The 110,978-nt window shown below is 65.0% G+C and carries 109 protein-coding genes, 1 other RNA gene, 1 pseudogene and 1 riboswitch (2 of these 112 running past the window's edge); of the genes and pseudogenes, 62 read left to right on the forward strand and 49 right to left on the reverse strand.

Translation table 11 applies throughout. The annotated features are described in order from the left end of the window. The 7 genes from A3AS_RS0115915 to A3AS_RS0115945 form a co-directional block, all read left to right on the forward strand. Positions 1–510, forward strand: partial view of an FAD-binding oxidoreductase gene (locus A3AS_RS0115915; RefSeq protein ID WP_018318569.1) — the final stretch only. The gene continues 819 nt to the left of window position 1, outside the view; the window shows 510 of its 1,329 coding nt (coding positions 820–1,329); its start codon lies beyond the left edge, outside the window; the stop codon is at positions 508–510. Positions 511–518: 8 nt separating this feature from the next. Continuing rightward, positions 519–1,445 (forward strand): glyoxylate/hydroxypyruvate reductase A, encoded by a 927-nt coding sequence (locus tag A3AS_RS0115920; RefSeq protein WP_018318570.1) that lies wholly within the window; start codon positions 519–521, stop codon positions 1,443–1,445. Positions 1,446–1,907: 462 nt separating this feature from the next. Further along, positions 1,908–2,426 carry a hypothetical protein gene (locus A3AS_RS0115925; RefSeq protein WP_018318571.1) on the forward strand — a complete coding sequence of 173 codons (519 nt, stop codon included), beginning with the start codon at positions 1,908–1,910 and terminating at the stop codon, positions 2,424–2,426. Between the two features lie 313 nt (positions 2,427–2,739). Beyond that, complete coding sequence (locus A3AS_RS0115930) at positions 2,740–6,069, forward strand: adenylate/guanylate cyclase domain-containing protein (RefSeq protein ID WP_018318572.1); 3,330 nt, start codon at positions 2,740–2,742, stop codon at positions 6,067–6,069. 306 nt (positions 6,070–6,375) lie between these two features. Next, positions 6,376–7,656 (forward strand): HlyD family efflux transporter periplasmic adaptor subunit, encoded by a 1,281-nt coding sequence (locus A3AS_RS0115935; RefSeq protein ID WP_179736309.1) that lies wholly within the window; start codon positions 6,376–6,378, stop codon positions 7,654–7,656. A gap of 12 nt (positions 7,657–7,668) precedes the next feature. Further along, positions 7,669–9,840: a glycosyltransferase family 2 protein gene (locus A3AS_RS0115940; RefSeq protein WP_018318574.1), complete on the forward strand. Its 2,172-nt coding sequence runs from the start codon at positions 7,669–7,671 to the stop codon at positions 9,838–9,840. 264 nt (positions 9,841–10,104) lie between these two features. Next, complete coding sequence (locus A3AS_RS0115945; RefSeq protein ID WP_245283205.1) at positions 10,105–11,934, forward strand: diguanylate cyclase domain-containing protein; 1,830 nt, start codon at positions 10,105–10,107, stop codon at positions 11,932–11,934. 30 nt (positions 11,935–11,964) lie between these two features. On the opposite strand, the gene A3AS_RS0115950 is transcribed toward A3AS_RS0115945, so the two are convergent. Next, on the reverse strand, positions 11,965–13,188 hold the full coding sequence (locus A3AS_RS0115950) for a polyhydroxyalkanoate depolymerase (protein ID WP_018318576.1): 1,224 nt from the start codon (positions 13,186–13,188) through the stop codon (positions 11,965–11,967). 158 nt (positions 13,189–13,346) lie between these two features. Here A3AS_RS0115950 and A3AS_RS0115955 point away from each other — a divergent pair, with 158 nt between their 5' ends. Further along, complete coding sequence (locus A3AS_RS0115955; RefSeq protein WP_018318577.1) at positions 13,347–14,003, forward strand: glutathione S-transferase family protein; 657 nt, start codon at positions 13,347–13,349, stop codon at positions 14,001–14,003. Between the two features lie 278 nt (positions 14,004–14,281). On the opposite strand, the gene A3AS_RS0115960 is transcribed toward A3AS_RS0115955, so the two are convergent. Beyond that, entirely contained in the window at positions 14,282–14,506 is a 225-nt protein-coding gene (locus A3AS_RS0115960; RefSeq protein WP_018318578.1) for a hypothetical protein, read from the reverse strand. A 184-nt stretch (positions 14,507–14,690) separates the two neighbouring features. Between A3AS_RS0115960 and A3AS_RS0115965 the strand changes: the two genes are divergently transcribed. Next, positions 14,691–15,044, forward strand: a complete 354-nt coding sequence (locus A3AS_RS0115965) for a hypothetical protein (RefSeq protein WP_018318579.1) — start codon at positions 14,691–14,693, stop codon at positions 15,042–15,044. A 9-nt stretch (positions 15,045–15,053) separates the two neighbouring features. On the opposite strand, the gene A3AS_RS0115970 is transcribed toward A3AS_RS0115965, so the two are convergent. Beyond that, positions 15,054–16,157 (reverse strand): mandelate racemase/muconate lactonizing enzyme family protein, encoded by a 1,104-nt coding sequence (locus A3AS_RS0115970; protein ID WP_018318580.1) that lies wholly within the window; start codon positions 16,155–16,157, stop codon positions 15,054–15,056. Between the two features lie 172 nt (positions 16,158–16,329). Between A3AS_RS0115970 and A3AS_RS0115975 the strand changes: the two genes are divergently transcribed. From A3AS_RS0115975 to A3AS_RS0115995, 4 genes are all read left to right on the forward strand, one after another. Then, positions 16,330–17,163 (forward strand): AraC family transcriptional regulator, encoded by an 834-nt coding sequence (locus A3AS_RS0115975; protein ID WP_018318581.1) that lies wholly within the window; start codon positions 16,330–16,332, stop codon positions 17,161–17,163. Between the two features lie 139 nt (positions 17,164–17,302). Continuing rightward, positions 17,303–18,229, forward strand: coding sequence for an SMP-30/gluconolactonase/LRE family protein (locus tag A3AS_RS0115980; protein ID WP_018318582.1), 927 nt, complete (start codon positions 17,303–17,305; stop codon positions 18,227–18,229). A gap of 195 nt (positions 18,230–18,424) precedes the next feature. After that, a complete protein-coding gene (locus A3AS_RS0115990; protein ID WP_018318584.1) occupies positions 18,425–19,018 on the forward strand; it encodes a GNAT family N-acetyltransferase in 594 nt (197 codons plus the stop codon). Positions 19,019–19,246: 228 nt separating this feature from the next. Next, the gene (locus A3AS_RS0115995) at positions 19,247–20,893 is read left to right on the forward strand and encodes a GMC family oxidoreductase (protein WP_018318585.1); all 1,647 of its coding nucleotides are present in this window, start codon (positions 19,247–19,249) and stop codon (positions 20,891–20,893) included. 841 nt (positions 20,894–21,734) lie between these two features. On the opposite strand, the gene A3AS_RS0116000 is transcribed toward A3AS_RS0115995, so the two are convergent. Next, entirely contained in the window at positions 21,735–22,577 is an 843-nt protein-coding gene (locus A3AS_RS0116000; protein WP_018318586.1) for a MoxR family ATPase, read from the reverse strand. Positions 22,578–22,685: 108 nt separating this feature from the next. Continuing rightward, complete coding sequence (locus A3AS_RS0116005; protein WP_018318587.1) at positions 22,686–22,931, reverse strand: GlsB/YeaQ/YmgE family stress response membrane protein; 246 nt, start codon at positions 22,929–22,931, stop codon at positions 22,686–22,688. Positions 22,932–23,054: 123 nt separating this feature from the next. Between A3AS_RS0116005 and A3AS_RS0116010 the strand changes: the two genes are divergently transcribed. From A3AS_RS0116010 to sseA, 3 genes are all read left to right on the forward strand, one after another. Next, complete coding sequence (locus tag A3AS_RS0116010; RefSeq protein WP_018318588.1) at positions 23,055–24,230, forward strand: VWA domain-containing protein; 1,176 nt, start codon at positions 23,055–23,057, stop codon at positions 24,228–24,230. 223 nt (positions 24,231–24,453) lie between these two features. Next, on the forward strand, positions 24,454–24,867 hold the full coding sequence (locus A3AS_RS0116015) for a rhodanese-like domain-containing protein (protein WP_018318589.1): 414 nt from the start codon (positions 24,454–24,456) through the stop codon (positions 24,865–24,867). Positions 24,868–25,092: 225 nt separating this feature from the next. Then, on the forward strand, positions 25,093–25,950 hold the full coding sequence (gene sseA / locus A3AS_RS0116020; RefSeq protein ID WP_018318590.1) for a 3-mercaptopyruvate sulfurtransferase: 858 nt from the start codon (positions 25,093–25,095) through the stop codon (positions 25,948–25,950). Positions 25,951–26,007: 57 nt separating this feature from the next. Here sseA and A3AS_RS0116025 read toward each other — a convergent pair whose 3' ends face one another. Then, complete coding sequence (locus tag A3AS_RS0116025; RefSeq protein ID WP_026202041.1) at positions 26,008–26,778, reverse strand: hypothetical protein; 771 nt, start codon at positions 26,776–26,778, stop codon at positions 26,008–26,010. A gap of 368 nt (positions 26,779–27,146) precedes the next feature. On the opposite strand from A3AS_RS0116025, the gene A3AS_RS0116030 reads away from it, so the two are divergent. Next, the gene (locus A3AS_RS0116030; protein ID WP_026202042.1) at positions 27,147–28,349 is read left to right on the forward strand and encodes a L,D-transpeptidase; all 1,203 of its coding nucleotides are present in this window, start codon (positions 27,147–27,149) and stop codon (positions 28,347–28,349) included. Between the two features lie 75 nt (positions 28,350–28,424). Here the strand turns inward: A3AS_RS0116030 and A3AS_RS0116035 are convergent, their stop codons facing one another. Then, the gene (locus tag A3AS_RS0116035) at positions 28,425–29,387 is read right to left on the reverse strand and encodes a D-2-hydroxyacid dehydrogenase family protein (protein WP_018318593.1); all 963 of its coding nucleotides are present in this window, start codon (positions 29,385–29,387) and stop codon (positions 28,425–28,427) included. 143 nt (positions 29,388–29,530) lie between these two features. Then, positions 29,531–29,746 carry a hypothetical protein gene (locus tag A3AS_RS0116040; protein WP_018318594.1) on the reverse strand — a complete coding sequence of 72 codons (216 nt, stop codon included), beginning with the start codon at positions 29,744–29,746 and terminating at the stop codon, positions 29,531–29,533. Between the two features lie 234 nt (positions 29,747–29,980). Here A3AS_RS0116040 and ettA point away from each other — a divergent pair, with 234 nt between their 5' ends. Together ettA and A3AS_RS0116050 are read left to right on the forward strand one after the other, a co-directional pair. Beyond that, positions 29,981–31,630 (forward strand): energy-dependent translational throttle protein EttA, encoded by a 1,650-nt coding sequence (ettA, locus tag A3AS_RS0116045; RefSeq protein WP_018318595.1) that lies wholly within the window; start codon positions 29,981–29,983, stop codon positions 31,628–31,630. 7 nt (positions 31,631–31,637) lie between these two features. Then, positions 31,638–32,864, forward strand: a complete 1,227-nt coding sequence (locus A3AS_RS0116050) for a lytic murein transglycosylase (RefSeq protein ID WP_018318596.1) — start codon at positions 31,638–31,640, stop codon at positions 32,862–32,864. Positions 32,865–32,943: 79 nt separating this feature from the next. On the opposite strand, the gene A3AS_RS0116055 is transcribed toward A3AS_RS0116050, so the two are convergent. After that, entirely contained in the window at positions 32,944–33,231 is a 288-nt protein-coding gene (locus A3AS_RS0116055; RefSeq protein ID WP_018318597.1) for a hypothetical protein, read from the reverse strand. A 237-nt stretch (positions 33,232–33,468) separates the two neighbouring features. Next, complete coding sequence (locus A3AS_RS0116065; RefSeq protein ID WP_018318599.1) at positions 33,469–33,792, reverse strand: hypothetical protein; 324 nt, start codon at positions 33,790–33,792, stop codon at positions 33,469–33,471. Positions 33,793–33,926: 134 nt separating this feature from the next. Here A3AS_RS0116065 and A3AS_RS0116070 point away from each other — a divergent pair, with 134 nt between their 5' ends. From A3AS_RS0116070 to bfr, 3 genes are all read left to right on the forward strand, one after another. Further along, positions 33,927–34,235, forward strand: coding sequence for a hypothetical protein (locus A3AS_RS0116070; protein ID WP_018318600.1), 309 nt, complete (start codon positions 33,927–33,929; stop codon positions 34,233–34,235). Between the two features lie 160 nt (positions 34,236–34,395). Further along, positions 34,396–34,668 (forward strand): bacterioferritin-associated ferredoxin, encoded by a 273-nt coding sequence (locus A3AS_RS0116075; RefSeq protein WP_018318601.1) that lies wholly within the window; start codon positions 34,396–34,398, stop codon positions 34,666–34,668. Between the two features lie 132 nt (positions 34,669–34,800). Next, positions 34,801–35,289 carry a bacterioferritin gene (bfr, locus tag A3AS_RS0116080; RefSeq protein ID WP_008556076.1) on the forward strand — a complete coding sequence of 163 codons (489 nt, stop codon included), beginning with the start codon at positions 34,801–34,803 and terminating at the stop codon, positions 35,287–35,289. Positions 35,290–35,351: 62 nt separating this feature from the next. Here the strand turns inward: bfr and A3AS_RS0116085 are convergent, their stop codons facing one another. The 3 genes and pseudogenes from A3AS_RS0116085 to A3AS_RS0116095 form a co-directional block, all read right to left on the reverse strand. Continuing rightward, positions 35,352–35,882, reverse strand: a complete 531-nt coding sequence (locus A3AS_RS0116085; RefSeq protein WP_245283204.1) for an MSMEG_1061 family FMN-dependent PPOX-type flavoprotein — start codon at positions 35,880–35,882, stop codon at positions 35,352–35,354. A 77-nt stretch (positions 35,883–35,959) separates the two neighbouring features. Continuing rightward, the gene (locus A3AS_RS0116090; RefSeq protein ID WP_018318603.1) at positions 35,960–36,313 is read right to left on the reverse strand and encodes a hypothetical protein; all 354 of its coding nucleotides are present in this window, start codon (positions 36,311–36,313) and stop codon (positions 35,960–35,962) included. 148 nt (positions 36,314–36,461) lie between these two features. After that, positions 36,462–37,537, reverse strand: a pseudogene (locus A3AS_RS0116095) (alpha/beta fold hydrolase). 129 nt (positions 37,538–37,666) lie between these two features. On the opposite strand from A3AS_RS0116095, the gene A3AS_RS0116100 reads away from it, so the two are divergent. Together A3AS_RS0116100 and A3AS_RS0116105 are read left to right on the forward strand one after the other, a co-directional pair. Beyond that, positions 37,667–37,933 (forward strand): DUF2277 domain-containing protein, encoded by a 267-nt coding sequence (locus A3AS_RS0116100; protein ID WP_018318604.1) that lies wholly within the window; start codon positions 37,667–37,669, stop codon positions 37,931–37,933. A 98-nt stretch (positions 37,934–38,031) separates the two neighbouring features. Beyond that, positions 38,032–38,250: a hypothetical protein gene (locus A3AS_RS0116105; protein WP_026202044.1), complete on the forward strand. Its 219-nt coding sequence runs from the start codon at positions 38,032–38,034 to the stop codon at positions 38,248–38,250. 159 nt (positions 38,251–38,409) lie between these two features. Here the strand turns inward: A3AS_RS0116105 and A3AS_RS0116110 are convergent, their stop codons facing one another. Next, positions 38,410–38,925 (reverse strand): collagen-like protein, encoded by a 516-nt coding sequence (locus tag A3AS_RS0116110; protein WP_026202045.1) that lies wholly within the window; start codon positions 38,923–38,925, stop codon positions 38,410–38,412. Positions 38,926–39,082: 157 nt separating this feature from the next. Here A3AS_RS0116110 and A3AS_RS0116115 point away from each other — a divergent pair, with 157 nt between their 5' ends. Further along, on the forward strand, positions 39,083–39,325 hold the full coding sequence (locus A3AS_RS0116115; RefSeq protein ID WP_026202046.1) for a hypothetical protein: 243 nt from the start codon (positions 39,083–39,085) through the stop codon (positions 39,323–39,325). Here the strand turns inward: A3AS_RS0116115 and A3AS_RS0116120 are convergent. Both A3AS_RS0116120 and A3AS_RS0116125 read right to left on the reverse strand, forming a co-directional pair. Continuing rightward, entirely contained in the window at positions 39,322–39,570 is a 249-nt protein-coding gene (locus tag A3AS_RS0116120) for a helix-turn-helix domain-containing protein (RefSeq protein ID WP_018318607.1), read from the reverse strand. The genes A3AS_RS0116115 and A3AS_RS0116120 overlap by 4 nt on opposite strands. Positions 39,571–39,856: 286 nt before the next feature. Continuing rightward, positions 39,857–40,624 carry an SDR family NAD(P)-dependent oxidoreductase gene (locus A3AS_RS0116125; RefSeq protein WP_018318608.1) on the reverse strand — a complete coding sequence of 256 codons (768 nt, stop codon included), beginning with the start codon at positions 40,622–40,624 and terminating at the stop codon, positions 39,857–39,859. A 111-nt stretch (positions 40,625–40,735) separates the two neighbouring features. Here A3AS_RS0116125 and A3AS_RS0116130 point away from each other — a divergent pair, with 111 nt between their 5' ends. Further along, positions 40,736–41,233 (forward strand): molecular chaperone DnaJ, encoded by a 498-nt coding sequence (locus tag A3AS_RS0116130; protein ID WP_018318609.1) that lies wholly within the window; start codon positions 40,736–40,738, stop codon positions 41,231–41,233. Positions 41,234–41,420: 187 nt separating this feature from the next. Here the strand turns inward: A3AS_RS0116130 and A3AS_RS0116135 are convergent, their stop codons facing one another. The 3 genes from A3AS_RS0116135 to A3AS_RS0116145 all read right to left on the reverse strand — a co-directional run bounded on the left by A3AS_RS0116135 (position 41,421) and on the right by A3AS_RS0116145 (position 42,707). Beyond that, positions 41,421–41,672: a hypothetical protein gene (locus tag A3AS_RS0116135; RefSeq protein ID WP_018318610.1), complete on the reverse strand. Its 252-nt coding sequence runs from the start codon at positions 41,670–41,672 to the stop codon at positions 41,421–41,423. A 239-nt stretch (positions 41,673–41,911) separates the two neighbouring features. After that, complete coding sequence (locus tag A3AS_RS48330; protein WP_018318611.1) at positions 41,912–42,172, reverse strand: hypothetical protein; 261 nt, start codon at positions 42,170–42,172, stop codon at positions 41,912–41,914. 151 nt (positions 42,173–42,323) lie between these two features. Continuing rightward, on the reverse strand, positions 42,324–42,707 hold the full coding sequence (locus tag A3AS_RS0116145) for a RidA family protein (protein ID WP_018318612.1): 384 nt from the start codon (positions 42,705–42,707) through the stop codon (positions 42,324–42,326). Between the two features lie 479 nt (positions 42,708–43,186). Between A3AS_RS0116145 and A3AS_RS0116150 the strand changes: the two genes are divergently transcribed. Continuing rightward, entirely contained in the window at positions 43,187–43,621 is a 435-nt protein-coding gene (locus A3AS_RS0116150; RefSeq protein ID WP_018318613.1) for a hypothetical protein, read from the forward strand. 123 nt (positions 43,622–43,744) lie between these two features. On the opposite strand, the gene A3AS_RS0116155 is transcribed toward A3AS_RS0116150, so the two are convergent. Continuing rightward, positions 43,745–44,440: a glutathione S-transferase family protein gene (locus tag A3AS_RS0116155; RefSeq protein ID WP_026202047.1), complete on the reverse strand. Its 696-nt coding sequence runs from the start codon at positions 44,438–44,440 to the stop codon at positions 43,745–43,747. A gap of 242 nt (positions 44,441–44,682) precedes the next feature. Then, positions 44,683–45,330 carry a glutathione S-transferase family protein gene (locus tag A3AS_RS0116160; RefSeq protein ID WP_018318615.1) on the reverse strand — a complete coding sequence of 216 codons (648 nt, stop codon included), beginning with the start codon at positions 45,328–45,330 and terminating at the stop codon, positions 44,683–44,685. Between the two features lie 334 nt (positions 45,331–45,664). Between A3AS_RS0116160 and A3AS_RS0116165 the strand changes: the two genes are divergently transcribed. Beyond that, positions 45,665–46,102 (forward strand): VOC family protein, encoded by a 438-nt coding sequence (locus A3AS_RS0116165; RefSeq protein WP_018318616.1) that lies wholly within the window; start codon positions 45,665–45,667, stop codon positions 46,100–46,102. Between the two features lie 332 nt (positions 46,103–46,434). Here the strand turns inward: A3AS_RS0116165 and A3AS_RS0116170 are convergent, their stop codons facing one another. Continuing rightward, entirely contained in the window at positions 46,435–46,947 is a 513-nt protein-coding gene (locus A3AS_RS0116170; RefSeq protein WP_018318617.1) for a uracil-DNA glycosylase family protein, read from the reverse strand. 119 nt (positions 46,948–47,066) lie between these two features. Between A3AS_RS0116170 and A3AS_RS0116175 the strand changes: the two genes are divergently transcribed. Further along, on the forward strand, positions 47,067–47,522 hold the full coding sequence (locus A3AS_RS0116175; RefSeq protein WP_018318618.1) for a hypothetical protein: 456 nt from the start codon (positions 47,067–47,069) through the stop codon (positions 47,520–47,522). A gap of 139 nt (positions 47,523–47,661) precedes the next feature. Here the strand turns inward: A3AS_RS0116175 and thiC are convergent, their stop codons facing one another. The 6 genes from thiC to A3AS_RS0116205 form a co-directional block, all read right to left on the reverse strand. Continuing rightward, positions 47,662–49,560, reverse strand: a complete 1,899-nt coding sequence (thiC, locus tag A3AS_RS0116180) for a phosphomethylpyrimidine synthase ThiC (RefSeq protein ID WP_018318619.1) — start codon at positions 49,558–49,560, stop codon at positions 47,662–47,664. 179 nt (positions 49,561–49,739) lie between these two features. Next, positions 49,740–50,348, reverse strand: coding sequence for a thiamine phosphate synthase (locus A3AS_RS0116185; protein ID WP_018318620.1), 609 nt, complete (start codon positions 50,346–50,348; stop codon positions 49,740–49,742). Beyond that, on the reverse strand, positions 50,335–51,117 hold the full coding sequence (locus A3AS_RS0116190) for a thiazole synthase (protein WP_018318621.1): 783 nt from the start codon (positions 51,115–51,117) through the stop codon (positions 50,335–50,337). Before A3AS_RS0116190 ends, A3AS_RS0116185 begins: the two co-directional genes overlap by 14 nt. Before the next feature lie 164 nt (positions 51,118–51,281). Then, positions 51,282–51,479, reverse strand: a complete 198-nt coding sequence (gene thiS / locus A3AS_RS0116195) for a sulfur carrier protein ThiS (protein WP_018318622.1) — start codon at positions 51,477–51,479, stop codon at positions 51,282–51,284. After that, positions 51,470–52,480 (reverse strand): FAD-dependent oxidoreductase, encoded by a 1,011-nt coding sequence (locus tag A3AS_RS0116200; protein WP_018318623.1) that lies wholly within the window; start codon positions 52,478–52,480, stop codon positions 51,470–51,472. Before A3AS_RS0116200 ends, thiS begins: the two co-directional genes overlap by 10 nt. Further along, positions 52,468–52,596: riboswitch (TPP riboswitch) on the reverse strand. It overlaps the preceding gene by 13 nt. A 176-nt stretch (positions 52,597–52,772) precedes the next feature. Further along, complete coding sequence (locus A3AS_RS0116205; protein WP_018318624.1) at positions 52,773–53,330, reverse strand: lytic transglycosylase domain-containing protein; 558 nt, start codon at positions 53,328–53,330, stop codon at positions 52,773–52,775. A gap of 243 nt (positions 53,331–53,573) precedes the next feature. Between A3AS_RS0116205 and A3AS_RS0116215 the strand changes: the two genes are divergently transcribed. Continuing rightward, positions 53,574–53,774: a hypothetical protein gene (locus tag A3AS_RS0116215; RefSeq protein WP_018318626.1), complete on the forward strand. Its 201-nt coding sequence runs from the start codon at positions 53,574–53,576 to the stop codon at positions 53,772–53,774. A 1-nt stretch (position 53,775) separates the two neighbouring features. Here the strand turns inward: A3AS_RS0116215 and A3AS_RS0116220 are convergent, their stop codons facing one another. Both A3AS_RS0116220 and A3AS_RS0116225 read right to left on the reverse strand, forming a co-directional pair. Then, positions 53,776–55,098 carry an ATP-binding protein gene (locus A3AS_RS0116220; protein ID WP_018318627.1) on the reverse strand — a complete coding sequence of 441 codons (1,323 nt, stop codon included), beginning with the start codon at positions 55,096–55,098 and terminating at the stop codon, positions 53,776–53,778. A 14-nt stretch (positions 55,099–55,112) separates the two neighbouring features. Then, the gene (locus A3AS_RS0116225; RefSeq protein ID WP_018318628.1) at positions 55,113–55,892 is read right to left on the reverse strand and encodes a response regulator; all 780 of its coding nucleotides are present in this window, start codon (positions 55,890–55,892) and stop codon (positions 55,113–55,115) included. 180 nt (positions 55,893–56,072) lie between these two features. On the opposite strand from A3AS_RS0116225, the gene A3AS_RS0116230 reads away from it, so the two are divergent. Next, positions 56,073–56,645 (forward strand): hypothetical protein, encoded by a 573-nt coding sequence (locus A3AS_RS0116230; RefSeq protein ID WP_018318629.1) that lies wholly within the window; start codon positions 56,073–56,075, stop codon positions 56,643–56,645. 231 nt (positions 56,646–56,876) lie between these two features. Further along, complete coding sequence (locus A3AS_RS0116235) at positions 56,877–57,407, forward strand: PRC-barrel domain-containing protein (RefSeq protein ID WP_018318630.1); 531 nt, start codon at positions 56,877–56,879, stop codon at positions 57,405–57,407. A 105-nt stretch (positions 57,408–57,512) separates the two neighbouring features. Here A3AS_RS0116235 and A3AS_RS0116240 read toward each other — a convergent pair whose 3' ends face one another. The 8 genes from A3AS_RS0116240 to A3AS_RS0116275 all read right to left on the reverse strand — a co-directional run bounded on the left by A3AS_RS0116240 (position 57,513) and on the right by A3AS_RS0116275 (position 67,144). Continuing rightward, the gene (locus tag A3AS_RS0116240) at positions 57,513–58,724 is read right to left on the reverse strand and encodes an ABC transporter substrate-binding protein (RefSeq protein ID WP_018318631.1); all 1,212 of its coding nucleotides are present in this window, start codon (positions 58,722–58,724) and stop codon (positions 57,513–57,515) included. Between the two features lie 367 nt (positions 58,725–59,091). After that, on the reverse strand, positions 59,092–59,919 hold the full coding sequence (locus A3AS_RS0116245) for an ABC transporter permease (protein WP_018318632.1): 828 nt from the start codon (positions 59,917–59,919) through the stop codon (positions 59,092–59,094). Beyond that, on the reverse strand, positions 59,916–61,178 hold the full coding sequence (locus A3AS_RS0116250; RefSeq protein WP_018318633.1) for an ABC transporter permease: 1,263 nt from the start codon (positions 61,176–61,178) through the stop codon (positions 59,916–59,918). The genes A3AS_RS0116245 and A3AS_RS0116250 overlap by 4 nt, the downstream gene beginning before the upstream one ends. Positions 61,179–61,200: 22 nt before the next feature. Then, positions 61,201–62,259 carry an ABC transporter substrate-binding protein gene (locus A3AS_RS0116255; RefSeq protein WP_026202048.1) on the reverse strand — a complete coding sequence of 353 codons (1,059 nt, stop codon included), beginning with the start codon at positions 62,257–62,259 and terminating at the stop codon, positions 61,201–61,203. Between the two features lie 48 nt (positions 62,260–62,307). Further along, positions 62,308–63,417: an ABC transporter ATP-binding protein gene (locus A3AS_RS0116260; protein ID WP_018318635.1), complete on the reverse strand. Its 1,110-nt coding sequence runs from the start codon at positions 63,415–63,417 to the stop codon at positions 62,308–62,310. Between the two features lie 132 nt (positions 63,418–63,549). Next, positions 63,550–65,115, reverse strand: coding sequence for a DUF4403 family protein (locus A3AS_RS0116265; protein WP_018318636.1), 1,566 nt, complete (start codon positions 65,113–65,115; stop codon positions 63,550–63,552). 141 nt (positions 65,116–65,256) lie between these two features. Continuing rightward, positions 65,257–65,895 carry a PQQ-binding-like beta-propeller repeat protein gene (locus A3AS_RS0116270; RefSeq protein ID WP_018318637.1) on the reverse strand — a complete coding sequence of 213 codons (639 nt, stop codon included), beginning with the start codon at positions 65,893–65,895 and terminating at the stop codon, positions 65,257–65,259. 28 nt (positions 65,896–65,923) lie between these two features. Next, complete coding sequence (locus tag A3AS_RS0116275) at positions 65,924–67,144, reverse strand: hypothetical protein (protein ID WP_018318638.1); 1,221 nt, start codon at positions 67,142–67,144, stop codon at positions 65,924–65,926. A gap of 153 nt (positions 67,145–67,297) precedes the next feature. On the opposite strand from A3AS_RS0116275, the gene A3AS_RS0116280 reads away from it, so the two are divergent. Then, positions 67,298–68,089, forward strand: a complete 792-nt coding sequence (locus A3AS_RS0116280) for a DUF899 domain-containing protein (RefSeq protein ID WP_371260675.1) — start codon at positions 67,298–67,300, stop codon at positions 68,087–68,089. Next, positions 68,082–68,348 (forward strand): hypothetical protein, encoded by a 267-nt coding sequence (locus A3AS_RS0116285; protein ID WP_018318640.1) that lies wholly within the window; start codon positions 68,082–68,084, stop codon positions 68,346–68,348. Before A3AS_RS0116280 ends, A3AS_RS0116285 begins: the two co-directional genes overlap by 8 nt. Here A3AS_RS0116285 and A3AS_RS0116290 read toward each other — a convergent pair. Then, the gene (locus A3AS_RS0116290; protein ID WP_049814899.1) at positions 68,345–68,761 is read right to left on the reverse strand and encodes a cytochrome c family protein; all 417 of its coding nucleotides are present in this window, start codon (positions 68,759–68,761) and stop codon (positions 68,345–68,347) included. The genes A3AS_RS0116285 and A3AS_RS0116290 overlap by 4 nt on opposite strands. 114 nt (positions 68,762–68,875) lie before the next feature. Next, complete coding sequence (locus tag A3AS_RS0116295; protein WP_018318642.1) at positions 68,876–69,592, reverse strand: L,D-transpeptidase; 717 nt, start codon at positions 69,590–69,592, stop codon at positions 68,876–68,878. 275 nt (positions 69,593–69,867) lie between these two features. On the opposite strand from A3AS_RS0116295, the gene A3AS_RS0116300 reads away from it, so the two are divergent. The 3 genes from A3AS_RS0116300 (at position 69,868) to A3AS_RS0116310 (ending at position 72,428) form a co-directional block, all read left to right on the forward strand. Next, positions 69,868–70,920 carry a glycosyltransferase family 1 protein gene (locus A3AS_RS0116300; protein ID WP_018318643.1) on the forward strand — a complete coding sequence of 351 codons (1,053 nt, stop codon included), beginning with the start codon at positions 69,868–69,870 and terminating at the stop codon, positions 70,918–70,920. Positions 70,921–70,953: 33 nt separating this feature from the next. Next, positions 70,954–71,643 carry a methyltransferase domain-containing protein gene (locus A3AS_RS0116305; protein ID WP_018318644.1) on the forward strand — a complete coding sequence of 230 codons (690 nt, stop codon included), beginning with the start codon at positions 70,954–70,956 and terminating at the stop codon, positions 71,641–71,643. Positions 71,644–71,768: 125 nt separating this feature from the next. Further along, on the forward strand, positions 71,769–72,428 hold the full coding sequence (locus tag A3AS_RS0116310; protein WP_018318645.1) for a hypothetical protein: 660 nt from the start codon (positions 71,769–71,771) through the stop codon (positions 72,426–72,428). Positions 72,429–72,778: 350 nt separating this feature from the next. Here the strand turns inward: A3AS_RS0116310 and A3AS_RS0116315 are convergent, their stop codons facing one another. Then, positions 72,779–74,443, reverse strand: coding sequence for an aminotransferase class III-fold pyridoxal phosphate-dependent enzyme (locus A3AS_RS0116315; RefSeq protein WP_018318646.1), 1,665 nt, complete (start codon positions 74,441–74,443; stop codon positions 72,779–72,781). Positions 74,444–74,478: 35 nt separating this feature from the next. On the opposite strand from A3AS_RS0116315, the gene asd reads away from it, so the two are divergent. Both asd and A3AS_RS0116325 read left to right on the forward strand, forming a co-directional pair. Next, positions 74,479–75,342, forward strand: coding sequence for an archaetidylserine decarboxylase (gene asd, locus A3AS_RS0116320; RefSeq protein WP_018318647.1), 864 nt, complete (start codon positions 74,479–74,481; stop codon positions 75,340–75,342). Positions 75,343–75,411: 69 nt separating this feature from the next. Next, positions 75,412–75,975: an NUDIX hydrolase gene (locus tag A3AS_RS0116325; protein ID WP_018318648.1), complete on the forward strand. Its 564-nt coding sequence runs from the start codon at positions 75,412–75,414 to the stop codon at positions 75,973–75,975. A 221-nt stretch (positions 75,976–76,196) separates the two neighbouring features. On the opposite strand, the gene A3AS_RS0116330 is transcribed toward A3AS_RS0116325, so the two are convergent. Further along, positions 76,197–77,639, reverse strand: coding sequence for a FecR domain-containing protein (locus A3AS_RS0116330; protein WP_018318649.1), 1,443 nt, complete (start codon positions 77,637–77,639; stop codon positions 76,197–76,199). 332 nt (positions 77,640–77,971) lie between these two features. Continuing rightward, positions 77,972–78,748, reverse strand: a complete 777-nt coding sequence (locus tag A3AS_RS0116335) for a DUF2147 domain-containing protein (protein WP_018318650.1) — start codon at positions 78,746–78,748, stop codon at positions 77,972–77,974. Between the two features lie 192 nt (positions 78,749–78,940). Between A3AS_RS0116335 and A3AS_RS0116340 the strand changes: the two genes are divergently transcribed. Next, positions 78,941–79,780, forward strand: coding sequence for a DUF2147 domain-containing protein (locus A3AS_RS0116340; RefSeq protein WP_026202049.1), 840 nt, complete (start codon positions 78,941–78,943; stop codon positions 79,778–79,780). Positions 79,781–80,251: 471 nt separating this feature from the next. Further along, a complete protein-coding gene (locus tag A3AS_RS0116350) occupies positions 80,252–81,457 on the forward strand; it encodes an extensin family protein (RefSeq protein ID WP_018318653.1) in 1,206 nt (401 codons plus the stop codon). A gap of 43 nt (positions 81,458–81,500) precedes the next feature. Here the strand turns inward: A3AS_RS0116350 and A3AS_RS0116355 are convergent, their stop codons facing one another. After that, positions 81,501–81,836, reverse strand: a complete 336-nt coding sequence (locus A3AS_RS0116355; RefSeq protein WP_018318654.1) for a DUF6665 family protein — start codon at positions 81,834–81,836, stop codon at positions 81,501–81,503. Positions 81,837–81,880: 44 nt separating this feature from the next. Further along, positions 81,881–82,516, reverse strand: a complete 636-nt coding sequence (locus tag A3AS_RS0116360) for a TetR/AcrR family transcriptional regulator (RefSeq protein WP_018318655.1) — start codon at positions 82,514–82,516, stop codon at positions 81,881–81,883. A 196-nt stretch (positions 82,517–82,712) separates the two neighbouring features. On the opposite strand from A3AS_RS0116360, the gene A3AS_RS0116365 reads away from it, so the two are divergent. From A3AS_RS0116365 to A3AS_RS0116385, 5 genes are all read left to right on the forward strand, one after another. Beyond that, positions 82,713–84,026 (forward strand): HlyD family secretion protein, encoded by a 1,314-nt coding sequence (locus tag A3AS_RS0116365; RefSeq protein WP_018318656.1) that lies wholly within the window; start codon positions 82,713–82,715, stop codon positions 84,024–84,026. Positions 84,027–84,055: 29 nt separating this feature from the next. Continuing rightward, positions 84,056–85,642 (forward strand): DHA2 family efflux MFS transporter permease subunit, encoded by a 1,587-nt coding sequence (locus tag A3AS_RS0116370; RefSeq protein ID WP_018318657.1) that lies wholly within the window; start codon positions 84,056–84,058, stop codon positions 85,640–85,642. Positions 85,643–86,161: 519 nt separating this feature from the next. Next, positions 86,162–87,961 (forward strand): ABC transporter ATP-binding protein, encoded by a 1,800-nt coding sequence (locus A3AS_RS0116375; protein WP_018318658.1) that lies wholly within the window; start codon positions 86,162–86,164, stop codon positions 87,959–87,961. A 78-nt stretch (positions 87,962–88,039) separates the two neighbouring features. After that, complete coding sequence (locus A3AS_RS0116380) at positions 88,040–89,446, forward strand: MATE family efflux transporter (RefSeq protein WP_018318659.1); 1,407 nt, start codon at positions 88,040–88,042, stop codon at positions 89,444–89,446. Between the two features lie 74 nt (positions 89,447–89,520). Beyond that, positions 89,521–90,792: an O-antigen ligase gene (locus A3AS_RS0116385; protein ID WP_018318660.1), complete on the forward strand. Its 1,272-nt coding sequence runs from the start codon at positions 89,521–89,523 to the stop codon at positions 90,790–90,792. Here the strand turns inward: A3AS_RS0116385 and A3AS_RS0116390 are convergent. Beyond that, on the reverse strand, positions 90,789–91,532 hold the full coding sequence (locus A3AS_RS0116390) for a sulfite exporter TauE/SafE family protein (protein WP_026202050.1): 744 nt from the start codon (positions 91,530–91,532) through the stop codon (positions 90,789–90,791). The genes A3AS_RS0116385 and A3AS_RS0116390 overlap by 4 nt on opposite strands. Before the next feature lie 220 nt (positions 91,533–91,752). Between A3AS_RS0116390 and A3AS_RS0116395 the strand changes: the two genes are divergently transcribed. Then, positions 91,753–92,016, forward strand: a complete 264-nt coding sequence (locus A3AS_RS0116395; RefSeq protein ID WP_049814900.1) for a hypothetical protein — start codon at positions 91,753–91,755, stop codon at positions 92,014–92,016. 1 nt (position 92,017) lies between these two features. Here A3AS_RS0116395 and A3AS_RS0116400 read toward each other — a convergent pair whose 3' ends face one another. After that, on the reverse strand, positions 92,018–93,388 hold the full coding sequence (locus tag A3AS_RS0116400) for a PLP-dependent aminotransferase family protein (RefSeq protein ID WP_018318663.1): 1,371 nt from the start codon (positions 93,386–93,388) through the stop codon (positions 92,018–92,020). Between the two features lie 49 nt (positions 93,389–93,437). Here A3AS_RS0116400 and A3AS_RS0116405 point away from each other — a divergent pair, with 49 nt between their 5' ends. Beyond that, positions 93,438–93,902, forward strand: coding sequence for a DUF983 domain-containing protein (locus A3AS_RS0116405; RefSeq protein ID WP_084674833.1), 465 nt, complete (start codon positions 93,438–93,440; stop codon positions 93,900–93,902). Positions 93,903–94,038: 136 nt separating this feature from the next. Here the strand turns inward: A3AS_RS0116405 and rnpB are convergent. Beyond that, positions 94,039–94,518, reverse strand: an RNA gene (rnpB, locus tag A3AS_RS43490) — RNase P RNA component class A. A 150-nt stretch (positions 94,519–94,668) separates the two neighbouring features. Between rnpB and A3AS_RS0116410 the strand changes: the two genes are divergently transcribed. Both A3AS_RS0116410 and A3AS_RS0116415 read left to right on the forward strand, forming a co-directional pair. Then, positions 94,669–95,022 carry a YciI family protein gene (locus A3AS_RS0116410; RefSeq protein ID WP_026202052.1) on the forward strand — a complete coding sequence of 118 codons (354 nt, stop codon included), beginning with the start codon at positions 94,669–94,671 and terminating at the stop codon, positions 95,020–95,022. 22 nt (positions 95,023–95,044) lie between these two features. After that, positions 95,045–96,280 carry an RNA polymerase sigma factor gene (locus A3AS_RS0116415; protein ID WP_018318666.1) on the forward strand — a complete coding sequence of 412 codons (1,236 nt, stop codon included), beginning with the start codon at positions 95,045–95,047 and terminating at the stop codon, positions 96,278–96,280. Positions 96,281–96,285: 5 nt separating this feature from the next. On the opposite strand, the gene A3AS_RS0116420 is transcribed toward A3AS_RS0116415, so the two are convergent. Next, positions 96,286–97,068, reverse strand: coding sequence for an N-acetylmuramoyl-L-alanine amidase (locus A3AS_RS0116420; RefSeq protein ID WP_026202053.1), 783 nt, complete (start codon positions 97,066–97,068; stop codon positions 96,286–96,288). Positions 97,069–97,592: 524 nt separating this feature from the next. Here A3AS_RS0116420 and rsmH point away from each other — a divergent pair. From rsmH to murB, 12 genes are all read left to right on the forward strand, one after another. Then, on the forward strand, positions 97,593–98,582 hold the full coding sequence (gene rsmH, locus A3AS_RS0116425) for a 16S rRNA (cytosine(1402)-N(4))-methyltransferase RsmH (RefSeq protein WP_026202054.1): 990 nt from the start codon (positions 97,593–97,595) through the stop codon (positions 98,580–98,582). A 3-nt stretch (positions 98,583–98,585) separates the two neighbouring features. After that, positions 98,586–98,978 carry a hypothetical protein gene (locus tag A3AS_RS0116430; RefSeq protein WP_018318669.1) on the forward strand — a complete coding sequence of 131 codons (393 nt, stop codon included), beginning with the start codon at positions 98,586–98,588 and terminating at the stop codon, positions 98,976–98,978. After that, complete coding sequence (locus A3AS_RS0116435) at positions 98,975–100,717, forward strand: penicillin-binding protein 2 (protein ID WP_018318670.1); 1,743 nt, start codon at positions 98,975–98,977, stop codon at positions 100,715–100,717. The genes A3AS_RS0116430 and A3AS_RS0116435 overlap by 4 nt, the downstream gene beginning before the upstream one ends. Before the next feature lie 79 nt (positions 100,718–100,796). Continuing rightward, entirely contained in the window at positions 100,797–102,254 is a 1,458-nt protein-coding gene (locus A3AS_RS0116440; RefSeq protein ID WP_018318671.1) for a UDP-N-acetylmuramoyl-L-alanyl-D-glutamate--2,6-diaminopimelate ligase, read from the forward strand. Continuing rightward, complete coding sequence (murF, locus tag A3AS_RS0116445) at positions 102,251–103,630, forward strand: UDP-N-acetylmuramoyl-tripeptide--D-alanyl-D-alanine ligase (protein WP_018318672.1); 1,380 nt, start codon at positions 102,251–102,253, stop codon at positions 103,628–103,630. The genes A3AS_RS0116440 and murF overlap by 4 nt, the downstream gene beginning before the upstream one ends. A gap of 176 nt (positions 103,631–103,806) precedes the next feature. Then, on the forward strand, positions 103,807–104,910 hold the full coding sequence (mraY, locus tag A3AS_RS0116450) for a phospho-N-acetylmuramoyl-pentapeptide-transferase (RefSeq protein WP_018318673.1): 1,104 nt from the start codon (positions 103,807–103,809) through the stop codon (positions 104,908–104,910). Between the two features lie 7 nt (positions 104,911–104,917). Then, on the forward strand, positions 104,918–106,318 hold the full coding sequence (gene murD, locus A3AS_RS0116455) for a UDP-N-acetylmuramoyl-L-alanine--D-glutamate ligase (RefSeq protein WP_018318674.1): 1,401 nt from the start codon (positions 104,918–104,920) through the stop codon (positions 106,316–106,318). A gap of 41 nt (positions 106,319–106,359) precedes the next feature. Then, positions 106,360–106,653, forward strand: coding sequence for a hypothetical protein (locus tag A3AS_RS0116460; protein WP_018318675.1), 294 nt, complete (start codon positions 106,360–106,362; stop codon positions 106,651–106,653). A 100-nt stretch (positions 106,654–106,753) separates the two neighbouring features. After that, complete coding sequence (ftsW, locus tag A3AS_RS0116465) at positions 106,754–107,905, forward strand: putative lipid II flippase FtsW (RefSeq protein WP_018318676.1); 1,152 nt, start codon at positions 106,754–106,756, stop codon at positions 107,903–107,905. Positions 107,906–108,093: 188 nt separating this feature from the next. Beyond that, on the forward strand, positions 108,094–109,194 hold the full coding sequence (gene murG / locus A3AS_RS0116470) for an undecaprenyldiphospho-muramoylpentapeptide beta-N-acetylglucosaminyltransferase (RefSeq protein WP_018318677.1): 1,101 nt from the start codon (positions 108,094–108,096) through the stop codon (positions 109,192–109,194). A 124-nt stretch (positions 109,195–109,318) separates the two neighbouring features. Then, complete coding sequence (gene murC / locus A3AS_RS0116475; protein WP_026202055.1) at positions 109,319–110,722, forward strand: UDP-N-acetylmuramate--L-alanine ligase; 1,404 nt, start codon at positions 109,319–109,321, stop codon at positions 110,720–110,722. A gap of 193 nt (positions 110,723–110,915) precedes the next feature. Next, positions 110,916–110,978: the beginning of a UDP-N-acetylmuramate dehydrogenase gene (murB, locus tag A3AS_RS0116480; RefSeq protein ID WP_018318679.1), read on the forward strand. The gene runs 858 nt beyond the window's last position; 63 of the gene's 921 nt are visible here — the first part of the coding sequence; the start codon lies at positions 110,916–110,918; its stop codon lies beyond the right edge, outside the window.

The following is a 110,978-nucleotide window of genomic DNA, read 5'->3' on the forward strand; positions in this document are numbered from 1 at the left end:
CGGGGCACGGTCGAGCTGTCGCCCGATCTGTTCCGCTATGCGCGCACCTTCTGGCCAACCTATTTGCATCGCAAGAACGGACTGAAGCTGTCGTTGGGCAAGTCCTTCATCGACCAGATCGTGCGCGGGACCAGCTGGAGCTTTGACAAGCCGTCGCCGTTCGAGACCGAGCGCGTGCGCGACCCCGAGCCCGACATGTCGCTGGTGAATGCGGCGCTGGCCTCATTGATCAAGGCCAACCCGGAATTGAAGGACATCGAGATCGCGGAAGCCTGGGGCGGCACCATCGACTGCACGCCCGACACGATCCCGGTGATCTCGCCGGTCGACGCCTTGCCGGGCTTTTTCCTCGCCACCGGATTCTCCGGCCACGGCTTTGGCATCGGCCCCGCCGCAGGCAAGCTCGCCGCCGACATCGTGACCGGCACCACGCCGCTGGTCGATCCCGCGGCCTACAGCCACAAGCGCATGATCGACGGCCGCCGGCTCGCGCCGGTCAGCCCGTTCTGAGGGCTCGCATGACGGTTCTCTACAAGGCCAACATGGTTCGCGGCGCCGAATGGGCGCGCTTCTTCGCGGAGCGTGCGCCCGATGTCCCATTCCGGCTCTGGCCTGACATCGGCGATCCCGCCAACGTCCGCTATCTCGTTGCGTGGGTGCCGCCTGACGATATCGCGACGACGTTTCCCAATCTCGAGCTGGTCTTCTCGGTCGGCGCGGGCGTCGATCAGTTCGATGCCACCAAAGTTCCGGCCCACATTCCACTGGTCCGCATGCTGGAGCCCGGCATCGCCGAGACCATGGTGGAGTACGTCACCATGGCCGTGCTCGGTCTGCATCGCGACCTCCTGGACTTCATCGATCAGCAGAAGCAGCAGGTCTGGCGCGAGATCCGGATCACGCCGGCGAAACGGCGGCGTGTCGGCGTGATGGGGCTTGGCCAGCTCGGCCAGGCCGTGCTCGAACGCCTCAAGGCGTTCGGCTTCCCGCTCTCGGGATGGAATCGCTCGGCGCGTGAGATCGAGGGCGTGACCTGCCACGTGGGTGCAGACGCGCTGCCAGATTTCCTCGCGCAGAGCGACATTCTCGTCTGCCTGCTGCCGTTGACCGACGAGACCCGCGGCATCCTCAACGCGGATTTGTTCGCGCGCCTGCCGCACGGTGCGTCCCTCGTTAATGTCGGACGTGGACCGCATCTCATTGAGGCCGATTTCCTCGCGGCCCTCGACAGCGGTGCGCTATCAGGCGCGGTGCTCGATGTCACCGAACCCGAGCCGTTGCCTGAGGGACATCCGTTCTGGAGCCATCCGCGCATCCTGCTGACGCCGCACAATGCCAGCATGACGACGCCGGACACGGCCGTCGATTTCGTGCTCGATGTCATCGACCGTCACCGTCGCGGCGAGGAGTTGCCGGGGCGTGTCGATCGCACTCGCGGTTACTGAGGGCGTGATGGTGATGGGAACACCGGTCTAGCCAAGAGCTCCTTTTACCTCTCCCGCTTGCGGGTGAGGTCGGCGCGCAGCGCCGGGTGAGGGTTCTCTCCTCTTGGGGGGAGGGGTGGCGCGACGGTGAGGATTTGTCCTCCTGAAATTGTGACTGGATGGAGCGAGAGGGAACTGCGGCATGTGAACCGCCTCATATTCCATCACTCTCTTTTCGAGCTATCACTCCCGCAAGAAATTGTCGCACCTGGAGCCAACTGGCAGACACGGGTGAGATGCAAATGCCTGCGAAGCCGCGTGCTCGCAGCTTTGGATTGGCTCTCGTCCTGGTCACGAGCAAGCCAACCCCATCACTCAACACAGATCTTTCAGAAATTGGAATCAAGGGCATCGAGAAACGCGTCCTGGCAGCTTCTAGTCGGGGTCGGCCGGTAGGCTGCTACTTACTCAGAGGAGCCCCCAATGAAGATTAGCAGCGCAATTTCCAGCGCCTTTTCCCTAAGAAGGCAGGTCGGCAGTCTTCGGATCGCCCGTTCCAGCCTGATCAAGTCGGCCCACCTTCTTGAAAGAATTGGGCTGGCAGCCGTTGGGGCCTCTTGTGGCCTCTACGTGGGTGCGACCCTGTTGCGTCAGAAAGGCGGAATGTTTGAAAGCGGCTGGATCGTGCTGATAACAATGCTCTATGGAGCTCTCAGCTATTATGTCGGGATTGATTTGTCCGGCAATGTCGCACGAAGGGCGACATCGAACATCTCGGAAGAATGGAATGGTTCTGAGCCGGCTGAGCTCATGAGTGCGGCTGGAACGTTCAGCGCGGCGATTGCCGCAACGCTGTCCGTCAGCATCCTTGTCCTTGATCAAAACCTGCCTAACGGCCTGATAGGCTTTGTTGCCGGCTGTTGGGTGGTTGGTTCTTCGCTTCAAGTTGCGGCGGGTGCAATGACTCGCAGCTCCGATGCGCCCACGAACGAGCAACGATAAAAGTGCGCCTCACGGAAAACGTGCACTTGGCATCGTATGTGCGCACAAGCCGCAGTGTTGGTTCGGCTTCAGGTCTGCAGTGAGCAGCGACGACTCATCGCAACCTCTGCCATCTAACGCTGCGCGCCGGCGATGTTTGGTAGCGCAGCCGTTCGCATCGAGCAGTGTCCCGATCGAAAAACGTGTCGGTATCGAGTAACCTAAATTTTCGCGCAACAAACAAGACGTGCCATCATGGTGGCGTTGGGATATTGTCCCTGCGCGCCGTGGTCCAAAATTCTGCTAACCGCCAACCACACGATCGGTGGAGCCAATGCAGATTGCGGAGTGGCTCGAGAAGCTGGGGCTTGGGCAATACGCAGAGCGTTTTGTCCAAAATGGGATCGACATGGGCGTCCTTCCCGAGCTGATGGTCGAGGACTTCGACAAGCTCGGAGTCCTGCTCGGGCATCGCCGCAAAATGCTGCGTGCGATTGCCGACCTTGATCCAGCCGCGTTGATCGCATCGCCGACTCCGCCTCACGACGCCGAGCGGCGCCACCTCACTGTCATGTTTTGCGATCTGGTCGGCTCGACGGCGCTCTCGGCGCGTCTCGATCCCGAGGATCTGTGGGAAGTGATCCGGGCGTACCGCGCCGCCTGCGGGAGCGTTATTGCCGCTTATGACGGCAGGATAGCCAGGTTCGTTGGTGACGGAATACTCGTCTATTTCGGGTATCCGCGCGCCCACGAAGATGATGCGGAGCGGGCCGTGCGAGCGGGCCTCGATATTATCGCTGCGATTCGCCAGCTCAAGACAGGCGCCGGCGAACGGGTTGAACTGCGGATCGCAATTGCGACCGGGCTTGTGGTGGTCGGCGATCTCATCAGCGGAGATGCATCGGAGGAGCACGCAACCATCGGCGATGCACCAAACCTCGCTGCTCGGCTTCAAAGCCTGGCCGAGCCGGGGGCGGTCGTCGTTGCCTCGTCGACGCGCCGGCTGCTTGGCGATCTCTTCACCTTTCGCAATCTCGGTCGCCGCGAGGTCAAGGGGATAGGCGAACCCATCGCGGTCTGGGCGGTGGAAGGAGCGACCTCATCGGAGAGTCGCTTCGAGGCGGTCCGCGCCGCGCGCTCGATCGGCTTTGTCGGCCGCAAGGACGAGATCGAGTTCATTCTCTCGCGCCAGCGGGAGGCATGGCAGGGCCAGGGCCAGATCGTATTGATTTCCGGCGAAGCGGGCATCGGCAAGTCGCGCATCGTGGCAATGCTGTCCGAGAGCCCCTCGTTGGGGACGCACCGTCGCGTGCGATATCAGTGTTCGCCTTACCACACCAACAGCGCACTTCATCCCTTTGTCGCGCAGCTCGAGCGCGCCGCCGGAATCCGCTCCCACGACACGCCAGAACAAAAGCTCGACAAGCTCGAGGCGATGCTGGCAATAGGAACCCGGCAAGTCGCCCGGGCCACGCCACTCATTGCGGCCCTGCTCTCGATTCCGACCGGCGACCATTGCCCGCCACTCGGCTTGAGCCCGGCGCAGCAGAGGCGACAGACATTTGCCGCCCTTCTCGATCAGCTCGAGGGATTGGCGCGAGACCAGCCTCTGCTGATCATCTGCGAGGATATGCATTGGGCCGATGCGACGACACTTGAACTGTTCGATCTCGCGGTCGATCGGATCAGGGGCCTGCAGATACTCGTGCTCTTGACGTCCCGGCCGGAGTTCGAGCCCTCCTGGTCGGGCCTTGCCAATGTCAGTCTGTTGCGGCTCGATCGGCTCGATCGGCAGGACACGCGCGCGCTGGTCGAGCAGGTGGTCGTCGGTCGCCAGCTGCCACGCGAAATGATGAAACAGATCATCGACAAGACCGATGGCATACCGCTATTCGTCGAAGAGTTGACCAAGATGGTGCTGGAGTCCGGGCTGCTCGTCGAAGATGCCGGGCGCTACCGCCTGAATAGTCCGCTCCCGCCGCTTGCTATCCCCGCGACGCTGCAGGATTCGCTGATGGCGCGGCTCGACCGACTCGCTCCGGTCAAGGAGGTCGCGCAGATAGGCGCCGCCATTGGCCGTGACTTCTCGTACGCACTGCTGAAAACCGTGGCGGGACGCGACGATCTGACGCTGAACGCTGCGTTGGGACAACTTGAAGAGGCCGAACTGCTGTTGCGTCGTGGCACGCCGCCCGAAGCAAATTACAGTTTCAAGCACGCCCTTGTTCAGGAGGCGGCCTACGAGAGTCTGCTCAAGAGCAAACGGCAGCTGCTTCATACCCGCATTGGCGATGTTCTGCGCGAGAAGTTTCCAGCAGTCGCCGAGACCGAACCGGAAGTTCTGGCGCACCACTTCACTGAGGCGGGGCTGAGCGAGACGGCCCTCGAATGGTGGCGCAAGGCGGGCCAGCAGGCGTTGAAACGCTCGGCCTATTCCGAGGCGATCGCGCATCTCGGCAAGGCCATTGCGACCGCCGATCAGTTGCCTGATGATCCCCGCCGGATCATGAGCAGGCTGCATCTTCAAATCGCATATGGCCGTGCCTTGCGGGGCAGCCTCGGCCACAGCGCTCCAGAGACGGTCGCGGCATGGACGCGTGCGCGCCAGTTCGCAGCCGACATCGATGATCCCGTTGAGCTTGCGCCGGTGCAGTCGGGGCTCTTCAATGCCTGCCTGACCCACGGCGAACTCGCTCCGATGCGGGAGCTGGCGGACGCCATCAGGAGCGCCGCTGACCGACGACCGGACTCGCCGGTGGCCGCCGTCGTCGCCCATTGGACGGGCGGCGTCACCTGCTGGTTCGAGGGCGATTACTTGAATGCGAGAACGCATCTTGAGCGGGCGCTGGGGATTTATGGTGCCGAACCGGATCCCGCGACCTTCAGGGCGTCTGCGCTGGATCTGCCTTTCGTGATCATGAGATTTCTTGCCCTTGTGCTCTGGCCGCTCGGTAGCACCGCTCGTGCGCGCAAGCTCGCCGCGGAAGCGGTGGGTGCTCCGGGCGAAAAACGGGCGCTGTCCCAGGCCAATGCGCTGGTTCATCGCGCTGTGTTCGACGGGGTATGCGGGGGCATGTTGCAGCAAACAGAGACGATCCTGGCGCTCGGTCTCGCGCGCGACCACACGATGCCGCTGTACGTGGCCGCGGGCACCTACCTGAATGGCCTCGCCAAGTGGCGTGCCGGCGACCGGATGGCCGGACTGGCGGACATGCGTCACGGCTGGGCCTTCCTGCACGAGAACGACTGCTACCTCTGCGAACCGTTCTGGGGAATGCATGTCGCCCTGGCGAATGCAGAGGTGGGCGAAGTCGGGACCGGGCTGGAAATCCTGGACGAATCGATCGCCGGGACGGAACAATCCGGCCAGCATTGGCTCGATGCCGAACTGCATCGTGTCCGCGGTAAACTTGTATCGCGCCAGGATCCTTCGGACGAATCCAGTGCCGAAGAAGCCTTCAAGCGCGCGCTGGACATCGCGCGACACCAGCAGACCAGGACTTTCGAGCTGCGCGGCGCCCTTGAACTTGCACGCCTGTACAAGACAAATGGCCGAGCTGATGCGGTCTCTGAAGTGCTCGCTCCTGTGCTCGCCGAATTCGATGCGGAGCGAAATCTTCCCGAAGTCCTGGACGCGAAAGAGCTGATTGGGAATGGGCGTTAGCCGCGCCATTCGATCGCCGCAAGCGCCGCGCCGACTTCAAGCCGGAATGGGGCGATATCCTGATCCTCGGCTCGGCAGCCGTAGTTATCCGGTTTTGACACAGCTTAACCTGATGTGGTGAATCCTAGGTATGCTTCTCGTGGTTGCGAAGGCGAGTCTGCCGCGGTGGCGAATCCTGATTTCGGCTGGCGGCAATGTTGTCGGATTGCTCCTTGCCTCAAGGCGCAAACTTCATCCCAACGCCCGACGATTGGTTTGCCTTCGCTGCGGCAGGCGCAGCGACCAAAGCCCATTGGAGATCCAGTCGTGGTCCGTTTGCACGTCGAACGTTTCATTCGCAGCCGGGTTGTTCGTCGAGCTCTGGCGCTCGGGATCATCGCGCTGAGCGGATGGGCCCTGTTGCCGTATGTGACCTACCGAATCGCTCCCTCCGCCTTTGTCAATGCCGAGCTCATGCGGGTGACTGCACCGTTCGCGGGTCAGCTCTCGCCTGATCTTCCACGCAAGGGCGAATATTTCCAGCAGAGCCGGGTGGTGCCGATGGTCGGGGCGCGTTCGCCGGATCGCCGACACCTCATGGACCTCGATCAGCAGCTTGCCGTGTCCACCAAACGCGCCGAGCTCGCACGTCGGCAACTCGAGGAGATCGCCGGGCTCGATCGCAAGCTCGGCGAGCGCAGCGAGGACTATCGTTTGGGGATGGTCGCGCGCCTGAGCCACGAAATCGGCGAAACGGAAGTTGAAAAAGGCGGCTGTCTCGCCGAGGCACGGCAGCGGAACGATGTCGCGGGCCGGATGGAGAGGCTCGTGAAGCTCGGCATCAGTTCGCAGATCCGCTCCGGCGAGGCCCAGGCCTCGCAGGAGGCAACCGCAACGCGGTGCCGGATGGCCGATGAACGCCTGCAGCGCCTCAAGACCGAGTTGGGGGCGGCGGAGAAAGGTCTCTATCTTCGTGGCGATGCCAATGACGTGCCCTACTCCCAGCAGCAACGCGAGCGGCTTGTTCTCCGCCGCCAGGAGCTCGAGACGGACGAGTTGCAAAACAGCTCACGTTCTGCGCAACTGGCCGCGGAAATCGCCGAGGAGCGCGCTCGGCTTGATCGTCTCGATCACTACGATCTGTCGTTGCCTGCCGCCCATGTCGTCTGGTCGGTCGCGGCCAGCCCCGGCTCGATGGTCACGGAAGGGCAATCGGTCCTCGATTTTGCAGACTGCCAACGCCGATTCATTGTCGTTGAACTGCCCGAGCGCGATTTCGAGAAGATCAAGGCCGGAGATGCGGCTACCGTCCGCCTGATTGGGAGCGGCGAATGGAAGACCGGCCTGGTCCGGCAAGTCCGCGGATCGGCTGCTTACGCCGACGATCGACTGCTTGCGGCTCGGGTGCCGCGGCCTGATCCGGGCAACATTACCGTTGAGATATCGCTTCCCCCCAACGAAACGTGGGCCGACCGCAATGGCTCCTGCGATATCGGACGGCTGGCCGAAGTGCGCTTCGAGCGCAGAGCCGACGGCTTGCTACGATTGGTCAGCTCGAAGTTGAAATGGCTGACCGCGCGCCTGGAGCTCGACCAGTCGTCCCTGTGAGCGAGGTGTTCCATGCAGGCCATGACTCTGTCTCTCTCTCAGCTGTTCGCGCCGATGGTGGGGATCTTTGCGGCGATGTACCTGTTGGCGCCGACCTTTCCGGTCGCGCGCCTCTGGGCACGTGTCGCGGTCTTTGCCGCGGTTTGGCTTGTCGTGGCTCGCTATCTCGAATGGCGTATTTTCACCACGGTGCTGCCGGCAACTGGCACTTGGTATCAAGTCTACTGGATCTGGTTCTGTCTCTTCGTTGAGCTACTGACTTTCACGGATCAGTTTATTCTTTATCTGATTTTCCTTCGCAGGACCGATCGCCGCAGCGAGGCGGATCAGCACGAGCGTCGGCTTCGCAGCCTGCCGCATGATGAGCTGCCATCGGTCGACGTCCTTATTCCAACCTATGACGAGCCGTTCGAGGTGTTGGAAAAGACGATCACCGGCGCGTTGTGTCTGGACTATCCAAACTTCCAGGTCTGGGTTCTGGATGATGGTCGCCGGCCTTGGCTCAAGAAACTCTGCGAGGAAAAGGGTGCCGGGTATCTCACGCGCGCCGACAACCTGAATGCCAAGGCCGGCAATATCAATCATGCGCTGACGCAGACGAGCGCCGAGTTCTTTGCGATCTTTGACGCGGACTTCGTGCCGCAGTGCAAATTCCTGATGCGCACGATCGGCTTCTTCGCGGATCCAAAGATCGGAATCGTTCAGATCCCGCACACCTTTTACAACGAGGATCCGATGCAGGCGAATCTCGGCCTGCACAGGGGATTGCCGGACGAGCAACGGTTCTTCTTCGATTCCATCATGCCCGCGCGCGACGGCTGGGATGGTGCCTTTTGTTGTGGTTCCAACTCCGTCACGCGTCGTGCAGCACTTCGCGTGGTTGGGGATGCCTTGCCAACCCAGTCCATTACCGAAGACATTCTGCTGACGCTGGTCCTGCTGCGCAAAGGGTACATCACCCGTTATCTCAACGAGCCATTGGCGATTGGATTGGCGCCGGAAAGCCTTGACGCGTTTTTCGTGCAACGGCAACGCTGGGCGCGTGGCGCGATCCAGACTCTGTATCTCGCCGCCGGCCCGCTCGGCCCCGGACTGGGCTTGATGCATCGGCTTCTGTTCTTTCCGACTCATTGGCTCTCATTGGGCTTGCGAGCGCTCATGGTCGTGGTGGTTCCGATCGTGTTCATGTGGACCGGTCTAGCGCCTGTCGCCGACGTCACCCCCGAGGCGGTCTTCTTTTACTTGTTCCCCGCGATCCTGGCGCTCAACGGCGGCATCTCCTGGTTTGCGCCGCACGTGCACTTTCCGCTCGCCGCGCAGGTGTCGGCGACGATCCAGAGCTTCAAGATTCTGCCGACGGTGCTCGGGACTCTCGTCAAGCCGATGGGACATGCGTTCAAGGTGACGCCCAAGGGAGCTGCCGCGCGGTGCGCAAGCTACGCCGCGGAGATATTCTGGCCGTCGGCGGCGCTGATGGCGTTGACGGTTGTCGGCCTGGTTCTGAACACCATCCCGGAATGGCGGATGATCGATCATCCGGCCGCTCTACCGATGGTCGCCTTCTGGTCGGTGGTGAACGTCGTCGTGCTCTTCTTCGTCTGCATGACCTCGCTGCAAGCCCGGATGGGACGCGCCGAGGAGCGTTTCGACGTCGATGAATCGGTCTTGATCGAGACTGGGGCCGGCAAACGGCTTTCTGGTCGCGTGAGCAACATCTCCCTCTCTGGCGCTGGCGTTCTGCTCGGCTCCGGCATTGACTGTTCCGGCGCTGGAGAACCGCTGCGCGTGCACATCATGCAGGTGGGCTGGATCGACGCGATGATTGTGCAGCAACGAGGCCGGCTGGCCGGGATGCAGTTCCATTTGCCGCAATCGCTTGAACGAGACCTGCTGATTCGCAAGCTCTTTACCGTCGCCCGTCTGAAGGAGAACGGTGTCGTCGCATGCTCCGTGAACAGGGCGATGCTCAAGAACATCTGGTCAATGGCCGTGCCGTTGCCTCAAATTGTTACAACTGGCGCGAAGCCCACACCGCTTTCGCCGCCGCCGATGCGGTTGCCGGCAGAGAGCCTGATCATTCGGCCTCAACCGCGGATCGACGATCTGGCACATCTTGCCGGAGTCCGAAGCCTGCATCCGGCCAGTTTCACTGAGCCTCACTTGGCCGAGTGGCCGGCACGTTGAGCGAGGCCGTCAAGTCGGGCTGATTGCTGTGGTGTCCTTCTCGCCCGACAGGTCGATGGGTTATCGATCGACGGTCAAGCCGCTCATCGATGCCGTCAGTCTTCCGAAGCCCTGCCAGAAACTCAACCGGAACGAGCAACTATCCCTGAGCCCAAGGCGTTTACGGGGCTGGGGTGGAGGGAACATCTCTTGATCGATCACCGTAGTGATGTTCGCCAGGGGCGTCTGACGTTCTGGGTCTCGGCATTCGTGGCGGTCGCCTGTATGGCGGTTGTCGCGCTCAGCGGCTGGCGGGAATGGTCCTCGCGACTGGCGGTGCTGAAGGGTTCCGAAACGGACATGGCCAATCTGGCCCGGTCGCTGACGCAACACGCGGACGACACGTTCGAACTCGCGGACACCGTTCTGAACGTGCTGGTTGGTCAACTCGAACTGGAGGGAGCCGGGCCAGCGGCAATCGCCAAGATTCAGACCTTTTTGACCCGACGCAAAGCGGCGAACCGGATCCGCGCCGTATTTATCTACGACGAGACCGGCCGCTGGCTCGCAACCAGCGAGCCAGTGGATTTCGCCCGTCTCAACAACAGCGACCGGAATTATTTCCAGCATCATCGTGCCGTGGCGGACCGGGGGACCTTCATTGGGAATCCGGTGAAGAGTAGATCGGGCGGTCAATGGATCATCACCGCGTCACGGCGCTTCAATCATCCTGACGGCAGTTTTGCCGGAGTTGCCCTTACGACGATCGATGTCGACTATTTTCTGCAATTTTATCGCGGGTTCGACGTTGGCCGGAATGGTTCAATCGCTCTGGCGACCGCGGGAGGCATTGTCCTCGCGCGTACCCCGGACAACGGATACACGGGCCGCGATCTGTCGAGTGCTCCGCTTTTCAAGACTATTCGCGAGCGGCCGGCTGCGGGCGTCTACTACTTCACGTCGCCTCTCGACGGCGTTCGGCGTCTGAGCTTCTATCAACTCAGCAGCCGCTACCCCGTTCTCCTCGTTGCTACGGAATCAGAAGATGACGTCTTGGCCCCCTGGCGCAGAGCCGCGCTGACGCGCATTGCCGCAGTCCTGGCGCTGACAGGTGGGCTCGGTGTTGCCGGGCTCTTTCTGGTGCGCCAGTTGCACCTGCGGCAGAAGATGGCCGCTGCCCTGGTTGCCAAGGAGGCGGATTTTCGCCTCCTTGCAGAGCAGTCGGGAGACATGGTCATGCGTATCGCAGTCGATGGACTGATCCTCTATGCGTCGCCGTCCACCGCTCGAATCCTTGGCTGGGCTCCGAACGAACTGGTGGATACATCAGCCCTCGCCGGCATCAATCCCGCGGATCTGGCCCGGGTTGAGCAAACGCTCTCCGCATTGATGAACGGCGAAGCCGAGGAGGCGAGAATCACGTATCGCACCCGTCATCGTGAGAAAGAAGAGATCTGGGTCGAAACTGCACTGCGCGTCACGAGGAGTGCGCAGAGTGGGCACATCAACGGCGTGGTGGCGATCTCGCGCGACATGACCGAACGCAAAGATCTGGAGGATAGGCTGGCGGCTCTCGCCAGTTCGGACGGCCTGACGGCCTTGGCAAATCGCAGACACTTCGACGAGCGGCTGGAGGCGGAATGGGACCGGGCCAGGCGGGAAGGAACGCCTCTGTCACTGCTGCTGATGGACGTCGATCATTTCAAGAGCTTCAACGACCGGTACGGGCATCAAGCGGGCGATTCATGTCTCCGCTCAATCGCGGGGGTCCTGGCGCAGCAGGCCAGACGGCCGGCAGACGTGGCGGCCCGGTACGGTGGTGAGGAATTCGCCTTGCTGCTACCGAATACCGACGCAGGAGGTTGCGAGCAGGTCGGTGAGCGAATCCGGCAGGCGATCGAGGACCTCGGCATCCTGCATGCGCTCAACCCGTCATCCAGGCAGGTCACCCTCAGTATTGGTGGCGCCACATATCATTCGTTCGGCGACAAGGCGGATTGCACGTCGCTGATAGCGGCTGCGGATAAGGCGCTTTACGCCGCCAAGGAGGGCGGACGCAACCGCCTGGTGATGTCAGGGCAAGTCGTCGCGTGGCCCGGCTCGATACGGGCTTGAAGAGCAATTCCAGCACGCCGCGGCGTGGTGTCACGAATTCACGTGCACGAAATCCCGCAGCAGCGGATAGATCTCGTTATTCCAGCGCCGGCCTGAGAACACGCCGTAATGGCCAACGCCGGCCTGCATGTGGTGGACGCGCCGATAGGCGCGCACGCCGGTGCAGAGGTCCTGCGCGGCCAGCGTCTGGCCGATCGAGCAGATGTCGTCCTTCTCGCCTTCGACCGTCATCAGCCCCATGCGGCTGACGGCCTTGGTGTTCACCGGGCGGCCGCGATGCATCAGTCTGCCTTGCGGCAACAGGTGCTCCTGGAACACGTCGCGCACGGTCTCGATGTAGAACTCGGCCGGCAGGTCCATCACGGCGAAATATTCGTCGTAGAAAGTCTTGATGGTCGCGGCCTTGTCGTTCTCGCCCTTGGCGATGTGGTTGGCGAGATCCATGTGCTGCTTGATGTGGCGCTCGAGGTTCATCGAGACGAAGGCGGTGAGCTGCACGAAGCCGGGATAGACTTTCCGCAGCGCGCCGCGGCACTGCATCGGCACGTAGTTGATCAGGTTCCGCTCGAACCATTCGATCGGCTTGCTCTTGGCGAAGTCGTTGACCCTGGTCGGCTGGATGCGGGTGTCGATTGGCCCCGCCATCAGCGTCAGCGTCGCCGGGCGCGAGGGATGGTTGTCCTCGCACATGATCGCGGCGGCCGCGAGCGCCGACACCGACGGCTGGCAGATCGCCACCATGTGCGGGCGCGGGCCGAGCTGTCCGAGGAAATCGATCAGATGCTCGGTGTAGTCGTCGAGCCCGAAGCGGCCCTCGCTGCGCGGGATGTCGCGCGGATTGTGCCAGTCGGTGATGTAGACGTCGTGGTCCTGCAGCAGCGTCTGCAGGGTGCCGCGCAAGAGCGTCGCGAAATGGCCGGACATCGGCGCCACCAGCAGCATGCGCGGCTGCTCCGTCACGCCGTCCTTTCTGAAGTGCAGCAGCGAGCCGAATGGTGTCGCGTAGGCGATCTCCTCGGTGACGGCGACTTCGCGATTGCCGACCATGACGCTGTCGATGCCGTAGGCCGGGCGATGATAGGTGAGGGTGGAGCGCGAGATCAGCTCCAGCGCCGCCGAGAGACGTCCGACGACCTGGTCCGACACGCCCTGCGGCACCAGATTGAGGAATTTGAGCGCGGACGAGGCCCCCGCCCGCCACGGCGCCGTCAGGTCCATCTGGTTCTGAAAGGCCTGATAATACATCGACATCATACTGAAGTGCCCACCTGTCCCCCCTTCGTGATGCAATATCGAAGCCAGATGGGAGCCGGACCGCCGGGAAAATTGGCACGTCGCTTGCTGCTCTTTGGGCGGGAAGGACGGGGCACGCACGCGCGGCAGTGCGCGCCCAGGCGTGAGGGAATGGCCATATGGCGAAGGCGACTCTGACCATCAGCAGCAAGAACTACTCGTCCTGGTCGCTGCGCGGCTGGCTGCTGACGAAATTCTCCGGGCTCGATTTCGAGGAAATCGTCACCGCGCCGGACGATCCGTCGGCGCGCGCCGAAATCCTCTTGCTGTCGTCGTCGATCCTGGTGCCGTGCCTGCGGCACGACGGTGCCGTGGTGTGGGATACGCTGGCGATCGCCGAATACCTCAACGAGGCGATGCCGTCAGCCGGCCTGCTGCCTGATGACCGCGTGCAGCGCGCCCATTGCCGCTCGATCTCGGGCGAAATCCACTCCGGCTTCACCACGCTGCGCGCCTCGCTGCCGGTGAATCTGAAGGGACGTTTTCCCGGCTTCAAGATCTGGTCGCGCGCGCAGGCCGACATCGACCGGGTCTGGTCGATCTGGCGGGACTGCCTGGAGAAATCCGGCGGACCGTTCCTGTTCGGCGAGCGGCGAACCATGGCGGATGCGATGTACGCGCCCGTGGTGACGCGCTTCGTCACCTATGACGTCAAGCTCGAGCCGCAGCTGAAGGCCTACGCCGACACCATCATGGCGATGGATGAGATGAAGGAATGGATCGCGGCGGCGAGGGAAGAGCCGGCCGAGATCGAGGAGCTCGAGGTCGAATATTAGGCAGGCCTTGCCTGGCCCTGCCTGTTTCGGGGGCGGGGACCGGCCACAGCGACTTGAGCGCTATGTCCTTGTCGCGATTAACCTTTGGCGCCCGTGCGAGGCGTGGGCCATCCACCGCGCTGCGCAGATATTGTACGCGCCGGCCAAGCCACACCGACATCTAGCCGTGAACAGCTGCGTACGCGTCCGTTCGGCTGATTCGGACGTGATTCGTTCGGGCCGCGTTCCGAAGGTTAAGACGGAGCGCGGCCCCGTTGCATTTTGGAACAAATATGGGCTCAGGCGGCCCCGCGCTGCCTCACGCGCGGCAGGCGCCAGCCGATGACGGTCGCTTCGACCGCGATGCCGGCCTCGTGGTTCTGCCAGCGTCCCTCGACATAGCGACAGGCGAACGGCAGTTGGTACGTTCCGCTGTGGTCCTCGCACAGCACTTCGAGCGCCAGGCCCGGGGGTGGTTCTCCGGCGCCGTCGAATTCCGCCAGTCGTCTATCGCGCGTTGCCATTCCAAAAATCTCCCCTAAACAAAGCCGCGGAACGAGCGCCCACTTCTTCCGCGTGCGGATCATCGTTCCCCGTCCAAGGGAACGATGCAAGCTCAACGCGAGAATGCGGTGCGAGTGTGGTAGCCTTGAGTGGCTGTGCGCAAACAACGCACATTGCCGTGATCGATCGGACGAGGAACCTTGCATGCTGCTTCGAAATGCCGGAATTTGTTTCGCGATATTGCTGCTCGCAACGCTGGCGGATGCGCCGGTGCACGCGCAGGACGTGCCCGGCATCGAGATCTGCACGGTCGAGAAGACCATGGAGCGGCGCACCAGCTGCCTGCAGAGCAATGTCGACTTCCTGCAGAAGACGATCACCAAGCTCGCGCTCGACCAGCAGCAGAAGCTGGATGCAGCCAACCGTCAGATCGATGCGCTGAAGACGAACCTCGCCGGCCTGCAGAAGACGCTCGGCGATCTCCAGGCCGCGCAGGCGAAGACGGCCGATGATCTGAAGAAGAAGCAGGACGCGCCGGCGGCGAAGGACGCGAAATAAGCGCGCCGATCACGCCACGCGATAGCGCTCCATCACGTCCCGATTAGGCTCATAGCCGAGCCCCGCGCCCGCGGGCACCGCGACATGGCCGGTGGCATCGCTGTCGGCGCGGCCGCCCCAGAGGCAGGCCTCGCGCTTGAGATAGAACATTTCGACCAGCCCGTCCTCGCGTGTCGCCAGAAGGTGCAGCGTCGCGAGCAGGCCCGGACCGAAATACGGCGAGTGCGGAACGATCTTGACGCCGAGTTGATCGGCGAGCGCCGCGACCTTCAGAAATTCCGTGATGCCGCCAACCTTGGTCACCGACGGCTGGGCGTGGCTCACCGCGCCGGCCTGCATCATCTGGCGGAATTGATATTCCGTGCAGGCGTTCTCGCCGGCGGCAATCCCGAGCCCGCCTTTGCTGCGCACCTCGGCGAGCGCGGCGAAATCCTCCGGCGGCCAGACCGGCTCCTCCAGAAACATCGGTTGCGCATCGCGGCAGGTCGTCGCGAACGCGATCGCCTGCTCGGCCGTCAGCGGGCAGTTCATGTCGACCATCAGCGGAATGGTCGGCCCGATCGCCTCCCGCGCGGCGAACACCGCCGGCGCCGTGGTCTCGTGCAGCTTGATCGCGCCATAGCCGAGCGCGAGCGCCTTCCTGCATTCGGCCGCGATGTTGTCGGGCGAGCCGATCCGCAGCAGGCTCGCATAGGCGGGAATGGCCGTGCGCCTGGTCTCGCCGAGCAGGCGATGCAGCGGCACACCCTGCACCTTCGCCGCCAAATCCCACAGCGCGATGTCGAGCGCTGAGATCGCGAACATGGTGATGCCGTAGCGGCCGAACAGATGCAGATTGCGCTGGATCTGCTCCATGGCAGCGGGAATGCCGGCCGCATCGGGCACCTTCAGCCCGCGGGCCTGCGGTGCGATCATCTCCTCGACGGCGCTGCGCGTGGTGCGCGGGCTGACATAAGCGAACGCGTCGCCCCAGCCGGTCAGCCCGGCGTCGGTGATGACCTCGACCAGCACCATGTCGAGCGCGGTAATCGCGGACGCGCCCTGGCGAAAGCTCGCGACACCGGCGTCATAGGGGATGCGGATATGGTGTGCCCGCACATCGGTGATGTCCATGACGTGGGGTTCCTCTTTCTCGTGAGCGGTTCGAAACAGTCTAGCCGCGAACGCCGGGACGTTGCCAGTGGCTAATCCCGGACTATCCTCACGCGAGGACAGCAATGCCGATCAAGCGAAGCCGGCGCTGAGGGCGCATCATCGTCACGCTTCGAACGAGGGTTGAGCCGCCATGAACCCTGCCCAGCGCGCGCTCTGGTATATCGAGAGCCATCTGGCCGAGCCGATGACGCTCGACGAGATCGCTGCGATCGCGGGCGTGTCGCGGTTCCACATCGTGCGCGCGTTTGCCGCAGCCACCGGCCTTCCGGTGATGCGCTACGTCCGCGCGCGGCGGCTGACCGAGGCGGCGCGTCTTCTCGCGAACGGCGCGCCGAACATCCTCAGTGTCGCGCTGGAGGCCGACTACGGCTCGCACGAAGCCTTCACCCGCGCGTTCCGCGACCAATTCGGCACCACGCCCGAAGCGGTCAGGGCGGCAATGTGCGTCAATGACCTCAAGCTTCAGGAGCCGATCCTCATGGACTCCACCATGCTCGACCATCTCGCCCCGCCGCGCTTCGAGACCGCACGGGCGTTGCTCGTCGCCGGCCCCGGCGAGCGCATTTCCTGCGACAACGGCGCCGTCATCCCCGGCCTCTGGCACCGCTTTCATCAGGAGGTCGCCGATATTCCATCGAGGGTCGGACAGGTCGCCTACGGCGTCTGCTGCAACGGCGACGATTCCGGCAATTTCGACTACATCGCGGGCGTCGAGGTCGCCGAGTTCTCGGACCTGCCGCGACGCTTCGCCCGCATCCGCATCCCCGAGCAGCGCTATGCGGTGTTCACGCATCCCGAGCACGTCGCCTCGATCCGCCGCACCGTCAACACGATCTGGAATCGATGGCTGCCCGCCTCGGGATTGACCGCCGCGGACGCGCCGAGCTTCGAGCGCTACGACGAGGCCTTCGATCCCGCAACCGGGAATGGCGGCTTCGAGATCTGGCTGCCGGTGAAGCAGTAGGGCTTCCGCAACGCTGGCATACCATCCCGCTTGCTTGGCAAGCCGAGGCGACTTTGTCATAACCGCAGGCAAATCTTGCGTGTGGGGCCCGTGCCGGACATCCCGTGCAAGCCATAACAAGCAGCCGGGAGGGTCCCCAATGTCTGACGTCCGCGTTCTCGCCACCGACCTCGAATTTCCCGAAGGGCCGGTCGTGATGCCGGACGGTTCGGTGGTGCTGGTGGAGATCCGTGGCCAGCGCCTGACGCGCGTTTATCCCGACGGCCGCAAGGAGATCGTCGCGAAGATTCCGGGCGGCCCGAACGGTGCCGCGCTCGGGCCCGACGGCAAGATCTACATCTGCAACAACGGCGGCTTCTCCTGGATCCCGACCCGCAACATGATCATGCCGGGCCCGCAGCCGGACGATTACCTCGGCGGCTCGATCCAGCGTGTCGATCTGCAATCCGGCAAGGTCGAGACTGTCGTCACCAGATGCGGCGAGCACGATCTGCGCGGGCCGAACGATCTGGTGTTCGACAAGCAGGGCGGCCTGTGGTTCTCCGATCTCGGCAAGCGCCGCGCGCGCGAGATGGACGTCGGCGGCATGTACTACCTCAAGCCCGGGATGACCGAGCTCGTCGAGATCGTGCACGGCATATTGCCCGCCAACGGCATCGGGCTGTCGCCGGATGAGAATACCGTCTACATCGCGGAGACGCCGACCGGCCGGCTGTGGGCCTACGAGCTCTCCGCGCCCGGCACGCTGAAGCCGCGCGACGTGATCTATCGCGGCGAGCGCGGCAAGCCGATCTGCGGCCTCGGCGGCTACCAGATGTTCGACTCGCTCGCGGTGGAAGCCGGCGGCAATGTCTGCGTCGCCACCCTCGTCTCCGGCTGCATCTCGGTGATCGCACCCGATGGCACGCTGGTCGAGCAGGTCCCGACCGGCGACCGCGTCACCACCAACATCGCCTTCGGCGGCCCCGAGCTGAAGACGGCCTACATCACGCTGTCAGGCAAGGGCGAGCTGGTCGCCATGGACTGGCCGCGCAGCGGATTGCCGTTGAATTTTTTGAACAAGTGAGCCAAGCCGTCATTGTGCGGGAGGCGAGGTAACTCTCAGACCCTCACCCTGAGGAGCGCGCCCTTCGCGCGCGTCTCGAAGGGCGAGGCCACCAGCCGGGCCTTCATCCTTCGAGACGCGCGTTCCGCGCTCCTCAGGATGAGGATCTGGCACCCGGAATGCCTCGGCGCACAGTGACGTAAGGAGAGACCTCAAATGCCCTGGCCCGATCCCATCACCCTGCGTGGACCGCACGCCCGTCTCGAGCCGCTGTCGCATCAGCATCTCGACGGGCTGGTGACGGCCGTCAAGGACGGCGAGCTGTCAAAGCTCTGGTACACCGCGATCCCGCTGCCGGAGAACATGGCCAAGGAGATCGACCGGCGCCTCGGGCTGCAGGCCGCGGGCTCGATGCTGCCGTTCACCGTGTTCGACGCCGGCGGCAACGTCGTCGGCATGACCACCTACATGAACATCGATGCCGCCAACCGCCGCGTCGAGATCGGCTCGACCTGGTACGGCAAGAGCGCGCAGCGCGGCCCGCTCAACACGCAGTGCAAATTGCTGCTGCTGCGCCATGCTTTCGAGACGCTGAACTGCATCGCGGTCGAATTCCGCACGCATTTCTTCAACCACCAGAGCCGCCGCGCCATCGAGCGCCTCGGCGCCAAGCAGGACGGCATCCTGCGCAGCCACCAGGTCGCGCCGAACGGCACGCTGCGCGACACCGTGGTCTACAGCATCACCGCCGCCGAATGGCCGGCGGTGCAGACGCATCTGGAATTTCAACTCAACGACAAGCCGCGCTAGCGATGAGCACGAGACTGAGTTCGATGTATCCGCGATCGAGCTGCGCTCCCTCTCCCGCTTGCGGGGGAGGGTTGGGGAGGGGGTGTCTCCGCGGTGGGACTCCCCGCGTGGAGAGAGCCCCAACCCGGCGCTTCGCGCCGACCTCCCCCGCAAGCGGGAGAGGTGGAGCGTGCTTGTGGCCAGCACCATTCGATCAATACTGATTGCGCGCTAAGGACGCGATTCATCATGGACAGATTTGATTATGTGATCGTCGGCGCGGGCTCTGCCGGTTGCGTGCTCACCAGCCGGCTGAGCGAAGACCCCAACACCAGCGTCTGCGTGCTGGAAGCCGGCCCGTCCGACTGGCATCCCTACATCCATCTGCCGGCGGGCTTCATCAAGACCTTCCACATGAAGAGCATCAACTGGGCCTACCAGCAGGAGCCGGGGCCCTGGACCGGCGGGCGCAGCATCTATGCGCCGCGCGGCAAGACGCTCGGCGGTTCGTCCTCGATCAACGGCCACATCTACAACCGCGGCCAGCGGATGGATTTCGACACCTGGGCGCAGATGGGCAATCGCGGCTGGGGCTATGCCGACGTGCTGCCCTACTTCCGGCGGCTGGAGAAGCGTGTGGGCGAGGGCGAGGACACCTATCGCGGCCGCGAGGGCAGCCTCACCGTCACCACGATGGAGTGGCGCGATCCGCTGTGCGAAGCCTTCATGGAAGGCGCGGTCTCGCTCGGCATTCCCCGCAATCCCGATTACAACGGCAAGACCCAGGAAGGCGTCTCCTACTGCCAGCGCACCATCAACAACGGCCTGCGCGTCTCCGGCGCGACCGCGTTCCTCAAACCGGCGATGAAGCGGCCCAACGTGCATGTGCACACCCATGCGCACGCGACCGAGATCATCTTCGAGGGCAAGCGCGCCGTCGGCGTGCGCTACACCAAGGGCGGCCGCGGCGGCACGCCGGTGGAGGTGCGCGCCAACAAGGAAGTCATCCTCTCCGGCGGCACCTATAATTCGCCGCAGCTCTTGCAGCTCTCCGGGGTCGGCTCGCCCGATCTGCTGCAGCAGCACGGCATCGCGGTGCGTCACGCGCTGCCGGTCGGTGAGGGCCTGCAGGACCACTATGCCCCGCGCACGGTGGCGCGCGTCAAAGACATCAAGACCATCAACGAGCTTCGCCGCGGCTTCTCGCTGTGGATCGAGGCGCTGAAATGGGCGACCGCGCGCCGCGGCCTGCTCTCGCTGTCGCCGACCATGGTCTATTGCTTCTGGCATTCCGGCGAGAGCGCCGAGAGCTCTGACCTCCAGCTCACCTTTACGCCGGCGTCCTACAAGGAAGGCGTGCAGGGCCAGCTCGAGGACGAGCCCGGCATGACCGTGGCGTCCTGGCAGCAGCGCCCGGAGAGCCGCGGCTATGTCCGCATCCGCTCGTCCGATCCGTTCGCGCCGCCGATCATCCAGACCAACTATCTCGACGCCGAGCTCGACCGCCGCGTCATCGTCGGCGGCATGAAGCTCGCGCGGCGCCTTTTGAAGTCCGCGCCGTTGTCGCCCTATTACGCCTACGAGGATTTCCCCGGCCCCAACGTCAACACCGACGACGAGTTCTTGCAAGCCGCCACCGAGCGCGGCACCACCACCTTCCACCCCGGCTGCACCTGCCGCATGGGCCCGGCGGATTCGACCTGGGCGGTGGTCGACGACCAGCTCCGCGTCCACGGCCTCGAAGGCCTCCGCGTCATCGACGCCTCGGTCATGCCGCGCATGATCTCGGCGAATTTGAACGCGTCGACGATGATGATCGCCGACCGCGCCTCGGACCTGATCCGCGGCAAGCAGCCGATGGAAGCCGCAAGGATTCCGGACGCCGCGGTGGCGTAGGGCTTCGTAGGGTGGGCAAAGCGAAGCGTGCCCACCTTCGGTTGAGACATTGTAGAGGTGGTGGGCACGGCGCAAGTGCGCCTTTGCCCACCCTACAAGCTTGCTGTGTCGCCGCTCGTCAACCCCTGCGCGCAAAAATATTCCACTTTACCGAAATTCGGAATTGCGGCATACATTGAAACAGCCCGGCCCGACGAAGAGGGGCGGTTCGCGAGTCGTTCGAAACGCGGGCCGGGTTGCGGTGGACGCGGCAGCGTCGGCACGAGACGGTAGCGGGCAGGGCGGGTATTCCCTGTGAGTTCGCGGCCGCGTGTAGACGAACGGCGCTGAGCGCGTACGGCAAAACCGTGTGGTCCTGTCCGTCGTTGCTACGGTCAAGTCCTTGCGAAGGTGCGAGCGAGCCCAACCGGGCAGACTGCATTGTCAATTCGCAGGGGCGAGGGAGGCCAGAGGGAAAGTTCGGCTCCCGGGAGATCACGGCATAAGCCGTCCGACCATCGCGCAGGGAAGGCCGTGTGTTCGGCACCACCTGTATGCTGCTGTGCGGTTTTCTGCGTGTGCCTTTTGCGCAGCAGACCGCGGGTGCGAGGTCAGCACCCGGCCTTCCCTGCGCCCTCTTTCTTGGAGGGTGGAGCGATTGAAGCAAAGCTCGGGCGAGATGCGCCGCGAGGACGCGAAGGCGTGTCTGCGATTCAAAACGCGACTGAAATGGCGAAGCTGCTGCCACATGCGCGAACATCGTAGGGTGGGCAAAGCGCAGCGTGCCCACCAGAAGCAAATGGTGGGCACGGCGCTTTGCGCCTTTGCCCACCCTACGGCACCGTGCGTTACACGAGGCGTCTCACACTTCCCGACGGCTCAAGAACGCCAGCCGCTCGAACAGATGCACATCCTGCTCGTTTTTGAGCAGCGCGCCGTGCAGCGGCGGGATCAGCTTTCGCGGGTCGCGCTCGCGCAGCTGCTCGACGCTCATGTCCTCGTTGAGCAGCAGCTTGAGCCAGTCGAGCAATTCCGAGGTCGACGGCTTCTTCTTCAGGCCGGGCACCTCGCGCACCTCGAAGAAGATGCGCAGCGCCTCTTCCACCAGGCGCTTCTTGATGCCGGGGAAGTGGACGTCGACGATCCGATGCATGGTGTCGGCATCGGGGAACTTGATGTAGTGGAAGAAGCAGCGGCGCAGGAAGGCGTCCGGTAGCTCCTTCTCGTTGTTGGAGGTGATCATCATGATCGGGCGCTGCTTGGCCTTGATCGTCTCGCCGGTCTCGTAGACATGGAATTCCATGCGGTCGAGCTCGAGCAGCAAATCGTTCGGGAATTCGATGTCGGCCTTGTCGATCTCGTCGATCAAGAGCACCGGGCGCTGCTCGGCGGTGAAGGCTTCCCACAGCTTGCCGCGCTTGATGTAGTTCTTGATGTCGGACACGCGCGCGTCGCCGAGCTGGCTGTCGCGCAGGCGCGACACCGCGTCGTATTCGTAGAGGCCCTGCTGCGCCTTGGTGGTGGACTTGATGTGCCAGGTCAAAAGCGGCGCGTTCAACGCCTTCGCCACTTCCTCCGCCAGCACGGTCTTGCCGGTGCCGGGCTCGCCCTTGATGAGCAGCGGGCGCTCCAGCACGATCGAGGCATTGACGGCGACCTTGAGATCGTCGGTCGCAACATAGTCCTTGGTGCCGGTAAATTTCATTGCGTGTCCTTGGGTAATCGTCGGCGCGAGGCATTTGCCAATGTCATGGCCCCGGTCGCGACAAGGGAACGGCCGCTCGTGGCGGCCGTTCCCGGTTCGGTCAGGCTTTCAGACCCGTTTTATCAGCGAAAGGATGACGAGCACAATCACCGCGCCGATGGTGGCGTCCACGATGGCGCCGACCGTGCCTGTTGCCAGCTGAATGTGCAGCTGGGGCAACACCCAGCTTGCGACCAGCGCGCCGATGATGCCGACGACGATGTTGCCAATCAGTCCAAATCCCGCCCCGTGGACAATCTTGCCCGCAAGCCAGCCTGCGATCGCGCCGATGATGAGCGCTGCGACAATTCCCATTGCAAACGTCCCCAAAACAACCCCGTGAGAGCCCCAATTCTAGAGCAAAAAGCTTCCCGGTCCAGCACCCCGCGGCGGTCTCCGCCCCTTGACGTCAGCCACCCGACGGGCAATCTGTCACCCATGTTCCTGCAATTCTTCACCTCTCTGCGCGACGCGCAGGTCCCCGTGACGCTGCGCGAATACCTCACGCTGATGGAGGCGCTCGACGCCGATCTGTCGGATTATTCGGTCGAGAATTTCTATTACCTGTCGCGCACCTCGCTGGTGAAGGACGAGCGCAACCTCGACAAGTTCGACCGCGTCTTCGGTACGGTGTTCAAGGGGTTGGAAAACCTGCTCGACGCCATGGAGAAGGCGGAGATCCCCGAGGAGTGGCTGAAGAAGCTCGCCGAGAAATACCTGACCGACGAAGAGAAGAAGCAGATCGAGGTCATGGGCTGGGACAAGCTCATGGAGACCCTGAAGAAGCGCCTCGAGGAGCAGAAGGGCCGCCACCAGGGCGGCTCGAAGTGGATCGGCACCGCCGGCACCTCGCCGTTCGGCGCCCATGGCTACAATCCCGAAGGCGTGCGCATCGGCCAGGAGAAGAACCGCAACAACCGCGCCGTAAAGGTGTGGGACAAGCGCGAGTTCAAGGACCTCGACGGCAATGTCGAGCTCGGCATCCGCAACATCAAGGTGGCGCTGCGCCGCCTGCGCAAATTCGCGCGCACCGGCGCGCCCGATGAGCTCGATCTCGACACCACCATCCGCGAGACCGCCAATCACGGCTATCTCGACGTTCACATGCGCCCCGAGCGGCGCAACGCGGTGAAGCTCCTGGTGTTCTTCGACATCGGCGGCTCCATGGACGCGCATATCGAGCAGGTCGAGGAGCTGTTCTCGGCGGCGAAGAGCGAGTTCAAGCACATGGAGTATTTCTACTTCCACAACTGCCTCTATGAAGGCGTGTGGAAGCAGAACAAGCGCCGCTTCACCGACCGCACGCCGACCTGGGACGTGCTGCACAAATACCCGCACGACTACAAGATCGTGTTCGTCGGCGACGCCTCGATGTCGCCTTACGAGATCATGGTGCCCGGCGGCTCGGTCGAGCACGTCAACGAGGAGCCCGGCTCGGTCTGGCTGGACCGCATCATCCGCACCTATCCGCATGCAGTGTGGCTGAACCCGGTCGCTCAGAAGCATTGGGATTATTCGGAATCGATCACCATCATCAAACGCATCTTCGCCAACCGCATGTACCCGATCACGATCGAGGGGCTGGAAGGCGCGATGAAGGAATTGACGCATTGATGCATGAGCGAGCCTGTCCGCGACGGGACTGCGCTCCCTCCCCCGCCTGCGGGGGAGGGAGTCTCCACAACGGGACAGTCCCCTAGAGGAGAGCCTCACCCGCATCGCTCGGGACGATGCTTCGCATCGCCCGGCGCGCTGCGACCTCTCCCGCAAGCGGGAGAGGTGACCCCACCTCAGGCAGTTCGCTTGGGGACGATGACGTAACAAGAGGGAGAACCACATGCCCCAAAACATCACCCGCGGCATCAAGGCGCTGATCGACGAGGCCAATGCCGAGATCGAGACGCTTAACGCCAAGGACGCCATCGAGATCTCCAAGAACGGCGATGTCGTCATCGTCGACATCCGCGACCCCCGCGAGATCGAGCGCGACGGCCGCATCCCCGGCGCGTTCGCCTGCACCCGCGGCATGCTCGAATTCTGGATCGATCCGCAGAGCCCCTACGCAAAGCCGGTCTTCCAGGAGGACAAGAAGTTCGTCTTCCACTGCGCTGGCGGCCTGCGCTCCGCGCTCGCGGCCAAGACCGCGCAGGACATGGGCCTAAAGCCCGTCGCCCACATCGCCGGCGGCTACGCTGCCTGGCGCGATGCCGGCGGGCCGACCGAGCAGTGGGAGCCGAAGAAGAAGGGGTGAGGGGTGCTCCGCTATCTCTCCGGGCTCTGCTGTCATTCCCCGCGAAGGCGGGGAATCCAGTACGCCGCGGCCTCTCGGTTCCATCACAACCGCCTCTGGAATACTGGATCGCCCGTTCCTAGTGCGCAATTGCGCACTGGCCGGGCGATGACAGCGGAGTGCGACGCGCGCTGCTTCAGTCTCGCTCGCGCGGCGCATGCTCCGGAATGACAAGGAAGAAATCGCATGACCAGCGCCACCGACCCCCTCGTCTCCACCGAATGGCTCGCCGCCCACATCAACGATGCCAACGTCAAGGTGCTCGACGCCAGCTTCAAGCTGCCGGGCGTGCTGCCGCTGCCGAAGGATGATTATCTCGCCGCACACCTGCCGGGCGCTGCGTTCTTCGACGTCGATGCGGTGTCGGATCATTCCAACCCGCTGCCGCACATGTATCCGAGCGCCGAGCAGTTCGGCCGTGACATCGGCAATCTCGGCATCTCCAACGCCGACACCGTCGTGCTCTACGATGCCGGCGGCTGGGTCGCAGCGCCCCGCGCCTGGTGGATGCTCCTGGCCTTCGGCCATAACAATGTGCGCATCCTCAATGGCGGCTTGAAGAAGTGGCGCGCCGAGGGGCGAGCGGTCGAGGGCGGCGAGGTGAAGCCGAAGCCGGCGACGTTCAAGGCGAGCTACGATCCGAAGCGCGTGCGCAGCATGCAGCAGCTGATCGCCAATGTCGAAAGCCGTGCCGAGCAGGTGATCGACGCGCGCGCCGCCGACCGCTTCGAGGGCCGTGCGCCCGAGCCCCGGGCGGGCATCCGCTCCGGCCACATCCCCGGCGCGCGCAACGTGCCCTACAATCAGCTGTTCGATGCCGCGACCGGCACGATGAAGCCGCTCGAGGATCTGCGCGCCGCCTTCGCGAGCGCGGGCGTCAAGCTCGATGCACCGATCGTGACGAGCTGCGGCTCCGGCGTCTCGGCCGGCGTGCTGACGCTGGCGCTCTATCGGCTCGGGATCACTGACACCGCGCTCTATGACGGCTCGTGGTCGGAATGGGGCCAGGAAAAAGGCCCGCCGATCGCGACCGGGCCGGCGTGAGCGCCACGATGACGGTGCGCTCCCTCGCCGCAAGCGGGGCGAGGTGAAGCAAGCGCATCACCGCGCGCGCGTGGTCGTCGTCGCAAAGGTCTGCGGCTGGCCGAACGGGTCGAGCTGCTGCTGCAGCTGCTGAGGCGGCGGACGTCGCACCACGCGGTGTCGCTTCTTGGCCTTCGCCTTGCGCTTGGTCGCCTTGTCGTCAGGCTTGCTATCAGCCTTGCTCTCGGTCTTGGCCTTCGCCGGCGCATCCTTCACGGCCGTCGTCGCCGGCTCGTTCAGAGCGGCCAGCTTGGCCGAGGCGGCATCGAGTGCGGAGGAGGCCAGGGCCGCGCTGGGATCGACCGGCGCCGGCTCGCTGGCGGTCGCGGCAGGCTCGGCCGCGGGGATCGACGCCGTGGCGTCGGCAGCGGTGAGTGTATCGGCGGGCGCCGGCGCTGCGGCCTCCGTCGTCGTCTCCGCCTTGGCCGGTTCGGCGACGGGGACATCAGCCGGAGGTGCCGCGACCTGGGGCTGAGCCTCGGTCTCGGTCGTCAGGGCGGCGACCTGCTCGGGCTCGCTTTCGGGCAGTCCAATGGTCGGCACCCGGTCGCGCAGCGACGGCTCGGGCTCGGCGGTCAGCTCCGGCTCGGCGCGGAGGACCGCGAGCACCGGCTGGGCTGGCTCGGGAGCCTGCGCGAACATCTGCTCCTGCGGGCCGTTCCGCCAAGAGGGATTGCTGACATACTGCTCGTGGCTCGCCCGCAGCAGCGCGGCGGCGCCCAGGCCGAACACCAGGATGGAGACTGACAGCAGGATCGCGGCAAACAGGAAGCGAAAGCCGGGAAGCATCGAGCGGTTGCGAATTTCCGCCCCGGCGGCGAAGAGGCCAGGGCCCAAGAGCCATCTGAACGCGGTGACGGTACTGTTTGCCGCGTTCGCCACGCGGGGATCGGGAGCTCAAATGGGCGGCGAATCAGGCTGATTCGAACATACCGCAACGATTCCGACCCGTTCCGCAAAAAACGGGCCGAGGGCTCCGGCAATTGACGCCATGAGTTGATTTCCGCCCCGTGATGCAACGGGGCAACGGTAGTCTTGCGGATCACAAATCGGCAGGTCCGGCGCAAATAAGCCTGATATGTCTTGAATGTGCCGCTATCTTCGGCCATCTGGCCGTTAACGGTCCGATCGGGCTTGGGGACTATACAAGAGCGATGATGATCAAACACTTTCTGATGATATGCGCTGCCGCGACAGTCGCTGCGGCGGGAACCTCGCTCGCGCAGGCTCAGAGCTATCCGGTTCAGCAGGCCCCGAGCTACGGCGCCCCGGCCGAATATCGGCCCGGCGACCGCACGCCAAATTTCGACGCGCTGGAAGACGACGACGACGCGATGCCGCAGGCATCGCTGCCGCCGCCCGGCCCGGCCGACGATCCGCGCTATGGCCGTCCGGTCGGCGCTCCCCCGGTCTACTCGGCCGCGCCGCCGCAGGGTCCGGTGATGTCGCCGGATGATCCACGTTATGGCCGTCCGTCCGGCGCGCCGGTCTATTCGGCCGCCCCATCGCAGGGCCCCGTGATGTCGCCCGACGATCCCCGCTACGGCCGGCCCGCCGGTCCGCCGCCGGTGATCTACGCCAATCGCCCGGGTCAAGGTCAGGCCCCCGCCAATGACGGCATGCGTCCGCCGGAAGCCGTTGGTGGTCCCGCCGCCACCGGTACGGTCCAGGCCGGCCAGCCACCCGTCGGCACCGATGGAAGACCGATGACGATGGCCGCGCTGCCGCCCGAGGAGCAGCCCGATGCTGCGCCGGTGCAGCTGCCGCAGAACCTGCGCCGCCAGGAGGTCGCGTTCCAGACCAAGGAGCCCGCGGGCACCCTCGTGGTCGATACCCCCAACACCTATCTCTATTACGTGCTCGGCAATGGCCGTGCGATCCGCTACGGCGTCCGCGTCGGCCGCGACGGCTTCACCTGGACCGGCGTGCAGAAGATCACCCGCAAGGCCGAGTGGCCGGATTGGCATCCGCCGACCGAGATGATCGAGCGCCAGCCTTATCTGCCGCGCTTCATGGCCGGCGGCCCCGGCAATCCGCTCGGCGCCCGCGCGATGTATCTCGGCTCGACCGTCTACCGCATCCACGGCACCAACCAGCCCTCGACCATCGGTAAGTTCGTCTCGTCCGGCTGTATCGGCATGCTGAACGAGGACGTCTCCGACCTGTTCGATCGCGTCAAGGTCGGCACCCGCGTGGTGGTGATGCCCGGTGGCCCGCCGCCGGGAACGGCGACGGCATCCGCTGCGCCGGCGCCCGGTCCTGCCGCCGGTCCGGCTCCGATGGCCGCCCAGGCTGGTCCGGTCCCCGGCACCCAGCCGACGGTCGTGCCGCCGCTGCCTGCACCGGTCACCGTGCGCTAAGCGCGCCGCGAATATTCAGATTGCTAAAGGGCGTGCCATCGGCACGCCCTTTGTCATTCAGGCGAGCTTGGTCATTCAGGCGAGCTTGCGCGGCAGCTCGCTGCCTTTGGTGAAGGCAGCGATCGCCTCGACCATCTGGCCGTAATGGATGCGCAGGCCGTCCTCGGTGGCGTAGCCGAGATGCGGCGTCAGCACGAGGTTGTCGAGCTTGCGGAAGGGATGGTCGACCGGCAGCGGCTCGACCGAAAACACGTCGATGCCGGCGCCCGCGATCTTGCGCTGCTGCAAGGCCTCGAGCAGCGCCTGCTCGTCCACGATCGGCCCGCGCGCGGTGTTGACGAGAAAGGCCGTCGGCTTCATCCGCGCCAGATCGGCCGCTCCGACCAGCCCGCGCGAGCGCTCGCTGAGCACCACGTGGATGGTGACGATATCGGCCTTGGCGAACAGCTCCTCCTTGGTAGCGTAGCCGACGCCGGCGGCCGCGCATTTCTCCGGCGTGAGGTTCGGGCTCCAGGCGATCACGTTCATGCCGAACGCCTTGGCGATCCCGGCCATCCTGCTGCCGAGCTTGCCGAGCCCGACAATGCCGAGCGTCATGCCCTCGATCTCGACGCCGGCAAAGGTCTGCCAGGGCTCGCCTGCATGCATGCGCGCGTTCTCGCGGCCGATGCCGCGGGTCAGCTCCAGGATCAGGCCCATGGTCAGCGGTGCCGTGGGATCGCGCGAATATTGCGTGCCGCCGACGGTGACGCCGCGGGCCTTCGCGGCTTCCATGTCGATCGCGGCATTGCGCATGCCTGACGTGAGCAGCAGCTTCAGCTTCGGCAAGCTCTCGAACAGGCTCTTCGGAAAGGCCGTCCGCTCGCGCATCGCGCAGATGATCTCGAAATCGGCGAGTGCGCTGGCTGCTGCCTGCTCGGAAGCGAAGGGATGGCTGAACACGGTGACGTCGAGGCGGTCGGACAGTTTCTGCCAGTCGGCGACGTCGAGCGCGAGGTTGAAATAGTCGTCGAGAATTGCACAGCGCAGCCGGCTCATCAGCGTTCATCCAGGGCCAGAGTTGATGGCGAGAGGTGAGGGCGCTGGGCGAGCGCCGCCGTCGGAACCAGGCCATGGTTGCGCGCAATCAGGACGGCGCGCAAGCCGCTTGCGTCTTCAAAAGTCCGATAGGAAGGAGGCGCTCAGAGATCCCGGGGCTTGAGCCGGAACGGCGCATCCATGCCGTGCTTGGCGCGCCAGGCGGGACCGGGTCCACGCATGTAGTGCAGTTCGGGCCGGTAGGGATTGAAGGCGGTGGCGAAGAAGCGCTTCCAGAACCCCGCGACCTCCGAGACGAGCCCGGAGACGTGGCCGGCTTCTGCCGGAACAGGAAGTGAGTTGGTCTCGATCAGAGCCATGATGCGGCCTCGCTGTGCTCCCGTTCGTTCTGAGCGGGTGGCGCTGTTTCCGCGCGAAACCGAGCTTTCGGCCTGATTTATTAAAAGATGGTTTCAATTGTCCGGATCGGTGGCCGGATGGTGTCCGTCCCGTATTCATCCGTGGTGAACGGACGGAAAACATTGCCCTTTGGGGGCGGGATCGTTACATCGGCGGCGAAGCAAATTTCCTCAAATCGAAGGTTTTCGGGACCTATGGCGCGCCAGTTCATCTATTTCATGCAGGGCCTGACCAAGAGCTACCCGACCCGGAAGGTGCTCGATAACATCCATCTGTCGTTCTACCCGGACGCCAAGATCGGCGTGCTCGGCGTCAACGGCTCGGGCAAGTCGACGCTGCTCAAGATCATGGCTGGCCTCGACAAGGAGTATAACGGCGAGGCTTGGGTCGCGCAGGGCGCCCGTGTCGGCTATCTCGAGCAGGAGCCGCATCTCGATCCGGCACTGAGCGTGCGTGAGAACGTCATGCTGGGCGTCGCCAAGCAGAAGGCCATCCTCGATCGCTACAACGAGCTGGCGATGAACTACTCCGAGGAAACCGCCGACGAGATGACCAAGCTGCAGGACGAGATCGAGGCCCAGGGCCTCTGGGATCTCGACAGCAAGGTCGACCAGGCCATGGACGCGCTGCGCTGCCCGCCTGACGATGCCGACGTCACCAAGCTCTCGGGCGGCGAGCGCCGCCGCGTGGCGCTGTGCAAGCTGCTGCTCGACCAGCCCGATCTGCTGCTGCTGGACGAGCCGACCAACCATCTCGACGCGGAGTCGGTGTCGTGGCTGGAAGGGCATTTGCGCAACTATCCCGGCGCGATCCTGATCGTCACCCACGATCGCTACTTCCTCGACAACGTCACGAGCTGGATTCTCGAGCTCGATCGCGGCAAGGGAATTCCCTACGAGGGCAATTACTCGTCCTGGCTGGTGCAGAAGCAGAAGCGGCTGGAGCAGGAAGGACGCGAAGACGCCGCGCACCAGAAGACGATTGCCCGCGAGCAGGAATGGGTCGCGTCCTCGCCGAAGGCGCGCCAGGCCAAGTCCAAGGCGCGCTATCAGCGCTACGAGGAGCTACTCAAGCAGGCGAGCGAGAAGCAGACCCAGACCGCGCAGATCATCATTCCTGTCGCCGAGCGGCTCGGTGCCAATGTGGTCGATTTCGAAGGCCTCAGCAAAGGCTATGGCGATCGCCTGTTGATCGACGATCTCACCTTCAAGCTGCCGCCGGGCGGCATTGTCGGCGTGATCGGTGCCAACGGCGCCGGCAAGACCACGCTGTTCAAGATGATCACCAAGCAGGAGACCCCGGACAAGGGCACGATCACGGTCGGCGAGACCGTGCATCTCGGCTATGTCGACCAGTCGCGCGACGCGCTCGACGGGAGCAAGAACGTGTGGGAGGAGATCTCCGGCGGCAACGAGCTGATCTTGCTCGGCAAGAAGGAAGTGAACTCGCGCGGCTATTGCTCGTCCTTCAACTTCAAGGGCGCGGACCAGCAGAAGAAGGTCGGCGCGCTCTCCGGCGGCGAACGCAACCGTGTGCATCTCGCCAAGATGCTGAAGTCCGGCGCCAACGTGCTGCTGCTCGACGAGCCGACCAACGACCTCGACGTCGACACGCTGCGCGCGCTCGAAGAGGCGCTGGAGGATTTTGCCGGCTGCGCCGTCATCATCAGCCATGATCGCTGGTTCCTCGACCGTATCGCGACCCACATCCTGGCCTTCGAAGGCGACAGCCACGTCGAATGGTTCGAAGGCAACTTCCAGGATTACGAGAAGGACAAGATGCGCCGGCTCGGCCAGGACAGCATCATTCCGCACCGCGTGAAGTACAAGAAGCTGACGCGGTGATCCTGGCATGATGCGGCGGGCGCTCATCGGTGCGGTGATCGTGGTCACCTGCGGCTGGACGTCCGCGCGCGCCGCCGATGCCGCCTTCACCCAGTTCATCGCCTCGCTGTGGCCGGAGGCGCAGGCAGAAGGCGTCTCGCGCAAGACGTTCGACGAGCAGACGCGCGGGCTCGAGCCCGACTACAAGCTGCCCGATCTGATCTTGCCCGGAAGGCCCGCGCTAGGTGCGCCGTCGCAGGCCGAGTTCGTGCAGGTACCGGCCGATTACGTCAAGGAAGCCTCGATCGCGCGGCTTGCGGGCGAGGGGCAGCGGCTGCTGCAGAAATATCGCGCCTCTCTGAGCGAGATCGAAAAGAAGTCAGGCGTGCCGGCAACCGTGATGCTCGCGATCTGGGGCCGCGAGACCGATTACGGCCGCTACACGCTGCCGTATGATCTCGTCCGTGTGCTGGCGACGCAGGCCTATGTCGGGCGCCGCAAGGAGCAATACCGCACCGAGTTCATCCTCGCGCTGAAGATCCTCGGCGAAGGCGTGGTGACGCGCAAGGACATGCGCTCGTCCTGGGCGGGCGCCACCGGGCTGACGCAGTTCCTGCCGTCCGAATATTACAAGCACGGCGTCGATTTCGACGGCGACGGCCGCATCGACATCTGGCATTCGGTGCCGGACGCGCTGGCCTCGGCCGCGCAGCAACTCGTCAACAAGGGCTGGCAGGGCGGTGTGCGCTGGGCATACGAGGTGCAAGCACCCGCGAAGGTCGATTGCACCACCGGCGTGCCCGAGGTGACGAAGCCGCTCGGCCAGTGGTTGCGCGAAGGTTTTGTGCCGGTGCGCGGGCAGAAGCTGAGTGCCGCAGAGCAGGCGCAGCCGGCCTCGCTGCTGCAGCCGGAAGGCATCTATGGCCCATCGTTCCTGACGACGAAGAACTACTTCGTCATCAAGGAATACAATTTCTCCGATCTCTACGTGCTGTTCGTCGGCCACCTTGCCGACCGCATGACGAGCCCGGTGCCGTTCGCAACGCCATGGGCGGCCTCGAAGCAATTGCGCACCAGGGATGTCGAGACCATGCAGCGTGGGCTCACGCGCGTCGGGCTCTACAAGGACAAGATCGACGGCAAGGCCGGCATGCAGACGCGCGCCGCGCTCGGTGCCTATCAGAAGTCGGCGGGTCTCAAGGTCGATTGCTGGCCGAGCGAAGAGGTGCTGCGCTCGATCCAGGCGGCGCGATAGCGCGCGACCAAAGAAAAAGCCCGGCCGAGGTCTCGGCCGGGCTTCGATCGCGGCGCTCACGAGCGCCGGTGCGATCAGATCAGTAGCAGACGCGAACCGGGCGAACGACCCAGCCGTAACCGTCCCAATAACGCTGACGCTGCCAGTAGCAGGGCGGGGGCGGCGGGCCGGGCTCGGCGACGTAAACGGGGCCGCCATAGGCCGGACGGCTCGACGCGATGGCGCCGCCGACGATCGCGCCACCAATCAGGCCGGCCGCAATGCCGGCGCCGATGCTGCCGTCATGCGCCTTGGCGGACGGAGCGGCAGTCACCAGCGAACCGGCGATCGTCGCAACCGTGAGGGCGGCAACAAGAGTCTTCTTCATGCTCAGGGCTCTCCTGGGAGATGGGTTCCTCTTGTTAGAGGCGCCCGGGTTTCAAAGGTTCACGCACACGCTGATGGAATTGGCCGTGCAGCTAGGAAGCGCGCAATTGGTCAACCCACGGTAAACGCACACGGAGCTGTGACGAGAAAAAGCGGTCTTTTTCAGGCCCGGAGATGAACGGCGCATCCGTAGTGAACCGGCCAGCGAAGCAGTCGCGATGACCGGTTCGAGGTCGTCTCAGCCGCAGACTCTGACGCGGCGGGCGCGCCAGGCATAGCCGTCCCAGAAGCGCTGCTTCTGCCAGACGCAGCCGCCGCCGTAATAGTCGTCGGAGACATAGCCCGGACCCGGCGCATAGTAACGGGGCGGGTAATAGCCGGGTTCGTAATAGCCGGGGCCAGGTCCGTAGTAATACGGAGAGGCCAGCGCGCCGCCGACAATGGCGCCGCCGATGATGCCGGCCGCCACGCCTGCCGCGACGCCGCGCTGGGCATGGGCCGGGGATCCGGCCGCAACGGCCAGGGAGGCGACGGCGGCGACCGTCAGGAGCAGCTTCTTCATTGGCTTGACCTTTCGTACGAACACGCGGGAACCCTTTGGGGCCAGAGTTCCATACTTCGCTTGAATGATCAATGAACGGCACCTTGGGGGCGGGCGACCAATTGATATGGACCGTAGGCCCGGCCAGGGAGGCGATGATGGGCAACGCGATGATCAATGCATTGATTGCGGCCGGGGTCGTGTCCGCGATCGGTTACGGCTGGATCACCCATCTTCAGAACCGCGGCCAGCGGCGCTCCCGCGCCGGGGCGGGCGGCGACGGCAGCAGCAGCGGCGACACCTATTCGGGCAGCAATAACGGCTTCTCGCTGGGAAGCTGGTTTTCCAGCGACAGTTCGGTCAGCCCGGCCGACGGCGGCAGCTGTTCCAGCAGCGATAGCGGCAGCAGTGGCGGCGATTGCGGTGGCGGCGGTGACGGTGGGGGAGGCGGTGGCGGCGATTAGATCCGCTCCAATCTTGATCCAGCGCAACCCTGAAATTTAGGGCCGTTCTAGGCTGTTTTGGGCCAGTTTGGAATAACTTCAAATACCGCTTTTTCCTTTTGCATCCGGCGGGCCCGTTAAATATCGATGATGCCGCATCACCGAAGGGCCTGCCGCTTCCATGATCGTTTGTTCCTGTAACGTGCTGAGCGATGACGACATCCGCGCCGCCGTCGCCGAGTCCGACGACGCCGTGCGCCATGCCAAGCAGGTCTATGGATGCCTCGGCTGTAGCGCCGAATGCGGCCGCTGCGCCCGGACGATCAAGACCATCATCGACGAAGCTCTCGGCCCTTGCGCCCAGTCCTGCTGTGCCGGCTGCCCGCACAACCACACCGTGGCTGCCAATGACGAGGCGGCCGAGCCCGCCCAGTTTGCCCTCGCGGCCTGCTGAAAGCCTTCGCCAGCTCAGCTGAGCTTTTCCCCGGCTGCGCCGCCGTAGCCAGTTGCCCTCATTCGTAAACTGACTTAGAAGCATTCTAAATTCGTTTTGGGCCGATTTGGACTGCAAGAGCTGGAGTGAACCATGCAGGGCGACGCAAAAGTCATCGACTATCTCAACAAGGCACTGCGTCACGAACTGACTGCGATCAACCAGTACTGGCTGCACTACCGCTTCCTCGACAATTGGGGCCTCCTCGACATGGCCAAGGTCTGGCGCAAGGAGTCCATCGAGGAGATGGAGCACGCCGACAAGCTCACCGCGCGCATCCTGTTCTTTGACGGCTTTCCGAACATGCAGGTGCTCGATCCCCTGCGCATCGGCCAGAACGTCAAGGAGATCATCGAGTGCGACCTCGCTGCCGAGATGAGCGCGCGTGCGCTCTACCAGGAAGCGGCGACCTACTGCCACGGCGCCAAGGACTACGTCACGCGTGACCTGTTCGAGAAGCTGATGAGCGACGAGGAGCATCACATCGACTTCCTCGAAACCCAGCTCGACCTGATCGGCCGCATCGGCCTTGAGCTCTACACCCAGAAGCACGTCGGCGGGCTCGAGGGCGAGGGGCATTAAGCTCGGGCGTCGCTGCGTACTCGGTGTCGTCCCGGCGAAGGCCGGGACCCATACCGCGTGATCTATCTGGATGCGCCGGTATGAGTACCGGGGCGCTGCACTTTCTCTGGCGACCACAGCTTCGAGCGCATCAGCGCCTTGCCGCAATGGAAATAGACTTCGCTCACAGCGACGTTCAGCACCGCCCGCGGCGGCTTGCCGAATTCGACCATCGCGGCGAGCAGATCCGGATCGGCCGACAGCGTGCCGCGTCCGCCGACGCGTAGCGTTTCGTCAATCCCGGGCACGAAGAACAACAGGTGCACGAAGCCCGAGCCTTCGACGACGTTGCGAAAACTGTCGATCCGGTTGTTGCCGGAGCGGTCAGGCATCAGCAATTGGTTGGGACCGGCGACGTGGACAAAGCCGGTGCCGCCGCCGCGTGGCGAGGCATCGACGCTGCCGTCCGCGCCCGACGTCGCGAGTACGCAGAACGGCGACATCTCGATGAACTTCTTCGCATGCGCATCGATCGCGGGCCGCGCTTTCGCGATCACGCGCGGGCTCGGCTTGGCATAGATGGTGGCGAGGTCTTCGGCGCAAAGATCGGTCAACGGCATGCCTCCGCTTCAGCTTGGCGGCAAGCTAGCCGATCGGGCCGCCTCCAGCCAATGGAATCGATAAAGACGCATTACACGGCGTCCGCCGGCACGAAGCAGCTTATGATGATGGCGCCGCGGTGGCGAACGTACCACACCACGGCCTGGCCGACCGGATTGCCCCGGTCGCGGATGATGGTGCGCTCGGGCACCTCCATCCACTGCCCTTCGATCGGCACCCAATAAGCGCCGCTGCGCACATCGTAGTCGGTGCGATGGCCGTCCGAGACGTCGCAGCAGGGCACACCGTTCGGCGCGATCACGCTCTTGAACCAGGCGCGGATATCGGGCGGGATGTGGTCGTATTGCCCGTTGTCGAATGCGAGTGCGGCGCTGGTCAGCGCCGTCATCACGACCAGCCAAACGCACAGTGCGAGCCTGTGCATGCGATCCCTCCTCGTCGCGTCCCGCTATTCGCGCGCGAGTCTTGCTCGCGTCGATTCCATCGGTGACGCGATTAAGCCCGAGCTGTCAGCGCATTGCATGCCCAAATAATATGCGGCTCCGAAGTGCCGCACATGATGCGCTGCAAAATCAGCGGCGCGCCGATTCGATCGTTTGCTGCGGTGTGCTCTCCAGCAATTGCCGCACCTGCTCGCTGTAGAATTTCGCATTGCCGGTGGTGCCGTGGCCGCGCGTCTCGGCGCTCGCCGGGATCAAATAGAGACGGCCGTTCTTGACCCGCTTCATGGCCGCGTCCGTGATGCCGGTCTCGGGCGGATTGCGCTCGTCGTCGGCGGAATTGATCAGCAGCAGCGATGCTTCGATGGCCTCCAGCTTCTCGCCGGCATTATAGTCGTGCGAGGACTCCCACTGGTAGACGAAGTCGTTGGCATCCGCCGTGATCGGAGCCGCCAGCCGGTCGTCGACGATCTTGTCCGCCTTGGCCGCGGTCCGCGCCTGCGATTGATAGGCCAGCGTGCCGCCGATGCTGGCTACGCCGTAGGCGGTGATGGCATATTTCATCATGCGCGGCTGGCTGGTGTAATTGCCGCCATTGTAGTCCGGGTCGTTGCGGATGGTGTCGAGCATGATCCGCCGCAGCATCCAGTTGCGCGACGCCATCTCGGTCGGCTGCGAGGCCATCGGGATCAGTGCGTCCATCGCGTTCGGATATTTCGCGCCCCACAGCCAGCTGTGCATGCCGCCCATCGAATTGCCGATGACGAGCCGCAGATGCTTGACGCCGAGGCCCTCCGTCACCAGGCGATGCTGCGCCTCGACCATGTCGTCGTAATCGTATTTCGGGAAGCTCGTCTTCATCCCGTCGGAGGGCTTCGACGATTTGCCATGACCGATGCCGTCGGGAAGGATGATGTAATATTTGGAGGCGTCGAGCGGTTGCCCCGCGCCGAACAGCTCGCCGGCGAAGGCGGGTGACAGCATGCTTGCGCCCGAGCCGCCCGTGCCGTGCAGCACCAGCACCGGTTGGCCCGAGGGCTCGCCGATTGTGGTGTAGTGCAGCTTCAGCTCCGGCATGGTCTCGCCGGTGTGGAACTTGAAATCCCGGCGATCCAGTCGCCCTGCTTCGGTGCCGGATAATCGGCGGCCAGGACCGGGATTGAAAAGGACAGCAGGGTAGCCGACAGCGCGGCGCAGGAAGCCTTCATGCTTTTCTCCCTATTGCGGCTCATGGTCGGCGGCCGCGTTGCGGCGGGACTTAGCAGAAATGCACGGAAGGATGTAGGATTTCGGCTCCGCCGATCGTCTTCAAGGAAACATCCGGAAGAGGCCCCTGCATGTGCCGCAACATCAAGACGCTGTTCAACTTCGAGCCGCCGGCGACGGAGGATGAGATCCATGCCAGCGCGCTCCAGTTCGTGCGAAAACTGTCCGGCTTCAACAAGCCGTCGCAGGCCAACGAGGCGGCGTTCGACCGCGCAGTGGCGGAGGTCTCGCAGGCCGCGCGAAATCTCCTGACCTCGCTGCACACCCATGCGCCGGCGCGGGACCGTGAGGTCGAGGCGGAAAGGGCCAGGGAGCGCTCGCGGCTGCGCTTCGGTTAGTGGCCTCGGGTAATTCGTTCCGTGATCTGGCTCACGGTACGGGGGCGTCTCCTCCTGCAATGATGTGTGCCGGGGTTTTGACAGCCGGAGCACGACCCATGAGCCGCCCCCTTCTTCCTCTGAAAGCAGGTGCCATCGTCCTCACGCTATTATGGACCGCGTGGATGATGTGGTGGAGCGGCTCGTTCTCGAGCGCGAACGTGATCATCCTGGCCCTGTGCGGCGCGGCGGTGGGCTATCTCTGGTATCGCGCCATGCGCTGGCAATTCGAGCGCATGGGCATGCTGCCGCGCAAGGATGATTCATCGGCTTCCTAAACCGAGGCTCGTGTCCCGGACGCGGCGCAGTGCGTCAGCGCTGCGACGCAGAGCCGTGACCCAGAAAATCGCGAGAAAAGCTCTTGGTCAGATGGGCGCCGGCCCAGCAGCGCGTCACTGCGTGCTGCGCTGCGTCGGGGCACGGGGGCGCCACTAATCCTAGTGACCGTGCTTCTTCTTTTTCTTCTTTTTCTTGTGCGCGTCGCCTTCGCTGTCGTCGCTCGCGTCGTCGACGATGGCCTCATCGGGCTCCTGCACGGCGGCCTCCAGCGCCTCGCGTTCGGCGGCGTCGCGCTCGCGCTGGCGGCGGCGCTCGTCCCAGGCGTCGAACAGTTGCTCGAGCCACGGCAGCAGCTGTTCGATCGAGGGCAATTGACCGGCAGGCCCAGCCTCGCCGCGCGGGCCTTGCGGTCCCGCCGGCCCTTGAGGTCCGGCAGGCCCCTGCGCGCCGGCGGCCCCACTCGGGCCGGCCTCACCCTGCTTGCCTTGCGGACCGGGCTTGCCCTGAGGTCCCGCCTTTCCGAGCGGCCCCGGCTTGCCCTGCGGTCCCGGCTTGCCGCGCGCGCCGTCGGGACCGCGCCGGCCGGGATGACCCTGCGGTCCCGGCCGTCCCGGTTCACCCTGCCGTCCGCGCGGCCCTTGAGATCCCTGCCGTCGTCCCTGATCGTCTGCCACGCCACTGCTCCCCATGATCGGAAGCAAGCTACTTAGCGGCGTTTGACGACAGCAGCAATTCCGCCGGGACAGCTCAGAACGCTTGATCAACATCAATCGGCGGCACGCGCCGCTGTGTCATCGATCGTGCGGCCAGAACTGTTGCGAGGAGCGACCGATGCGCGCAGCGTGGAAAATCCTCTGCCTGTTCGCTGTCGTCCTTGCGGCGGCGCTTGGCCTCGCTCACCAGCTGGTACCCGACGTCGTGCCGGTCGCATTCGCCGAGGAGCCGCAGCCGTCATGGGCTGTCATGACGGCCTTCTTCCTCCGCGCGATCGAGATGATCGCAGCCTCGGTCGTGATGATCGCGCTCGCGGTCATCATCGGCGGACTGATCCAGCGGTGCGTCCTCGGACGCTAATCCTGATAGGCGGGCACCTCGATGCCGGACGCGGCATAGAGCTTGATCTTGTTGCGCAGCGTACGCACCGACAGGCCGAGCACGCGCGATGCGCGTGTGCGGTTGCCGTCGCAGCGCGCAAGCGTCTGAAGCACGAGCTCGCGCTCGACCTCGTCAACGGTGGCGCCGATCAGAAGCGGAACGATCTGGTTAGGAGCAAGGAATTGCGCGCCCGACTCGGACGCGGCGACATGAACAGTGGTCATCAACACACCTCCCGATCAACGCCCGCTGCCATCTTTGGAAGCGGATCGAGAACCAACGACCCCCAAGCCGTAGATCCACGGTGGGCGGGTTTGGTTAATGAAAGGTTAATCGCGGACGATCGCACCAATTGACCTCAGGAATGCCGCTAAGCCGCCGCGATTTGCGCCAGATGCATCGTGATGCGGGACTATCTCTTCCACACACGCGGTGTCATCGTCCGGTCCAGTGGCGCAATTGCCTACAAGGCGGACGATGATCTCGTGCTTCGGGATAGTGAGTCGCGCCTCACACCGTCCGATAGCCGCCGTCCACCATCACGATCGTTCCCGTGACATAGGCCGACAGATCCGAGGCGAGGAAGATCGCGGGCCCGACGATATCCTCGGGCTTGCCGGTGCGCGCCAGCGGGGTGTGGTCGACGAAGGCCTGCACCAGCGCCGGATTGGTCGCGCGCACATTGGCGTTGATGTTGGTCTCGATGAAGCCCGGCCCGATCGCGTTGACGCGCACGCCCTCCTTGCCGAGCTCGACCGCGAGCGCCTTGGTAAAGCCGAGCACGCCGTGTTTCGAGGTCGTGTAAGCCGCCGAGCTTGGCGTGCGCAGATGCACGAAGGACTGGATCGAGCCGATATTGACGATGCGGCCTTTGCTCGCGCGCAGGGGTGCGAGGAAGGCCTGCGTCATGTTGAAGACGCCGTTGAGATTGAGCGAGATGATGTCGTTCCAGTCCTTCGCGACCGTCTCGGTCTCCGCGGTGAAGGCGTTGCGGCGGGTGATGCCGGCATTGTTGACTAGGATCGAGACCTGCCCGACCTCGCCCGCGACCTGCTTGGCCAGCGCAAAACAGTCCTCGCGCCTGACAACGTCGAGCGCAAAACTCTCGGCCTTGCCGCCCGCTTTGCGGATCTCCTGGGCGGCCTCCGCGACCGTGTCGGCATTGACGTCGAGCAGCACCACTTGCGCGCCCTCGCGGGCGTAGCCGGCCGCGATGGCGCGGCCGATGCCGGAACCGGCGCCCGTGACGACGGCGATGTGGTTTGCGAGCAATGCCATGACATTTTCCTCCCGATTTCGTTTCGAAGTTTCACGAAACGCTAACTCGAAATTAAGGGGTCGGAAACGGCAGCCTTGGCATACTGATCTTCATTGCTAAACGTTGCGCGCATGATGGAACGGCTCGACTCCCGGCTCGACTCCTGGAAACCCGCCCTCGAACGCCTGCGGTCGGCGCAATCGGCCGATTGGGCCGAGGCGGGCCGGCTCGTGGCCGAGATCGCGCGGATGAGCAGCGATGCCACGCTGCGACAGGCCGCCGAGCAGGCGCTTCCGGTGCTGCGCCAGGCGGTCGACAATGACGATCACGGCGTCACGCTGGCGGCCCAGCGCCGCATCGGCGTCGTTCTCGAAGTCGTTCATGATCTGACCGCGCCGCGCTTCGGCCGCCGCAACGCCATGCCGAAACAGCTGTCCAGCGAGGATCGCGCCCGCAAGATGCTTGGTCTGCCGCTCGCGGTGCAGCTCACCTGCGAGGACATCAACCAGGCCTATCGCCGCGCCGCCAAGGGCATGCATCCCGACCACGGCGGCAGCGCGCAAGCCTTCATCGATCTCGCCGCCGCGCGCGACGTCCTGATCCATCCCGGCGCGCATAAGGATGCGTGAGCGGGCTTGACGATATCTCGTAGGGTGGGCAAAGGCGCATCGCGCCGTGCCTACCATTTGCCCGTTGTTGAAAGGCGTGGGCACGGCGCGCGAAGTGCGCGCCTTTGCCCACCCTACGGCATCCTGGAAAAACAAGCGGGCAAGGACGCATGGTCCTCGCCCGCTCTTCGTCCGCCGATCGAAAATCTTACCAGGTGCACTGACCGTTCTTCAGCGCGGCATCCTTCACCGCGAGGGCGTCGATGAAGGTCGGCACGGATGCGCTGGCGCGATGATAGCCGGCCGGCCACGGTGTGGTCGGGATGCTCTCGTCCCAGATCTGGCACAGGCCCGTGTCCTGCCAGCGGATCAGGTGATAGCTGGCTTCCGCAGGGCTCGCCGCGACGAAGGCGGTGACGGCAAGACCGGCGGCAGCGCACAGCACGGAAATACGACGCATGATCAGCTCCTCAAATGAATGATGTGATGTGCCTCCCGGCAATGACGGGGAGGGCTGGTGCGGGACGTCTTGGGGAATGCGCCCCGGACAAGATGTGAGTAGTTCCGCAGCCCGGTCAGGTTCAAAGCGCGCGGGCGGGACATGGCTGAATTCGGCCGGAAAACGCGCGGGTCCCGCAAAAAGAAGAAGGCGGGCCGCTCGCGCGACCCGCCCTCGAAATCCGGTCCGTTGCAAGAAGCTCAGAGCGTGCAGCGGCGCTCGGCGCGCATCTTGATCTGGACGTCGGAAGCGGCCTGGAAGGTCGGGAGCGGCTTGCTGACGACCTTGTAGGTCGACACCCCAATTTGAAGCGGCTTGTATTGCAGGTCCTCGTTCCAGACCTGGCAGATGCCGGTGTTGTCCCAGCGGATCACGTAATAGCCGACCTTGGCGGATGCGGGCACGGCGAACACGGAACTTGCGATGCCGGCAACGGCACAGAGGGCGAGAACGCGACGCATGAAATATCTCCTTGTGGGGAAGTGGGACGCAAAAATTCGTGCGGTAAAAGCAGGTCCTTTGCAAGCCGGGGAGCTGCCGTTCACGGACATGTCAGCTGTTCCCCAAGCATTTGGTTCGGCCGCGTGCCCGGCAAGCCACACGCTCCGTGGCTCACTTCGCCAGCGAGGCCACCGCCTCGATCTCGATCAGCATCTTCGGATCGGGCAGGGCCTGCACCACGCAGGTGGTGCGGGCCGGATAGGGCGGCGGGCCGAAGGCGCCGGCATAGAGCGCGTTCATGGCGGCGACGTCGGAGGCGCGGGTCAAGAGCACGTTGACCTTGACGAGGTCGCGGACACCGGCGCCGGCCTCGTCCAGCACGCGCTTGATGTTGACGACGACATTGGCGAACTGGGCCTCGAAACCGTCGGGCAGCGCACCATTGGCATCGAAGCCCGGAATGCCCGAGACGAACAGGAGATCACCGACGCGCGTCGCAAAGGACAGCGGCGGCGCCTTCACGTGCGGCGGGGGCGCGAAATGCTGGATCGGCATGGCATCACCTCGAATTAGGAGCGGGCGCGTAGCCCGCATGAGCGTAGCGACATGCGGGAGACTTGCAATCGGGTTGCGGAGACGGGCAAGAACAAAAACGCGAAAACAACCCCATGCACAGTAGAGATCATGCGGAGATCATTGAGTTTTTTATAATTCGGTAAAGGCTAAACACTCAAGTTGCTCCGTCGGGCAAAACAAGGGCAGAATGGGATGATGGCGATGGGCGACCTTGTGCCCGAGCCTCCGCCGTCATGCCCCGGCTTTGACCGGGGCATCCAGTACGCCGCGGCCTCTCGGCTCAATCACCGCCGCCTCTGGAATACTGGATCGCCCGGTTGAACCGGGCGATGACGGTTGAGTGCGACGCTGCACCTTGTGTCTCAGGGCAGTCCCATCATGTTGCCGCCGCGATCGATCGGATAGATTCGATGCGTCTGATTCGAATCCCCCTTGAAAAATAGCCCCCGGAGACGCCCATGAAGATTGCATCCACCTTCCGCGCCGCGCTGGTCGCCATTGCCGCCCTGGCCGGGCTCTCGACCTCGGCGATGGCCGACAGCGGTTTCGTGACGCTGACGATCTACAAGGCCGGCTGGATCATCGGCGGCTCAGGCGGGAGCGGCGTGCTCAACTTCCGCGGCCGCACCTATGGGCTCTCCACCGGCGGCCTCGACTACGGCCTCGTCTTCGGCGGTTCAAAGACGGTGCTGCGCGGCCGCGTCTCCAACATCAACCGTCCCTCCGATGTCGCCGGGGTCTACGGCGCCGCCGGCGCGGGCCTCGCCGTTGGCGCCGGCGCCCGTGCCATCGTGCTCACCAACCAGAAGGGCGCCGTGCTGGAGCTGACGGGCACGCAGGTCGGGTTGATGGCGAATGCGGATCTCAGCGGCCTCGCGATCACGATGCGGTAGGCCAGGGTGCCGTAGGGTGGGTTAGCCGCTTGGCGTAACCCACCACTTCTGTCACTGCGGAAAGAGAAGAGGTGGGTTACGCGCATCGGCCCGCGCTTCGCGCAGCCGCTGCGCTAACCCACCCTACGATTTTCCGACCGCCGCATGAATCCGCTCGCAATGCGCGACGAGATTCTTCTGCGCATCCACGAACGCCTTCAGCGGCGTCGGGATCGGAAAATAATAGATGTTCGCGACAAAGCCGTAGATGCCAGCATCGACGCTCGTTGGCGGCGCGCCGTGCACGAAGCCCGCGGCGGGCACGATCTCGGCCAGCACCTGCAAATCGGCGAGCCCGCGCGCGTAAGCCTGCTCCGGCGTGTAGCGGCCGATGCCCTGGTAATGATAGCGCTGCGCATTATACGCCTTGGCCTTCTCAAATCCTTCCGCACTCACTTGCGGATGCTGCGCGATGAAGCCGTCGCGGAACGCCGGATAATAGCGCTCGTCCCTCCAGCGCGAATACGACATCACCCAATAGAGATCGTCGAGCATGCGCGTGACGAGGAGATTTGTGCGACTCTGCGCCGGTGAAAGTCCGGCATCGATGGTGAGACGATATTTCCCGATCGCATGCGCGATGATGGTCTCGCTGTCGCCGATGCTCTCGCCGTCGTCGACGACGTAAGGCAGCTGCCCGCGCGGTGCGGCCGAGGCATCGAAGATATGCTCGTGCACGAACGACACGCCTGCGAGCTTGAGGAAGGCGTAGACCTTGAGGCCGTAGCCGTTGTTGTCGGCGACGCCGAACAGTTGCGGGTAGGAATAGAGGGTCAGCATGGGCGGGCTCCCTGGGGTGGCGGAGGCCAGCATGAAGGGGCGCTGGGGTGCATGCAATGGGGAGAAGACGGAGCAGGTGCGTCGTTCGAAGCTCTCGTAGGGTGGGTTAGCCGTTCACAAACTCGATCTCCCAACACGATTCCGGCGCAAGGCGTAACCCACCAAGTCTGCATCCGCGGCGACAGAAGCGGTGGGTTACGCCACGCGGCCTGCGCTTTGCGCAGCCGCGCGGCTAACCCACCCTACGAACGCGATGCAGCCTTGAACACCGCAAGCTGCGCATCGAAGGCGCGCTGGAACGCCGGCCGCGCTTCACCGCGCGCGATATAGGCGGCGATCTCAGGATATTCGTCCAGCAGGCCAGATGTGTTCAGCCGCCGCAGCACCGTCACCATCATGAGATCGCCGGCGCTGAAGGCGCCGTCGAGCCAGTCGGCTTCACTGATGTGGCGGGACAGTTCGCCGAGCCTGGTGCGCACGCGATCCTGCAAGCCGGGCAGCCGCTCCGCGTACCAGCTCCTGTCGCGCTCGAACAGCATGGCCATGCCGAGCTCGACGATCGGCGGCTCCAGCGTGTTCAGCGCGGCAAACATCCACGCGATCGCGCGGCTCCTGGCGTTGGCGTCATCAGGCAGCAATCCGGCATGACACTCGGCGATGCGCAGCACGATCGCACCGGTTTCGAACAGGGCGAGATCGCCATCCTCGAAGGTTGGAATCTGCCCGAACGGATGCAGCGCCAGATGCGCCGGCTGCTTCATCGCCGCGAACGAGACGAGGCGGACATCGTAGGGCTGGCCGACCTCCTCCAGCGCCCAGCGAACCCGCATGTCGCGCGCCTGCCCGCGGCCGCGGTCGGGTGAGTTTTCGAAGGCGGTGATGGTGGGCATGGGAGGCTCCGGGGTGGTTGCGGTGTTGGTCCAAAGGACGAATGGTGGGGGCGGATTCCGACAATGCGCCCGCTTTCATTTTAGTCGCAGCTTTTTGCTCCACCCAAGGTGTCGTCCCGGCGAAGGCCGGGACCCATACCGCGTGATCGCCGTGTTGCGGACGGTCGCAGTACCGAGCAACCAGTCTCCGCCAAACTCCTCCCTGTGGTTATGGGTCCCGGCCTTCGCCGGGACGACGGCGGAGTGGAAAAAGTGGGGCTCCCTGTCGGAATGCCGCGCGCTCTTTCGTCCTTGGGACACCGGCGCCGCGCCCGAGCCGAAAGGAGCCCCATTCATGACCTCGATCACGCCGTTTCTCTGGTTCGACAACAACGTCCCCGAGGCCGTCGCGTTCTACAAATCGGTGTTTCCCAATGCCAAGGTCGAGACCGTCAGCGACTTCATGGCGGTGTTCGAGCTCGAAGGCCAGCGCTTCCACGCGCTCAATGGCGGGCCGCACTACCGCTTCAACGAGGCGGTGTCGTTCTTCATCAGCGTCGAGACGCAAGAGGAGGTCGATTACTTTTGGCAAGCGCTCACCGCCGACGGCGGCGAGGAATCGAGGTGCGGCTGGCTCAAGGACAAATTTGGCCTGTCCTGGCAGGTGATCCCGACGGCGCTCGGCCGCTATCTCGGCGACCCCGACCGCACCAAGGCGAACCGCGTGATGCAGGCGATGATGGGGATGCGGAAGATCGTGATCGCGGAGCTCGACAAGGCGTATGCGGGGTGAGGCGACGGTGCCGTAGGGTGGGCAAAGGCGCGCTCTTCGCGCCGTGCCCACGCACTGCTGGGACTCGCGAAGAAATCGTGGGCACGGCGCTGACGCGCCTTGCCCACCCTACGAGGCTTCGTGTTTGAGCAGGACCTCGAGTCAAACCCACGATGTCGTCCCGGCTTAGTGCGTAATTGCGCACGGGGGCCGGGACCCATACCGCGTGATTTATATGTTGCGGATGGTCGTAGTACCGGGCGACCAGTCTTCGCCAAACTCCTCCCTGGGGTTATGGGTCCCGGCCTGCGCCGGGACGACGGCGGAGTGTGACGCGCTATCATTCGCCGATCCTACGCCGCGATCCAAGCCGCCAACTCCCGCCACGGCTCCAGTGTCCAACTCCCCGACGCTGCACCGGACGGCGAGGGCAGCACGAAAATCTCCGGCCAGCTCCCATCCCGCTCTTGCCGCCCCAGCGCAATCGACGCCGACGGCCGGCCGTAAAACAGGCTCGCCGCCTTCTTGCTCGTGAACGCAATCGTCCGCGGCCGGTACTTTTCCATCTTCGCCCTGAAGCCCGGCACGTCGATCGCCTCCGCCGCGATCTGGTGATCCATCCCCGCGCCCGACTTGGAGAGATCGGTGAAGCCGATCCCGAGCTCGATCAACTCCGCAAACTCGCTTGGCTGATAGCGCCGCGGCGTGATCCCGGCCTCATGGATCGCCCGCCAGAAACGGTTGCCGGGATGGGCGTAGTAATGCCCGAGCTCAGCCGAGCGCGTCGAGGCGGCAGTGCCGACGAAGACGAGGCGGAGGTTGGGGCGGAGTTGGTCGGGGAGGCGGTGGGGAGTGGGCCCGGGCAATGTCAATGATCCACGTGTAGCCCGCATGAGCGGAGCGATATGCGGGACGACAAAGACACCAGACCTCGCTACGCTTATCCAGCTTTGCCTACCGGCGGTAAAACGGGAAGACGATAGAAATGGCAATTGGATTTAGCGAACGCTTTGATTTTGGTCCCATCATAGGATGGGAACTCTATCAGGTGACGATCGACAAGTATCACATCATGTTCTGGTTTGAGGACGAGCATGCCTTGTTGAATGTCGCGGACCGTTTCTCGTTTCGATCCTCCGATGGTGCGGTCAATTTCTCTTACGAGATCTACGGCAACGAAAAATCCTTGAATGTTGATCGCATTCTACGAACGAAAATCGTCGAGACGAGGATTGTCAGCAAGGATCAGCTCGATCTCATGTTTGAAAATGGAGACGTGCTATCCATCTACGATAATCCAGAGCTTAGGTCCTGGTGGTTCCTCGGCGGTCGCCAAAATGATCCGGTCATCCAGAGAACGGGTTGGTCACTTGCAATCGGAGATCGAGATCCGGAGGACCTCACAGAGCAAGAGTACCAAGGTCGGCGCACCCAATGTTAACCGCTGGCCGCATGTTTCTAGCATCTTGTTTGATCGACGCCGTGCCAAATTAAAAGAGGCCAGGCTTTTGCCCGGCCTCTCAATTTTCGGATGGATGCCCGGGGCAAGCCCGGGCATGACGACAAGCGCGTGAAGCCCCTCACAGCACCCGATTGCTCTCCTTCACCTTCTCCGCATCCAGATAAACGCTGCTCCCCATCTCCTTGAACTTCGCGCTCATCTTGGCCATGCCGTCCTCGGCGGTGCCGCTGATCGACATGCCCACGCTGTTCGGATCGTTCAGCGTCGCCGCGTAGTCCCGCACGTCCTGGGTGATCTTCATCGAGCAGAATTTTGGGCCGCACATCGAGCAGAAATGGGCGACCTTGTGGGCTTCCTTCGGCAGGGTCTCGTCGTGGAAGCTCTTGGCGGTATCAGGGTCGAGGCCGAGGTTGAACTGGTCGGTCCAGCGGAATTCGAACCGCGCGCGGGAGAGAGCGTCGTCGCGCAGTTGCGCGGCGGGGTGGCCCTTGGCGAGGTCGGCGGCGTGCGCGGCGATCTTGTAGGTGATGACGCCGGTCTTGACGTCGTTGCGGTCGGGCAGGCCGAGATGCTCTTTAGGGGTGACGTAGCAGAGCATGGCGCAGCCGAACCAGCCGATCATGGCGGCGCCGATGCCCGACGTGATGTGGTCGTAGCCCGGCGCGATGTCGGTGGTCAGAGGCCCGAGCGTGTAGAACGGGGCTTCGCCGCATTCCTTGAGCTGCTTGTCCATGTTGATCTTGATCTTGTGCATCGGCACGTGGCCGGGGCCCTCGATCATGACCTGGCAACCCTTGTCCCACGCGATCTTGGTCAGCTCGCCGAGCGTCTCGAGCTCCGCGAATTGCGCGCGGTCGTTGGCATCCGCGATCGAGCCCGGACGCAGGCCGTCGCCGAGCGAGAACGAGACGTCATACTTGCGCATGAGGTCGCAGATCTCGTCGAAATGCGTGTAGAGGAAGCTCTCCTTGTGGTGCGCCAGGCACCACTTCGCCATGATCGAGCCGCCGCGGCTGACGATGCCGGTGACGCGGCTGGCGGTGAGGTGGATGTATTGCAGGCGCACGCCGGCGTGGATGGTGAAATAGTCGACGCCCTGCTCGCACTGCTCGATCAGCGTGTCCTTGTAGAGCTCCCAGGTCAGCTTGACGGGATCGCCGTTGCACTTCTCCAGCGCCTGGTAGATCGGAACGGTGCCGATCGGCACCGGCGAGTTGCGCAGGATCCACTCACGCGTGGTGTGGATGTTGCGGCCCGTCGAGAGGTCCATCACGGTGTCGGCGCCCCAGCGGATCGCCCACACCATCTTCTCGACCTCTTCCTCGACCGACGACGTCACCGCGGAGTTGCCGATATTGGCGTTGATCTTGGTCAGGAAGTTGCGGCCGATGATCATCGGCTCGAGTTCGGAATGGTTGATGTTGGAGGGGATGATGGCGCGGCCGCGCGCGATCTCGTCGCGCACGAATTCCGGCGTGATGAACGCGGGCACCGAGGCGCCGAAGCTCTCGCCGTCGGCAAGGGCTGCTTCCGCACGCTCGAGCTGCTGCTTTCGGCCGAGATTCTCGCGGGCGGCGACGTAGATCATCTCCTTGGTGATGATGCCGGCGCGGGCAAATTCGAGCTGGGTGATCTTGTGGCCGTCGAGGCCGCGCAGCGGCTGGTGATAGGCGCTGAAGGCGCGCGCGGCGTTGTCGGTGGAGACGCTGCCGTTGTCCTCCGGCTTGATCTGCCGGCCCTGATATTCCTCGACGCCGCCGCGCTCCAGCACCCAGGCCTTGCGACTGCGGGCAAGGCCTGCGTTGACGTCGATGGTCACGGACGGATCGGTGTAGGGGCCCGAGGTGTCGTACACCGGCAGGTTCGGCTCGCCCGCGCCTTCGGACAGGATGATTTCGCGCAGCGGCACGCGCAGATCGGGCGCAGCGTCAGGCGAGGCGAAGATTTTTCGCGAGGAGGGCAGGGGGCCGGTGGTGACGGCGGGGACGGTCTTTTCGGGGTTGGAGCGGATGTTCATGGGATCCTCCGGTTTAATTCGTTAGTTTCGCTGCGCGAGAGCAAATACAGCTGTCATCCCCGCGAAAGCGGGAATCCAGTACTCCGAGGCGGTGCGGCTAGGGCCGAGAAGCTGCGGCGTACTGGATCGCCCGGTCAAGCCGGGCGATGACAGTGGAGTGTGGGGTGAGAGTGTCAGCATCACGCAGCCTCCGTGGACAGGCCGAGCCATTGCCGCACCCGCGCATCCGGGTCGGGGTTCTGGGTGACGTCGCTGACCACCGCAATGGAATCCGCGCCCGCCGCAAAGATCTCCGCGGCGTGCTCGAACTTGATGCCGCCGATGGCGACCAGCGGGATGGAGCCGATGCGCTTCTTCCATTCCGTGATCTTCGGAATGCCCTGCGGCTCGAAGCGCATCGATTTGAGCGTGGTGAAGAAGATCGGGCCGAGCGCGACGTAATCTGGTTTCGCCGCGAGCGCGGTCGCAAGCTCGTCGTCGTCATGGGTGGAGACGCCGAGCGACAAGCCCGCCTCGCGGATCGCCTTGAGGTCCGCGTCGGCGAGATCCTCCTGGCCGAGATGCAGATGCGTGGCGCCGGCGACGACGGCCGCGCGCCAATAGTCGTTCACGACGAGCTTCGCCTGCGTGTCCTTGGTGATCGCCAGCGCGTCGGTGACGATCTGCAGCGCGTCGGCGTCGTTGAGCTCCTTGGCGCGCAGCTGGATGGTGCCGACGCCGAGCTTTGTCAGCCGCTCGACCCATTTGAGGTTGTCGACGACGGGATAAAATCGATCAGGATACGGCATGCCAGAACGGAGTCCCAACGACAGGGGTGGAGGGGGAGGCGAAGTCGCGGGCGTTCATCAGCCCGGCTTCATAAGCGGTGCGGCCGGCATCACAGCCGAGGCGGAAGGCTCTTGCCATCGCGACGGGATCGGCGGCTTTGGCGATCGCGGTGTTGAGCAGCACGGCGTCATAGCCGAGCTCCAGCGCCTGCGCGGCGTGGCTGGGAGCGCCGAGGCCAGCGTCGACCACCAGCGTGATGTCGGGCAGGCGCTCGCGCAGCAGCCTCAAGGCATCGCGATTGGTGATGCCCTTCGCGCTGCCGATCGGAGCTGCCCACGGCATCACCACCTTGCAGCCGGCATCGACCAGGCGGTTGGCGACCGAGAGATCCTCGGTGCAATAGGGGAACACTTCAAAGCCGTCCTTGATCAGGATGGTGGCGGCTTCGACGAGGCCGACGACATCGGGCTGCAGCGTGTCGTTGTCGGCGATGACTTCGAGCTTGATCCAGCTCGTGCCGAACAATTCACGCGCGAGCTTGGCCGTGGTCACGGCCTCGCGCACGCTGCGGCATCCCGCGGTGTTCGGCAGCACGGTGACGTCGAGCTCTCGGATCAGCTTCCAGAACGCGTCCCCGGTCTTGCCGCCGGCGGATTCGCGCCGCAGCGACACCGTGACGATGTTCGAGCCGGAGGCGCGGATCGCTTCCTGCATGATCGCAGGCGAGGGATAGAGCGCGCTGCCGATCAGCAGGCGGGAGGCGAAGGATTTGCCGTAGAAGGTCACCATGGCTTCAATTTCCTTGCGGGCGACTTGCACAGACCGTCATCCTGAGGTGCGCGCACTTGCGCGCCTCGAAGGATGACAGCGCCGCTTGCGGCCATCCTTCGAGGCGAGCCGAAGACGGCTCGCACCTCAGGATGATGGCGTCGTTTGTGGCGACAGGCATCACCTCATCCTCCCTGCCGCGGCGTGATGATCTCGATCTCGTCGCCGGCCTTCAGTGCCGTCTCGGCCCAGCGGCTCTTCGGCACGACGTCGTAGTTCAGCGCGATCGCAAAATGCGTGCCCTCGTAGTCGAGCTCCGAGAGCAGCGCATCGACGCTTCCCGAAGTCACCTCGCGCTGCTCGCCGTTGACGATCACAAGCATCGCATCACCTCGTTGTCGATCTGGCCGCGCTCGACATAGGCGAGCGTCAGCTCGGCGAGCGCCGGCGCGATCAGGAAGCCGTGCCGGTAGAGGCCATTGACGGAGATCGTCTTGCCGCGAATGCCGATGCGCGGCAGATTGTCGGGATAGGCGGGACGCAGCCCCGAGCCGAATTCGACGATGCGGGCCTCGCCGAAGGCGGGGTGCACGGCGTAGGCCGCGCCCAAAAGCTCCAGCGCGGAGCGGACACTGACGCCGGTGTCCTCGGCCTCGATCGAGGTCGCGCCCAGCATGAACAGATTGTCCTCGCGCGGGATCACGTAAAGCGGCCAGCGCGGATGCATCAGCCGCACCGGGCGCGCCAACTGCACCTCGTCTGTCTCGATCAGGATCATCTCGCCCTTGACGCCGCGAAGCTCGCTCTGCTCGTCGCGGGCGCCAAGGCCGCGGCAGTCGATCACGATGCCGTCGAGATCCCCGGCTGCGACGTCGCTGGAGAACTTGATGGTGCCGCCGGCGGCGCGGATGCGATCGTGCAACCGCGGCAGCACGCGGCGCGGCTCGACATGGCCCTCGGCCGGGAAGAAAAGCGCGTCGCGGAAGCGGCCCTCCAGCGATGGTTCGAGCGCGGCGAGGCCTGCGGCATCGAGCCGGCGGTGGTCCTCGGTCATGCGCGCAAAACGCTCGAAATCGTTGCGTTCGCGCGGATGGGCGACGACCAGCGAGCCGTTGAATGGGGTGTCGGGCAGCTCGCGCCGCCAGAGGTCGAGCGAGCGCAGCCCCAGGCGGCTGATGATGGGTTCGGCGACCTCGGCCTCGCAATAGGGCGCGAGCATGCCGCCGGCCCAATGGCTGGTGGCGTCCGTCATCGCCTCGTCACCGCGCTCGTGCAAGGTCACGGCATGGCCGGCCTGCGCGAACAGCAGGGCTTGCCAGGCTCCGGCGATGCCTGCGCCGATGATGGATACCGGTGAATCCGGTCGCTTGGTCGTTTGCAACATCCCTGTCCCTTCGCCGGCATGACCCGGATCAGGTTCAAAGGGTCACCGCGGTCCTGGGCGGTATTGCCCATTTAGCGGTATCTCAGCTCCTCCTCGGAGCACCCCTCGGAACGGCTCTAATGTATGCCACGGAGGCGGGGTGGTCAACGCGTGTTGCGGGAACCCTCATGCCCGGACGCAGCGCATCACGCAGTGCTGCGCTGCTGAGCCGGGGCCCATGCTGATGCAGGGATGCTGGTCCCGGCTCTGCGCAGCAACGCTACGCGCTGCAGCGCGTCCGGGACACGAGCGGCTATTGCGAGGCCTGCGCCCGCGCATTGCGGACGCGCTGGGCCAGCTTCCTGTGCGGAGTGGCGCCGAACATCGGCTGCGGGTTGCCGTTGGGCTCGAGCCAGGGTTGGCCCATATTGCCCATATTGGTATCGCCCATATTGGCGATTTGCACGGCCTGCTGCCGCTGGCGCTTGGCGGCGTAGTAATAGCCGCCGGCGAAATAACGCACGGCCCGGGCATGGTCGCCATTGGCGGCGCGATAGGCGCCGGCGAGGTATTTCACGGCATAAGTGAGGTTGGTGTTGGGATCGCGCAGGCCGGCGGCGTCGCCGGTGTAGCCGACCCCGCGGGCGGTCGCGAGCTTGATCTGCATCAGCCCGATGGTGCCGCCGCGGCCGACGAGGTGCGGCTGGTAGCGGCTCTCGCGCATGATCACGCGATGCACCAGCGCTTCCGGCACGCCGTTGGCGCGAGCATGGGCCGCGACCATTTCGGCATATTCGGCTTCACCCGCGATTGCGGCCTGCGGCAATGTCAATCCGGCCGCGAGCAGCGCGGCAATGCATAAAATTTTCATCAGATATTCCTGAGGTCCCCTAGAGTGACCTGCGCCCAGCCGCCGTTAGGCCTTCCGAACGCGGCGATGATGTGACCAAACGCCGCCATCGCCCGATTTTGCGGTGCCGAGCCGCGGTTACGACTCAAAGCTGGCGCAAGAGAGCTTCGGGGACGGACGATCCCCGCTCGCGGCAGCACGCCTGTCTATTCGCGCGTGCCAGCGAAAGCGAGTAAGAAGACGCTGCAAATCGGGAGAGGTGCCATGACAAAAGCAAACCTCGGCGACATCCCCAGACAGAACCCCTGTGCCCAATGCGGCACGCCGATTCCAAAGCCTGACTGGATCGAGCCGGGCGAGGGGCGCGTCTCCTATCTCTGGAATTGCCACGCCTGCAATTATCGCTTCGAGGCCGTGGCCATCTTCGACGAGACCGCGATCGAGCACCCGCCGCTCGCGGCGTGAGTCAGGCGGCGAGCCGCGGCTGCTGCCAGAGCGGCAATTGCATCCGTACGATCAGTCCATGTGGGTTGCGGTCGAGCAGCGACAGCTCGCCGCCATGGGCGAGCGCGATGGCGCGCGCGATCGACAGGCCGAGCCCGAAGCCGGTGGATTCGTCCATGGTGCGCGCATCGTCGCCGCGCACGAACGGCTCCAGCATCTCCTGCTTTCGGGCATCCGAAATGCCGGGGCCGTCGTCCTCGACGTCGATGACGAGCGTGGTGCCCGAGATGTCGAGGCGGATCGTCACCTCGGCGCCGAAGCGCACCGCGTTCTCGACCAGGTTGGTGACGCCGCGATGCAGATCGTCGGGCCGCGCGGCGGCGGTCGCGGACGCCGGCCCGTCATAATGCACGACATGACCCATGTCGCCGAACTGGTCGGCGACGAGCTGAAGCGTGCTGGCGATGTCGACCAGCGTGACCGCCTCGACCTTGCGGTCGTTGCGCAGCAGCGACAGCACCGATTCCAGCATCGCGCGCATCTGGTCGAGGTCCATCAGCATGCGCTTGCGGTTGCCCTCGTCCTCGATGAATTCGGCGCGCAGGCGCAGCCGCGTGATCGGCGTGCGCAGATCGTGGCTGATCGCGGCCAGCATCCGGGTGCGATCCGACATCAGCCGGGCGATCCGCTCGTGCATGCGGTTGAGCGCGCGCGCTACCGAGCGGATCTCTTCCGGGCCGCGCTCCGGCAGCGGCTCCGCCTCGCCGTCGACGCTGAAATTCTCGGCGGCCTTGGCGAAAGACGATAGCGGTGCTGCCAGCGCGCGCGCCGCCCACAGGCCGAGCACGCTGACGCAGATGAAGGCGGTCATCAGCGCCGTCAGCCAGGGGCCGCCCCAGAACCACGGGCGCGGGCCGCCCTCGACATGTCCGGCGATCACGGTGCCGTCGGGCAACTCGACGCCGACGCGGGATGCTGTGCCGCCCGAGGTCAGCTGGACCGCCCTGTAGCCGCGTCCGAGATGACGGCGCATCCCGCGCAGATGCTGATTGTCGCTCTCTGCGACGTTTGCGGTGCCAGGCGCGAGCATTTCGATGCCGAGCTTGGGGAAGGCGCGCGCGAGATCGGCGACGAGGCGCGGACGCTCGCCGGCCTCGGCCGAGCCGAGCAGCAGCGCGGCATCGGTCAGCTGATGCGCTCCGTCCGGCGGCGTGTCGGGGCGGTCGGGCCGGCTGATCAGGAAGGCGGTGGTGACGACGAGATGGAGCGCGACGGTCGAAGCCAGCACCAGCGCGGCGATCTGCCCGCCGATCCCCTTGAGGTGGAAGAATCCGAACGGCTTCATCGTTGGCGTCCCCTTCAACTGCTCAGGGGCGCCGCAACCGCTTCAATGCTCGCTGCTTGAGTGCCTTGAGGACTCGCCACCTGCGTTCGTGGCGTGAACAGATAGCCGCCGGAGCGCACCGTCTTGATGAGAGTGGGATCGGTTGGATTGGGCTCGATCTTGCGGCGGATGCGGCTGACCAGTACGTCGATGGAGCGTTCGAACGAACCGGTGCTGCGCCCTTGCGTGAGGTCGAGCAGGCTGTCGCGCGACAGCACGCGGCCGGGCCGTTCGCAGAACGTGCGCAAGAGATCGAATTCGGCGCTGGTCACCGCGACGCGCGCGCCTTCGGGATTGCGCAATTCGCGCAGGCGCAGGTCGATGTGCCAGCCCTCGAAGGTGAGCGTGGAGGCGCCTTCGATCGCGCTCGCCGCCTGGGCCGCGGCCTGGCGGCGCAGCACCGCGTTGATGCGGGCGAGCAGCTCGCGCGGGTTGAACGGTTTCGGCAGATAGTCGTCCGCGCCCATCTCCAGGCCGACGATGCGGTCGACGTCCTCGCCGCGCGCGGTCAGCATGATGATCGGCGTCTGCGCCTCGGCACGCACCTTGCGGCACAGGCTGAGGCCGTCCTCGCCCGGCAGCATGACATCGAGGATGATGAGGTCGACGCGGTGATCGGCCATGGCGCGCGACATCTCGCGGCCGTCGCTCACGGCGGTGACGTTGCAGGCGTTGTTGCGCAGGTACTTCGCAATCAACGTCCGGGTTTCGCGGTCGTCTTCGACGACCAGGATGTTGGGATTGGGAACGGCCATGCGCTTTGTTTGTCCAGGATTCGGGCCAAATGGCGAAGATTTTTGTTTCGGATTGTTTCTGCCGGGCTTCCCGCAACAGGCGGCAATCGCGCCGTCGCGAAGCGGCAAGGTCTCGTTAAGGCCGTTAACCATAGCGTGGCGTGGTCCGCGACGAAACCCCGCAAAATCCACGGAGCCATCATGACCTCGATTTCGGCGGCCTCCGCCAACAACCACCCCTCGCCGCTGCAGCGGCTGCAGCAGGAATTGCAATCGGAAGTGTCCGCCGGCACGATCTCGTCGTCGGACCAGTCAGCGCTCTCCACGGCGCTGACCGACATCGACACGGCACTCCAGCAGAGCCGCTCGAGCGACCAGTCGAGCGGCACGCGTCCCTCCAAGGAGGACATGAAGTCGAAGATCGACGACCTCATCTCGAACGAGGTGTCGAACGGCACGCTGACCTCGGACCAGGCCGAAGCGCTCAAGGGCGTGTTTCAGTCCGCCTTCGCGAGCGGTCCGGGCGGGCCGGGTGGCGCCGCCGGTGCAGGCGGACCTCCGCCCGGTCCGCCGCCGGACGACAGCGCTTCGGATTCGGCGTCGTCTGCGGACTCGACCAGCAGCACGTCGACCGATGCCTCCACGGCCGAGATTCTCCAGCAGTTCCTGCAGGCGCTGCAGCAGTCGCAATCATCGAGCTCGTCCTACGGCGCCAACGGCAGCTCGTCCGGCAATTCCGACCTCTCCGCGCTTCTGATCGACTACAAGAGCTGACCCTGAGCGACGCGGGTCGGCGCGAGTCCTCGCCACGATCGTGCTTCACCCAGGGCGCATGATCGTCGGCGGGGAACCGTGCGCCGCAAAATGTTCCTGGGTGACGCAGGAACAGTCCCTGCGAGGTTTCCGCACTCGCGCATCGCGCGACGAAATTGCGGCGCGCACGGAACTGCGTGTGATCAGCGCTGTTTTCTCCACACGAGTTTTTTCTGTGAAGGAGAGGACAACATGCTGACGAAATCCATCGCCGCCGGCCTCGCCGGCACCGCACTGCTTGCGACCGTTGCGTTCGCGCAATCGCCGACCGCCACCACCGACAAGGCGCCGACCGCGGCAACCGCGACGACGGCCACCACGACCGCTTCCGGCGAGTGGCGTACGTCGAAGATGTCGGGCCTGAAGGTCTATAACGAGGCCAACGAAAACATCGGCTCGATCAACGAGCTGCTGATGGACAAGAGCGGCAACGTCAAGATTGCCGTGATCGGCGTCGGCGGCTTCCTCGGCATGGGCGAGCATCTGGTCGCCGTGCCCTATGAGAAATTGAAGTTCGTCAACGAGGCCGTCGCCTATACCGGCACCGGCACGAACCCGGGCGCCAAGCCCGCCGCATCGACCACGACAGGCGCTGCGACCGGCACCGACAGGCCGGCTGCGACCACGACGTCGTCCACCTCGAAGTGGTATCCGGACCACGCCGTGTTCAATGCCAGCAAGGACGAGCTGAAGAACATGCCGGAGTTCAAGTACGCGGAGTAATGCAGCCCGCGTAACTTCCTAAACGAAGCGCGCCTGGTTTTCGCCGGGCGCGCTGTCGTGTCTATTTCTTACCTCGTCCCGCTAGCGGGGCGAGGGAGACGGCTCTCAGTGCGTCACCAGCGGGCAGCCGCCCTTGTCGAGCGGGCGGAAGGCCTCGTCGCCGGGCACGGTGGCGATCAGCTTGTAGAGGTCCCACTCTCCCTTGGATTCCTCGGGCTTCTTGACCTCGAACAGATACATGTCGTGGACCATGCGGCCGTCGATGCGGATCTTGCCGCCTCTTGCGAAGAAGTCGTTGACCGGCGTCCTGCGCATCTGCTCCATCACCTTCGGCGCCTCGTCGCTCTTGATGGCGTCGATCGCCTTCAGATAGTGCATGGTCGCCGAGTAGAGCCCGGCCTGGATCATGGTCGGCATGTGGCCGACCTTCTCGTTGAAGCGCTTGGAGAAGGCGCGGGTCTCCTCGTTCATGTCCCAGTAGAAAGCGTCGGTGACGATCAGGCCTTGGGTTGCCTTGATGCCGAGCGAATGCGAGTCGGTGATCTCCTGCAGGAGCGCGATCATCTTCTGGCCGCCCTGGGTCAGGCCGAACTCGGACGCCTGCTTCAACGCGTTGGTGGTGTCGCCGCCGGCATTGGCCAGCGCGACCACCTTGGCCTTGGAGGCCTGGGCCTGGAGCAGGAACGAGGAGAAATCCGACGAATTGAGCGGATGGCGGACTTCGCCGAGCACCTTGCCGCCGCTCTCCTTGACGACGTTGGCGGCGTCGCGCTGCAGCGCCATGCCGAAGGCGTAGTCGGCGGTGACGAAGAACCAGCTATCCTCGCCGCGCTTGACCATCGCCTTGCCGGCGACGTTCGACAGCGCATAGGTGTCGTAGGTCCAGTGCACGGTGTTGGGCGAGCAGGCGGTGCCGGTGATGTCGGACGAGCCGCCGCCGGAATTGATGTTGATCCTGTTCTTCTCGCGCGTCAGCGCCGAGACCGGCAGCGCCACCGATGACGTCGGCACGTCGAAGATCGCGTCGACCTTGTCATTGTCGTACCAGTTGCGGGCGATGTTGACGCCGACGTCGGGCTTGTTCTGGTGGTCGGCGGCGACCACCTGCACGGGCTTGCCCGCGACCTTCGCGCCGTAATCGACGACCGCCATCTCGACGGCGGCGAGCGAGCCCTTGCCGGTCGCGTCCGCATAGAGGCTGGACATGTCCGTGAGCACGCCGATCTTGACGACATCGTCGGAAATCTGCGCCTGCGCCGCGCCGGACGTAGCGGCGAGGGCGAAACCGGCCGCGACGGCGGCGATGAGTTTTTGCATGGTTGTTCTTCTCCCTGTGTTGTTGTTTGGGCTTTGTTGCGGGGATTGTTCTAGCGACAATCGACCGCGGCAGCTAAGCGATGCGCGCCATAGCGGAATGCAAAAAGAGAAGGGGCGGGCGTGTTCCCTTCGCCTCTCCCCGCAACTGATGAGGCTCGGCAGGATCAGCGAGCTCAGGATCGTAGGGTGGGCAAAGGCGCACTTGCGCCGTGCCCACCATCTCAGCATGATCGAGGGACATGGTGGGCACGCTTCCGCCTTCGCTCCTCGAGCTACGGCGGACAAGTCGCTTTGCCCACCCTACGATACTGCCGTCGTCCTTGCGAAGACTTCCCCTCACCCTGCAATCGTGGAGAAGGAAGAGCGCTCAGCCGCCGGCCTTGAGCCGTTCATTGCGGCGGCGCAGGCCTTCGAGGGTGGCGAGGAGGATCACCGAGACCGCCGTCAGGATCACCGCCGCTGCCGTAATCGTCGGGCTGATGTTCTCGCGGATGCCGCTGAACATTTCGCGCGGCAGGGTGCGTTGCTCGGGACCTGCCATGAACAGCACGATCACCACCTCGTCGAAGCTGGTCGCGAAGGCGAACAATGCGCCCGAAGCGAGGCCGGGCAGGATCAGCGGCAGGATCACACGGCGAAACGCCTCTAGCGGCGAGGCGCCGAGCGAGGCGGCGGCGCGTGCCAAATTGGTGTCGAAGCTCTGCAGCGTCGCGCCGACCGTGATCACCACGAAGGGCGTCGCCAGCGCGGTGTGGGCTAGGATCAAGCCGAGATAGCTGCCGGTCAGTCCGATCGGCGCGAAGAAGAAATACAGGCCGACCGCGGTGATGACGCCGGGCACGACGACCGGCGACAGCACGAAAGCCAGCACGAGCGGCTTGAACCGGCTCTTCCACTGCGCCAGGCCGAGCGCCGCGAGCGTACCGAGCACCATGGACAGCAGCGTCGAGGCGACGCCAATGATCATGCTGTTCTTCAGCGAATTCATCCAGCGCGGCGAGCTGATGAAGTCGTCGTACCAGCGCAACGACAGGCCCGGAAGCGGATAGGTCAGGTACGAGCCCGAACTGAAGGACAGCGGCATGATCGCCAGGATCGGCGCGATCAGGAAGATGAACACCAGCGCGGAGACAATGACGGTTGCGGTCCACGCAATGCGCTGGCTCGGCGTGCGGAGGGAAGCATTGTCGCTCAATTCTTCATGCCTCCCGTGACCTGCTGGCCCTGCACCAGCTTGCCGTAGACCAGTGCCAGCAGAATGGTGGCGAGCAGCAGCACCGCACCGAGCGCCGAAGCAAGACCCCAATTGGCCGTTTCGGTGGTGTAGAGCGCGATGAAGTAGCTGATCATCTGATCGGCGGCGCCGCCGACGAGCGCAGGTGTGATGTAGTAGCCGAGCGCGAGGATGAAGACGAGCAGGCTTCCTGCGCCGATGCCGGGCAGCGTCTGCGGCAGGTAGATCCTCAAGAAAGCGGTGAACGGCGGCGCGCCGAGCGAGGCGGCGGCACGCATGTAAGCAGGCGAGATCGCCTTCATGTTGCTGTACAGCGGCAGGATCATGAAGGGCAGGAGTACGTGGGTCATCGCCACGCAGACGCCGAAGCGGTTGTAGATCAGGCGCAACGGCTCGTCGATGATGCCGAGCCAGTGCAGGCTGTCGTTCACGACGCCCTTGCTTTGCAACAGCACGATCCAGGCGCAGGTGCGAACCAGGAGCGACGTCCAGAACGGCAGCAGCACGAAGATCATCAGCAGGTTCGATCGTCCCGGCGGCAGTGTCGCCAGGAGGTAGGCGACCGGGAAGCCGAGGATCAGGCAGAGCGCGGTGACGCTGAGGCTGATGATGAAGGTGCGGGTGAACAGGCTGCGATAGATGGCCTGGTCCGGCGGGGCCGCGACGATCGCGCCGTCGACGTTCCTGACCAGGTCGAGCGCCGCCAGCAGGTAGAAGCCCGTGATGGGGCCGCTGGCGTCCCTGATGGTCGTCCAGGTGGCGCGTTCGCGCCAGGCCGGATTGATCTTGCCGAGCGTCTCCTTGGCCGAGCCTGGCTCCGGCATCGTCTTCAAATTGCGTGCCGTGCTGGTCAGGATCGTGCGAAAACCGTTGAGTGCGTAATTCAGCCGCTTCGCCGCAATCGCGATGGTGCCAGAGGCGCGCGCCGCCACGATGTCGCTTGCCAGCGCAGCGTACGCCTTTTCGTCCGGCAGGTCCTTGCCGTCCCAATCGGCGAGAGCCGCGGCGGTGTGAGGCAGAACCTGACGCACCTCCCTGTCATCGACCGCGCGCCACAGCATGCCGGCGATCGGGCCTGCGAAGGTGAAGAGCAGAAAGACGAGAAGCGGCAGGACCAGCGCCAATGCCTTGACCTGGCGTGTCCGCTCCGCGCGCCTCAATCGGCGCTTGAGCGGCACCTCGGTCGACGCATTGCCGCCGGTCAAGAGCGCATCCGTCATGGGGCGAGCTTCGCGGCGCGCGTTATTTCGCGGCCCATTTATTGAAGCGCTCGGTCAGGCGGTCGATGTTCTCGAGCCAGAATCCGACGTTGATCTCGACCGCGTTCTTGATGTTGTCAGGCGCCGTCGGCAGGTCCTTCAGAACGGCGGGCTGCAGCTTGCCGGCGGCGTCCTTGTTCGAGGTGCCGTAGGCAATGTTCTCGGAAAGCTTGGACTGGTTCTCCGCCTTGCCGACGAAATCCAGGAATTTGTAGGCCGCGTCCTTGTTCGGGCTGCCCTTCAGGATCACCCAGCTGTCGAGGGTGAACAGCGCGCCGTCCCAGACCATGCCGAAGTTCTTCTTCTCGTTCTTGTTCGCGGTATCGATGCGGCCATTGTAGACCGAGGTCATCGCGACTTCGCCAGAGGCGAGCAGCTGCGGCGGCTGGGCGCCGGCCTTCCACCAGACGAGGTCGCTCTTGATGGTGTCGAGCTTCTTGAACGCGCGGTCGACGCCCTCGTCGGTCGCCAGCACCTTGTAGACGTCCTTCGGCGCGACGCCGTCGGCCATCAGCGCGATCTCCAGCGTGGTCTTCGGGCCCTGACGCAGGGCGCGCTTGCCGGGAATCTTCTTGGTGTCGAAGAAGTCGGCCCAGCCCTTCGGAGCCTCCTTCAGCTTGTCCTTGTCGTAGCCGAGCACAAAGTCATAGAGGATGGCGCCGACGCCGCAGGGATTGACCGACGGCGGGATATAGGCGGCCTCGCCGCCGATCTTGGAATAGTCCATCTTCTCGAACAGGCCTTCCTCGCAGCCGACCGCGAGCTCGTCGCTCTCGACCTGGACGACATCCCAGGTGGCGGCGCCGCCCTGCACCTTGGCGCGCAACACGCCGACGCCGCCGTCCCAGGACTCGTCATTCATGGCAATTCCGGCCGCCTTCTTGAACGGTTCGAAATAGACCTTCTTCTGGGCATCCTGATACGCGCCGCCCCACGACACGACGGTGAGATCACGCGCTTGCCCGACCGTGGCCAGCGCGGCGCTGGCGGTGAAGGCCGCGGCGAAACCCAGAGCAATCTTGCCAATCTTGCGCTTCAGCATGGTCATTGTTCCTTCTTCATGTGCGTTGCATTGAGTTCGATCGCTGGATCAGACGGGATCGAGGGCGAGGCAGTCCTCGGGGCGAAAGGTGACGACCACGTTTGCACCATGTGTCAGGCTGTCATGCGCGCCCGGCTGAAGCTTGACCATGAACTCGGCATTCCCCGAGACATCGAGCACGGCCAGCGCGTGGTCGCCGAGATAGATGGTGTTCTGCACCTTGGCCGGCAGCCGGTTCGGTCCGTCACTGGAGGTGCCCTCCGGGATAATGGTGATCCGCTCCGGCCGCACCGACAGCGAGGTCGATGCGCCCGCGCCTGATACATTGACCGCCCGTGCGCTGACAGTGCCGCCGCCAGCCAGCGCGACGCGGCAATAATCCTTGTCGACCGTCTCGACGGTGCCGGCCAGCACATTGTTCTCGCCGATGAAATGGGCGACGAAGCTATTCACCGGGTGCTCGTACAGCGCGTCGGGCTTGTCGATCTGCTGCACGATGCCGTCATTGAACACGGCGATGCGGTCCGACATGGTGAGCGCTTCACTCTGATCGTGGGTGACGTAAACGACGGTGATGCCCATCGTCTCGTGCAGTTGCTTGATCTCAAGCTGCATCTGCTCCCGCAGGCGCTTGTCCAGCGCCCCTAGCGGCTCGTCCATCAGCACCAGTTGCGGATTGAAGACCAACGCGCGGGCCAATGCCACGCGCTGCTGCTGGCCGCCGGACAGCTGTCCGGGCCGTCGGTGCGCCAGGGTTTCCATCTTGATCATGCGTAACGCCGACCCGACGCGCTCCTCCACGTCCGCCTTGTTCGTCTTGCGAACGGAGAGCGGGAAGGCGATATTCTCCGCGATCGTCAGGTGTGGAAACAAGGCATAGTTCTGGAACACCATGCCGATGTCGCGTTTGTGCGGCGGCATGTTCTTGATGGGCCGGCCTGAGAGGTAGATCTCGCCATGGGTCGGAACCTCGAAGCCGGCCAGCATCATCAGCGTGGTCGTCTTGCCCGAGCCCGACGGGCCAAGCAACGTGATGAACTCGCCCTTTCTGATGTCGAGGTCGAGGTTCTTCACCACGAGATGCTCGCCATCATAGGTCTTCTGAATGCCGGAGAAGCGCACCAGTGCCGGCGCAGGCGTGACCATGCCGGCTTCCATCTTGTCCCTCGCGTTACCCAATACAGTGCTGTCAGCACCTCATTCGAGGTTGCGAGGAACAGCTTAGCACCCTCCGATCAGAATGCCAGCGGCGCAACCAAGAGGCGCCCAGATACGGCGAGCGAAGGCGAGCTACATCCCCGACAGCTTCGTCACCGACACATTCAGCGTGCCGCCGGCTTCCGCGACCACGCGCAGCGTCTTGGAATCGAAGGCGATGTCGGCCAGCGTCAGGCTGTCGATCTTGGCGTCGACCTTGACACCATCCTCGCTTTTCTGGAAGTCGGCGATGACGCCAGCGATCTTCTCGCGCGCGTTCGCCGCAATCGGCTTCAGGTCAAGTGTCGCCCTCTGCAGCAACGCCTGTTGCATCTGCGGCACCACCGCGCGCGCCGCGGCACCCAAGAGGCCAAAAGCGGCTTCCGACTCCACCGCGAGCTGGATGTCGGTGAGCCGCAGCGTCTGCTGGGCCTGATCGAGCACCGGCCGGCCCCAGATGTGCACGGTCGCCTCGGCGCCGAGACCGAGCCAGCTCTTCTTTTCCTTGGCGCGGACCAAAAGCGAGATCAGCAGGCGCTCGCCCGACGGGACCACGTTGACGCTCTTGACGGTGACGTCGACCGGGCCGGAGCCGTCCTCGGGATAGGTGTGGCCGACCATCTGCGCGGCGATCAGCTTGTTGATCTCGGTGAAGGGCACGTCGATGGGCACGCCGATGTTCACGCCGGTGCCGGTCGGCGGCACGATCGAGATCTTGTCGGGGAACGGGCAGTCCGGCTTGGTCTGCGTCGACGTCACGCGCGTCTCCGCTTCCAGGCCCATCAGCAGCGTCACGGCCTGGGCATCGACCCTCGGCTGCGCGGCAATGGCGCGGATCGGCTTCATCTCCAGCCAGAGCGGCGGAAGCGCGGTCGAGCCCGAGCCCTGCAGCGGGATCGAGCGGCAGGCCTTGGCCCATTGCAGCTTCGCATTCTCGCGCAGCGAGGGATCGTTGCGGATGCGTTCGGAGACGATGTTGATCTGCTCGCCGACATTCTTGTCGATCAGCGGCTTGACCTGCGCCGGCACGTTGACCTTGGCGCCGGCGACGTTGAGATTGGTATCGCCGAGATTGACCTGGGCGCCGAGATTGGGCTCGAGATGCCAGTTGGCCGCAAGCTTCGGGCGCGAGGTGACGACCACGTTGCCCTTGATCTCGGCGCTGGCGTTCAAATTCTTGATGTTGACCGCGCCGATCCGTTTCGCTGCGTCACCACCAAGCACGCTGCCGAGCGCGTCGCCGAGCGCGCCTGTGGCCTTCGAGGACAGCGAGCCCGTCACGTTCAGCTTGCCGCTTAGCGGTGTCGAGATCGTCAGCACGTCCTTGTCGCCGGCAGTCGCCATCGGCCCGCGCACGGCAGTCCAGCCGATGTCGGCGTTCTCCAGGATCTGCGAGATCGGGTTGTCGGCCTTTCCTGCGAAATTGCGCGGGGCGGCCTTCTCGGCCTGGTCGCGGATCGCCGACAGCGCGATGGCGACCGGTGCTACCACGATCGAGCTCTTCGCGACCGGCGGCAACGGCGGCAGCTGCGCCACCGGCGGCGCGGAATTCGTCGCGCGCGGCGACAGCCAGTCCATGGCCTTCAAGCTGATGAAGAACGACGCCGCGAGCACTACGGCGGCGATCGTGATGGTCTTCAAGTTTAACGTCAGTCGCATCAATCCCCCAGGCCGCCCCGGGGCAGAAGTCTACAGGGCAGGCGAGAAGGGCGCTAGAGCGCACCGATGGGGTGGAATTGGGGCGAATGGGTTAACGGCAGCGACCGCATCGCTGCCGTGCATTCAGGTCATCGTCGGGGGCTAGCCGCGCCGGGGACGGCGGACCGCTCTCACATTGCCGTTAGGGCCACCGCCGCAGAAGAAGCGGTCGCCGCCGTCGGACTCCAACCCTGACACCATCGTCCCGGCAGGCAGGTCGAGCTGCTCGAGCACCTTGCCTGTGGCGGGATCGATCCGCCTGATATCGCTATCCTCGCCCTCCCAGGTGCCGTGCCAGAGCTCGCCGTCGACCCAGGTCACCCCGGTGACGAAGCGCTTGCTTTCGATGGTGCGAAGGACCTTGCCCGTGTCCGGATCGACCTGATGGATCTTGCGCTCGCGATATTGTCCGACCCACAGCGAGCCCTCGGCCCAGGCCAGGCCGGAATCGCCACCGCCGCCGGGCGCCGGAATGCTGGTGAGCACCTTGCCCGAGGCCGCATCGATTTTCTGGATGCGATCCTCGGCGATCTGGAACAGGTGCCTTCCGTCGAACGCCGTTCCCGCATGCGCGGCGACATCGAGGGAGCGCGCGACCTTGCCGCTATCAGGATCGACTGCATTCAGCTTGTCGCCGGATGCGAACCAGACATGGCTGCCATCATAGGTGACGCCGTGCACGGCCTCAACGCCCTCAAACGGCCCGTACTCCCTGACGATTTCGGCGGCTGAACGCTTCATGTCTCGCTCCCTGTGATGTGCTCCTACCTTACGTCTTCAGCAGCGGCGTGGGGAGTAACAAGCCTGTCGGGAAACCCGGGACGGGCGGCGTCATCCAGCGCCGCGCCCGCCCATGTCCGAACGACTGCACCTTGTTCGACCGCGCCAGCTCGTCGAGCGCGCGCTGCACCGTGCGCGCACTGGTTCCCAGCGCTAATGCGAGCGCAGAGCTCGACCACGGCTCGCCATCGGAGAGGAAGGCGAGGACAGCGGCGTGCTTCTCCTCGACGGGCCGCGCCAGCACCATGACCTGCCGCGTCTTGCGAGGCGTCAGTGCAAAACCCTGCTTCGTCGCAGTCACATCGGCCACAGGCTTGAGCTTGACGCGGAGGCGGCCGATCTCCACGCGCAAGCGCGCGCGATGCGATTCATCGACATGCCTGGCGCCGAACGCCCCGGTGATGAGCTTTTCTCGCGAGACGTCCGCGGGCCAGGCCTGCGCCAGGAGGCGGACGAGCGCGAACAGCACCGGGCGAGTCCCGAACAATAGGATCGCGCCTCGCCTGCGCACCGAATGATGGAACGTGTCCACGACCAGCGCGTCCGAGGTCGCGAGCTCCTCGACCTGCTCCAGCAGCAACGGACGTTCGTTGCCATCCGTGATCAGGCGTGCTGCGGGCGTATCGAGCACGCGGTTCGTGCTCTCGACCTCGGCTGTCAGCCCAGGGATGCCCGCCAGGCTCGCTGCGTGGGCCGCCCGGGCAAGCGCCGCGCGCGCGTCTTTGGTTCTGAGCCGCCGTATTGCGATGCCGGCGACCACGAGCTCGCGGACGACCTGCGGGGCAGGCGGAAGCGGAGAGGTGCCGAGCTCGGCGAGGACACGCTCGGCGTCGTCGAGCCGTCCGACGAGAAGAAGACGGCGTGCCTCGATGTGGCCCGCATGCGTGGCATTGGCGACATCGCCGTGCTTTTCGAGCGTCGTCCGTGCCGCCGCGAGCGTCTTCGCCGGCCAGCTCAGATCGCGCGAGACCAGCGCAATCTCTGCTTCGGCCACCACGCATCTGGCGCGCGCCACCGCCTCGCGCGGACCGAACGCGCGCGCCGCGCTTCGCAGCAGCGTCTTCGCCTTCGCGAGATCGCCGAGCTGCGCCATCGCGATGCCGCGCAGCGCCAGCGACGGCGCATCGTTGCGCAGCGCGACGCGGTTCAGAGCGCCGAGCGGATCGCCGGCCTCGAGCGCGCGCGCGGCGGCGGTGATCAGCGACTCCATGTCAATCCCGCCACACTTGTTACTCCCACCGCGCAACCGCGAGGTGCCAGAATTCGTTGACGGCCGACAAGGTGCGGTGAAGGGCGAGCGGTTCCGCGAGACGCGGAGTGATCACCCAGGCAAGACGTCAAGCAAGAGATTCGGAGAGTCATGATGACATTAGCCCAAAACGAACGGAACAACGGACAGGCAGGCATGCAAACACCGCCGGTGGTGTCGCCGCAGGACTGGGAGGCCGCCCGTCAGCAACTGCTCGTGAAGGAAAAGGCGCATACCCGTGCCCGCGACGCCCTGGCCGCCGAGCGCCGGCGCATGCCGTGGATGGAAGTGAGCAAAACCTATGCGTTCGAGGGGCCCGGCGGCAAGGTCAGCCTGCTCGACCTGTTCCAGGGCCGGCGGCAGCTGATCGTCTACCGTGCCTTCTTCGAGCCCGGCGTGTTCGGCTGGCCCGATCACGCCTGCCGCGGCTGCTCCATGGTGGCGGACCAGGTCGCCCACGTCGCGCACCTCAACGCCCGCGATACCACGCTGGTGTTCGCCTCGCGCGCGCCGCAGGCCGACATCATCAGGCTGAAGCAGCGGATGGGCTGGACCATGCCGTGGGTCACCGTTACCGACAGCTTTGACGCCGATTTCGGCGTCGACGAATGGCATGGCACGAACGTGTTCTACCGCGACGGCAACCGCATCCTCCGCACCTATTTCGTCAAGAGCCGCGGCGACGAGCAGATGGGCGGCACCTGGAATTATCTCGACATCACGCCGCTCGGCCGCCAGGAGGTCTGGGAGGATTCGCCGAAGGGCTATCCGCAGACGCCGACCTACAAATGGTGGAACTGGCACGACAGCTACACCGAAGGCGCGGCGCCCGACAAAAAATGGGTCGAGATCTCCGACGCCGGCGAGAAGGCCTTTCGCGACGAGGCCGCGGAAGGACGTGACTAGTCCGCTCAACGCAACGGCCGGCGCCGGTCGCGATGGCGTGGTGGCTGCGCGCCATCTCGCCAAGTGGCTGGCCTTGGCGGCGACGCCAGCCTTCGCGATCATGGCCGTGCTGACGGCCATGATCGGGGGTGGGCCAGACATGCTGTGCGGCGCCGGGCAGGGATCTGTGCTCGGCGGCATGGTGCCGATGTATCTCTTGATGAGCGCGTTTCACTCGGCGGCGTGGCTGAGGTTGATTGCGGAGCGGCGGATTCGTTAGGGCGTCCCGCCTGCCTGCAAATAAGCAACGATCTTCCCCGCTTCCTCCGCCGAGATGCCGCCATAGGGCTGCATCTTGTTGCCGGAAACGACCTCGTCCGGCTTGACCATGAAGCGCGCGAGCTTGTCCTGGTCCCAGACGAAGCCGGCATCCTTCATCGCAGAGGAATAATTATAGTCCGGGAGCGCGCCGGCCTTGCGTCCCAGAATCTTGTTGAGGTTGGGGCCGAGACGGTTGTCGCCTTCCTTCACGGAATGGCAGGTGCGGCAGGAATTGTTGAAGGCTTGGTGGGCTGCCTCGTTGCCCGCAGGCTGCTGCGCGAGCGAGGGGGTCGAGAGAAGCAGAGTCACTGCTCCGGCGGCCGCAATCGTGCGCAGCGATGAACTTCGTGACGTCTGCAGGCGTGATTGCATTTGCGCCTCCATCGGGGACCCGCGCCGCAGCAAGCGCGCGCCGGAATGTCGAGGGCAAACGAAAGCGGCCCCGGGGATGTTCCGGGGCCGTTTGCGTCACAATGTCCTGTCAGTTCAGCGCGTCGCGGTTCCGAGCTCCGCTCTCCGTTCCGTCATCGGCAGCACAATCACCTTGGTGCCGACGTTGACGCGGGAATAGAGGTCGGAAACGTCATCATTGGTCAGGCGAATGCAGCCGGAGGAGACGCGCTTGCCGATGGTGTCGGGGGCGTTGGTGCCGTGGATGCGATAGATCGTGCCGCCGAGATACATGGCGCGGGCGCCAAGCGGGTTGCCGGGGCCACCGGCCATGTGGCGCGGCAGATAGGGCTGGCGGGCGATCATTTCCGGCGGCGGAGTCCAGGCCGGCCACTCGGCCTTTCTGGTGACGGACTGCGTGCCCGACCAGGTGAAGCCATCGCGGCCGACGCCGATGCCGTAGCGCAGCGCCTGGCCGTTGCCGAGCACGTAATAGAGATAGGTGTTGGGCGTATCGATGATGATGGTGCCCGGGGCCTCACGCGTCGCGTAGGACACGGTCTGGCGACGGAAGCGTGCCGGCATCTCCACGGCATCCTGATCTTCGGACGGCTCGGTCTGATAGGTCGGCGCCTGGTAGGGCTGATAGGGCTGGATCGGCTGCGGCGCGGCGAACGGCGGCAGCGGCTGGAAGAAGGGGAAGAGCTGCACCGGCGCGGCCTTGGCTGCGCCTGCGAATGCGATCGCGGAGACCGCGACTGCGCCAAAAGCAACGGCGCGCGAAAACGTCTTGAACGTGTCCAGATTGAACATGTGATCGCCCCTGTTTGCTCGGTGGTCTCGGCCACCGCGGCACCGTTGCGGTGCTCCGTTGCGCAAGATCACTAACGGCAAAACGTTTCGGGACATTTGCGCGGAAAACCGAAAACGGTTTCACGGCGGCAAGGATTGTTTCATGACAGTTTCGTGGCCGCAGGCGCCCGTTAACGAACAAAACGGTGGGCCGACACTTCTGTGACGTCACACGCCTGAAATATCCTTCGTTGATGGTCGGAAACCGAGAATCATCAAACTCTCGGGATTTCCCCATGCGGGTATTAATCGCGACTGACGCCTGGCATCCCCAGGTTAACGGTGTGGTCCGCACCCTGACCTCGCTGGCGAATGCCGCCAAGGCCCTCGATGTCGAGATCGACTTCCTGACGCCGGACGGCTTTCCGTCCTGGCCACTGCCGACCTATCCGGGCCTGCGCATCGCGCTGCCGAGCGGAAAGGAGATCGCGCGGCGGATCGAGAAGGCTGCGCCGGACGCGCTCCACATCGCGACCGAAGGTCCGATCGGCTGGGCGGCGCGGGCCTATTGCCGTCGCAACCGGCTTGCCTTCACCACGTCCTACACGACGCGCTTTCCCGAATACGTCTCGGTGCGGACCGGCATTCCCGCCGCCGTCGGTTATGCCGTGCTGCGCCACTTTCATGATGCCGCCGCGATGACGATGGTGGCGACGCCCTCGCTGCGCCAGGAGCTCTCCGAACGCGGCTTCAAGCGGCTCGGCTTCTGGACCCGCGGCGTCAACACCGAGCTGTTTCATCCCGATCATCCGGCTCGGCTCGATCTGCCGGGGCCGATCTTCATGACCATGGGCCGGGTCGCGGTGGAGAAGAATCTCGAAGCGTTTCTTTCGCTCGATCTGCCCGGCACCAAGGTCGTCGTCGGCGACGGCCCGCAGAAGGCGGCGCTCGAGAAGAAATATCCAGACGTGGTGTTCCTCGGCGAGAAGAAGGGCGCGGATCTCACCGCGCATCTCGCCGCCGCCGACGTGTTCGTGTTTCCGAGCCTGACCGATACGTTTGGCGTGGTGCAGCTGGAGGCGCTGGCCTGCGGCACGCCGGTTGCGGCGTTTCCCGTGACGGGCCCCAAGGACGTCATCGCCGATTATCCGATCGGCGCGATCGACCACGATCTGCGTACCGCGTGCCTGCGCGCGCTCACCATGTCGCGCGAGACCTGCCGCAACTTCGCGCTGGAGCGTTCCTGGGAAAACAGCGCGCGCCAGTTCGTCGGCAATCTCACCTCACTTCAGCCCAGCCGCGTCCTGCGCGCCTCGCCTCGCATGGCGCGGCGGCCGGTGCGCGGTTGACCTTTCATTTGAACCACAGCGAGAACCTCATCGATGGCTAAGATCATGAACCTTGACGGAACCCAGCAGCTCGACCTCACGCGTGGCACGGTCGAGCAGGCCTATGACCGCTGGGCGCCCGTCTACGATCTCGTGTTCGGCGGTGTGTTCGCCAAGGGCCGGCAGGCTGCGATCGCGGCCACCAACAAGATCGGCGGCCGCGTGCTCGAGGTAGGCGTCGGCACCGGCATCTCGCTGCCGCTCTATGCTCCGAACCTGCGCATCTTCGGCACCGACATCTCGGAAGCGATGCTGGACAAGGCGCGCCAGCGCGTCACCGAGGGCAAGCTGAAGAACGTCGAGGGGCTCGCGGTGATGGATGCGGAGAAGCTCGAATTCCCCGACAATTCCTTCGACGTCGTGATGGCGCAGTATGTCGTCACCGCCGTGCCGAACCCGGAGAAGGCGCTCGACGAATTCGCCCGCGTGCTGCGTCCTGGCGGCGAGCTGATCATCCTCACCCGCGTCAGCGCCGACGCCGGCATGCGCCGCTTCATCGAGCAGAAGCTGCAGCCGGTGGTGCGTCCGCTCGGCTTCCGCACCGCCGAGTTCGCCTGGTCGCGCTATGCCAAATGGCTGGCCAGCGCCCACGGCATCGAGCTCGCCGAGCGCCGCCTGATTCCGCCGCTCGGCCATTTCTCGCTGGTGCGCTTCCGCAAGGTCGACGTCGCGAAAGCGGCGTGAGCTGAAGCTCACGCGTTAAGTGCGTCATCGCGCCGCTGCACATCGTCACATGACAAAATGATGATGTCACACGGCCTACATCGAATCCCTGTAATCCCGTACCCGAAAGCATTTTGGGGGAGAGCATGATCAAGAATTATCTCGAGCAGCTGCGGATCCAGCGCTGGGACGACCATCGCTACTATCACCACAGCCGCATCAACCAGAGCCTGCACTTCGTCAGCGCGCTGAGCTTTCTCTTCGCCTATGTCTGGCTGTTCATCGATCCCGTCGTCTCCGCGCTGGTCGGCTGGCTGGTCTCGATGACCTCGCGCCAGGCCGGTCACTTCTTCTTCGAGCCGCACGGCTACGACCACATCAACCAGGCCACCCACGAGCACAAGGAAGAGATCAAGGTCGGCTACAACCTTCAGCGCAAGGTGGTGCTGATGGCGATCTGGGCAGCTTCGCCGCTGGTGCTGTTCGCCGATCCGACGCTGTTCGGTCTGTTCACACCCTGGGCGAGCGCGACCGACTTCATGCGGCAGGTTGCCAAGATCTGGCTCGTGGTCGGCGGCGGCGGTCTGTTGTTCCGCACCGTGCACCTGTTCTTCATCCGTGACGTTGAAACCGGCCTCGTCTGGATGACCAAAATCCTGACCGATCCCTTCCACGATCTGATGCTCTATCGCAGCGCGCCGCTCGCCCTGATGCGCGGCGAGCTGATGGACCCCGGCCTGCACCTCAACCCCGAGCACACGCTGGGCCTCATCGGCGAGCCCACGCTCGAAGAGCAGCACGCCTGAGCGCGCTGCGTACACGACACACTCCGATGTCTAATGGTTGCGTCATGCCCGGGCTTGTCCCGGGCATCCACGTCTTGGGGGCTTCTTCTTCGCCTCTCCCCGCTTGCGGTCGGACAATCGCATATGGTGCACACAGTGCAGCGGCAAAGGCAGCGGGCTCCCTCTCCCGCTTGCGGGGGAGGGCTGGGGTGGGGGTGTCTCCGCGTCGGGATTGTTGGGGATTACCGAGGATGACCCAGTGCGGTGAGAACCCTCACCCGCCGCGCGCGGGACGATGCTTTCGCATCGCCCGGGGCGCGTCGGCCTCTCCCGCAAGCGGGAGAGGCCGAGCAAGCTCGCGCAGTGTGGCCTCAGCGCCCGAAGCGCTTGGCCAGCATCTCCTTCAGGATCTGCCGCTTGATCTGCTTGTTGGTGAGCACGCCGTCGTGCCACCAGAAGCCGTCCGCCTTCATCTTCCCGGCGGCGCGGACGAAGCGTTCGGCAACCTCGGTGAAGTCGGCGTCGGTGTAGTTCAGGCCGAAGATCAGCCGGCCGGTGCCGACCCAGCTCAAGGACAGGCCTTCGGCGCGCAGGTAATATTGCAGCATCCAGTTGTAGCGGGACGGCGTGGTGTATTTCACCGTCCAGATCGACGAGAAGTTGGCGAACCGCACCGGCAGGCCGGCGTCGGTCATCATCTGGTTGAGCTTCTGCGCGCGGCTATTCCAGGTCGCGTCCAGCCCGTCATAGATGGCGCGGAAGTTCGGGCTGGCGAGCCGGCTCAGGAACTCGTCCATGGCGGTCATGACGTAGGGATGCGAGTTGAAGGTGCCGCGGGCAAAGCAGATGTCGGCGGGCCGGTCGTCGCGGAAGCGGCGCATCAGCTCGCGCTTGCCGCAGACCACGCCGACCGGCAGGCCGCCGGCGAGGCTCTTGCCGTAGGTCACCATGTCGGCGCGCACGCCGAAATATTCCTGGGCGCCGCCAGCGGCGAGGCGGAAGCCGACGAAGACCTCGTCGAAGATCAGCACGATGCCGCGCTCGGTGCAGACTTCACGCAGCCTCGTGAGCCACTCGGTGTAGGCCGCGCGATCGAAATTGCCGCCGCGAGAGGAATCCACCAGCGAGGAATCGCCGGGCGCGTTGGCGTTGGGATGCAGGCCCTGCAGCGGATTGACCAGCACGCACGCGATGTCCTTGCGGGTGCGCAGGACGTGCAGCGTCTTCTCGGACATTTCGGCGAGGGTGTAGGTTTCGTGCGCGGGAATCGGGTTGCCGACGCCGGGCTGAACGTCGCCCCACCAGCCGTGATAGGCGCCGGCGAAGCGCACCAGATGCGTGCGCTTGGTGTGGTAGCGCGCAAGCCGCACCGCCTGCATCACGGCTTCGGTGCCGGACATGTGGAACGAGACTTCGTCGAGGCCGGAGATCTGGCACAAACGCTGCACGTTCTCGAGGATGACGGGATGATAGGGGCCGAGCACGGGACCGAGCGCATGCGCGCGCTTCTCGGCGCCTTCGATGCATTCCTTGTAGAAGTCGTTGCCGAAGATGTTGACGCCGTAGGATCCCGTGAGGTCGTAGGACGTGTTGCCGTCGACATCCGTGACGGTGACGCCGCTGGACGATTCCATGAAGGTCGAGGTGCCCAGGTGCTCGCGGACGAGGCGCGAGAACTGGAATGGCACGCGGTAGGTCTCGGTGAAGTGCAGGTCGGAGATCTTTTCCGCCGCTTCCTTCGTCATCGCGCGTCCCTTGGGATAGCGCTCGGCGTAGAGTTTGGCGAGGCGGAAGAAGGCGTCCTTGCGCTGCGTCACGACGTGATCAGGCGCGCCATCGCAGCCGAAATACTGATCCCCGCTGAACTCGTAGAACGGGAGCAGCTTTGCCACCCGGCGCGACATCTTGGAGTGCCCTGCGAGCGAGCGGTGCTTGGCGCGGGACAGTTCGACCCGCGCCTTGATCTTCGGGAAGACGGCGGCAGCAGACGCTGCGGCGGCCACGGACATCGAGAGAATCGGGAGTGTCGTTTCCATGACAACAAGCGCTAATACTGTGAGCTGACAGATTCATGACAGTCAAAGCCCTCATCGCCTCTTTCACCCAGCAGGAAGACCTCAACTTCCTGTTGACCAACCGCATTCCGCGCGCGGCCCTGACCCGCTTCATGGGCTGGTTCTCCAAGATCGAGAATCCGCTCGTGCGAGACTTCTCGATTGCGCTGTGGAAGCTGTTCTCCGACCTCGATCTGTCCGAGGCACGCAAGACGCATTTTAGGAGTCTGCACGACTGCTTCACCCGGGAGCTCAAGCCGGGCCTGCGGCCGTTCAATCAGGACCCGGCGGTCGTTGCCAGCCCGTCCGACGGCATCGTCGGTGCCCACGGGAAGATCGCCGACACCGAGCTGTTTCAGGTCAAGGGCGCGCCCTATTCGTTGCTCGACCTGCTCGGCGATTCCGCGCTGGTCGACCAGCACCGCAACGGCTCCTTCGTCACGCTGCGGCTGACCTCGAGCATGTATCACCGCTTTCACGCGCCCTATGACGCGCATATCGAGCGGGTCACGCTGATCCATGGCGATGTCTGGAACGTCAATCCGATCGCCTTGAAGCGGGTCGAGCGTCTCTTCTGCAAGAACGAGCGCGCGGTGATCCGGACGCATCTTTCGACCGGCGAGGCGGTGACGCTGGTGCCGGTCGCCGCGATCCTGGTCGCGAGCATCCGCCTGCACTTCCTCGACATGGTGCTGAACGCGCAGACCCGCGGGCCGGTCAATTTCCCCTGCGACGTCAACGTGGCCAAGGGCGAGGAGCTCGGCTGGTTCGAGCACGGCTCGACCATCATCATCCTCGCGCCCGGCGATTTTACCTTTTGCGAGGGCATCGCCGAGGGCACACGCATTCGCGCAGGAGAGGCGTTGTTGAGGAGAGGATAGCCTTCAATCCGCCGCGTCCGCCGCCTATATCGTCCTTCGGGGATGCATAGATCGACACGGATGTGAGTGATGGCGCGAGCGCCGGTGATGGCGGCGGGTGGTATTGTGCTGCGGCGGGGAGCGGTGCCGCTGGTTGCAGTCGTGCGTCAGCGCAAGCGCAATGAATGGGTCCTGCCCAAGGGCAAGCTCGACGACGGTGAGACTCCGAAAGAGGCCGCGCACCGCGAGGTGCTTGAAGAGACCGGCCACGACGTCGCGATCCACGAATTCCTGGGCACGCTCGTCTACCAGTCCGGCGGCCGCTCAAAAGTCGTGCATTTCTGGCGGATGGAGGCCGACGGCGGTCCGGTCCGCAAGCTGATGAACGACATCAAGGCGGTCGACTGGCTGCCGCTGGACGACGCGCTTGCGCGCCTGTCGCGGGAATATGAGCGCGCCTTCCTGACCCAGATCGGCCCGATCGCGCTTGCGGCCGCGGGGTTGGCGTCCGCGCCGGTGGCCGAGCCGGTACCGTCGAGCGACGACATCGATGCCGCCTTGCAGACATTGACACCCGCCGAAGCCGCATCTGTCGAGGAGCTGCGGCATGGTCTGCTGCAGAAGGTGAAGGCCTGGCTGCGCGGCGAGGCGTGAGGTGTCTTCACCTCGCCCCGCTTGCGGGGAGAGGCCGGATTGCATCGCAGATGCAATCCGGGTGAGGGGGGACTCTCCGCGAGTCTCACTGCCACTATTCCTGCGGAAGCAGCCCCTCACCCTGACCCTCTCCCCGCATCCGCCTTCGCCCGAAGGCGGGCTACGGCGGACAAGAGCGCGGGGCGAGGGTGCGCACCGAGCGCGCTCATGCACGCCGAACTTTACCGCCGCTCCTTCTCCTTCGGCACCGGTCTGCGCGGTGCGGCGGGGCGTTGCGCGGCAGGGAGGCGCTGCTGGAAGCCGCCGGGGCGCTGCATGCCCGGCTGTTGAGCTGCGGGCGGCTGGCCCGGCTGCATCCCGGTGCGCGGCAGTTGCGGCTGCGGATGAGTCCCGCCCGGCTGTGACGGCATGACTCCTCCGGGCTGAATTTGCCCACCACGCTGCGGCTGTGTTTGCGGCGTGCCGTTTGGCTTTGCGCCCTGTCCTTCGCGCGGTGCACGTGGACGTCCGGCGCCTTGCTGCTCGCCGCGCTGCGGCTGGCCTTGCTGCTGGCCTCGCGGTTGCTGCCCCTGGCCCGCACGCTGGCCACCCGGCTGCACCGCGCCACCTTGTCCCTGCCGTTGCGGTGGCTGGGCGCCTTGCCGGCTTGGTGTGCCCGGCTGCTGCTCACCCGGACGGTTGTTCTGACCGGGGTGGCCGTTCGGCCGCTGCGGCTGCTGTCCCGGCGCGGTCATCGGCCGCAATTGTTGTTGCTGCGGCGGCTGGGCCGGCCGCGGAATGCGGCTGAGCGCGGTCGGATTGGCGCGGCGGAAGTCGCGTTGCTCGGTAACGATCTGGCGGCCCGTGGTTTGCGCCAGGTGCACCTGGCCGACGAAGCCGCGGTCGCGCGCGATCTGCTGCGCGGGAATCGTGATCGGCACCGCGGCAAAGCGCATCGCGCCGGCAATGCCCGCGCCGGGCCGGATCGCAAAGCCGCTCGCGCCTTGCGTCAGTGCGCCGAGCCGCGTGCCGCTGCTGCGGTCGTCGACGTCGATGTGGCCGACGCGGCCGTCGGCGTCGGGATAGAGCTTGATGTTGACGTTGCGCGCGTTGCTCGCTGCCGCGCCCTCGGGCACGTCGACGACGCCGGTGGTGCCGCGGATGCCGAGCGTCGCGGTCGGCGTCGTGATCTTCATGTTGCCGGTCTTCGCCACCGCAGCCGCGACGAAGGCGACCGTGCCCCTGCCGATGTCGAAGATCGCGGAGTTCTGCTTGCCGCCGTCCTCATAGACGTAATTGTCGATGGTGATCTTCGAGCTGGCTGAAAGATTGAACGTGGTGGCGTCGTCGAAAGTGATGCCAACCGTGGAGTTCGACGAGGTCTGCACGACGTCGTTGAGATAGATGTCGTCGCGCACGCGCAGCGGATAGGAATTCTTGTCACGGATCACGGTCGCGATGCCTGTCACCGTCGCGACGTTGCCGATCGGCTCAACGGCGCCGGGTTGTGCGTCCGCGGCCGGTGTCGGTGAAGCCGACGGCGCCGGGGAGGGCGCTGGCGCCGGCTGCGCTTGTGGCTGGGCCTGGGCGACTTCGATCGCATCGGATGCGATCGCAACGCTCGCGCCGGCCAGCGGCAGGGCCAGCAGGGCGAGCGCGAACACGAAGCGGCGCCAAGCCAGCATTGATGTCACGAGGAAGTCCCGGTGAGAACGCGAGGCGAGATCGGTTGATATCAGCCGGGAGGACCTGAATGGCGGATGAACGTGTGTGGCAGGAGGAGGGCCGAACATTCAAACGGCGCTCTCTCTCCTTATGGTGGAGGAGCGCGCCCCTTTGCGCGCGTGGCGGACGACGCTGCGCGTCGCCGCGAGAACCATGCAGGCCCGCTGTCGATCCGGGCCTCGCCCTTCGAGACGCCTGCTATGCAGGCTCCTCAGGGTGAGGGGATAGAGTGAGGCTGTCGCGCGAGATCCCGGGTCGATGCTTCGCATCGCCCGGGATGACGAGGATAATGTCAGCTCACGCGCTTCCAGGTCTGGCCGCCGCAGAACATGCCGCCGAAGGCACAGCCCTGCACGCGCATCGCATTCGGGCCCTTCATCGCGATGGTCGAGTCGTAATTGCGGCCGGAGTCGGGATCGTGGATGCGGCCGCTCCACTTCGAGCCCTCTGGCTTCATGTTGATCAGGATGCGCGCATTGGTCTTCACGGCATAGCCGCAGAGATTGGCGCCGCACTGCTCGACGCGGACATTGCCCTTGTTCTCTTCGGTTGCCCAAACGCCGATCGGCGTGTTGGCGGCTTGCACGGGCGCGGCGGCCGCCGGAGCCGGAGCAGGCACATAAGCAGGAGCCGGCGCAGCGGCGACCGGAGCAGGAGCCGCAACGGGCGCGGGCTGCGTCGTCGCATCGATGGACGGCGCGGCGGCGACGGTCGTCGCAGGGGCCGCGGGAGCAACAACGGGGGCGGCCGGCGCGATCGCTTGCACGGGCGCCTGTTGCACGGGCTGCGGCGCCGGGGCGGGCTGCGCGGTGGTGGCGGGAGCCGGCGTGGTGTCGACGTCATCGTCCTTGGAGCCGCCGAGGCCCTTCAGGTTGATGTTGTTCAGCTTGATCGGCTTGTCCGACAGGCCCGGCGCAACGATGGTCACGCAGTTGAGCGAGGCGCAGTTGCGCGGCGTCTCGATGCGGATGTGCTGGCCCTCGATCTGGAACGAGATCGTGTTGCCGCCGGCATGGGCGGCGGTCGACGCCAGAAAGAGCGCGGCGGCGGCGACGGTGAGCTTGTTCATGACAACCTCCGAAAATGGCGTGATCCCGATGGACTGAAGTCGCTGGTGGATGAAGCGTGGTTCGACCCTACGCCGGACCGGCCGGGCGTTCTGTGATGGGGGTCACAACGATGCGCGCCGTCTGGGTGAGGCAGCGCACATTCAGCGGCAAGGCCTCTGCGTAAGCTCGTGGCGACACTCAAGGAGGTGTGGATGAAACGGCTTGCGACTTCGCTTGGCACCTTGATCGCACTGATGGCGATCACGCCCGCGGCCGTGGCCGGCTCCTATTCTTTCTCGATCGGCGGTCACCGCTTCCGCGTTGAGTCGCCGCGCAATTGCCGGTCTGCTTCTTGTGTTTCGGTGTCCAGCCGCAGCCTTCGACCGACAGAGGACGTCAACACGACGTCAGCCGCGCCGCCTGCGGTCGCGGCGCTGCAGCCGGCCTATCCCCCGGCGCCGGTCAAACCGGCGCAAGCGAGCGTCGTCGCGGCATCGCCAGCGCCGACCGGCCCTGTTGTCGCCGCCATGACGTCGCAGCCCGTTGTCGTGCCGCCGACCGGGCTCGAGACGCCGACACTCGCGGCGTCGAACCTCAATCCACCGCGGGTCGACCTGCCGCCGCGCATGGAGCCGCCGCCCTTCCCGAGTCCCGAGATCAAGCAGACCGCAACGATCGCACAGCCCAGCGACGACGAGCCGGCCTATATGCCGCTCGGCGAATGGGAGAGCCCCGGCGCCAAGGGCACGGTCCGCATCGAGCGCTGTGGTCCTGCATTGTGCGGTTACGCGCTGACGGAGGCGTCGAGCCGCGGCGAGAGCGTGCTCGTCAACATGAAGCCGAAGTCGCACGACGTCTGGACCGGCAACATCTACAGCCGCTCCAGCGGCAACACCTATTACGCGACCATGACGCTGAAGAGCTCCGGCAGGCTCCATGTCGAAGCCTGTGCGCTCGGCCGTTTCTGGTGCTCCGGCAATGACTGGACGCGGATCGAGGCGCCGCGAGAGCAACTGATCACGACATCGCGGCAATGGAGTGCGCGGTCGTAGCGTTTCTCTTACCCTCCCCTGGAGGGGGAGGGTCGATCGCGCAAAGCGCGAGCGGGGTGGGGTGATCTCTCCACTCGGGCACTGTTCGATGAGGAGAGACTGTCACCCCACCCCGTCTCACATTCCGCTGCGCTTCATGTGAGCCGACCCTCCCCCTCCAGGGGAGGGTAAGCGGCCGCGATGTGGTTGATCGATGCTAGATCATGCCGAGCACGATGGCGCCAACGAACGCCATGGCGAGGTACGCGGTGACTATGCTCAGTCTCCCGGCGAACGTCATGAGGTCGCTCCCTCCGTGCGCGCCGCTTTGCGCGCGGGCATTATGGTTAACAGAGAGTCTCCTCGCGAAAAAGTCAGGCTTGCTGTCGCTCGGTCCTGCCGGCTCCGGGCGCGCGGCAAGCCCGTATGGTTAAAGAACTCTGAAATCAACGTGTTGAAGAGTCTTTAAGTAAATTCACCGAACGTGCGTGCATGACGCGCGGAGTTCGTTTGTATCTCGTCGGCTCCATCGTCCTTGTTTCGCTAGCGGGTTGCGGACGCGGCTTCTTCCAGGCCGAACGCGAACCGTGGCGGGCCGAGGCCGAAGCCGCATGCCTGAAATCGGGCGCGGTGAAAGAGGGGCCGGATCTCGTCCGCATCGACCCGATCTCCGGGCCCGGCATGTGCGGCGCCGAGTTTCCGCTCAAGGTCGCCGCCATCGGCGAAGCCTCGAGCAGTTACGGCTTTGCCGACGAGGAGCTGCGCCCGCCGGGCAGCATCGGCGGCCAGCCGCGCTGGCCGGTGACGCAGCCGCGGTCGAATTACCCCCAGAGCCAGAATTATCCGGCATCGTCCTATCCGCAACGATCGAACTATCCCGAAAGCGCGGTGCGCCAACCCTCCGGCTATGGCAGCTCGAGCGGGCCGGTGTCGCTAAACGCGCCCGGCGTCGCCGCGCAGGAGGACGAGATCGACCTGCCGCCCGATGGCACCGACGCCGCGGGAGCGGCACGCTACATGAATGCGCCGAGCTATCCGGCGCGGCCTGCACCTTACTCCCAGGCGCCTGCGCAGCAGCCGCCGCCGCGCCTTGGCCCGGCGCAGGGCAATCCCGTCACGGCCGTCGGTCCGGTCGCGATCAAGCCGACCGCGACGCTCGCCTGTCCGATCGTGTCCGAGCTCGACCGCTGGCTCGCCGACACCGTGCAGCCCTCCGCGATGCGCTGGTTCGGCGTCCGCGTCGCCGAGATCAAGCAGATCTCCGCCTATTCCTGCCGCGGCATGAACGGCAATCCGCATTCTCACATCTCCGAACACGCCTTCGGCAACGCGCTCGACATTTCCGCCTTCGTGCTCGCCGACGGCCGCCGCGTTACCGTGAAGGATGGCTGGCGCGGCATGCCGGAGGAGCAGGGATTTTTGCGCGACGTGCAGTCGGGTGCCTGCGCGCATTTCACCACGGTGCTCGCGCCGGGGTCGAACGTCTATCACTACGATCACATCCACGTCGATCTGATGCGCCGTGCCAGCCGCCGCCTGATCTGTCAGCCCGCCGCCGTCTCCGGTGAAGAGGTCGCCTCGCGTGCGCAGTCGCGCAGGCCGTACGCGAATGCGCGCGAGCCTTCCGTGACCGGCTCGCTTGGTGCGCGCAAGAGCACGGGGCACAAGCGCGAGGAAGACGACTACGCCGACGATTAGACGGAGCAGTTGCTCTTGTAGCTGCGCTCACGGAGGCTACGATCTACTTCGGCTTCGCCGGTGCGGGGACCAGCCCCATGCAGAGCTGCACCTCGCCCGGCACGTTGTAGGTTCGCATGATATGGCGGCTGTCGCGCAGACCGGACGCCTCACGCTGCACCACGAACATCCAGAGCGCCTGGCCGGCTTCCGCCACCAGCTTGCGCCTGGCCGGCTGCAGCGAGGCCGGCGCTTCCGAGGACGGGTGCGCGGCGTCGAACTCGCGCAAGCGCGTCAGCGCCTGTTCGAGTGAGCGGCCCATTCGTCCAAGCGCGGAGGCCTGTTCCTGGACGATCTCGTAATGCAGGATATCGACGGGCGGGCGAAGATCACGGGACATGGCCGCAAATATAGGGCCGCCTGACTGGTCCGCGCAACGCGCCGCTACTTCGCCTTATACGCGGCCAGGAACATCCGCGTCGCGCTGTCGACCACCTCGGTCATGCGCTCTTCCGACGGCGCGGGCGCGGCCTGGAACACGAAGGGCAGGAACAGCGAGGCCTTGCACAGCTCCATGAACTGCGACGCTGCGAGGTCGCAATCGTCGATCCTGAGATCGCCGGAGGCGACATGGATCTTGAGATAATCGGAGAGGCGGTTGATGGTCTTGTCCAGCACTCGCGCATAATAGCGGCGGCCGACATCGGGCATGCGCTCGGCGATCGCCATCACGGTGCGGATCGCCGATCCGCCGCCGGGCCGGCAGAGCAAGTGGATGTAGGCCCGGCCGAACTCCTTCAGTGTGGTCTCGGCATCGCGCGTGGGATCGAAATTGAACACGACCTGGCCGAACTGGAGCGCCTCCTGCTCGAGGATGGCTTCGAACAGCGCGCTTTTGTCGGCGAAGTAGACGTAGAGCGTGCCCTTGGAGACCTGCGCGGCGCGCGCGATCTCGCCCATGCTGGCGCCGTCGAAGCCGAGATCCATGAACACTTTGCGGGCGCCATCCAGGATCTGGCGACGTTTGGAGCCGTCCTCCTCCTGGATGACGTGCAGATGATCGCGGCCGGCTACAACCATTGGTTCAGGGTCTCGGCAGGTTTTTGAGTCGGGTCGGCGGCCATGAAACCCGAATAAAGGATTCTCGTCAGTAGGGTGCGGCCGGGATTATTATGTATATTGACCGAACCGTTCGGTCAATGATATTTGGATTAGCGAGAGGGAACAGGCCGCACGCCGGGTGCCCCTTTGATCGCGCTTTTTTGGGGAGGCCTTTATGGCCGTATCGAGAGACCAGGCCGCGCGCGTCCTTCGCCAGGATCCGGTAGAGGAGCACGCGGACGGTGATGCCGCGATCGAGAACGCTGCCCCCCTTGCCGAGCAATTGCGCGCTCAATTGGCCGAGGAAGCCAAGCGCCGCACTGCCGAGGCGCCGGAGAAGCCCGCGACCGACAAGCCGGCCGCATCTGCGCCGGAGGCACCCGCTGCCGGCGCTCCCAAATCCGGCAAGCGCAAGTTCGTCCTGATGGGCGTCGGCCTCCTGCTGGCGCTCGCGGCCGCGAGCTATGCCGGCTACTACACGCTGGTTGGCCGCTTCTACATTTCCACCGATGACGCCTATGTCCGCGCCAACAACACCATGCTGGGCGCGCGCGTCTCCGGCCACATCGCCTCGATCCTTGCCGGCGACAACACGACCGTGAAAGCGGGCGACATTGTCTTCCGCATCGACGAGGGTGACTACAAGATCGCGGTCGATGCCGCCGCGACCAGGATCGCGACCCAGCAGGCCACCATCGATCGCATCGGCCGCCAGGTCGCCGCGCTCGACAGCCAGGTGGCGCAGGCCAAGGCACAGCTCGTCTCGGCCGAGGCCGGCCTCAAGCGCGCCGATCTCGACTATGAGCGCCAGCAGGCCCTGAGCAACAAGGGGTTTGCCTCGCGCGCCACCTTCGAGAGCTCGGAAGCCGGACGCGACCAGGGCGCCGCTGCGGTCAAGGCCGCGCAGGCCGCCTACGACGTTGCAATCAGTAATGTCGATGTCGCCAAGGCGCAGCAGGCCGAAGCGCAGGCCCAGCTCGCCGAGCTCAAGACCACGCTCGCCAAGGCCGAGCGCGACCTCGCCTTTACCGCGGTGCGCGCGCCGGTCGACGGCACGTTCTCCAATCGCCTCGTCAACACCGGCGACTTCGTCGCGGTCGGTCAGCGCCTCGGCAACATCGTGCCGCTGGACGCCGTCTATATCGACGCCAATTTCAAGGAAACGCAGCTCAAGCGCATCCGTCCCGGCCAGTCGGTGACGATCAAGGTCGATGCCTACGGCATGCGCAAGTTCTCCGGTGTCGTCGACAGCATTGCGGCGGGTGCGGGCTCGGTGTTCACGCTGCTGCCGCCCGACAACGCCACCGGCAATTTCACCAAGATCGTGCAGCGCGTGCCGGTCCGTATCCGCGTGCCGAAGTCGGTGGCGAAGCAGAACCTGCTTCGCGCCGGCATGTCGGTCTATGCGACCGTCGACACCAACAAGGGCGCGGCCGACGCCGACAGCGAGGTCGACCTCGACGATCCCACCGCGATCCACCCGCAGTAGCCACAGCCTGAGCGCTGCGAGGTCAGACCATGGCCAACGCCACCACCGCTTCGCCTGCCATGATGGCCGATCCCGCTTCGGAGCGCATCGCGCCGAAGCGGCTGTTCGCGTTCATCATCATGGTGTTCGGGATGTTCATGTCGATCCTGGACATCCAGATCGTCTCGGCCTCCCTGAGCGAAATCCAGGCCGGCCTGTCAGCGAGCTCCAGCGAGGTCTCCTGGGTTCAGACCGCCTATCTGATCGCCGAGGTCATTGCGATCCCGCTGTCCGGATTCCTGTCGCGCGCCTTCGGCACGCGGTTGTTGTTCGCGATCTCGGCGGCCGGATTCACCGCCTCGAGCCTGCTCTGCGGCTTCGCCACCACCATCGAGGAGATGATCCTCTGGCGCGCGCTGCAGGGTTTCCTCGGCGCCGGAATGATCCCGACGGTGTTCGCCTCGGCCTACACCGTGTTCCCGCGCACGAAATTTCACATCGTCGGTCCCATCATCGGGCTGGTCGCGACGCTGGCCCCAACCATCGGGCCGACGGTCGGCGGTTACATCACCGACCTGATGTCGTGGAACTGGCTGTTCTTCATCAACGTCGTACCCGGCATCGGCATCACCCTGGGCGTGCTGGCGCTGGTCGATTTCGACGAGCCGCATTTCGAGCTGCTCGACCGCTTCGACTGGTGGGGTCTCTTGTTCATGGCCGGCTTCCTCGGCACGCTGGAATATGTGCTGGAGGAGGGGCCGCAATATGAATGGATGCAGGATACCTCGGTCGCAATCTGCGCCTGGATCTGCGCGATCTCGGCGATCGCCTTCTTCTGGCGCGTCTTCACGGCGGCCGAGCCGATCGTCAACCTGCGCACCTTCTCCAACCGCAATTTCGCGATCGGCTGCGTCCTGCAGTTCTGCATCGGCATCGGCCTCTACGGCCTGACCTACATCTATCCGCGCTATCTCGCCGAAGTGCGCGGCTACAGCGCGCTGATGATCGGCGAGACCATGTTCGTCTCCGGGATCACGATGTTCCTGGTCGCGCCGCTGGTCGGCCGCCTCATGGTGAAGCTCGACATGCGCTACATGATCGCATTCGGCCTCGTCGTGTTCGCGATCGGCTCCTACCAGATGACCTGGATCACGCGCGACTACGATTTCTACGAGCTGCTGGTGCCGCAGATCCTGCGCGGCATCGGCATGATGTTCGCGATGGTGCCCACCAACAACATCGCGCTCGGCACGCTGGCGCCTGATAGGGTGAAGAACGCCTCGGGCCTGTTCAACCTGATGCGCAATCTCGGCGGCGCGGTCGGACTAGCGGTCATCAACACCGTGCTCAACGACCGCACCGATTTGCACATCACCCGCCTGCAGGAGCGCGTGACCTGGGGCAATGCGTCGGCGACTGAAACTCTGACCATGTTCATGCAGAAGTTCCAGGGCCTCGGCGATTCCACGCTGATGGCGATGAAGCAGCTCTCCCAGCTCGTGCACCGCCAGGCCGTCGTAATGAGCTTCGGCGATGCCTTCTTCGTGCTGACGCTGTTCTATCTCGGCCTCAGCCTGCTGGTGACACTGCTGAGCAAGCCGGCCCCACTGACCGGCGGCGGCGGCGACGCGCATTGATCTTGCCACACACGCGGTGTCATCGTCCGGCTTGACCGGACGATCCAGTTTTCCAGAGGCCGGCGTTGGTGAACTCGCTCTCACCACATCCGCCGCGGCGTACTGGATGCCCCGCTTTCGCGGAGCATCACGGCGGAGGGCGGGGCGGCTGTGGAGCGCACCAAGGCCGCCCGCACCAAATTGCAACACTCATCCGTGATCTCGCGCGAGCCCCGTTGCAAGTCGCGAACGACACATCTATAAAGCGCACCTCATTCACTCGAACCGGGGAGAGATTTGCATGATTTCGTCGCATTCGCAGATCGTACGCCCGCGCTCGATGATGTTCTGGTTCGGTATGTACGCGGCCTGTTAGAGGCCTCCTCCGCCAGTTTCGATTGGGCCAAGTTTTCGACCAAGCGTCCCGATCGCTTTCTTTCCCAAGCCAAAGCCAACCTTAAGTGACGCCGTCTCGGCCCTTGCGGCCGGCCTGCGTCCATCGATGGAGCCGGCCCGCGCCAAAAGCGGCCGGATGATGTCATGACCGCTCTGTCAAAAAAGCCCGCGGCGATACGCCTGGTGCTGCCCTTCGTATTCCGGCACTGGCTGAAGCAGCCGGGACGGGGGCTCATCGTGGCCGGCGGCCTGCTGGGTGCGACCATTGCCGACCTGTTCATGCCGGTCTTCTCGGGCCGGCTGGTAGATGCGCTGACGCGTGGCCCGTCCGATCCCGATGCGCGGCATGCCGCCCTGGTTGCCTTCGGCGCCATCGTGGCGCTGGGCGCAGCCTCCGTGGCGCTGCGGCTGGCCGGCCTGCAGGCGATCGTGCCGTTCACGCTCAAGACCATGTCGGACGTCGCACAGGAGGCCTTCATCCGTGTGCAGCGTCTCTCCACCGACTGGCACGCAAACTCCTTCGCGGGCTCCACCGTGCGCAAGATCACGCGCGGCATGTGGGCGCTCGACCTGCTCAACGACACTATCCTGATGGCGTTGGCGCCCTCGCTGCTGGTGTTGATCGGCTCGATGGTCCTGATCGGGATGCACTGGGCCTCGCTCGGCGTGGTGATCGCGGTCGGCGCGTTCTTCTACGTCACCATCACCGTCGTGTTCTCGACGCGCTACATCGCTCCGGCCGCCCGAGTCTCCAATGCCTGGGACACCAAGGTCGGCGGCACGCTTGCGGATGCCCTGACCTGCAACGCGGTGGTGAAGTCGTTCGGCGCGGAAGCGCGCGAGGATACGCGGCTCGCCCGCGTCATCAACCGATGGCGCGTGCGGGTGCGGCGGACCTGGCTGCGCTACAACTACACGTCCATGGCGCAGCTGTCGCTGCTGCTCTGCCTCCGCACGTCCGTGATCGGCGGCGCGGTGCTGTTGTGGATGTCGGGACGCGCCTCGCCTGGCGACGTGACCTATGTGCTGACCAGCTACTACATCATCCACGCCTATTTGCGTGACGTCGGCATGCACATCAACAACCTCCAGCGCTCGGTCAACGACATGGACGAGCTGGTGGCGATCCATGCCGAGCCCATCGGCATCGCCGATGCAACCGATGCGCGGCCGATCGCGATCGAGGGCGGCGAGATCGTGTTCGACGACGTGACGTTCCACTATGGCGGCCATCGCGCGCCGCTCTATGACGGGCTGTCGGTGACGATCCGGGCCGGTGAACGTGTCGGCCTCGTCGGACGCTCCGGCTCCGGCAAGACGACCTTCGTCAAGCTGGTGCAGCGGCTCTACGACGTCACCGGCGGCCATGTGCTGATCGACGGGCAGGACATCGCCATGGCGACGCAGCAATCGCTGCGCAGCCAGATCGCGATCGTGCAGCAGGATCCGATCCTGTTTCACCGCTCGCTCGCCGAGAACATCGCCTATGGCCGGCCCGGCGCCAGCCTCGAGGCGATCGAGCAGGCGGCGCGGCTTGCGAACGCGCACGACTTCATCCTGCGCCTGCCCAAGGGCTACGGCACGCTGGTCGGCGAGCGTGGCGTGAAACTGTCGGGCGGCGAGCGGCAGCGCGTGGCGTTGGCGCGCGCGTTCCTGGCGGACGCGCCGGTGCTGATCCTGGACGAGGCGACCTCGAGCCTCGATTCGGAATCGGAGGCGCTGATCCAGGAGGCGATGGAGCGGCTGATGAAGGGCCGCACCTCGATCGTGATCGCGCACCGGCTGTCGACGGTGCGCAGCCTCGATCGCATCCTGGTGTTCGACCGCGGCGAGGTCGTCGAGCAGGGCACCCACGCCGTGCTCGCGAGCAAGCCTGCAGGCATCTATCGCGGCCTGTTCGAGCGCCAGGTGGTGGAGCTCGGGCGCGTCGCAGCGGCGGAGTGAGGGGGCGGCAGCGGGGCGAACGTCCCTCTGTCACGCCGCCAAGGAATTCGTCAAGGAATGCGTCAAGGATGGAATGAGATGAAAGATCTGACGAACGGCTCCATCGTAAGACACATCCTGGCCATGGCACCTCCGATCATGGCCGGCATGATCTCGATCATGATCTGCCAACTGGTCGATCTGTACTTCGTGTCGGGCCTGGGCGATGCCGCCGTGGCGGGCGTCGCCGCGGCCGGCAATGCTGGCTTTCTCGTCAACGGGCTGATGCAGGTGCTCGGTGTCGGCGCGGGGGCACTGATCGCGCATGCCGTGGGACGCAAGGACCGGCCGGATGCGAACCTGATCTTCAACCAGGCGATCGTGCTGTCGGTGCTGTTCGGACTGTCGACCCTGCTCGCAGGTGCCGCGCTGTCGCGCGCCTACATGCGTTCGATCGCAGCGGACCAGGCCACGATTGAGGCCGGGACCACTTATCTGCTGTGGTTCATGCCGGCGCTCGCGCTGCAGTTCGCGACCCAAGTCATGGGGGCTGCGTTGCGCGCGACCGGTATCGTGCGTCCCACCATGCTGGTGCAGGCGTTTGCTGTGGCCATCAATATCGCGCTGGCGCCGGTCCTGATCACGGGCTGGGGCACCGGCCATCCGCTCGGGGTCGCTGGCGCGGGGCTGGCGAGCTCGATCGCGGTCGCCATCGGCGTGCTGGTGCTGCTGGCCTATTTCCGCAAGGTCGAGCGCTATGTCGCTTTCAATCCGGCGCAGTGGCGCCCGCAGCCGCACCATTTGAAGCGCATCCTCAATGTTGGCCTGCCGGCCGGCGGCGAGTTCGCGATGATGTTCATCTTCATGGCGGTGGTCTATTACGTGCTGCGCGATTTCGGCGCGGCGGCGCAGGCCGGCTTCGGCATCGGGCAGCGCGTGCTCGGCCTGATCAACATGCCGGCGCTTGCGGTCGGGCTGGCGGCCGGGCCGATCGCCGGCCAGAATGTCGGCGCAGCCAACGCTGCGCGCGTGCGGGAAACTTTCGTCAAGGCCGCCTTGATCGTCACGATCGTGATGACCGGCTTCATGATCCTTGCGCAGGTGAAGCCGGAGCTGCTGCTCGCCGGATTCTCGAACGACCGCGAGACCATGGACATCGCTTACCTGTTCCTGCGGATCATCTCCCTCAACATGGTCGCACAGGGGCTGATCTTCACCTGCTCGAGCATGTTCCAGGCCCTTGGCAACACCAGGCCGGTGCTCTTGAGCTCGGCGACGCGCGTCTTCACCTACTCGCTGCCGGCGATCTGGCTGTCGACGCGGCCGGGCTTTCGCATGGAGTACGTCTGGTATTTGTCGGTCGCGGCGACAATGTTGCAGGCGGGCTTGAGCCTGTGGTTGCTGCGCCGCGAGTTCAGGAAGCGCCTGACTCCGGCGCCGAAGGAGAAGGCCCCAGAGCAGGAGAGCGCCGAACCCATTGTGCCTCTCGCCCGCGAGCCTGCGTAACGGTGGCTTGTTCCATCCCGGCTGCTCCGGCTAACTTGCCGGGCGGTTGAGGATGGTGGGCTGCAGAAGGGCCAATGACCGGAGTGACGAACGAGCCGCGGGCGGCGTCATGGCTCTCCGCGATCTGGGCGGCGCGCTATCGCACGCCAGCCCGCTTCGTTGCGCTGATCGCGCTGCTGCTGCCGTGGACCACGACCGGGCTGATCTTCGCGCTCATACCCTGGCTGATCGCGTTCGCATTCGTCGATCTTCGCGCGTTTCCACGTTCGCTGCTTCGCCCGATCTGCCTGCTGCCGATCGCGCTGGTCGCGCTCGCCGTCGTCGGAACGCTCTGGTCGGATGCGCCATGGTCGGAGCGAATCCACGCGATCGGGCCGTCGGCGAAGCTGCTGGTCATTCCGCTCCTGATCTACCAGTTCGAGCGCTGGCCCTACGGCCATTGGGTGTTTTCCGCCTTTCTGGCGTCCTGCGCGGCCTTGATGCTCTATTCCTTCGCCGTCGCCTTCGACCCCGCACTCTCGCTGAAGCTCTATCTGTCGCGTGGGCCTTTCAGGGTCGAAAGCGGGATCGCAGTGCGCAACTATATCGACCAGAGCCAGGAATTCGCGCTCTGTGCGCTCGCGCTGGTCTATCCGATCGTGTCGCTGCTGCGACAACGCCGCGCCGCCGCCGCGGCGCTGTTCGCGGTGCTCGCGATCGGATTTCTCGCCAACATGTTCTTCGTCGTGGTCTCGCGCACGGCGCTGGTGACGCTGCCGATCCTGGTGGTGCTGTTCGCGCTGCTGTATCTGCGCCTGCGTGCGGCGCTGCTTGCCGCGGGCGCGATGGGACTGCTGGCCGTGCTGCTCTTTGGCGTGTCGCCGCATCTGCGCATGACGGTTGCGAAGTTTCAGGCCGATTATGAGACGAGCGTGCAGGATCGTCAGGTCAGTGGCATGGGTTCACGTCTGGAATACTGGAGGAAGTCCCTTCGCTTCATCGCCGATGCGCCGCTGGTCGGCCATGGCACCGGCTCGATCCGCGGCCTGTTCGCAAGCGTGGCCGCCGATGCGAAGATCGATCCGCTGCGCGGCGAGGTCGTCAGCAACCCGCACAATCAGACCCTCAGCGTAGCCGTGCAGTGGGGTGTCGTCGGTGTCCTGATCCTCTACGCGCTCTGGTTTGCGCATCTCTCGCTGTTTCGCGGCGCGGGGCTGGCCTGCTGGATCGGCCTACTGGTCGTGGTGCAGAACATGCTGACCTCGCTGCTCAACACGCATTTGTTCGACTTCACGCCGGGCTGGATCTACGTCCTCGGCGTCGGTGTCGCCGGCGGCATGGCGCTTGGCAGGAAGACGCAGAATTAGAGTGCGCCGAGACTGTTCCAGACGAGGGTCAGGCCCGACAGGAACAGCAGGCCGAGCACGACGTCGCCAAAATGCTTGTCGTTGAGGGCGTGATAAACGCGCGCGCCGGCCCAGGCGCCGATCAAAGTGCCGGGAAACGCGACCAGCGCCAGCCAGATCACCTTGAGCTCGACGAGGCCCGATGCGGTCTGCAGCACCAGTGCTGTCGCGAGCACCGTGAAATTGAAGAGCTGGAAGATGCCGCGCCGCTCATGCTTGTTCCAGCCGCGGATGTTGGCCCACAGGATCGGCAGTGGTCCGGACAAGCCGGCGAGGCCGCCAAGAATACCACCGGCAAAGCCGATCGCGCTGTCGGCGAGGCGGCCGCCGAATTTGATCGCGAGCGGCCTTTTGTTCAGATAGAGCGCGCTCGAGAAGACCAGAATCAAAATGCCGACGCTCAGCTTGAACACTTTTGGATCGGCGGAGGCGATCAGCATGGTGCCGAGCGGCACGCCGATCAGACCGCCGATCAGGAACGGCCAGACCAGCGAGAGATCGAAGCTCTTCCACATCGAGGGCAGCGTCGAGGTTTGCGCGATCACCGAGCAGATCAGCACCAGGGGCACCGCGAGCGAGGGCGGCAGCACGTAGAGCCAGATGCCGAGCGCCATCAGTGCCGTGCCGAACCCGGCCAGGCCCGAGACGAAGCCGCCGGCCAATGCGCCGAGCAACAGCAGCGCGTAGGTGAGCGTTTCCAACAGAATGTCCTCGTCGCCGGGCGATCCCGAACTGTTGATCGCCGTCGCCCGCATAGCATGCTTGCTGCCGTGCAAGTCAATCCGCCCTGCACGCAAGCGTGATCTGCGGCGCCGGGCGTTCGCGAAAGACACGCCTACATGACGGTCGTACTTCAAATCGAGGCCGCCGCTATCTGCGCTCGGATCGGACGGCCCCCGAAAGCGACGATGGAGAATGACCATGACCCGCACTGAAATCGCCGCTGCAGCCGCGCTGTTGGCGGCCGCCTTGATGCCGACAATGGCCCAGGCGCAGCTTTCAGAGCCTGCGGCCTATCAGGCCGCTCATCCCGACCGCGACGTGCTGAATGGCGGCCAGCTCACGCCTGCGGCGCGGGCGGCTCTCGGTCAGCGGGGCGCGCCCAGCGATGCATATGCTTTGCAGGCCTATCCGTCGCCTGGGGCACCGGTCGTCCGCTCCGGCCATCGCCGTCATCGTCGATGATCTAGACGATCTGTCTGGTGTCGGCGGGCTTCTGCAGCGCGCCGACCAGGATGCGCAGCGCTTCCGTTAGTTCAGACCTGTTCCGTGCCGCGCCCAGCGAGACGCGCGCCGCATGCGGCGGTGTCCCATCGACCGTGAAGGCATCGCCGGCGACGACCGCAAGTCCGTTTCGCAACAGATGCGCCGCGACATCGGGCCGGTCCTCAGGCAGCCGCAGCCACAGATGATGCGCCGCCGGCTTGGCCAGGAATTGGAAGCCTTTCAGTGTGCGCTGCGCGAGCTGTTGACGGCCGACCGCCTCGCTGCGGATGGCGGTGATGATGCGATCGGCAATGCCGCTTTCGATCCAATGCGTCACCAGCGCGACCATCAGCGGCGCCGGCATCTGCACGGTCGCCTGCAAATACGTCCGCATCTCCCGCTGCGCCTCGCCGTCGGGCGTCACCAGATAGGCAACGCGGAGCGCCGGCGCGATGCATTTCGACAGCGTGGTCGCAAGATAGGTCCGCTCCGGAATGAGATTGGCGATCGGCGATGCCGAGCGGTCGAGCAGGCCGTAGGCGTCGTCCTCGATCAGGATCGTGCCGGTATCGCGGATGATCTTTGCGATCGCGCCGCGCCGCTCGGGGACAAGCGTCGCGGTGGTCGGATTGTGCAGGGTCGGGATGAGATAGACGGCCTTCGGCTTGTGCACGCGGCAGGCCTTTGCCAGCGCATCGGGCAGGATGCCGCCGTCATCCATGGCGATGCCGACGAGCTTGATGCCGAGCCGCGCTGCTGCGGCCTTGATGCCGGGGAATGTCAGCGCCTCCGTCAGCACGATGTCGCCGGGCCGCGCCAGATGGGCGAGCAGGTTGAACAGGATCGTCTGCGTGCCCGGAAAGACTACGAGCCTGTCGGCATGCGCGTGCGGCACCCGTGCGCGCATCCAGCGCGCGGCGACCTCGCGCTCATGCGCGCTGCCGCCAGGCGGCTGATAGTTGAGATACGCCGTCAGGCCCGATTGCGCGCGGATCGCTTCCATCCCGGCGATGATGCGCTCGTCGAGCTGCGCCTCCAGCGGATGCGGCGGCACGTTCATCGAAAGATCGATCGCGACGGGATGCGGCAGATCGACCGCGCGGCGCGCGCTGGTCTCCGACACGAACGAGCCCTGTCCGACCCGCGCCTCCATGATTCCGCGACGCCGCGCCTCGGTGTAGGCGCGCGTCACCGTGGTGAGGTCGACGTCGAGCGCCTTTGCAAGCGCGCGCTGCGTCGGCAGTTGTTGGCCACGCACGAGCCGGCCGGCGGCGATGTCGGCCTCCATGGCCTCGACGATGCGCTGGTAGCGCGGCCCTGATAGCTCCGAGATTGTCGGGGTCCAATCCATGCAATTTGGGCCCGTTACCTTTGAATGTATGGATGCAAGATATTATTGTATGGATCGTCGAAAAGGAAGAGGTGGGGTCATGGCGGCAGGTTCAGTCTCTCTGGCGAAGGCGATGTGGCGCGGCTTTCGCGGCAAGTGCCCGAACTGCGGCGAAGGACATCTGTTCGGCCGTTTCCTAAAGGTCGCAAACAGCTGTGATCATTGCGGCGAGGAGCTGTTCCACCAGCGCGCCGATGATTTTCCCGCCTATCTCGTGATCGTCCTGGTCGGCCATCTCGTGGTGCCGGCGATCCTGGCGGTCGAGACCGCGTATGCGCCGGCGGTCTGGCTGCAACTTGCGGTGTGGTTGCCGGTGACGCTGTTCGCCTCGCTCGCGTTGCTGCAGCCGACCAAGGGCGCCATCGTCGGGCTGCAATGGCAGATCGGCATGCACGGATTTGAAGTGAGCAAGCAGCGGCGTGAAGCCGATGCGCTCGCGCCGGTGCTGGTAAAAGCGGACACGCGCGCGGCCTGAGGCGCGGCGACGTTAAGGCGTTCCTGAAAATGGTGAGGGGTTCGATGCGGTCAGCATCGAACCCCTCGTTGCTTCCTTAGCAAGACGCGTTTTCTTCACGCGAACCGGAAACCCACTTCGCTCGAAAACGCTTTAGAATATCAGCCGGCCTGTAAGCCGGGTTCTGTAAGGCATCGTCCGCTTGCGCGAACCATACGTGACGGCCATTCCTCTGGGACCATGTTTGCACATGGCCTCGAGCAACCTACCCGGACGGCGGGCCTGACATCGCCCCGCGGCGTTATCGCTTGCGCGAACAGCCCGCTACGCCGTCCCTATTCGGTTTTGCTCCCGGTGGGGTTTGCCATGCCGGCTCCGTTGCCGGACCCGCGGTGCGCTCTTACCGCACCTTTTCACCCTTACCCGTCTACGCAGCGTTCGCTGCTACGACGCGGCAGGCCCGAGGGCTTGCCGCGCCAAAGCCCCGTAGGGGCGAAGGCGGGCGGTTCGTTCTCTGTGGCACTTTCCCTGGGGTCGCCCCCGCCGGACGTTATCCGGCACCGTATGTCAAGGGAGCCCGGACTTTCCTCCCCGGCGGCCTTTCGGCACCTGCCGGAGCGGCCGTCCGGCCGACTGACTGACAACGCATGGGGCATTTGTGACGGTTTCGTCAAGCCGATATCGCGGCCCACGATCCGCCCGAAATAATTTATCCTGAAGATGTCGTTTGCTGCGTGCCCCGTTCGACTGGATGTCGGCGACACAGCCGAACAACAGGAGTGAAGCGATGCAATATCTGCTGATGATCTACCAGAACGAGGCCGAGTACGCGAAGATTGACACCGGAACCAGCCAGAAGATGTCGGCGGAGTATGAAGCCTTCACGCAATCCATCATCCGGAACGGCAATTTCAAGGCCGGCGATCGGCTGCGACCGACCACGACCGCGACCACGGTGCGTGTGCGCGACGGCAAGATGCTGACGACCGATGGACCGTTTGCGGAGACCCGCGAGCAGCTCGGCGGCTACTATCTGATCGAGGCCAAGGATCTCGACGCCGCGATCGAGATCGCGGCGCGGATTCCGAGCGCGCGCGTCGGTTCGATCGAGGTGCGGCCGATCTGGGTCTACGACAAGTGACGGCCGGGCCGCGCGTCGCCGCATGACCCCAGGCGAGATCGACAAAATCTTCCGCGACGAGGCGGGGCGGGCGCTGGCCACGTTGATCCGCCTCGTCGGCGATTTCGATCTCGCCGAGGACGCGCTTCAGGATGCTTTTGCCGTCGCGCTGGAACGCTGGGCGGCGTGCGAGGTCCCCGACAATCCGCGCGCCTGGCTGGTCAACGTCGCCAGGCACAAGGCGATCGATCGTGTCAGGCGCCAGGCTGTCTTCCGCGGCAAGCAGCAGGCGCTCCTGCACGAGATCGAGCTCAACGCGCAAACGGTCGACGAGCCGGCGACAACGCTCGACGACGACATGCTGCGGCTGATCTTCACCTGTTGCCATCCGGCCTTCGCGCCAGAAGTTCAGGTCGCGTTGACGCTGCGCACCGTCTGCGGGCTGTCGACAACGCAGGTCGCGCGCGCCTTTCTCGTGGGCGAGGAGGCGATGGCGCAGCGGCTGGTCCGCGCCAAGCAGAAGATCAGGCTCGCCGGTATCCCTTACGAGGTGCCCGAGCGCGACGCGCTGGCGCCGCGGCTCGATGGCGTGCTCGCCGTGATCTATCTCGTCTTCACCGAGGGCTATGTCGCGACCGCTGGCGCGGATCTGATGCGGCCTGATCTTGCGGCCGAAGCCATCCGGCTCGGCCGCTTGCTTGATCGGCTGATGCCGGATCGCGGCGGCATCAGGGGCCTGCTGGGCCTGATGCTGCTGCACGATGCGCGCCGCGCCGGACGCGAGACCGCGGCCGGCGATATCGTGCTGCTCGAGGAGCAGGACCGCATGCTGTGGGATCGCGGGCAGATCGAGGAGGGCTTGGGCCTGGTCGAGGATGCGCTGCGCGTGCCCGGACGGCCGCAGCCTTATGCTGTGCAGGCCGCGATCGCCGCGCTGCATGCCCGCGCGCCGAGCTTCGAGCAGACCGACTGGCGGCAGATCGCCGGGCTCTACGAGGTGTTGCTGCGCATCTCTCCCTCTCCGGTGATCGAGCTCAACCACGCTGCCGCCGTGTCGATGGTCGACGGGCCGGCACGTGCGCTCGATCTCGTCGATGCGATCAGCGCCCGAGGCGGGCTCCGCGGCTATGAGCTGTTGCCCGCAGTGCGCGCGGATCTGTTGCGGCGAATGGGGCGCAAGGATGAAGCATGCGAGGCGTATCGGGCAGCGACGGAGGCGACGCAGCTCGAGCCGTTGCGGCGGCTCTATGCGCGGCGGGTGAGGGAGATGAATAACTAGCGCCGTCACTTCGACGCGACGGTCGTCCCCTCTGCCGGCAGGCTCGCCAGCAGCGCCTGCAATGTCGACAGCGTCGAATGATCCGCGACACCGTCCAGCCGCGCCGGGCGGAAGTGGCGCTGGAAGGCGGTGACGACTTCCATGGTCGCGGCGTCGTATTTGCCTGTCAGCGGCACACCGTAGCCGTATCTGGCGAGCGCTTGCTGCAGGCTCAGCACCTCGTCGCTGATGGTGCCCAGCATCAGAGTCTCGCCGCGCACGACCGGAGCCGGCGTCACCCAATGACCGACGCCGGAATTGGCCAGCGAGTGCCACGGAAATTTTTCGCCGGGGTCCTTCTTGCGCGCGGGTGCAACGTCGGAATGGCCGAGTACCCGGTGGGCCGGCACCTTGCGGCGAAGCATGATGCCGCGGCACAGCGCGATCACGGCGGCGATCTGGCGCAGCGGATATTCCGGATAGCCCCAGTCGTGGCCGCGATTGATGATCTCGATGCCGATCGAGCAGGAGTTGATGTCGTCCTCGCCGGCCCAGGACGAGACGCCGGCGTGCCAGGCGCGCCTGGTTTCGGGCACGCATTGCACGATGCGGCCGTCCTCCAGCACGACGTAATGCGCCGAGACTTCGGTCCCGGCCGTGCACAGCCGCGCCAGCGCGCCCTCGACATCGGGCATGCCGGTATAGTGCAGCACGATCATATCGGGCTGCCGTGCCTTGCTGCGCTCGCCATAGTTCGGCGAGGGGATGATGTCGGACACGATCGAGGAATCCGGCTCGAACGCCCTCATGCTCGCCGCGGCCTTGGGAACCGGGAGAACGCGTTGACGCTTCGAATCAGATCCAGACGGTGTGGACGAACCGGACGGCGGCATAGGCAAACCAAGGTGGGACGGAGAGTGGGCCAAGCCCTTCTCTTTACTATTCCTTTACCCTCCACCCCGCGCAATCGCGCAGCGCGGTTAACGGATGCATTTTGGCGCAAGTGTGTGGATGAAGCATCACCGCCGCATCAGCTTTTCGACTTGTCACGAGCCGAGCAACGCTTTCTTAACGCTAAGGGCCGTTACTGAGGGATGAAGAGCCGACCCGCGTCCGGAGGCGGCCAAAGCGTATTTTGGCTCGAAATCCCATGGCTGCCCGACAAATTCCGCTGGGAACATTGGGTTTGCCGCCCGGGACGACTGGGCGCGGTAACCATGCTGGACGGTGCGGTCGTGGAACCGCCGCGATACGGAGTCATTCGAGGCGTCATGGGCTTGTTCGTCCCCAATCTCGCTTGGACGTCAGGCTGGGCCTCCAGCAGGTCTGGCGCATGAGCCCGGCTCCGCACATTCCCGTTCTTGGCCGTGAGGCCATCGCCCATCTCGCCCCGCGCGATGGCGGTATCTATGTCGATGCCACCTTCGGCGCCGGCGGCTATAGCCGCGCCATCCTCGACGTGCCGGGAACCCGGCTCATCGCCATTGACCGCGACGGCACCGCCATCGCAGGCGGCGCCGAGCTGGTCGAACGCTCCGCGGGCCGGTTGACGCTGGTCGAGGACCGATTCTCCAATCTTGCCGAGGTCTGCGCGGCGCAGGGCGTCGAGGCCGTGGACGGCGTCGTGATGGACGTCGGCGTGTCCTCGATGCAGCTCGATCAGGCCGGTCGCGGTTTCTCGTTCCGGCTCGACGGTCCGCTCGACATGCGGATGGGGCAGGCGGGGCCGACCGCGGCGGACGTCGTCGCCCGCGCCTCGGAAGCCGATCTCGCCGACATCATCTATCTCCTCGGCGAGGAGCGGCATTCGCGCCGCGTCGCCCGCGCCATCGTCGCGGACCGTCAGGAGACGCCGTTCACGACCACGCGCGCGCTCGCCGACCTCATCGGCAGGGTGGTGCGCTCCAAGCCCGGCGACATTCATCCGGCGACGCGGACGTTCCAGGCCCTGCGCATCTTCGTCAACGAAGAGCTCGAGGAACTTCAGACCGCGCTCGCTGCGGCCGAGCGCGTGCTCAAGCCGGGCGGGCGCCTCGTCGTGGTCTCCTTCCATTCGCTGGAAGATCGCATCGTCAAGAATTTCCTCTCCGAGCGTTCCAAAACCGGCGGCGGCTCGCGGCATTTGCCGGAGGTGGCGCAGGTTCCGCCGAGCTTCCAGCTCCTGACGCGGCGGCCCGTAATCGCCGGTGAGGACGAAGTCGCGCATAACCCGCGCGCGCGCTCCGCAAAGCTCCGCGCCGCCGAGCGCACCTCGGCGCCCGCGCATCAGGATGGCGAACCATCGTCCTGGCCAAAACTCTCCGACGTGATGAGGGGCGGCTAGCGCATGCGCATCATCCACCTCCTCGTCATCGGTGCGCTGATCTTCGCGGCGGCCTATGTCTACCGGATCAAGATGGACTCCACGGCGCGCGTCGAGAAGGTGCTGCGGCTGCATGCGGAGATCCGCGAACAGCGCGACGCGATCGCTTCGCTGCGATCCGAATGGGCCAAGCTCGATGCGCCCCATCGGCTGCAGGGCCTGTCCGACCGGCATCTGCAGCTCAAACCGGTTAACGGCACGCAATATGACCAGCTGAAGAACCTGCCGGAGCGTCCGCCGCGGATGTTCAGGCCGGGCGAGCCCGATCCGATCGGCGCCATGCTCAACACCATCGAAGCCGCGAGCGATCCTGACAATGTGACGGGCTCCGTGCCTCAGCCCGAGGACAAGCAATGAGCGGTGCGACTCCGGCCAAACCAACGGAACCCTGGCGCCAGCGGCTGATCCGCAGCATGCTCTACGGGCGCAATGTCGACCGCGCCGCGAAGGCACGCGCGCGCGTTGGTCTTGCCATGCTCGCCTTCGCCTCGGTCTACGCCCTGATCGGCGGGCGGCTCGTGATGTTCGCGATCGGCGCCGATGCCCATGGCGCACGCCGCGCCGCGGCGCAGGAGGTGGTGGCGACCGCACGCCCCGACATCGTCGACCGCAACGGTGCCATTCTTGCGACCGACGTCAAGGCGGCGAGCCTGTTCGGCGAGCCGCGCCGCATCATCGACAAGGACGAGGCGATCGAGCTTCTCACGGCGACCGTGCCCGACCTCGACGAGGCCGAGGTGCGCGAGCGCCTGAGGACGCGCAAGGGCTTCGTCTGGCTCAAACGCGAGGTCACGGCGAAGCAGCAGCAGGCCATCCACAAGCTCGGCATTCCCGGCATCGGCTTCCTGCGCGAAAACAAGCGCGTCTACCCGACCGGCAACGAGGTCGCCCACCTCATCGGTCTCGTCAACATCGACAACCAGGGTATCGCCGGCATGGAGAAGTGGCTCGACAACCAGGGTCTCGCCGATCTCCATCGCGCGGGCTTTGCCACCGACCGGCTGCAAAAGCCGATCGAGCTCTCGATCGATCTGCGCGTCGAGCACGCGCTGCGGGACGAGCTCTTGAAGGCCAAGGAGAAGTTCCACACCAAGGCGGCCTCCGGCATCGTCTCGAACGTCAAGACCGGCGAGATCGTGGCGATGGTCTCGCTTCCGGACTTCGATCCGAACAATCCGAAGGAAGCGCACGACCCGGACCGCATCAACCGCCTGACCACCGGCGTCTACGAGATGGGCTCGACTTTCAAGGCGTTCACGCTGGCGATGGCGCTCGATTCCGGAAAGATCAATTTGAACACGTCGTGGGATGCCCGCGGAAACCTGCACTACGGCAAGTTCACCATCCACGACAGTCACCCGCTCGGACGCTTCATCAACACCAAGGAAGTGTTCACCTACTCGTCCAACATCGGCGCCGCGCGGATCGCGCTCGGCCAGGGGGTCGAGGCTCACAAGGCGTTCCTTGCCAAGATGGGCCAGCTGACGCGGCTGCGCACGGAACTTCCGGAGAGCGCGGCTCCACTGATCCCGCGCCGCTGGGGTGAGCTGAACACGGTCACCATCGCGTTCGGCCAGGGCATGTCGGTGGCGCCGCTGCAGGCGGTGATGGGCATCAACGCGCTGGTGAACGGCGGCTATCTGATTCCGCCGACCTTCATGAAGCGCAGCGAATCCGAAGCGGCGGCGATGGCCAAGCGCGTCATTAAGACGGAGACCAGCGACAAGATGCGGTTCCTGATGCGGCTCAACGCCGAAATCGGCACCGCCAAGACAGCCGACGTCAAGGGCTATTATGTCGGCGGCAAGACCGGCACGTCCGAGAAGGTCATCAACGGCCGCTATGCCAAGAAGCGCGTGCTCAACTCGTTCACCGCCATCATGCCCTGCGACGATCCGAAATATCAGATCCTGATCATGCTGGACGAGCCGCAGGCGATTCCCGAAACCAAGGGCTTCATCACCTCCGGCTGGAACGCGGTGCCGACCGGCGGCAAGGTGATCGAGCGGATCGCGCCGCTTCTGGGCGTCGAGCCGCGGTTCGACTTGCCGCCGTCCGAGCGCCTTATTCTTGCAGCATCCAGGACAACCCAGTAATCAATCGGGTGGGCCGTAGCCGCTGCTGAGTCGGGGATTTCCCTCAAGATTCGGCTTTCGGTACGGCGACTGGAAGACCATGAAGCTGCGCGACCTCTTAGGCAATGATGCCGCGATCGAGCCCGCAATCGCGGCGCTCGAGGCGACGGGCCTTGCGCTCGACAGCCGCGTGGTCAAGGCCGGCGACCTCTTCTTCGCACTCGCGGGCAGCAAGACGGACGGTGCGCGCTTCATCGATGCCGCGGTGGCCGCAGGCGCCGTGGCCGTCGTCGGCGACCACGCGCCGGCTGCCTGCAAGGTGCCGTTCATCACTGTCGCCAATCCGCGTCACGCGCTGGCGCTGGCTGCGGCAAAATTCTTCCCGTCGCAGCCCGCGACCATCGCCGCGGTGACCGGCACCAGCGGCAAGACCTCGGTCGCAGCGTTTACGCGCCAGATCTGGGAGCGGCTGGGGCACGCCTCCGCCAGCATCGGTACCATCGGCCTCGTCTCGCCCAAGCGCACCGTCTATGGCTCGCTGACCACGCCGGATCCGATTGCGCTGCACCGGCAACTCGACGAGATCGCGCGCGAGGGCGTGACGCACCTCGCCTTCGAAGCGTCCTCGCACGGGCTCGATCAGTACCGGCTCGACGGCGTGCGCGTCTCGGCCGGCGGCTTCACCAATCTTTCGCGCGACCACATGGATTATCATCCGACCGTCGCGCATTATCTTGCGGCTAAACTCCGCCTGTTCCGGGAACTCGTTTCTCCGGGCGGCGCAGCGGTGATCTCGGCCGATCATGATTGCTCGGCGGAAGCGATCGAGGCGGCGAGATCGCGCGGCCTGCGCGTGATGGCAGTCGGCCGCAACGGCGACGGGGCAGGCGATGGTATCCGTCTTGCCGACGCCAAGGTCGAAGGATTTTCTCAGAAGCTGACGGTCGAGCATCGCGGCAAGCGCCATGCCGTCCGGCTGCCGCTGGTCGGCGAATTCCAGATCGAGAACGCGCTGGTATCGGCCGGACTTGCGATCGGTACCGGCAGCGATGCCGCCAATGTGTTCGCAAGCCTCGAGCATCTCGAAGGCGCCAAGGGCCGGCTCGAGCGCGTCGGCGAGCGCAATGGCGCGCCGATCTTCGTCGACTACGCGCACAAGCCCGATGCGCTCGCCAAGGCGCTGCAGGCGCTGCGGCCCTATGCGAAACGAAAGCTGGTCGTCGTGTTCGGCGCCGGCGGTGACCGCGATGCCGGCAAGCGTCCGATCATGGGCGAGATCGCGGCCGAGAATGCCGACGGCGTCATCATCACCGACGACAATCCGCGCAGCGAGAAACCGGAAGCCATCCGCGCCGCGATTCTCGCCGCGGCGAAGGGCGCCCGCGAGATCGGCGACCGTGCCGCGGCAATCCGAACCGCGATCGAGGAACTACAGGAAGGCGATGCACTGCTCGTCGCCGGCAAGGGACACGAGACCGGGCAGATCGTCGGCGGCCAGGTGCTGCCCTTCAGTGATCACGAGGCGGTCGCCGCCGCATTAGCGTCGAGGGTTGCATGAGCGCGCCGATATGGACGGTTGCCGAAGTCGCGCGCGCGCTGGGCGCTGCCGGATCATTTCCGGATACGCCGATTGATTTCGTCACCCAGGACAGCCGGCTGGTGAAGCCGGGCAGCCTGTTCGTTGCGCTGAGCGGCACGCCGAGCGGCGGCTTCGTCTCGGCCTTCGCCAGCGCGCGCGACGGCTGGGAGTTCGCGGACAAGGCCGAGGCTTCCGGCGCGGTCGCGATGATCGTGCCGCACGAGATCGCGGGCATTCGCATTCCGCAGATCGTCGTCAAGGACACGCTGATCGACGGCCTCTGGGGCCTCGCGCGCGCCGCCCGCGCCCGCTTCCGCGGGCCTGTGATCGGGCTCACCGGCAGCGCGGGCAAGACCAGCACCAAAGAATTTCTGGCGGCCTATCCGAACGCCTATGCAAGCCCCTCGAGCTTCAACAATTTCTGGGGCGTGCCGCTGACGCTGTGCAATGCCAGGCTAGATGCCAGCCTCTGGGTCGTCGAGATGGGCATGAACCAGCAAGGCGAGATCGCGCGGCTCAGCGAACTGACGCAGCCGACCGTCGCACTCGTCGTCAACGTCCAGCCCGTGCATCTGGAAAAGCTCGGCTCGCTCGAAGCCATCCGCCGCGAGAAGGTGTCGATCGCGCTCGGCCTGCCCGAGGACGGGGTGCTGGTGCTGCCGGCCGGGCTGAAGGCATCCGAATGGAAGGGCAAGGTGGTGCGCTTCGGCGAGCATGCCGAGGTGCACGAGGTCACGCACGCGCCGCATGGCGAGAGCTGGCAGGTCGTGGCCATGATCGGCAAGAAGCAGATCGCCTTCAGCCTGACGCCGGGCGCGCCGCACCGCGTGCAGAATGCGCTGGCCGCGCTCGCCGCCATCCGCGCCGCGAGCCTCGATGCGGCGACGCTGGCGATCAAGCTCGACCGGGTCGGCATCATGACCGGCCGCGGCGTCGAGCAGGCGGTCGGCAGTATCACCGTGATCGACGACAGTTTCAACGGCAATCCGGCCAGCGTCGCCGCTGCGCTGCAAAGCCTCCAGGCGCGCAATGTGACCGGCGGCCGTCGCGTTGCCGTGCTCGGTGACATGCTGGAGCTGGGCGATGATGCACCAGGCTATCACACCGGCCTTGCCAAGCATCTCGACGGGATCGACGGGATCTACTGCGTCGGCCCTCTGATGCGCCATCTCTATGATGTGCTCCCGGCCGGCAAGGGCCTCGGCTGGCACGACGATCCCGCCACCTTGAAGCCGAGTGAGGTCGCGAACCTGCTGAAGGCAGGCGACGTCGTGGTTGTCAAGGGCAGCAAGAAGATGTTCTGGGTCAACAAGTTTGTGCCGGGCCTGGTGGCCGCCTTGCAGGCAAAGGCGTAAACTGCTTGGAAGGCGCTGTTCCCGAACCCCACCCTTTGCGGCGCGAAGCCGTCCGGTTTCCCGGAGGTCGCGCGACCATGATGAAGACCAGCGAATGCGCGTAAGGCACGTTGAGGCCAAGCTCAAGAAGATCAAGGCCAAGACCGCGTGCGCAAAGGCGCCATAGGACCGTCTGAATGTTTTACTGGCTGATCGAGCTCTCCAACACATTTCCGGGCTTCGGTGCCGTTCGCACCTTCCTGAACGTCTTCCGCTACATCACCTTCCGCACCGGCGGCGCCGTCGTCACCGGCGCGCTGTTCGTGTTCCTGTTCGGGCCCTGGATCATCGATCATTTGCGCATCCGCCAGGGCAAGGGCCAGCCGATCCGGACCGACGGTCCGCAATCGCATCTCGCCAAGAAGGGCACGCCTACGATGGGCGGGCTGATGATCCTGTCCGGCCTCACGGTCGGCACGGTGCTGTGGGCCAATCCGCTCAACCCCTATGTCTGGATCGTGCTGGCGGTGACGCTCGGCTTCGGCTTCGTCGGCTTCTATGACGACTACCTCAAGGTGACCAAGCAGACCACGACCGGGTTCGGCAGCAAGCTTCGCCTGCTGATCGAGGCGGCGATTGCGCTGGTGGCCTGCTACGCGCTGGTGCGGCTGAACCGCGATCCCGCATCGACCGCGCTGACGATTCCGTTCCTCAAGGACACCGTGCTGCATTTCGGCTGGTTCTTCGTCATCTTCGGCGCCTTCGTCATCGTCGGCTCCGGCAACGCGGTGAACCTCACCGACGGGCTCGACGGCCTCGCCATCGTTCCCGTGATGATCGCGACCGCGAGCTTTGCGATGATCGCCTATCTCGCCGGCAACGCGGTGTTCGCCGAATATCTGCAGATCAAATATGTCGCCGGCACCGGCGAGCTCGCGGTGCTCTGCGGTGCGCTGCTGGGCGCCGGCCTCGGCTTCCTCTGGTTCAACGCGCCGCCGGCCTCGATCTTCATGGGCGACACCGGCTCGCTCGCGCTCGGCGGCATGCTCGGCGCCATCGCGGTCGCGGTGAAGCACGAGATCGTGCTCGCGGTGATCGGCGGCCTGTTCGTGCTGGAGGCGGTCTCCGTCATCGTGCAGGTGGTGTCGTTCAAGCTCACCGGCAAGCGCATCTTCCGGATGGCGCCGATCCATCACCATTTCGAGCAGCTTGGCTGGACCGAGCCGCAGATCGTGATCCGCTTCTGGATCATCTCGGTGATGCTGGCGCTGGCCGGTCTCTCCACGCTGAAGCTGCGGTGATCGATCGATGATCCCCGTCACGTCCTTCGCCGGCAAGACGGTCGCGGTGTTCGGCCTCGGCGGCTCGGGGCTTGCCTCCTGCCACGCCTTGAAGGCCGGCGGTGCCGAGGTGATCGCCGCCGACGACAATGCCGAGAATGTCGCCAAGGCCGCGCAGGCCGGCTTCATCACTGCCGATTTGCGCAACGTGTCCTGGGCGAATTTTACCGCGCTCGTGCTCGCGCCCGGCGTGCCGCTGACCCATCCGGTACCGCATTGGAGCGTGCTGAAGGCGCGCGAGGCAGGCTGTGAGGTGATCGGCGACATCGAGCTCTTCTGCCGCGAGCGGCGCCGCCACGCGCCGGATGCGCCGTTCGTCGCGATCACCGGCACCAACGGCAAGTCCACCACGACGGCGCTGATCGCGCATCTGACCAAGGTCGCCGGTTACGACACCCAGATGGGCGGCAATATCGGCACAGCGATCCTGTCGCTGGAGCCGCCGCGCATGGGCCGCGTCCACGTCATCGAGATGTCGTCCTACCAGATCGACCTCACGCCCTCGCTCGATCCTTCCGTCGGCATCCTGCTCAATGTCAGCGAGGACCATATCGATCGCCACGGCACCATCGCGCACTACGCCGCGGTGAAGGAGCGCCTCGTTGCCGGCGTGCAAACTGGCGGCACGGCGATCGTCGGCGTTCATGACGGCTTTTGCCGCGACATCGCCGACCGGCTCGACCGCGCCGGCAAGACCGTGGTGCGGATCTCCGTCAAGAACCCGCTGGCATCAGGCATCCATGTCGAGCACGGCAATATCGTGCGCACCGCGGGCGGCGCCCGCAGCGAAATCGCCGCGCTCGGCGGCATCGGCTCGCTGCGCGGCCAGCACAACGCGCAGAACGCGGCCTGCGCCGCCGCCGCCGCGCTGGCGATGGGCATCAGCCAGGACGTGCTGCAGAACGGCCTACGCAGCTTTCCCGGCCTTGCGCACCGCATGGAGCAGGTCGGCCGCCGCGGCAACGTGCTGTTCGTCAACGATTCCAAGGGCACCAATGCGGATGCCACGGCGCACGCGCTGTCCTCCTTTGCCGATATCTTCTGGATCGCCGGCGGCAAGGCGAAGGCCGGAGGTATCACTGGCCTGACCGGCTATTTCCCGCGCATCCGCAAGGCCTATCTGATCGGCGAGGCCGCGCAGGAGTTTTCGGGAACGCTGGGCACGCAAGTGGCGCACGAGATCAGCCAGACCCTCGACGTCGCGGTAGAGAACGCCGCGCGCGACGCGGAAGCCTCAGACCTCACCGACGCCGTCGTTCTGCTCTCGCCGGCCTGCGCTTCCTTCGACCAGTACCGCAACTTCGAGATCCGCGGCACCAAGTTCCGCGAGCTGGTGCAGGCGCTGCCGGGCGTGAAGCCGGTGGTGTAAATGCGCCAGCATCAACGGCCCAAGCGGGATCTAGACGACGCATGAGTTTGTTGGGCGTCTGGTTGGTGGATGAGACCGATGAGTTGGCGCTGGCCCAACTCGGAAATGTCCCGCTTGAGTTCGATGACAATGGTGGACTGCGCTACACAATTCGGGAGCAGGGCAAACGTCAAATCATCAATCTTCGATATCGGGTGGAGGGCTCGACGATTGTCACCGATCAGCCCTCAGCGCCACAACTCGAACGCACGCAATTCTCGTTCGCCGAGGATGGCGTCCTGACCCTCGCCTTTGGCGGCCTGCCCTATCGGTTCGTCAGGGCACCGGGTCCGTAGTCCGGTAGGGGGCTTCTCTCAAAAGTTACCCGTCCCATTAACCCTGCGGTAACCAACCTCGGCGACCAATGGACGGACCTCTGTCCGAAAGCGGCCGCCCATGCTCTCCCGTGAAGAACGCACCCCCTTTTCCGAGTGGTGGTGGACCGTCGACAAGCCGCTGATGGGCGCCATTTTGGCGCTGATGCTGACCGGGGTGATCCTGTCGCTGGCGGCAAGTCCGCCGGTTGCGACCCGCATCGGGCTCGATCCCTTCCACTTCTTCAGCCGTCACGTGCTGTTCCTGCTCCCGTCCTGCCTGGTGCTGCTCGGGGTGTCCTTCCTGTCGCCGCGCGCAATCCGCCGCTCGGCGCTGATCATCTTCGCGGCGAGCATCATCCTGATCGTGCTCACGCTCGCGATAGGCCCGGAGGTGAAGGGCTCGCGGCGCTGGATCACGCTGCTCGGCGTCAACATCCAGGCCTCCGAAATCGCAAAGCCGTCCTTTGTCGTGATCGCCGCCTGGCTGTTCGCGGAATCGACCAAGCGGCCGGAGATGCCGGCGACCTCGATGGCGCTGGTGCTGCTTATGATGCTGGTCGCGCTGCTGGTGATGGAGCCGGATTTCGGCCAGACCATGCTGATCCTGATGGTGTGGGGCTCGCTGTTCTTCATCGCGGGCATGCGCATGATCTGGGTGTTCGGCCTGGCGGGCCTCGGGGCGGCCGGCCTGTTCAGCGCTTATCTCTTCGTCCCGCACGTCGCAGGCCGCATCAAGCGCTTCATGAACCCGGCCTCGGGCGACACCTTTCAGGTCGATACCGCCATGGAGGCCTTCTACAACGGCGGCTGGTTCGGGCTCGGGCCGGGCGAGGGCATCGCCAAGCGCAGCCTGCCGGACAGCCACACCGACTTCGTGTTCGCGGTCGCGGCCGAAGAGTTCGGCATCATCCTGTGCCTGGCGATGCTGACGCTGTTCGCCTTCGTCGTCATCCGCACGTTGTCGCGCGCCTATGCCAATGAGGACATGTTCTCGCGCTTCGCCGCCTCGGGTCTTGCGATCCTGTTCGGCGTGCAGGCCGCGATCAACATGTCGGTGAACCTCCAGCTCATCCCCGCCAAGGGCATGACGCTGCCGTTCATCTCCTATGGCGGCTCCTCGATCGTGTCGCTCGCCTATGGTGTCGGCATGATGCTGGCCCTGACGCGGCTGCGCCCACGCACAGAGGTCGAGGCCAGCGGCCATGCCGACGCGATGCGGAGTTACGCGTAGCTGCTCTCGTGTCCCGGACAAGCGCAGCGCAGAGCCGGGACCCAGAATGCCGCGCCCATATCGCAGGATTGGGCCCCGGTCAGCAGCGCACCACGCCGCGAAGGGCGGCGTGCTGCGCTGCGCCCAGGGCACGAGCATCGTGTCGCCGGCTCGCAATGACTGAAAACTCCCTGTAAAACTCCCCGACCATGGACAATTCCCCCCTGATTCTTCTCGCCGCGGGCGGCACCGGCGGCCATCTGTTTCCGGCCGAGGCACTCGGCGTCGAGCTGATCCGGCGCGGCTTTCGAGTCCGCCTCGTCACGGATGAGCGCGCGCTACGTTACAGCGGGCTGTTCAGCAAGGACATGATCGACGTTGTTTCGAGCGAGACCGCGCGGGGCCGCAATCCGTTGCAGCTCGCCTATGCCGGGCTCACGCTCGCTGCCGGCACGCTCTCTGCGTATAGTCTGATCAAGCGGTTGAAGCCCGTTGCCGTCGTCGGCTTCGGCGGCTATCCGACGCTGCCGCCGCTGGTCGCTGCCAAATTCGCCGGCGTACCCGGCATTATTCACGACGCCAACGCGGTGCTCGGCCGCGCCAACCGGTTCCTCTCGGGCCGCGTACGCGCGATCGCGACGTCGCTGCCCGGCGTGCTCGACCGCGATCCGGCGCTATCAGGCAAGACCACGACGGTCGGCACTCCGATGCGCCCGGCGGTGCTCGCCGCCGCTGCAGTACCTTACGCAGTGCCCGAGGTGAACGGTCCGCTGCGCCTGCTCGTCGTCGGCGGCAGTCAGGGCGCGCGCATCATGGCCGACATCGTGCCTGGTGCGATCGAGCGGCTCGAGCCTGCGCTGTGGAGCCGGCTCATGCTGACCCAGCAGGTGCGGGACGAGGACATGGCACGTGTGCGCGCGCTCTATGACAAGCTCAAGATCAAGGTGGAGCTGGCGCCGTTCTTCACCGATTTGCCGGCACGGCTCGCTTCAAACCATCTCGTGGTATCGCGCTCCGGCGCCGGCACGGTGGCCGAGCTCGCAGCGATCGGCCGGCCCTCGATCCTGGTGCCGCTGCCAGGTTCGATCGACCAGGACCAGTTCGCCAATGCCGGCGTGCTGGTCAAGGTCGATGGCGCGATCCGCATCCCGCAGACCGAGTTCACCTCCGACCGGTTGGCGTCCGAAATCTCCGCCTTCGCCGCCGAGCCTGCGCGCCTTGCCGCCATGGCGCAGGCCGCCCGCGGCGCCGGTCGGCTCGACGCCGCTGAGCGACTGGCTGATCTGGTGGTCAAGGTCGCGGGAATCTGACGCGAAAAAGCCCTTGTCTTCGCCTTCTAAAGCGGGGCATCCAGTAGGAAAGGCGCGCGGCTGATTTGGCCGTGACCTTCGCCAGATGCCGCCTGCGCAAGGCGGCGAGGTCAGGGAACACAGCATGAGACTGCCGCGCGAGATCGGACCCATCCACTTCGTCGGGATCGGCGGGATCGGCATGAGCGGCATCGCCGAGGTGCTGGTCAATCTCGGCTATGCCGTGCAGGGCTCGGACGCTTCCGACAATTACAATCTCGACCGCCTCCGCAAGAAGGGCGCAAAAGTCTCGGTCGGCCACAAGGCCGAGAATGTCGACGGCGCCGAGGTCGTGGTCGTGTCCACCGCGATCAAGCGCGACAATCCGGAACTGATGGCGGCGCGCGAACGGCGCATTCCCGTGGTGCGCCGCGCCGAGATGCTGGCCGAGCTGATGCGGCTGAAGAGCTGCGTCGCCATCGCCGGCACTCATGGCAAGACCACCACGACGACGATGGTCGCAACGCTGCTCGATGCCGGCGGGCTCGATCCCACCGTGATCAACGGCGGCATCATCAACGCCTATGGCTCCAACGCGCGCCTTGGCGCGGGCGACTGGATGGTGGTGGAAGCCGACGAGAGCGACGGCACCTTCCTGAAGCTGCCGACCGATGTCGCCATCGTCACCAATGTCGACCCTGAGCATCTCGATCACTTCAAGACCTTCGAGGCCGTGCAGGACGCCTTCCGTCATTTCGTCGAGAACCTGCCGTTCTACGGCTTTGCGGTGATGTGCATCGATCATCCCATTGTGCAGAGCCTCGTCGGCAAGATCGAGGACCGCCGCATCATCACCTATGGCGAGAATCCGCAGGCCGATGCGCGGCTCGTCGATCTGACCCCGATGGGCGGCGGATCGAAGTTCAAGGTCGCGTTCCGCGATCGCAAGACCGGAGCCGTGCACGAGATTTCCGATTTGATGCTGCCGATGCCGGGACGTCACAACGCCTCCAACGCGACGGCGGCGATTGCTGTCGCGCGCGAGCTCGGCGTGTCCGACGAAGCAATCCGCAAGGCGATCGCCGGCTTCGGTGGTGTCAAGCGCCGCTTCACCAAGACCGGCGAATGGAACGGCGTCACCGTGATCGATGATTACGGCCACCATCCGGTCGAGATCGCGGCGGTGCTGAAGGCGGCACGGGAATCCACCAACGGCAAGATCATCGCCGTGGTGCAGCCGCATCGCTACACCCGCCTGCAATCGCTGTTCGAGGAATTCTGCACCTGCTTCAACGATGCCGATGCGGTCGTTGTCGCCGACGTCTATGCCGCCGGCGAAGCGCCGATCGATGGCATCGACCGCGATCATTTCGTCACGGGCCTGCGCGCCCACGGCCATCGCGAGGTGGTCCCGCTGCCGAATGCCGGCGAGCTGGCCAATATCGTCCACGGCATCGCCAAGAGCGGCGATCTCGTCGTGTGCCTGGGAGCGGGCAACATCACGCAATGGGCATATGCCTTGCCGGATCAGTTGAAGGCGCTGGGGTGAGAATGCCGATGGGAGGCTTGCAGGCAGCCGCACGGCAAACTGCGCTCCCTCCCCCCTTGTGGGGGAGGGCGGGGGAGAGGGGTAGCCACAGACTCCGATCTCTCTTGGGGCTACCCCCCTCCCTGCCCCTCCCCCACAAGGGGGGAGGGAATGGAGAAAGCTTGCGTCCCTCACACGAGGTGAGTGTTCACGCATGACCTTCCCCGACATCACTCCCGCTCTCAAAGCCGCGATGCCGGAGCTGCGCGGGCGGCTG

The sequence above is a fragment of the Bradyrhizobium sp. WSM2793 genome (assembly GCF_000379585.1).
Lineage (GTDB): Bacteria > Pseudomonadota > Alphaproteobacteria > Rhizobiales > Xanthobacteraceae > Bradyrhizobium.

Excerpts from the sequence above, each read along its gene's own strand:
- ftsW (WP_018318676.1), top strand. The coding sequence starts at position 106,754 with ATGCTCTCCCGTGAAGAACGCACCCCCTTTTCCGAGTGGTGGTGGACC.
- A3AS_RS48330 (WP_018318611.1), bottom strand. The coding sequence starts at position 42,172 with ATGCGTCGCGTTCTCGCCCTCTGTGCCGTTGCCGGCATCGCAAGTTCC.
- A3AS_RS0116165 (WP_018318616.1), top strand. The coding sequence starts at position 45,665 with ATGACCTCGATCACGCCGTTTCTCTGGTTCGACAACAACGTCCCCGAG.
- A3AS_RS0116075 (WP_018318601.1), top strand. The coding sequence starts at position 34,396 with ATGATCGTTTGTTCCTGTAACGTGCTGAGCGATGACGACATCCGCGCC.
- A3AS_RS0115955 (WP_018318577.1), top strand. The coding sequence starts at position 13,347 with ATGGCGAAGGCGACTCTGACCATCAGCAGCAAGAACTACTCGTCCTGG.
- murC (WP_026202055.1), top strand. The coding sequence starts at position 109,319 with ATGAGACTGCCGCGCGAGATCGGACCCATCCACTTCGTCGGGATCGGC.
- A3AS_RS0116335 (WP_018318650.1), bottom strand. The coding sequence starts at position 78,748 with ATGAACAAGCTCACCGTCGCCGCCGCCGCGCTCTTTCTGGCGTCGACC.
- A3AS_RS0116040 (WP_018318594.1), bottom strand. The coding sequence starts at position 29,746 with ATGGCTCTGATCGAGACCAACTCACTTCCTGTTCCGGCAGAAGCCGGC.
- A3AS_RS0116305 (WP_018318644.1), top strand. The coding sequence starts at position 70,954 with ATGGCTAAGATCATGAACCTTGACGGAACCCAGCAGCTCGACCTCACG.
- ettA (WP_018318595.1), top strand. The coding sequence starts at position 29,981 with ATGGCGCGCCAGTTCATCTATTTCATGCAGGGCCTGACCAAGAGCTAC.
- A3AS_RS0116120 (WP_018318607.1), bottom strand. The coding sequence starts at position 39,570 with ATGACCACTGTTCATGTCGCCGCGTCCGAGTCGGGCGCGCAATTCCTT.
- A3AS_RS0116275 (WP_018318638.1), bottom strand. The coding sequence starts at position 67,144 with ATGGAGTCGCTGATCACCGCCGCCGCGCGCGCGCTCGAGGCCGGCGAT.
- A3AS_RS0115965 (WP_018318579.1), top strand. The coding sequence starts at position 14,691 with ATGCTGCTTCGAAATGCCGGAATTTGTTTCGCGATATTGCTGCTCGCA.
- A3AS_RS0116035 (WP_018318593.1), bottom strand. The coding sequence starts at position 29,387 with ATGAGCCGGCTGCGCTGTGCAATTCTCGACGACTATTTCAACCTCGCG.
- A3AS_RS0116400 (WP_018318663.1), bottom strand. The coding sequence starts at position 93,388 with ATGGATTGGACCCCGACAATCTCGGAGCTATCAGGGCCGCGCTACCAG.
- asd (WP_018318647.1), top strand. The coding sequence starts at position 74,479 with ATGACAGTCAAAGCCCTCATCGCCTCTTTCACCCAGCAGGAAGACCTC.
- A3AS_RS0115975 (WP_018318581.1), top strand. The coding sequence starts at position 16,330 with ATGAACCCTGCCCAGCGCGCGCTCTGGTATATCGAGAGCCATCTGGCC.
- A3AS_RS0116260 (WP_018318635.1), bottom strand. The coding sequence starts at position 63,417 with ATGGAAGCCGGCATGGTCACGCCTGCGCCGGCACTGGTGCGCTTCTCC.
- A3AS_RS0115940 (WP_018318574.1), top strand. The coding sequence starts at position 7,669 with ATGCAGGCCATGACTCTGTCTCTCTCTCAGCTGTTCGCGCCGATGGTG.
- A3AS_RS0116100 (WP_018318604.1), top strand. The coding sequence starts at position 37,667 with ATGTGCCGCAACATCAAGACGCTGTTCAACTTCGAGCCGCCGGCGACG.
- A3AS_RS0116300 (WP_018318643.1), top strand. The coding sequence starts at position 69,868 with ATGCGGGTATTAATCGCGACTGACGCCTGGCATCCCCAGGTTAACGGT.
- A3AS_RS0116360 (WP_018318655.1), bottom strand. The coding sequence starts at position 82,516 with ATGGTTGTAGCCGGCCGCGATCATCTGCACGTCATCCAGGAGGAGGAC.
- A3AS_RS0116215 (WP_018318626.1), top strand. The coding sequence starts at position 53,574 with ATGACAAAAGCAAACCTCGGCGACATCCCCAGACAGAACCCCTGTGCC.
- A3AS_RS0116150 (WP_018318613.1), top strand. The coding sequence starts at position 43,187 with ATGAAGATTGCATCCACCTTCCGCGCCGCGCTGGTCGCCATTGCCGCC.
- A3AS_RS0116015 (WP_018318589.1), top strand. The coding sequence starts at position 24,454 with ATGCCCCAAAACATCACCCGCGGCATCAAGGCGCTGATCGACGAGGCC.
- A3AS_RS0116010 (WP_018318588.1), top strand. The coding sequence starts at position 23,055 with ATGTTCCTGCAATTCTTCACCTCTCTGCGCGACGCGCAGGTCCCCGTG.
- A3AS_RS0116205 (WP_018318624.1), bottom strand. The coding sequence starts at position 53,330 with ATGAAAATTTTATGCATTGCCGCGCTGCTCGCGGCCGGATTGACATTG.
- A3AS_RS0116415 (WP_018318666.1), top strand. The coding sequence starts at position 95,045 with ATGACCCCAGGCGAGATCGACAAAATCTTCCGCGACGAGGCGGGGCGG.
- A3AS_RS0116265 (WP_018318636.1), bottom strand. The coding sequence starts at position 65,115 with ATGCGACTGACGTTAAACTTGAAGACCATCACGATCGCCGCCGTAGTG.
- A3AS_RS0115990 (WP_018318584.1), top strand. The coding sequence starts at position 18,425 with ATGCCCTGGCCCGATCCCATCACCCTGCGTGGACCGCACGCCCGTCTC.
- murF (WP_018318672.1), top strand. The coding sequence starts at position 102,251 with ATGAGCGCGCCGATATGGACGGTTGCCGAAGTCGCGCGCGCGCTGGGC.
- A3AS_RS0116145 (WP_018318612.1), bottom strand. The coding sequence starts at position 42,707 with ATGCCGATCCAGCATTTCGCGCCCCCGCCGCACGTGAAGGCGCCGCCG.
- A3AS_RS0116230 (WP_018318629.1), top strand. The coding sequence starts at position 56,073 with ATGACCTCGATTTCGGCGGCCTCCGCCAACAACCACCCCTCGCCGCTG.
- A3AS_RS0116280 (WP_371260675.1), top strand. The coding sequence starts at position 67,298 with ATGACATTAGCCCAAAACGAACGGAACAACGGACAGGCAGGCATGCAA.
- A3AS_RS0115970 (WP_018318580.1), bottom strand. The coding sequence starts at position 16,157 with ATGGACATCACCGATGTGCGGGCACACCATATCCGCATCCCCTATGAC.
- A3AS_RS0115950 (WP_018318576.1), bottom strand. The coding sequence starts at position 13,188 with ATGATGTCGATGTATTATCAGGCCTTTCAGAACCAGATGGACCTGACG.
- A3AS_RS0116160 (WP_018318615.1), bottom strand. The coding sequence starts at position 45,330 with ATGCCCACCATCACCGCCTTCGAAAACTCACCCGACCGCGGCCGCGGG.
- A3AS_RS0115925 (WP_018318571.1), top strand. The coding sequence starts at position 1,908 with ATGAAGATTAGCAGCGCAATTTCCAGCGCCTTTTCCCTAAGAAGGCAG.
- A3AS_RS0116125 (WP_018318608.1), bottom strand. The coding sequence starts at position 40,624 with ATGGCATTGCTCGCAAACCACATCGCCGTCGTCACGGGCGCCGGTTCC.
- A3AS_RS0116405 (WP_084674833.1), top strand. The coding sequence starts at position 93,438 with ATGGATCGTCGAAAAGGAAGAGGTGGGGTCATGGCGGCAGGTTCAGTC.
- A3AS_RS0115930 (WP_018318572.1), top strand. The coding sequence starts at position 2,740 with ATGCAGATTGCGGAGTGGCTCGAGAAGCTGGGGCTTGGGCAATACGCA.
- A3AS_RS0115980 (WP_018318582.1), top strand. The coding sequence starts at position 17,303 with ATGTCTGACGTCCGCGTTCTCGCCACCGACCTCGAATTTCCCGAAGGG.
- A3AS_RS0116325 (WP_018318648.1), top strand. The coding sequence starts at position 75,412 with ATGGCGCGAGCGCCGGTGATGGCGGCGGGTGGTATTGTGCTGCGGCGG.
- A3AS_RS0116290 (WP_049814899.1), bottom strand. The coding sequence starts at position 68,761 with ATGCAATCACGCCTGCAGACGTCACGAAGTTCATCGCTGCGCACGATT.
- A3AS_RS0116155 (WP_026202047.1), bottom strand. The coding sequence starts at position 44,440 with ATGCTGACCCTCTATTCCTACCCGCAACTGTTCGGCGTCGCCGACAAC.
- A3AS_RS0116105 (WP_026202044.1), top strand. The coding sequence starts at position 38,032 with ATGAGCCGCCCCCTTCTTCCTCTGAAAGCAGGTGCCATCGTCCTCACG.
- A3AS_RS0116090 (WP_018318603.1), bottom strand. The coding sequence starts at position 36,313 with ATGCACAGGCTCGCACTGTGCGTTTGGCTGGTCGTGATGACGGCGCTG.
- A3AS_RS0116065 (WP_018318599.1), bottom strand. The coding sequence starts at position 33,792 with ATGAAGAAGCTGCTCCTGACGGTCGCCGCCGTCGCCTCCCTGGCCGTT.
- A3AS_RS0116250 (WP_018318633.1), bottom strand. The coding sequence starts at position 61,178 with ATGACGGATGCGCTCTTGACCGGCGGCAATGCGTCGACCGAGGTGCCG.
- A3AS_RS0116050 (WP_018318596.1), top strand. The coding sequence starts at position 31,638 with ATGATGCGGCGGGCGCTCATCGGTGCGGTGATCGTGGTCACCTGCGGC.
- A3AS_RS0116460 (WP_018318675.1), top strand. The coding sequence starts at position 106,360 with ATGAGTTTGTTGGGCGTCTGGTTGGTGGATGAGACCGATGAGTTGGCG.
- A3AS_RS0116070 (WP_018318600.1), top strand. The coding sequence starts at position 33,927 with ATGATGGGCAACGCGATGATCAATGCATTGATTGCGGCCGGGGTCGTG.
- mraY (WP_018318673.1), top strand. The coding sequence starts at position 103,807 with ATGTTTTACTGGCTGATCGAGCTCTCCAACACATTTCCGGGCTTCGGT.
- thiS (WP_018318622.1), bottom strand. The coding sequence starts at position 51,479 with ATGCTTGTGATCGTCAACGGCGAGCAGCGCGAGGTGACTTCGGGAAGC.
- A3AS_RS0116440 (WP_018318671.1), top strand. The coding sequence starts at position 100,797 with ATGAAGCTGCGCGACCTCTTAGGCAATGATGCCGCGATCGAGCCCGCA.
- A3AS_RS0116420 (WP_026202053.1), bottom strand. The coding sequence starts at position 97,068 with ATGAGGGCGTTCGAGCCGGATTCCTCGATCGTGTCCGACATCATCCCC.
- A3AS_RS0116005 (WP_018318587.1), bottom strand. The coding sequence starts at position 22,931 with ATGGGAATTGTCGCAGCGCTCATCATCGGCGCGATCGCAGGCTGGCTT.
- A3AS_RS0115945 (WP_245283205.1), top strand. The coding sequence starts at position 10,105 with ATGGCGGTTGTCGCGCTCAGCGGCTGGCGGGAATGGTCCTCGCGACTG.
- A3AS_RS0116225 (WP_018318628.1), bottom strand. The coding sequence starts at position 55,892 with ATGGCCGTTCCCAATCCCAACATCCTGGTCGTCGAAGACGACCGCGAA.
- A3AS_RS0116395 (WP_049814900.1), top strand. The coding sequence starts at position 91,753 with ATGACCCGCACTGAAATCGCCGCTGCAGCCGCGCTGTTGGCGGCCGCC.
- A3AS_RS0116355 (WP_018318654.1), bottom strand. The coding sequence starts at position 81,836 with ATGTCCCGTGATCTTCGCCCGCCCGTCGATATCCTGCATTACGAGATC.
- A3AS_RS0115960 (WP_018318578.1), bottom strand. The coding sequence starts at position 14,506 with ATGGCAACGCGCGATAGACGACTGGCGGAATTCGACGGCGCCGGAGAA.
- bfr (WP_008556076.1), top strand. The coding sequence starts at position 34,801 with ATGCAGGGCGACGCAAAAGTCATCGACTATCTCAACAAGGCACTGCGT.
- A3AS_RS0116310 (WP_018318645.1), top strand. The coding sequence starts at position 71,769 with ATGATCAAGAATTATCTCGAGCAGCTGCGGATCCAGCGCTGGGACGAC.
- A3AS_RS0116190 (WP_018318621.1), bottom strand. The coding sequence starts at position 51,117 with ATGGTGACCTTCTACGGCAAATCCTTCGCCTCCCGCCTGCTGATCGGC.
- A3AS_RS0116370 (WP_018318657.1), top strand. The coding sequence starts at position 84,056 with ATGGCCAACGCCACCACCGCTTCGCCTGCCATGATGGCCGATCCCGCT.
- A3AS_RS0116315 (WP_018318646.1), bottom strand. The coding sequence starts at position 74,443 with ATGGAAACGACACTCCCGATTCTCTCGATGTCCGTGGCCGCCGCAGCG.
- thiC (WP_018318619.1), bottom strand. The coding sequence starts at position 49,560 with ATGAACATCCGCTCCAACCCCGAAAAGACCGTCCCCGCCGTCACCACC.
- A3AS_RS0116410 (WP_026202052.1), top strand. The coding sequence starts at position 94,669 with ATGCAATATCTGCTGATGATCTACCAGAACGAGGCCGAGTACGCGAAG.
- A3AS_RS0116135 (WP_018318610.1), bottom strand. The coding sequence starts at position 41,672 with ATGCGTCGTATTTCCGTGCTGTGCGCTGCCGCCGGTCTTGCCGTCACC.
- murG (WP_018318677.1), top strand. The coding sequence starts at position 108,094 with ATGGACAATTCCCCCCTGATTCTTCTCGCCGCGGGCGGCACCGGCGGC.
- A3AS_RS0116055 (WP_018318597.1), bottom strand. The coding sequence starts at position 33,231 with ATGAAGAAGACTCTTGTTGCCGCCCTCACGGTTGCGACGATCGCCGGT.
- murD (WP_018318674.1), top strand. The coding sequence starts at position 104,918 with ATGATCCCCGTCACGTCCTTCGCCGGCAAGACGGTCGCGGTGTTCGGC.
- A3AS_RS0115995 (WP_018318585.1), top strand. The coding sequence starts at position 19,247 with ATGGACAGATTTGATTATGTGATCGTCGGCGCGGGCTCTGCCGGTTGC.
- A3AS_RS0116340 (WP_026202049.1), top strand. The coding sequence starts at position 78,941 with ATGAAACGGCTTGCGACTTCGCTTGGCACCTTGATCGCACTGATGGCG.
- A3AS_RS0116000 (WP_018318586.1), bottom strand. The coding sequence starts at position 22,577 with ATGAAATTTACCGGCACCAAGGACTATGTTGCGACCGACGATCTCAAG.
- A3AS_RS0116350 (WP_018318653.1), top strand. The coding sequence starts at position 80,252 with ATGACGCGCGGAGTTCGTTTGTATCTCGTCGGCTCCATCGTCCTTGTT.
- A3AS_RS0116365 (WP_018318656.1), top strand. The coding sequence starts at position 82,713 with ATGGCCGTATCGAGAGACCAGGCCGCGCGCGTCCTTCGCCAGGATCCG.
- A3AS_RS0116255 (WP_026202048.1), bottom strand. The coding sequence starts at position 62,259 with ATGCTGAAGCGCAAGATTGGCAAGATTGCTCTGGGTTTCGCCGCGGCC.
- A3AS_RS0116185 (WP_018318620.1), bottom strand. The coding sequence starts at position 50,348 with ATGCCGTATCCTGATCGATTTTATCCCGTCGTCGACAACCTCAAATGG.
- sseA (WP_018318590.1), top strand. The coding sequence starts at position 25,093 with ATGACCAGCGCCACCGACCCCCTCGTCTCCACCGAATGGCTCGCCGCC.
- A3AS_RS0116270 (WP_018318637.1), bottom strand. The coding sequence starts at position 65,895 with ATGAAGCGTTCAGCCGCCGAAATCGTCAGGGAGTACGGGCCGTTTGAG.
- A3AS_RS0116030 (WP_026202042.1), top strand. The coding sequence starts at position 27,147 with ATGATCAAACACTTTCTGATGATATGCGCTGCCGCGACAGTCGCTGCG.
- A3AS_RS0116430 (WP_018318669.1), top strand. The coding sequence starts at position 98,586 with ATGCGCATCATCCACCTCCTCGTCATCGGTGCGCTGATCTTCGCGGCG.
- A3AS_RS0116435 (WP_018318670.1), top strand. The coding sequence starts at position 98,975 with ATGAGCGGTGCGACTCCGGCCAAACCAACGGAACCCTGGCGCCAGCGG.
- A3AS_RS0116200 (WP_018318623.1), bottom strand. The coding sequence starts at position 52,480 with ATGTTGCAAACGACCAAGCGACCGGATTCACCGGTATCCATCATCGGC.
- A3AS_RS0116235 (WP_018318630.1), top strand. The coding sequence starts at position 56,877 with ATGCTGACGAAATCCATCGCCGCCGGCCTCGCCGGCACCGCACTGCTT.
- A3AS_RS0116380 (WP_018318659.1), top strand. The coding sequence starts at position 88,040 with ATGAAAGATCTGACGAACGGCTCCATCGTAAGACACATCCTGGCCATG.
- A3AS_RS0116330 (WP_018318649.1), bottom strand. The coding sequence starts at position 77,639 with ATGCTGGCTTGGCGCCGCTTCGTGTTCGCGCTCGCCCTGCTGGCCCTG.
- rsmH (WP_026202054.1), top strand. The coding sequence starts at position 97,593 with ATGAGCCCGGCTCCGCACATTCCCGTTCTTGGCCGTGAGGCCATCGCC.
- A3AS_RS0116025 (WP_026202041.1), bottom strand. The coding sequence starts at position 26,778 with ATGCTTCCCGGCTTTCGCTTCCTGTTTGCCGCGATCCTGCTGTCAGTC.
- A3AS_RS0116220 (WP_018318627.1), bottom strand. The coding sequence starts at position 55,098 with ATGAAGCCGTTCGGATTCTTCCACCTCAAGGGGATCGGCGGGCAGATC.
- A3AS_RS0116175 (WP_018318618.1), top strand. The coding sequence starts at position 47,067 with ATGGCAATTGGATTTAGCGAACGCTTTGATTTTGGTCCCATCATAGGA.
- A3AS_RS0116115 (WP_026202046.1), top strand. The coding sequence starts at position 39,083 with ATGCGCGCAGCGTGGAAAATCCTCTGCCTGTTCGCTGTCGTCCTTGCG.
- A3AS_RS0116295 (WP_018318642.1), bottom strand. The coding sequence starts at position 69,592 with ATGTTCAATCTGGACACGTTCAAGACGTTTTCGCGCGCCGTTGCTTTT.
- A3AS_RS0115920 (WP_018318570.1), top strand. The coding sequence starts at position 519 with ATGACGGTTCTCTACAAGGCCAACATGGTTCGCGGCGCCGAATGGGCG.
- A3AS_RS0116375 (WP_018318658.1), top strand. The coding sequence starts at position 86,162 with ATGACCGCTCTGTCAAAAAAGCCCGCGGCGATACGCCTGGTGCTGCCC.
- A3AS_RS0116240 (WP_018318631.1), bottom strand. The coding sequence starts at position 58,724 with ATGCAAAAACTCATCGCCGCCGTCGCGGCCGGTTTCGCCCTCGCCGCT.
- A3AS_RS0116385 (WP_018318660.1), top strand. The coding sequence starts at position 89,521 with ATGACCGGAGTGACGAACGAGCCGCGGGCGGCGTCATGGCTCTCCGCG.
- A3AS_RS0116130 (WP_018318609.1), top strand. The coding sequence starts at position 40,736 with ATGATGGAACGGCTCGACTCCCGGCTCGACTCCTGGAAACCCGCCCTC.